94 protein-coding genes (1 of these 94 only partly in view) are annotated in these 115,343 nt (G+C 52.1%); 27 read left to right on the forward strand and 67 right to left on the reverse strand.

Annotation, left to right across the window (positions count from 1 at the left end):
• Nucleotides 1-99: 99 nt before the first annotated feature.
• The 3 genes from F1728_RS00340 to F1728_RS00350 form a co-directional block, all read right to left on the reverse strand.
• Nucleotides 100-795 (reverse strand): GntR family transcriptional regulator, encoded by a 696-nt coding sequence (locus F1728_RS00340; RefSeq protein ID WP_145440044.1) that lies wholly within the window; start codon nucleotides 793-795, stop codon nucleotides 100-102.
• Nucleotides 796-957: 162 nt separating this feature from the next.
• Nucleotides 958-2,349 carry a DUF1501 domain-containing protein gene (locus F1728_RS00345; RefSeq protein ID WP_155362408.1) on the reverse strand — a complete coding sequence of 464 codons (1,392 nt, stop codon included), beginning with the start codon at nucleotides 2,347-2,349 and terminating at the stop codon, nucleotides 958-960.
• Between the two features lie 56 nt (nucleotides 2,350-2,405).
• Nucleotides 2,406-5,636: a DUF1553 domain-containing protein gene (locus F1728_RS00350; RefSeq protein ID WP_155362409.1), complete on the reverse strand. Its 3,231-nt coding sequence runs from the start codon at nucleotides 5,634-5,636 to the stop codon at nucleotides 2,406-2,408.
• A 393-nt stretch (nucleotides 5,637-6,029) separates the two neighbouring features.
• Here F1728_RS00350 and F1728_RS00355 point away from each other — a divergent pair, with 393 nt between their 5' ends.
• Nucleotides 6,030-7,235 (forward strand): sialidase family protein, encoded by a 1,206-nt coding sequence (locus F1728_RS00355; RefSeq protein ID WP_155362410.1) that lies wholly within the window; start codon nucleotides 6,030-6,032, stop codon nucleotides 7,233-7,235.
• A gap of 38 nt (nucleotides 7,236-7,273) precedes the next feature.
• Here F1728_RS00355 and F1728_RS00360 read toward each other — a convergent pair whose 3' ends face one another.
• A complete protein-coding gene (locus tag F1728_RS00360; protein ID WP_194242617.1) occupies nucleotides 7,274-8,530 on the reverse strand; it encodes an MFS transporter in 1,257 nt (418 codons plus the stop codon).
• Nucleotides 8,531-8,535: 5 nt separating this feature from the next.
• The gene (locus tag F1728_RS00365) at nucleotides 8,536-8,994 is read right to left on the reverse strand and encodes an MFS transporter (RefSeq protein WP_155362412.1); all 459 of its coding nucleotides are present in this window, start codon (nucleotides 8,992-8,994) and stop codon (nucleotides 8,536-8,538) included.
• 220 nt (nucleotides 8,995-9,214) lie between these two features.
• On the opposite strand from F1728_RS00365, the gene F1728_RS00370 reads away from it, so the two are divergent.
• From F1728_RS00370 to F1728_RS00380, 3 genes are read left to right on the forward strand one after another with little or no spacing between them, the layout of a single operon-like run.
• Nucleotides 9,215-9,538 carry a hypothetical protein gene (locus tag F1728_RS00370; RefSeq protein WP_155362413.1) on the forward strand — a complete coding sequence of 108 codons (324 nt, stop codon included), beginning with the start codon at nucleotides 9,215-9,217 and terminating at the stop codon, nucleotides 9,536-9,538.
• A 51-nt stretch (nucleotides 9,539-9,589) separates the two neighbouring features.
• On the forward strand, nucleotides 9,590-10,183 hold the full coding sequence (locus tag F1728_RS00375) for a hypothetical protein (protein ID WP_155362414.1): 594 nt from the start codon (nucleotides 9,590-9,592) through the stop codon (nucleotides 10,181-10,183).
• Between the two features lie 28 nt (nucleotides 10,184-10,211).
• A complete protein-coding gene (locus F1728_RS00380; protein ID WP_155362415.1) occupies nucleotides 10,212-11,342 on the forward strand; it encodes a zinc-dependent alcohol dehydrogenase family protein in 1,131 nt (376 codons plus the stop codon).
• Nucleotides 11,343-11,354: 12 nt separating this feature from the next.
• Here F1728_RS00380 and F1728_RS00385 read toward each other — a convergent pair whose 3' ends face one another.
• The 4 genes from F1728_RS00385 to F1728_RS00400 form a co-directional block, all read right to left on the reverse strand.
• Nucleotides 11,355-12,212 carry an SGNH/GDSL hydrolase family protein gene (locus F1728_RS00385; RefSeq protein WP_155362416.1) on the reverse strand — a complete coding sequence of 286 codons (858 nt, stop codon included), beginning with the start codon at nucleotides 12,210-12,212 and terminating at the stop codon, nucleotides 11,355-11,357.
• Nucleotides 12,209-12,934 (reverse strand): hypothetical protein, encoded by a 726-nt coding sequence (locus F1728_RS00390; RefSeq protein WP_155362417.1) that lies wholly within the window; start codon nucleotides 12,932-12,934, stop codon nucleotides 12,209-12,211. The genes F1728_RS00385 and F1728_RS00390 overlap by 4 nt, the downstream gene beginning before the upstream one ends.
• 117 nt (nucleotides 12,935-13,051) lie before the next feature.
• Nucleotides 13,052-13,540, reverse strand: a complete 489-nt coding sequence (locus F1728_RS00395; protein WP_155362418.1) for a hypothetical protein — start codon at nucleotides 13,538-13,540, stop codon at nucleotides 13,052-13,054.
• A 135-nt stretch (nucleotides 13,541-13,675) separates the two neighbouring features.
• Complete coding sequence (locus tag F1728_RS00400) at nucleotides 13,676-14,365, reverse strand: hypothetical protein (RefSeq protein WP_155362419.1); 690 nt, start codon at nucleotides 14,363-14,365, stop codon at nucleotides 13,676-13,678.
• A gap of 154 nt (nucleotides 14,366-14,519) precedes the next feature.
• On the opposite strand from F1728_RS00400, the gene F1728_RS00405 reads away from it, so the two are divergent.
• From F1728_RS00405 to F1728_RS00415, 3 genes are all read left to right on the forward strand, one after another.
• Nucleotides 14,520-14,978: a hypothetical protein gene (locus F1728_RS00405; protein ID WP_155362420.1), complete on the forward strand. Its 459-nt coding sequence runs from the start codon at nucleotides 14,520-14,522 to the stop codon at nucleotides 14,976-14,978.
• A 133-nt stretch (nucleotides 14,979-15,111) separates the two neighbouring features.
• On the forward strand, nucleotides 15,112-18,225 hold the full coding sequence (locus tag F1728_RS00410; protein WP_155362421.1) for a DUF1553 domain-containing protein: 3,114 nt from the start codon (nucleotides 15,112-15,114) through the stop codon (nucleotides 18,223-18,225).
• Between the two features lie 16 nt (nucleotides 18,226-18,241).
• Nucleotides 18,242-19,690 carry a DUF1501 domain-containing protein gene (locus F1728_RS00415; protein ID WP_155362422.1) on the forward strand — a complete coding sequence of 483 codons (1,449 nt, stop codon included), beginning with the start codon at nucleotides 18,242-18,244 and terminating at the stop codon, nucleotides 19,688-19,690.
• Between the two features lie 68 nt (nucleotides 19,691-19,758).
• Here the strand turns inward: F1728_RS00415 and F1728_RS00420 are convergent, their stop codons facing one another.
• The 7 genes from F1728_RS00420 to F1728_RS00450 form a co-directional block, all read right to left on the reverse strand.
• Nucleotides 19,759-20,340 carry a hypothetical protein gene (locus F1728_RS00420; protein ID WP_155362423.1) on the reverse strand — a complete coding sequence of 194 codons (582 nt, stop codon included), beginning with the start codon at nucleotides 20,338-20,340 and terminating at the stop codon, nucleotides 19,759-19,761.
• Between the two features lie 38 nt (nucleotides 20,341-20,378).
• Nucleotides 20,379-20,612, reverse strand: a complete 234-nt coding sequence (locus F1728_RS00425) for a hypothetical protein (protein ID WP_155362424.1) — start codon at nucleotides 20,610-20,612, stop codon at nucleotides 20,379-20,381.
• 213 nt (nucleotides 20,613-20,825) lie between these two features.
• The gene (locus F1728_RS00430; protein WP_155362425.1) at nucleotides 20,826-21,362 is read right to left on the reverse strand and encodes a hypothetical protein; all 537 of its coding nucleotides are present in this window, start codon (nucleotides 21,360-21,362) and stop codon (nucleotides 20,826-20,828) included.
• 3 nt (nucleotides 21,363-21,365) lie between these two features.
• Nucleotides 21,366-21,911 (reverse strand): hypothetical protein, encoded by a 546-nt coding sequence (locus F1728_RS00435; RefSeq protein ID WP_155362426.1) that lies wholly within the window; start codon nucleotides 21,909-21,911, stop codon nucleotides 21,366-21,368.
• Nucleotides 21,912-21,969: 58 nt separating this feature from the next.
• Nucleotides 21,970-22,404 (reverse strand): hypothetical protein, encoded by a 435-nt coding sequence (locus F1728_RS00440; protein WP_155362427.1) that lies wholly within the window; start codon nucleotides 22,402-22,404, stop codon nucleotides 21,970-21,972.
• A gap of 61 nt (nucleotides 22,405-22,465) precedes the next feature.
• Nucleotides 22,466-22,969: a hypothetical protein gene (locus tag F1728_RS00445; protein WP_155362428.1), complete on the reverse strand. Its 504-nt coding sequence runs from the start codon at nucleotides 22,967-22,969 to the stop codon at nucleotides 22,466-22,468.
• A 364-nt stretch (nucleotides 22,970-23,333) separates the two neighbouring features.
• Nucleotides 23,334-23,579, reverse strand: coding sequence for a hypothetical protein (locus F1728_RS00450; protein ID WP_155362429.1), 246 nt, complete (start codon nucleotides 23,577-23,579; stop codon nucleotides 23,334-23,336).
• Nucleotides 23,580-23,731: 152 nt separating this feature from the next.
• Here F1728_RS00450 and F1728_RS00455 point away from each other — a divergent pair, with 152 nt between their 5' ends.
• On the forward strand, nucleotides 23,732-24,595 hold the full coding sequence (locus tag F1728_RS00455; protein ID WP_155362430.1) for a GntR family transcriptional regulator: 864 nt from the start codon (nucleotides 23,732-23,734) through the stop codon (nucleotides 24,593-24,595).
• Between the two features lie 3 nt (nucleotides 24,596-24,598).
• Here the strand turns inward: F1728_RS00455 and queF are convergent, their stop codons facing one another.
• Nucleotides 24,599-24,973, reverse strand: a complete 375-nt coding sequence (queF, locus tag F1728_RS00460) for a preQ(1) synthase (RefSeq protein ID WP_145040981.1) — start codon at nucleotides 24,971-24,973, stop codon at nucleotides 24,599-24,601.
• A gap of 115 nt (nucleotides 24,974-25,088) precedes the next feature.
• Nucleotides 25,089-26,552 carry an acyltransferase family protein gene (locus tag F1728_RS00465; protein ID WP_155362431.1) on the reverse strand — a complete coding sequence of 488 codons (1,464 nt, stop codon included), beginning with the start codon at nucleotides 26,550-26,552 and terminating at the stop codon, nucleotides 25,089-25,091.
• 155 nt (nucleotides 26,553-26,707) lie between these two features.
• On the opposite strand from F1728_RS00465, the gene galE reads away from it, so the two are divergent.
• The 3 genes from galE to F1728_RS31425 are packed head-to-tail and all read left to right on the forward strand — an operon-like array spanning nucleotide 26,708 to nucleotide 30,539.
• Nucleotides 26,708-27,706, forward strand: a complete 999-nt coding sequence (gene galE, locus F1728_RS00470) for a UDP-glucose 4-epimerase GalE (protein WP_155362432.1) — start codon at nucleotides 26,708-26,710, stop codon at nucleotides 27,704-27,706.
• Nucleotides 27,706-29,589, forward strand: coding sequence for a DEAD/DEAH box helicase (locus F1728_RS00475; RefSeq protein ID WP_228030432.1), 1,884 nt, complete (start codon nucleotides 27,706-27,708; stop codon nucleotides 29,587-29,589). Before galE ends, F1728_RS00475 begins: the two co-directional genes overlap by 1 nt.
• 5 nt (nucleotides 29,590-29,594) lie before the next feature.
• Complete coding sequence (locus tag F1728_RS31425) at nucleotides 29,595-30,539, forward strand: hypothetical protein (protein ID WP_228030433.1); 945 nt, start codon at nucleotides 29,595-29,597, stop codon at nucleotides 30,537-30,539.
• Between the two features lie 53 nt (nucleotides 30,540-30,592).
• Here F1728_RS31425 and F1728_RS00480 read toward each other — a convergent pair whose 3' ends face one another.
• Nucleotides 30,593-32,458 carry an AAA family ATPase gene (locus F1728_RS00480; RefSeq protein ID WP_155362433.1) on the reverse strand — a complete coding sequence of 622 codons (1,866 nt, stop codon included), beginning with the start codon at nucleotides 32,456-32,458 and terminating at the stop codon, nucleotides 30,593-30,595.
• A gap of 309 nt (nucleotides 32,459-32,767) precedes the next feature.
• Between F1728_RS00480 and F1728_RS00485 the strand changes: the two genes are divergently transcribed.
• Together F1728_RS00485 and hemQ are read left to right on the forward strand one after the other, a co-directional pair.
• The gene (locus F1728_RS00485; protein ID WP_228030434.1) at nucleotides 32,768-34,870 is read left to right on the forward strand and encodes an alpha/beta hydrolase family protein; all 2,103 of its coding nucleotides are present in this window, start codon (nucleotides 32,768-32,770) and stop codon (nucleotides 34,868-34,870) included.
• A 167-nt stretch (nucleotides 34,871-35,037) separates the two neighbouring features.
• Nucleotides 35,038-35,880 carry a hydrogen peroxide-dependent heme synthase gene (gene hemQ, locus F1728_RS00490; protein ID WP_228030435.1) on the forward strand — a complete coding sequence of 281 codons (843 nt, stop codon included), beginning with the start codon at nucleotides 35,038-35,040 and terminating at the stop codon, nucleotides 35,878-35,880.
• 53 nt (nucleotides 35,881-35,933) lie between these two features.
• On the opposite strand, the gene F1728_RS00495 is transcribed toward hemQ, so the two are convergent.
• Nucleotides 35,934-36,920, reverse strand: a complete 987-nt coding sequence (locus F1728_RS00495) for a DUF1571 domain-containing protein (protein ID WP_155362434.1) — start codon at nucleotides 36,918-36,920, stop codon at nucleotides 35,934-35,936.
• A gap of 758 nt (nucleotides 36,921-37,678) precedes the next feature.
• Here F1728_RS00495 and F1728_RS00500 point away from each other — a divergent pair.
• The gene (locus F1728_RS00500) at nucleotides 37,679-38,527 is read left to right on the forward strand and encodes a sugar phosphate isomerase/epimerase family protein (RefSeq protein ID WP_228030436.1); all 849 of its coding nucleotides are present in this window, start codon (nucleotides 37,679-37,681) and stop codon (nucleotides 38,525-38,527) included.
• Here the strand turns inward: F1728_RS00500 and F1728_RS00505 are convergent.
• From F1728_RS00505 to F1728_RS00515, 3 genes are all read right to left on the reverse strand, one after another.
• Nucleotides 38,516-39,493, reverse strand: coding sequence for a YdjY domain-containing protein (locus F1728_RS00505; protein WP_228030437.1), 978 nt, complete (start codon nucleotides 39,491-39,493; stop codon nucleotides 38,516-38,518). The two genes, F1728_RS00500 and F1728_RS00505, sit on opposite strands and share 12 nt — an antisense overlap.
• Nucleotides 39,494-39,594: 101 nt before the next feature.
• Nucleotides 39,595-40,467, reverse strand: a complete 873-nt coding sequence (locus F1728_RS00510) for an alpha/beta fold hydrolase (protein WP_155362436.1) — start codon at nucleotides 40,465-40,467, stop codon at nucleotides 39,595-39,597.
• A 5-nt stretch (nucleotides 40,468-40,472) separates the two neighbouring features.
• Entirely contained in the window at nucleotides 40,473-41,012 is a 540-nt protein-coding gene (locus F1728_RS00515; protein ID WP_155362437.1) for an O-acetyl-ADP-ribose deacetylase, read from the reverse strand.
• A 140-nt stretch (nucleotides 41,013-41,152) separates the two neighbouring features.
• Here F1728_RS00515 and F1728_RS00520 point away from each other — a divergent pair, with 140 nt between their 5' ends.
• The 5 genes from F1728_RS00520 to F1728_RS00540 all read left to right on the forward strand — a co-directional run bounded on the left by F1728_RS00520 (nucleotide 41,153) and on the right by F1728_RS00540 (nucleotide 47,737).
• Nucleotides 41,153-42,268, forward strand: a complete 1,116-nt coding sequence (locus F1728_RS00520) for a glycosyltransferase (RefSeq protein WP_228030438.1) — start codon at nucleotides 41,153-41,155, stop codon at nucleotides 42,266-42,268.
• Between the two features lie 55 nt (nucleotides 42,269-42,323).
• Nucleotides 42,324-44,336, forward strand: a complete 2,013-nt coding sequence (asnB, locus tag F1728_RS00525; protein ID WP_155362439.1) for an asparagine synthase (glutamine-hydrolyzing) — start codon at nucleotides 42,324-42,326, stop codon at nucleotides 44,334-44,336.
• Nucleotides 44,337-44,799: 463 nt separating this feature from the next.
• The gene (locus F1728_RS00530; protein WP_194242618.1) at nucleotides 44,800-45,819 is read left to right on the forward strand and encodes a PQQ-binding-like beta-propeller repeat protein; all 1,020 of its coding nucleotides are present in this window, start codon (nucleotides 44,800-44,802) and stop codon (nucleotides 45,817-45,819) included.
• Nucleotides 45,820-45,949: 130 nt separating this feature from the next.
• Nucleotides 45,950-46,579 carry a CDP-diacylglycerol--glycerol-3-phosphate 3-phosphatidyltransferase gene (gene pgsA / locus F1728_RS00535; protein WP_155362441.1) on the forward strand — a complete coding sequence of 210 codons (630 nt, stop codon included), beginning with the start codon at nucleotides 45,950-45,952 and terminating at the stop codon, nucleotides 46,577-46,579.
• Between the two features lie 156 nt (nucleotides 46,580-46,735).
• Nucleotides 46,736-47,737, forward strand: coding sequence for a site-2 protease family protein (locus F1728_RS00540; RefSeq protein WP_145040954.1), 1,002 nt, complete (start codon nucleotides 46,736-46,738; stop codon nucleotides 47,735-47,737).
• 30 nt (nucleotides 47,738-47,767) lie between these two features.
• Here the strand turns inward: F1728_RS00540 and F1728_RS00545 are convergent, their stop codons facing one another.
• The 18 genes from F1728_RS00545 to F1728_RS00630 form a co-directional block, all read right to left on the reverse strand.
• Nucleotides 47,768-49,105 carry a hypothetical protein gene (locus F1728_RS00545; protein WP_155362442.1) on the reverse strand — a complete coding sequence of 446 codons (1,338 nt, stop codon included), beginning with the start codon at nucleotides 49,103-49,105 and terminating at the stop codon, nucleotides 47,768-47,770.
• Between the two features lie 124 nt (nucleotides 49,106-49,229).
• Nucleotides 49,230-51,044 (reverse strand): NPCBM/NEW2 domain-containing protein, encoded by a 1,815-nt coding sequence (locus tag F1728_RS00550; protein WP_194242619.1) that lies wholly within the window; start codon nucleotides 51,042-51,044, stop codon nucleotides 49,230-49,232.
• Between the two features lie 4 nt (nucleotides 51,045-51,048).
• Nucleotides 51,049-51,690 (reverse strand): hypothetical protein, encoded by a 642-nt coding sequence (locus F1728_RS00555; protein ID WP_155362444.1) that lies wholly within the window; start codon nucleotides 51,688-51,690, stop codon nucleotides 51,049-51,051.
• Nucleotides 51,691-51,698: 8 nt separating this feature from the next.
• On the reverse strand, nucleotides 51,699-53,159 hold the full coding sequence (locus F1728_RS00560) for a coiled-coil domain-containing protein (protein WP_155362445.1): 1,461 nt from the start codon (nucleotides 53,157-53,159) through the stop codon (nucleotides 51,699-51,701).
• Between the two features lie 52 nt (nucleotides 53,160-53,211).
• Nucleotides 53,212-55,377, reverse strand: a complete 2,166-nt coding sequence (locus F1728_RS00565; protein WP_155362446.1) for a mitotic spindle assembly checkpoint protein MAD1 — start codon at nucleotides 55,375-55,377, stop codon at nucleotides 53,212-53,214.
• Nucleotides 55,378-55,410: 33 nt separating this feature from the next.
• A complete protein-coding gene (locus F1728_RS00570) occupies nucleotides 55,411-57,831 on the reverse strand; it encodes a vWA domain-containing protein (RefSeq protein ID WP_155362447.1) in 2,421 nt (806 codons plus the stop codon).
• A gap of 10 nt (nucleotides 57,832-57,841) precedes the next feature.
• Nucleotides 57,842-59,983: a BatA domain-containing protein gene (locus F1728_RS00575; protein WP_155362448.1), complete on the reverse strand. Its 2,142-nt coding sequence runs from the start codon at nucleotides 59,981-59,983 to the stop codon at nucleotides 57,842-57,844.
• Between the two features lie 9 nt (nucleotides 59,984-59,992).
• Nucleotides 59,993-60,991: a DUF58 domain-containing protein gene (locus tag F1728_RS00580; RefSeq protein ID WP_155362449.1), complete on the reverse strand. Its 999-nt coding sequence runs from the start codon at nucleotides 60,989-60,991 to the stop codon at nucleotides 59,993-59,995.
• Nucleotides 60,969-62,012 (reverse strand): AAA family ATPase, encoded by a 1,044-nt coding sequence (locus F1728_RS00585; protein ID WP_155367273.1) that lies wholly within the window; start codon nucleotides 62,010-62,012, stop codon nucleotides 60,969-60,971. Before F1728_RS00585 ends, F1728_RS00580 begins: the two co-directional genes overlap by 23 nt.
• Nucleotides 62,013-62,071: 59 nt before the next feature.
• Complete coding sequence (locus F1728_RS00590) at nucleotides 62,072-63,115, reverse strand: prenyltransferase/squalene oxidase repeat-containing protein (protein WP_194242620.1); 1,044 nt, start codon at nucleotides 63,113-63,115, stop codon at nucleotides 62,072-62,074.
• A 23-nt stretch (nucleotides 63,116-63,138) separates the two neighbouring features.
• Entirely contained in the window at nucleotides 63,139-63,996 is an 858-nt protein-coding gene (locus F1728_RS00595; RefSeq protein WP_194242621.1) for an SIMPL domain-containing protein, read from the reverse strand.
• Between the two features lie 16 nt (nucleotides 63,997-64,012).
• Nucleotides 64,013-66,169 (reverse strand): outer membrane protein assembly factor BamB family protein, encoded by a 2,157-nt coding sequence (locus F1728_RS00600; RefSeq protein WP_155362451.1) that lies wholly within the window; start codon nucleotides 66,167-66,169, stop codon nucleotides 64,013-64,015.
• Between the two features lie 401 nt (nucleotides 66,170-66,570).
• Nucleotides 66,571-68,043: a DUF1501 domain-containing protein gene (locus tag F1728_RS00605; RefSeq protein WP_155362452.1), complete on the reverse strand. Its 1,473-nt coding sequence runs from the start codon at nucleotides 68,041-68,043 to the stop codon at nucleotides 66,571-66,573.
• Nucleotides 68,044-68,128: 85 nt separating this feature from the next.
• Complete coding sequence (locus tag F1728_RS00610) at nucleotides 68,129-72,307, reverse strand: DUF1549 domain-containing protein (protein WP_155362453.1); 4,179 nt, start codon at nucleotides 72,305-72,307, stop codon at nucleotides 68,129-68,131.
• Nucleotides 72,205-73,293: a WD40 domain-containing protein gene (locus F1728_RS00615; RefSeq protein ID WP_155362454.1), complete on the reverse strand. Its 1,089-nt coding sequence runs from the start codon at nucleotides 73,291-73,293 to the stop codon at nucleotides 72,205-72,207. Before F1728_RS00615 ends, F1728_RS00610 begins: the two co-directional genes overlap by 103 nt.
• A 449-nt stretch (nucleotides 73,294-73,742) precedes the next feature.
• On the reverse strand, nucleotides 73,743-75,539 hold the full coding sequence (locus tag F1728_RS00620) for a vWA domain-containing protein (protein ID WP_155362455.1): 1,797 nt from the start codon (nucleotides 75,537-75,539) through the stop codon (nucleotides 73,743-73,745).
• Between the two features lie 70 nt (nucleotides 75,540-75,609).
• A complete protein-coding gene (locus F1728_RS00625; protein WP_155362456.1) occupies nucleotides 75,610-76,185 on the reverse strand; it encodes a TadE/TadG family type IV pilus assembly protein in 576 nt (191 codons plus the stop codon).
• Between the two features lie 55 nt (nucleotides 76,186-76,240).
• Nucleotides 76,241-76,768, reverse strand: a complete 528-nt coding sequence (locus tag F1728_RS00630) for a TadE/TadG family type IV pilus assembly protein (protein ID WP_194242622.1) — start codon at nucleotides 76,766-76,768, stop codon at nucleotides 76,241-76,243.
• 464 nt (nucleotides 76,769-77,232) lie between these two features.
• On the opposite strand from F1728_RS00630, the gene F1728_RS00635 reads away from it, so the two are divergent.
• Nucleotides 77,233-77,475 carry a hypothetical protein gene (locus tag F1728_RS00635; RefSeq protein WP_228030439.1) on the forward strand — a complete coding sequence of 81 codons (243 nt, stop codon included), beginning with the start codon at nucleotides 77,233-77,235 and terminating at the stop codon, nucleotides 77,473-77,475.
• On the opposite strand, the gene folK is transcribed toward F1728_RS00635, so the two are convergent.
• Entirely contained in the window at nucleotides 77,472-77,984 is a 513-nt protein-coding gene (gene folK / locus F1728_RS00640; protein ID WP_155362458.1) for a 2-amino-4-hydroxy-6-hydroxymethyldihydropteridine diphosphokinase, read from the reverse strand. The genes F1728_RS00635 and folK overlap by 4 nt on opposite strands.
• Entirely contained in the window at nucleotides 77,981-78,349 is a 369-nt protein-coding gene (gene folB, locus F1728_RS00645; protein WP_155362459.1) for a dihydroneopterin aldolase, read from the reverse strand. The genes folK and folB overlap by 4 nt, the downstream gene beginning before the upstream one ends.
• Before the next feature lie 177 nt (nucleotides 78,350-78,526).
• Between folB and F1728_RS00650 the strand changes: the two genes are divergently transcribed.
• Nucleotides 78,527-79,864, forward strand: coding sequence for a polysaccharide pyruvyl transferase family protein (locus tag F1728_RS00650; RefSeq protein ID WP_155362460.1), 1,338 nt, complete (start codon nucleotides 78,527-78,529; stop codon nucleotides 79,862-79,864).
• Nucleotides 79,865-79,894: 30 nt separating this feature from the next.
• Here F1728_RS00650 and F1728_RS00655 read toward each other — a convergent pair whose 3' ends face one another.
• Together F1728_RS00655 and F1728_RS00660 are read right to left on the reverse strand one after the other, a co-directional pair.
• Nucleotides 79,895-80,638: an SDR family oxidoreductase gene (locus tag F1728_RS00655; RefSeq protein ID WP_155362461.1), complete on the reverse strand. Its 744-nt coding sequence runs from the start codon at nucleotides 80,636-80,638 to the stop codon at nucleotides 79,895-79,897.
• A 90-nt stretch (nucleotides 80,639-80,728) separates the two neighbouring features.
• Nucleotides 80,729-81,658, reverse strand: coding sequence for a chemotaxis protein CheX (locus F1728_RS00660; RefSeq protein ID WP_155362462.1), 930 nt, complete (start codon nucleotides 81,656-81,658; stop codon nucleotides 80,729-80,731).
• A gap of 361 nt (nucleotides 81,659-82,019) precedes the next feature.
• On the opposite strand from F1728_RS00660, the gene F1728_RS00665 reads away from it, so the two are divergent.
• The 4 genes from F1728_RS00665 (at nucleotide 82,020) to F1728_RS00680 (ending at nucleotide 86,934) form a co-directional block, all read left to right on the forward strand.
• The gene (locus F1728_RS00665; RefSeq protein ID WP_155362463.1) at nucleotides 82,020-82,919 is read left to right on the forward strand and encodes an alpha/beta hydrolase family protein; all 900 of its coding nucleotides are present in this window, start codon (nucleotides 82,020-82,022) and stop codon (nucleotides 82,917-82,919) included.
• Between the two features lie 818 nt (nucleotides 82,920-83,737).
• The gene (locus tag F1728_RS00670) at nucleotides 83,738-84,715 is read left to right on the forward strand and encodes a DUF1559 domain-containing protein (RefSeq protein WP_155362464.1); all 978 of its coding nucleotides are present in this window, start codon (nucleotides 83,738-83,740) and stop codon (nucleotides 84,713-84,715) included.
• Between the two features lie 489 nt (nucleotides 84,716-85,204).
• On the forward strand, nucleotides 85,205-85,624 hold the full coding sequence (locus F1728_RS00675) for an S-adenosylmethionine decarboxylase family protein (RefSeq protein ID WP_187781962.1): 420 nt from the start codon (nucleotides 85,205-85,207) through the stop codon (nucleotides 85,622-85,624).
• A 221-nt stretch (nucleotides 85,625-85,845) separates the two neighbouring features.
• Nucleotides 85,846-86,934, forward strand: a complete 1,089-nt coding sequence (locus tag F1728_RS00680; protein ID WP_145184811.1) for a deoxyhypusine synthase family protein — start codon at nucleotides 85,846-85,848, stop codon at nucleotides 86,932-86,934.
• A 60-nt stretch (nucleotides 86,935-86,994) separates the two neighbouring features.
• Here F1728_RS00680 and F1728_RS00685 read toward each other — a convergent pair whose 3' ends face one another.
• The 5 genes from F1728_RS00685 to F1728_RS00705 form a co-directional block, all read right to left on the reverse strand.
• Entirely contained in the window at nucleotides 86,995-88,254 is a 1,260-nt protein-coding gene (locus tag F1728_RS00685; RefSeq protein ID WP_155362465.1) for a M14-type cytosolic carboxypeptidase, read from the reverse strand.
• Between the two features lie 25 nt (nucleotides 88,255-88,279).
• Nucleotides 88,280-89,734: a DUF1501 domain-containing protein gene (locus tag F1728_RS00690; protein WP_228030440.1), complete on the reverse strand. Its 1,455-nt coding sequence runs from the start codon at nucleotides 89,732-89,734 to the stop codon at nucleotides 88,280-88,282.
• 61 nt (nucleotides 89,735-89,795) lie between these two features.
• Nucleotides 89,796-92,444 (reverse strand): PSD1 and planctomycete cytochrome C domain-containing protein, encoded by a 2,649-nt coding sequence (locus F1728_RS00695; protein WP_155362466.1) that lies wholly within the window; start codon nucleotides 92,442-92,444, stop codon nucleotides 89,796-89,798.
• 177 nt (nucleotides 92,445-92,621) lie between these two features.
• Nucleotides 92,622-94,973, reverse strand: a complete 2,352-nt coding sequence (locus F1728_RS00700) for an efflux RND transporter permease subunit (protein WP_228030441.1) — start codon at nucleotides 94,971-94,973, stop codon at nucleotides 92,622-92,624.
• An 86-nt stretch (nucleotides 94,974-95,059) separates the two neighbouring features.
• On the reverse strand, nucleotides 95,060-97,045 hold the full coding sequence (locus F1728_RS00705) for a redoxin domain-containing protein (RefSeq protein WP_155362467.1): 1,986 nt from the start codon (nucleotides 97,043-97,045) through the stop codon (nucleotides 95,060-95,062).
• A gap of 246 nt (nucleotides 97,046-97,291) precedes the next feature.
• Here F1728_RS00705 and F1728_RS00710 point away from each other — a divergent pair, with 246 nt between their 5' ends.
• Nucleotides 97,292-99,481: an FdhF/YdeP family oxidoreductase gene (locus F1728_RS00710; RefSeq protein WP_155362468.1), complete on the forward strand. Its 2,190-nt coding sequence runs from the start codon at nucleotides 97,292-97,294 to the stop codon at nucleotides 99,479-99,481.
• 13 nt (nucleotides 99,482-99,494) lie between these two features.
• Here the strand turns inward: F1728_RS00710 and F1728_RS00715 are convergent, their stop codons facing one another.
• The 17 genes from F1728_RS00715 to F1728_RS00795 form a co-directional block, all read right to left on the reverse strand.
• Nucleotides 99,495-100,193 (reverse strand): phytanoyl-CoA dioxygenase family protein, encoded by a 699-nt coding sequence (locus F1728_RS00715; RefSeq protein ID WP_155362469.1) that lies wholly within the window; start codon nucleotides 100,191-100,193, stop codon nucleotides 99,495-99,497.
• Between the two features lie 109 nt (nucleotides 100,194-100,302).
• On the reverse strand, nucleotides 100,303-100,626 hold the full coding sequence (locus tag F1728_RS00720) for a hypothetical protein (RefSeq protein WP_155362470.1): 324 nt from the start codon (nucleotides 100,624-100,626) through the stop codon (nucleotides 100,303-100,305).
• Nucleotides 100,627-100,681: 55 nt separating this feature from the next.
• Nucleotides 100,682-101,452: a methyltransferase domain-containing protein gene (locus F1728_RS00725; protein WP_155362471.1), complete on the reverse strand. Its 771-nt coding sequence runs from the start codon at nucleotides 101,450-101,452 to the stop codon at nucleotides 100,682-100,684.
• Between the two features lie 113 nt (nucleotides 101,453-101,565).
• Entirely contained in the window at nucleotides 101,566-104,616 is a 3,051-nt protein-coding gene (locus F1728_RS00730) for a GAF domain-containing protein (RefSeq protein WP_194242623.1), read from the reverse strand.
• Nucleotides 104,617-104,952: 336 nt separating this feature from the next.
• On the reverse strand, nucleotides 104,953-105,441 hold the full coding sequence (locus F1728_RS00735) for a hypothetical protein (protein WP_155362473.1): 489 nt from the start codon (nucleotides 105,439-105,441) through the stop codon (nucleotides 104,953-104,955).
• Between the two features lie 774 nt (nucleotides 105,442-106,215).
• Complete coding sequence (locus F1728_RS00740) at nucleotides 106,216-106,992, reverse strand: hypothetical protein (RefSeq protein WP_155362474.1); 777 nt, start codon at nucleotides 106,990-106,992, stop codon at nucleotides 106,216-106,218.
• A gap of 14 nt (nucleotides 106,993-107,006) precedes the next feature.
• Nucleotides 107,007-107,786: a hypothetical protein gene (locus tag F1728_RS00745; RefSeq protein WP_155362475.1), complete on the reverse strand. Its 780-nt coding sequence runs from the start codon at nucleotides 107,784-107,786 to the stop codon at nucleotides 107,007-107,009.
• Between the two features lie 24 nt (nucleotides 107,787-107,810).
• Nucleotides 107,811-108,479, reverse strand: a complete 669-nt coding sequence (locus F1728_RS00750) for a DUF4328 domain-containing protein (protein WP_194242624.1) — start codon at nucleotides 108,477-108,479, stop codon at nucleotides 107,811-107,813.
• Nucleotides 108,480-108,510: 31 nt separating this feature from the next.
• The gene (locus F1728_RS00755) at nucleotides 108,511-109,281 is read right to left on the reverse strand and encodes a hypothetical protein (RefSeq protein WP_155362477.1); all 771 of its coding nucleotides are present in this window, start codon (nucleotides 109,279-109,281) and stop codon (nucleotides 108,511-108,513) included.
• Between the two features lie 13 nt (nucleotides 109,282-109,294).
• Entirely contained in the window at nucleotides 109,295-110,443 is a 1,149-nt protein-coding gene (locus F1728_RS00760; protein WP_155362478.1) for a hypothetical protein, read from the reverse strand.
• A gap of 39 nt (nucleotides 110,444-110,482) precedes the next feature.
• The gene (locus F1728_RS00765) at nucleotides 110,483-111,145 is read right to left on the reverse strand and encodes a DUF4328 domain-containing protein (RefSeq protein ID WP_155362479.1); all 663 of its coding nucleotides are present in this window, start codon (nucleotides 111,143-111,145) and stop codon (nucleotides 110,483-110,485) included.
• Between the two features lie 37 nt (nucleotides 111,146-111,182).
• On the reverse strand, nucleotides 111,183-111,569 hold the full coding sequence (locus tag F1728_RS00770; RefSeq protein ID WP_155362480.1) for a hypothetical protein: 387 nt from the start codon (nucleotides 111,567-111,569) through the stop codon (nucleotides 111,183-111,185).
• A gap of 269 nt (nucleotides 111,570-111,838) precedes the next feature.
• Nucleotides 111,839-112,228, reverse strand: coding sequence for a hypothetical protein (locus F1728_RS00775; RefSeq protein WP_149340002.1), 390 nt, complete (start codon nucleotides 112,226-112,228; stop codon nucleotides 111,839-111,841).
• A gap of 51 nt (nucleotides 112,229-112,279) precedes the next feature.
• On the reverse strand, nucleotides 112,280-112,645 hold the full coding sequence (locus tag F1728_RS00780; protein ID WP_155362481.1) for an acyl carrier protein: 366 nt from the start codon (nucleotides 112,643-112,645) through the stop codon (nucleotides 112,280-112,282).
• Between the two features lie 13 nt (nucleotides 112,646-112,658).
• Nucleotides 112,659-113,528 carry a hypothetical protein gene (locus F1728_RS00785; protein WP_155362482.1) on the reverse strand — a complete coding sequence of 290 codons (870 nt, stop codon included), beginning with the start codon at nucleotides 113,526-113,528 and terminating at the stop codon, nucleotides 112,659-112,661.
• A 247-nt stretch (nucleotides 113,529-113,775) separates the two neighbouring features.
• Nucleotides 113,776-114,270: a hypothetical protein gene (locus F1728_RS00790; RefSeq protein ID WP_155362483.1), complete on the reverse strand. Its 495-nt coding sequence runs from the start codon at nucleotides 114,268-114,270 to the stop codon at nucleotides 113,776-113,778.
• A gap of 137 nt (nucleotides 114,271-114,407) precedes the next feature.
• On the reverse strand, nucleotides 114,408-115,151 hold the full coding sequence (locus F1728_RS00795; RefSeq protein WP_155362484.1) for a helix-turn-helix domain-containing protein: 744 nt from the start codon (nucleotides 115,149-115,151) through the stop codon (nucleotides 114,408-114,410).
• A gap of 86 nt (nucleotides 115,152-115,237) precedes the next feature.
• On the opposite strand from F1728_RS00795, the gene F1728_RS00800 reads away from it, so the two are divergent.
• Nucleotides 115,238-115,343, forward strand: the 5' portion of a protein-coding gene (locus tag F1728_RS00800; RefSeq protein WP_155362485.1) for a sodium:solute symporter. Its footprint extends 1,439 nt past the window's final position; the window shows 106 of its 1,545 coding nt (coding positions 1-106); its start codon is at nucleotides 115,238-115,240; its stop codon lies beyond the right edge, outside the window.

The following is a 115,343-nucleotide window of genomic DNA, read 5'->3' on the forward strand; positions in this document are numbered from 1 at the left end:
GCAGAAAAGTTCGCTTATTTCAGAGAGAATTTTGAAGAATTGAAAAGAGAGTCTGCTTCCTATCAGAGCAGGCTGGCAAACAGAGAGTCGAGATGGAAGCTACTTAGCCGCTTCACGTTCCTGCACCAGCGTTTCTACCAGGGAGGCGGTCTGGCGAATATGCTGTTCCATTTTTTCCGCCGCCAGATCACAGTCGTTGGCCTGCAGCGCGGCGATGATCTCTTCGTGATCGGTTAAGGCAATTTCCTGCGCCTGGCTCTCATTATCGACCACTTCACGGATCGCCTGGACCAGGGTGTTATAGCGACGCAGTTCATCCTGCAAGCGGGTACTGCCACAGCGTTCTGCTATCAGGGAATGCAGACGGATATCCAGCGACATCGCATTCTGAGACCAGTTATTATCCCGCTTCTCCTTCGCGATCGCAGCGAACTGTTCTGCCAGTTCAGCGAGTTGCCGAGGCTCAATATTCCCACAGGCGGTCCGAACGGCTTCGACTTCCAGAATACGACGCAGCTGATAGATTTCCCGGATCTGCGTGACGCCAAATTCCCGCATCACGGCCCCCCGGTTGGGAAGATTTTCCACGATACCGATCGAGGCGAGCTCAACGAGAGCTTCCCGAACTGGGGTCGCACTGACGCCAAACTGTTCTGCCAGACTCTGGATTACCATCCGATGACCGACAGGGAATTCGCCTCGAATGACGGCAGCCAGAATCCTCTGGACCACCACTTCGCGAATGTTGCCCCGAGGCACCATGGAGAAGGAACCCGGCAGATTGGACGTCGACATAATAAATCCTTGAGCAGTCTGTCACAGACTGGAAAATGAGAACCAAAGACGTGATGAAATATTATATATGATTGTGACAGGAGAGAAAAGCGGCAGCTACGCTATCTACGGAAATAGATAGCGTGCATGCATTTACAGACGTTGATCCAGGAATCTGCAGGATCAGGCGATGATATTCTGTACCACTTCACCGGCAACATCGGTCAGTCGGAAGTTGCGACCGGAATAGTGATAGGTCAGTCGCTCATGGTCGATGCCCATCAGATGCAGAATCGTCGCATGCAGGTCATGTACGTGGACTTTATCCTGCATCGCGCGGAATCCGAAATCATCGGATTCACCATGAATGGTGCCCCCTTTGATCCCGCCTCCCGCCAGCCACATGCAGAATCCGTACGGATTATGATCGCGACCGTTGATGCCTCCCTGGGCAGTCGGAGTTCGACCGAATTCACCACCCCAGACGATTAGGGTTTCATCGAGCAGACCACGCTGCTTCAAATCGGTCATAAGCTGAGCGACCGGCTGGTCGATGTCCTTACAGAGCCGCTCATTACTCTTGTCGTGATTGCTGTGCGTGTCCCAGGGCTGACGGTTTCCATAATAGACCTGCACGAACCGAACGCCGCGTTCACTCAAACGCCGTGCCAGCAGACAGGCTTTGGAGAATTCACTCTTCCCATAGGCTTCCTGCAGTTTCTCCGGTTCCCGGGAAATATCGAAGGCATCGGTGGCTGCGAACTGCATCCGGTACGCCATCTCCATTGATTTGATGCGTGTCTCCAGTTCGTTATCGCCGGCCCGTGGCTGCAGATGCTGTTTGTTGATTGCCTGGACCAGATCAAGCTGACGTTTCTGCTCATCCGATGAGAGGACATCGTTCTTCAGAAACGGAATCATCTTCTCCGGAGTCAGATCTTTATTGTTGATGTGTGTCGCCTGGTGCTTACCCGGCAGAAACGCGCTTCCCCACAGTTTGGGGCCGACCACCGGTTTACCCGGGCAGAGAGCGATGAATCCCGGCAGATTTTGATTTTCAGATCCGAGTCCATAAGTCAGCCAGGATCCAAGACTGGGACGCGTCGGGGTCAATGTCCCCAGGTTCATCATACAGAGGGCTGGCGCATGGTTGGGGAAGTCTGTATGCATCGAACGGATAATCGCCATATCGTCGATGTGTTCTGCCGTCTTGGAAAGATGTTCGGCAACCGGAATACCCGACTTACCGGCCTTGAAGAATTTCACGGGAGAGGGCAGCAGGCCCATGGTTTTGGAAGCCGTTCTGATATCGGCCTCTTTAGGTCGCTGCCCCGCAAACTTCTGCAGCATTGGCTTGGGATCGAAGGTATCGACCTGCGAAGGACCGCCGCTCATAAAAAGAAAGATAACCCGTTTGGCCTTCGGCTTGAAATGGGGCGTCTGTGTCAGCACGCTGGAAGGAGCCGCATCGACAGCAGAGAGCATTCCGGCCAGACTGAGCATCCCGAATCCGCCTCCCACTTTTTGGAGGATATCGCGGCGGGACATATGGTTCAGATTATCGGAAGGAATCATATCTTCAATCTCTCAGACAGTTGTGTTGATCACTCTGTTTTGTTGGAAACCAAGGCTCAGTCGACGTACATCATCTCGTTGCTGCAAAGCAGGGCCTGACAGTATCGTTGCCAGGGAGTCAACTGAGCAGGATCCACGTCATCACGGCCCTCATAGGTGCCATTATTTTTGTGTCCGGTAATATCAGCGGCCTGGGCCAGATTGGGGTTATCGGTCCGTAATGGCCAGCAGGAGAGGGGATCCGACTCCAGCAGCGAGGCGACATATTCCGCATGGGCCAGCTTGTCCTGTTTGAGTTGCGCCGCCGCATAATGAGTCTTGACTTCTTCCGGCTTCAAAACCCGGTTAAACAAAGCGACTGCTCCGAGCTGCCCCTCAAAGTTCGAGAAATTGTCATTGCGTCCCGCCAGAATGATTTCAGAAACCCCTTTGTCATAACCGGGAGCAGCCTCGCCGATGATCTCCGGTTCCGGATTCCCGTTCAGATAAACCCGAATCTGATTCTGATCACGGCACAGGACCACATGGTTCCAGGTTCCCGGCTGAATGATCGTCGTCCCGAACAATGACTGGCGTTTCTGGTCGCCATTATAGAAGAACAGGCGTCCCGCTTTGTTCGGGCGATACTTGCCGGCGATTCCCAGGTGGTCGCCGGGGGCTTTGACTGCGCCGTCTTTACCTCGTGAGAAGAAGTAACCGGTGATAATCCGCTTTTCATTGGGAACCTGATTCTTCAGCCAGAGCGAGACGGAATATTGATCGCCGAGCTGTTTCACATCGGCTTTCATTCGCTTCCCCGCAAACGTTGGAATCTGTTCCTGAGCCGTTGACGGCGTGCTACCATCGGCAGCCTGCTCGATAAATTGCAGGCCGATCTGTACCTCATTCGGAGTCGGAGCCCGTGAAAAGAGCGTCCGGTAAACCGCGTCAATTCGCTGCTCGGAGGATTCCCCTTCGTACCGTTTCGCCAGCAGTTGGGCCTGCTGCCTGACAAAGGGGGAGTTTAAAACAAACAGTTGCTGCAACGGCGTCGTGGTTTTCGAACGCCGGGCCGCATGAATCGCGGGGTCAGGAAAATCGTATGACTGCAGAAATGTGCTCAACTTATGCCGGGAGACGGTTGCATAGACTCCACGACGCTGGAAACTTGCATCGTCAATATCCCCCGAGGGACCCGCCTGGGCCGGGTCCAGATTATTGCCGGCAGCCAGCAGGGAGTCCCGGTACACTTCCGCTTCCAGTCGTCTGCGATTGAAATGCGTCAGCAGACGATTGTTCGGATCTTCTTTTTTCTGTGCCTCTGTCAGTTCCACATTAGAAGCCTGCTGATAGGTCGCGGAGAGCAGAATCAGCCGATGCAGTTCCTTAATTGACCAGCCCTGATCCATGAACCAGACGGCCAGATCGTCCAGCAGTTCCGGATGACTGGGCCGGGAACCGGTACTGCCAAAGTTGCTCGGCGTATCGACCAGTCCCTCACCGAAGTGATGCTGCCAGACCCGGTTTACCATGACCCGCGCCGTCAGGGGATTATCGCGACTGGCAATCTGCTGTGCCAGTTCCAGTCGGCCACTGCCGTTCTGGAATGGTTCCGGTTTTCCGTCCGACAGAACCCGGACGAAGCGTCGGGGAACCAGCTTTCCGAGATTGGCCGCGTTGCCACGAATAAATACATTCAGGTCCCGAGGTTTTTCGGGATAGTAAACAATCTTCATCCGGTCTTTGGAAATTTCTTCAACCCGCACCTGCTCTTCGGTCAAGGCATCCGCCAGTGGCAAATCAAAGCCGGGCGTGTTCTTTTTGATCTCTTCAATCTTTGCTTTGTTCTCTTTGATGGACTGATTGTGCTGCGTAACCAGATCCGTATTCTGCTTTAATTCGACCGGCGGAATGGGATATTTCACCGTCGTCTGTTTCTTCACATCGGGACGGGGTGCGATCAGTGCAAATTCCGTTTTACCGGCTTTCTTAATCTGTTCCTTGAGCAGGGCGTTCCGTTTATTTAAGTCACGAACCTTGTCGGTCAGGCTCTTATTCTCTTCAGTCAGCTTGTCAACCTGGTCGCGGGCCGGCTGTGTTTTCGCAACTTCCTTTTCGGGGATGATCGGACGCGTTGTCTGTCGAACCGAAGCGAAGACCCCCGCGATCCCGTAATAGTCTTCGACGGTCAGCGGATCGTATTTGTGATCGTGGCAACGGGCACAGGCCATCGTCAGCCCCAATAACCCGCGACAGAGGCTGTCGACCCGGTCTTCCCAGTCGTCGGCATAGCGGTTTTCCAGCGTGACCTGAGATAATGCGACCTCTTTGTGATAAGAGGGGCCCAGTCCCATATAGCCGAGAGCAGGGTAATCCTCAGGGCCGGTTTCAGGCAGGAAATCGGTTGCCAGCTGACGGATCACGAACTCGTTGTAGGGCATATCTTCGTTAAACGCTTTGATGACCCAGTCACGATAGCGATACGCGTGAGGATAGGGACCATTGTGAGGTCCCATGTTTGTATTGTCTTCTGCATAGCGGGCGACATCCAGCCAGTGACGTCCCCAGCGTTCGCCATAGTGGGGAGACTGTAATAAACGGTCAATCAGTCGGGAATACGCTTCGGGAGATTCGTCTTTGACGAACTGTTCCACTTCCTGAGGTGTCGGAGGCAGACCGATCAGATCAAAGTAGACCCGGCGGATCAAGGTCCGTTTGTCAGCCTGAGGTGCTGGTGAAAAACCTTTAGCTTCCTGAGCCGCGAGGATGAAGTGATCGATCTGGTTGCGTGGCCAGTCCGCCTGTTTCACCTGGGGAGCAGGGTAGTGCTTAGGTGGTTGAAACGACCAGAACTCACGAGCCTTTTCAAAATCAATACCGGCATGCTTGGCCGGTGTGGCGTCTCTCTTACGTGGGTCAGGCGCCCCCATTTTGATCCATTTTTCAAAATCGGCAATCACAGCGTCAGGCAGTTTGCCCTTGGGAGGCATCTGGTAGCTGTCTTCACTGTAGTGCAATGTTTCCAGCACTAGACTTTCCTCGGGGTTTCCAGGTACCAGGGCCGTACCTGAATCTCCGCCGGTCATTAATCCCTCGCGAGTGTCCAGCAACAGACTGCCTTTGAGGTTCTTAGACTCGGCTGAATGACACTCGTAACAGTGTTTGATCAGCACGGGACGAATCTTTTTCTCGAAGAAATCCAGGCCGGCCTGATCGGTATTGGTATCAGCGGCGGATAGAGCAAGAGGCAGAGCGAGAAACAGGTTCGTGAATACGATGACGACTGTCACTTTTCGCAAAGTTTTCATAGTCATGTCTACGATGTTTAGAGGCAGGTGGGATAAAGCCAGTTGGCTGAGGATGTCACTTGTGTATCTCGTTGAGGCGCAATCAGATACATCAAGCGTGCTTTATATCGTATCGGGAAAAACCGGGAATAACAATATAATATTTAAAAAAGCCTGCTGAATCCTCCGTTTTCGCCTGCTCCTCTGGGGAATAGCCCCGATTTTTCGTATTTTCAAGCTGTGATTTCCCCATCTTCGACCACTGAAATCGCTTAAACAGCCCTCCCGTCTCACAAAAAGTTGCAGTCCCGATCCGTCCCGGTTAGTCTGACCAATTGTGAAACAGTCAGCCCTGGTCGGTTATCCTCATTGAGTCAACCGCTCCCACCATTCTCGAGCAGCAGGAATTCTCACATGTTACTGAAGTCTCGCGACGTCCTGAAATGGATTCTCTCCTCCGTGCTGCTACTCAGCTACGTCAGCGGTTTCAGTCAGGCGCAGGAATCAGCGCCCACTAAACAGCAGCCCGGCTTCACGATTCCCTATCTCGATCTCACCGCAGACAGTGATCGCCAAATTGTCGTTGATCGCGAAGAAGGACAATACCTGGGACATCCGACCACGGTTCTGCTGGAAGACAATCAAACCATACTCTGCGTCTATCCCAAGGGGCACGGCAAAGGGGGCATCGTTTACAAACGCTCGCCCGATGGAGGGAAAACCTGGAGCGATCGACTGCCCACTCCCGCTTCCTGGTCCACCTCACGCGAAGTGCCGACTCTGCACCGCGTGATCGACGCAACAGGCAAAAAACGCATCATCATGTTCTCAGGTCTCTATCCCACCCGCATGTCGATTACCGAAGATGATGGCCAGAGCTGGAGTGAGCTGCAGCAGGTAGGGGACTGGGGTGGCATCGTCGTGATGGGCTGCGTGGAACCACTCAAGACCGGCAAAGGCCATTACATGGCGCTGTTCCACGATGACGGCCGCTTCATTGCCAAAGATTCAAAGCAGGAATCGCCCATCGCGTTCACGCTGTTTAAAAGTCTCTCTACCGATGGCGGTCAGACCTGGTCAGCCCCGATGGCCATTCACAAGTCGTCCGACTACCACATCTGCGAACCCGGTATCATTCGCTCTCCCGATGGAAAGCAACTGGCGGTCCTGCTGCGGGAAAACAGCCGCCGTCATAATTCTCAGATCATCTTTTCCAACGACGAAGGCCAAACCTGGACCGAACCCCGGGACCTCCCCGGCGCACTGAATGGAGATCGTCACACCGGGAAATATGATCCCATCAGCGGACGCCTGCTGATCTCCTTCCGCAGCAACACACCCCGCGGACACAAGGCGCCCACCGAAGGTGACTGGGTGGCCTGGGTCGGTACCTACGATGATCTGGTTAAAGGGAGTGAGGGACAGTATCACATACGTCTCAAAGACAATACCCGCGGCGCAGATTGTGCCTATCCAGGAGTGGAAGTGCTCCCCGACGGAACCTTTGTACTGACAACCTACGGCCATTGGGAGAAAGGGAAAGCCCCCTACATCCTCAGCGTACGACTCAAACTGGCCGAACTGGATGCGCTCGCCGACAGCAATTCCCAAAGCAGGTAAGCCAGGCAGGTCTCACCGTCCGCCACACTGACGATTTCCTATGCCTCAGGTGTCTCGGTCTCCGCTTCTTCACTGGTCTCCACAACCAGTGTCTGTGCTGGATCAACCCAGAGCGAAGCCACACCGGCGATTAGAAATGCGATCGCACAGGTAATGAAGGCATTGTTCCAGTGATGGTCTAAACCGATCACAGCAATCATGAGTACCGGAGCGACAGCCGCCCCCAGGTTCCCCCACATATTGCCCCATCCCAGCACTGACCCCACGTGTTTTCCAGCAATGTCCTGGTTAAAAGCCCACATGGCAGGAGAACCAAAATCGGTAGAGAAGGCAACAATCGAAAACATGGCTACCGCTGTCCAGGGGGAGATATCCAGCATACAGACCAGGTAAGCAGCCATAGCGGTAAAACGCGAGAGTGCGATCGGCAGCACGCGGCTCCAACGGAGACTGATGCGGCGCATCAACCAGTCGGTCACTTTACCACCCGATAAGGTTCCAAACCAGCCGACCGCCAGTGCAAACGTCACCATTTTGCCTCTTGTCTCCAGTGGAACCCGGTAGGTTTCATCCAGGTATCGTGGCAGCCAGGTGACCAGGAACAACCAGCCCACGTTCGTACAAAATTGCGACAGCGAAAGCAACCAGAGACTCTTGTTCATCGCGATGGCTTTAAATGGAATCCCGCCGATCTGTTTGGAATGATCTTTGTCCTCTTCCAGTCGTCCATGTTCGATCAGCTCCAGTTCCTGTTCGGAACAGGAAGGGTGGGCCCGGGGATAATCGCGAATGATCCACCAGAATATTGCTGCGATGAAAATGCCGATGACGCCGTAAGTCATCATCATTTTTCGCCAGCCCTGTCCCTGCACCTTGCGAACGTCGTTATAATAGCGGGCTTCAAACAGCAGTCGATTTAAACGCGATTTCTCTTCCGGAGTCATGTCGGCGGAGTTGATCGTCAGCAGTTGTTCGGCCTGCTGATTCAGTTTCATCCCTTCGTACTCCTGCGGATTATACAGGGACGCGTTCTGCAGAATCTGATTCAGATCGTTGATGAATCGATCTTCCTCTGCCGATCCCGGCGGCATTTTGGGATCAGCGGCCGCCGATTTCAGAAACTCCTGATCGGCAGGGGGGAGCTGCGCATAGACTTCGGATTCAAAAGTCTGTTTCTCATCAACTCGCTTCAGAAACGTACTGGCCAGCTGATGCGGTTGCAGGAGGGCCCCCGGTTTCAAATCAGAAGATTCCGAGATAGGCACGAACAGGATAATCAGAAAGGCAGTCAGCACTGGAGCTAAAGCGCCTCCGATCCGTCCCCCACGGTCACCATACTGCTGGCAAAACCCCGTTCTGTTAAAGGCATCCATTTGCTGACGATATTTGCGCTGGTGGGATAAGCGCCCGCCTGGCTCAGGCCGAATCCCAACCGGAAAATCAACAACATGATGAAACCGGTCGCAAATCCTGTCAGTGCTGTAAACAGAGACCACATGAGGATATAAAGCGTCAGCATCTTCCTGGCACCGAACCGGTCACTGAACCATCCGGAAGGAACCTGGCATAACGCATAGGAAACGAAAAACGAGCCCAGCAGAATCCCGATCTGATGATCGGTCAGACCCAGTTCGTCCTTGATGAACACCTCTGCAAAGGAAATACAGAATCGGTCCAGGTACAACAACACCGCCATCAGCATGCAGGCAAAGATCACACGATAACGGACATACGATCGGGACGATTCCACACTGGACATGTTGTTTCAGCTTTCCATCAGGGTTGGTGAGCAAAGAAGTTGCAGCAGTATAACAGCATACTTTGATCAAAACGAGCATGTTCTGTCAAACATGGTGAAACCAGCATCCCGGCAGTCTCTCCACCTGCAATCAATCCGCTCTGGTCTCTCACCGGCAGATGTTCTATAGTAAGCACGCGACGAAATGGACTTTTGTCACTCGAACAGAAAGGCCCCCGGCATGGGTCGCTGCTGTCTCATACTGAGCCAACTCATTACCTGTATGGGCACCTGTTCCACTACCAATGCTGCAGAAACAGAGCCTCTCACGATCAAGGAGATCAACCAGACCTGGCAACAGCGCCGGGAACGTCTGCAGGCCATGCGGGTCGAGCTGTCTCAGGAAACGACTTCCAGTAAGCTGCGATATATGAAGTCAAATATCGATGATGAAGATGTACCACTTACAGTTGAAGAAACCCGTCGCTACCTGCATGAGCAGGTTGAATACAACACGAAGTACTCGCTCCTGCTGGATTCTCCACGCTTTCGCTTCCGCTCTTGAGGCCGTCATCCCTACTTGCAGTTAAAAGAGATGTACAATCATGATATGACTGTGACGACCGATGGCCAGACTGCAGCACTCTCCTATCAATTCAGAGAAACAACCAATATCACGATTTATAAAGAACCTGTAGAGCCCAGGATCTTAAACTGTATCAACCTGAGCCCTTTGTACTGGTCTCTGCTGGCGGGTGACCCCTGCACGGAAACGTCGCTGGATGGCTTCTTTCCCCAAAACCAAATCAAACAGATCCAGGGGTTGGATTGCACCGTTCTGGAAAAAACAGACAAATCAGGCGTCAGCCGTCTGTGGGTTGCTCCCCGTGATTACGAATGCGTCGTCATGCAATATGAGCGCATAAAATCTGGAAGAAAATACTTTACGCACCAGTTCCAATATTCCAACAATATGCAATCAGGACCTCTGCCCACAACCTGGGAAGTAAAGCAGTATCAATTTTATGAGAATCAAAACTATTTGACATACGCCTCGAAGTTCAAGGTCGACTCCATTCAATCCAATGTTACGATACCTATTGAGCAGTTTAAGATGAAACTCCCCCCGGGAGCGCACGTCTCTGATCTACGCAAGCCCATTCCTCAAGGAGGCGAGCTGAATTATATCGTCCAAGAGGATTCAGACTAATTTCGAATAGCAAAAGGAAACCCGTGACATGCACACTCGCGCCGCTGTGTTGTATGAAATGGAGAAGCCGACTCCCTATGCCGAGTCAAAACCGCTGGTGATTGAAGAGCTGCAACTGGACGACCCCGGTCCGGGGGAAGTGCTCGTAGAACTCGCTGGCGCCGGTCTCTGTCACTCCGATCTATCGACTATCGACGGCTCGCGGCCCCGGGTCATGCCCATGGTGATGGGGCATGAAGCCAGCGGCATCGTTCGCGAAGTCGGTCCCGGCGTACATGACCTGCAACCTGATGATCACGTGGTCTTTTCTTTTGTCCCGTTGTGCGGCCACTGTATTCCCTGTGCCACCGGTCGTCCCGCGCTTTGTGAACCTGGTGCGAAAGCCAACATCGCCGGTACTCTTCTTTCAGGACATCGCCCGTTTCGAAGTGCCTCGGGAGAGGAAATCAACCACCATCTGGGAGTCGCTGCGTTTTCTGAATATACGGTCGTCGCTCAGGAATCATTGATCAAGATCGATTCACAACTCCCCTTGAGTACCGCCGCCCTGTTTGGCTGCGCGGTCATGACCGGTGTGGGCGCGGTGGTCAATACAGCCAAAGTGGAACCGGGTTCCAGCGTTGCCGTCTTCGGTCTGGGAGGCGTAGGCCTGAGCACCATCATGGGAGCCCGTGCCGCAGGTGCCGAATCGATCTTTGCCGTAGATCTGCTCCCCGAAAAACTCGAACTGGCAGCCCAGGTCGGTGCAACACATCTGATCAATGCCGGCGAGGAAGACCCCGTCATGCTGCTCAAAGATCTCATGCGGGGGGTTGATTACACTTTCGAAAGCGTCGGCAACGAACAGGTCCTGCAACAGGCTTATGCTGCCACAAAACGGGGAGGTACCACGGTCACCATCGGTCTGCCGCACCCAGCGAAAATGTTTTCCATTCCCGCAGTCAGCCTGGTCGCAGAGGAACGCACTATTAAAGGTTCCTACATGGGTTCAGCCGTTCCGCGGCGAGATCTGCCGCGTTTCATCGCCATGTATCAGGCGGGCCTGCTCCCCGTCGACAAGCTGTTATCGCGCACGATTCAACTGGATGAAATCAACTCCGCCTTCGATGACCTCGCCACCGGAGCCGCAGTTCGACAGGTGATTACGTTTGAGAAGTAAACGATGACGGGGTCACTCAGTCTGATAAGCTGGGCCCACGATCTCCCAAACCTCATCCGCCATCTGCTGCTGGCCGGCCTGGGAAAGATGGATACTGTCCAGCGTCGCCCCTCCGCCTGCCAGGACAGATAAGAAGACCCGTTTCGGGACCAGTTTGACTCCATATTTCCGAGCGAGTTTTCGCTGAATCAGTCCAAATCTGTTGTAAAAAGGAGGCAGCGGCAGTTCCAGCATCACCAGTTGGCGCCCCGGTGCAGCCAGTTCCGCTAATAGCTGCTTCAGACCGGTTTCGAATTCCGCTGGCGTGGTCGAGCCCAGAATATCGTTTCCACCGATCTCCAGCAGAACTAGATGTGATTCGATCCGGGTCTCCGCAACTTGCTTTCGCGCCGAGGAGACAGTCGCCCCCACTCGTGACAAATCCTGCACAGTCAGCCCGTGTTCGTGGTTCAGAAGTACCGGCCAGGTTCTCGTCTGTGGATCCCCCAGACCAGCAGTGACCGAATCACCAATCACTGTTAAACTCCGCTTGTCCACCGGATCGACATGCGGCAGCAGGTGAAACGGAAGTTCCCACCCCACTGCAGCCAGCCAGACAACGATCAACACATACGAGAGTCCCCGCCGCTTCGGCTTTCGCAACTGTACCAGCAGCCAGATCAGGGTCACAATTCCCAATACGCCATACAACCACCAGGGCAGGGGAGTTGACGAAACAACCACCGCGATCACACCCAGCAGAAACGCAAGGCCCATCCCGCGTCGGGCCAGCTTTGCTTGACTCAGTGACAGAAGAGCTGCCAGCAAAATCAGTGTGCAGCCAGTGAAGAATGCCTGACCGGAGGCGATGTGATAGACAACCGGATTCACGGATCCACTCCGGCACGCTGTTCCGAAAGATTGATCGTTGTCGCGCGCTGTCTTTTCTTTCTGAAATCGAGTAGCCACCACAGGGCAATCGAAAAATTGATCAGGCCGATCAGTAGAAAATGAACTCCGCGTCCAGCCCACCAGGCATAACCGAATACACAGGCGAAGATCAGCAGCATGCTCATAAAGACAACACTCTCTGGTCGGGGAGGCTGCTCTGTCGTCTCAAAGATCGCGGCATTAATTTTCTGGTACTTTTCCCAGCCTTCCTGCAGATCAAGATCAATCTCCCGTCGCAGGCGTTCTGTAATTTCAATCTGTTCGGCTTTCTGGAAATTATCGATATGAAATTTCAATCGTTTCCCCGGAGCCTCCACGACTATCGCCCCCGTGAGAGAGTACCACTGCAGATGGGTTACCTCATCAAAGGGGATTTCGGTGATGTGGAAGACATCCCGCTTCACCAGCCTGATCCCGGATATTTCCAGTCGCTCCCGACTCCAGGCCAGGATACACCAGATACCCAGTAGTGTGCAGAGCAGAAAGAACCCACCAAACAGCAAGGCGGAAAAAACCGGATAGCGAAAAGAGCCATCCAGATTATAGAAAGCAGCCAGCGTAGAACCGATGCCGACCAGCGAAAACAGACTCGTCCCGGCAATTCCCAGATAGAGGTAAAAGCGACGGGGCCGATAAAAGATGACGGGTTGAGATGCATGCATCGTTTGAAGATCCCTCTTCTAGACTGACCCGCAGTAGATAATAAGATCGTCATTCATGGGAAATCACCTTGACCGAAAGTTGCCCCAGGCACTTATTTTCCCGCTAACTACTGATCGTCAGTCCCTGAAATCCAGTCCCTGAAATCCAGTACCTGAAATCCAGTACCTGCCAATCAGAATCCCGGTTACAGGTCCGAACAAAAACGCAGCCGGAATCCCATACCCCCGTGCCGCAGAGATCCAGTTATGTTCCGATCCTTTATAGTGATTAAAAGGAAATTCTCCCTCAATCCAGGCTCCCAACAGAGCAATTCCCACAACCAGAGCTACACCTCCCAGCAGACCATACATCGCCTGCCGCACCCAGGGGCCGAATGTATGGAAGGCGAAGAAGGGACCGACCAGGATGAAGACAGTGACAAAACTGAGGATCAGGGTCCAGCGATAGCGCACTTCAGCAGTTTCAAAGAGGGTCGGATGGATGTAATCAGATCGCTGAATCACGTTTGCCATCGTGAGCTGCGCAATGACAACTCCCACAAACAAGCCGGTAAAAGCACCGCCGATCAATCCCTTAAGTAGCTTCGCAAGCCGCTGCCCCCACATACCCGCGCCTTTACTATAATTGAATACAGAATACTGACTTTAGTTTACCAGTTCCCCATAACAGAATCAAAAATCGTCGGTCTGTTGATGACCATCATAATCACGACGTCGAATCAGATTGGTACGCAAGAACTCTTATACATCTACCTGAGAAATGACATCCTTCTTTCCAGGAGGAACGGAAGCAATTAAAGTCGAATTGATCACGCGGCGTTTTGACGTATCCGGATTCTTGATGGCCGCTGTATGCAGGGTCCCCAGCCAGGTTGAATGATCTGCGGAGTAGGGAACAGAAGAATTATTGATACAGATGATCTGATAATCCAGGCAGGAAAAACAGGGGACCTGAGTCGCAAAAGGCTGCAGCATTTCATAGCCCGACTGAAACATCGGGTTGTGCTGAGCAAGAAATGCAGCAGGGGTTAGACCCAGTTCATGTGCGCAGAGTGCATAGTCGGATATCTCCAGAGTGCTTTCCACCTCGGTTGGCTCATATCCCAGCATGAGGAAACACTCCTCCGGCCCATTGTCGCGATGAGGTTTTGTCGAATTTTGTTGATCAAAGCGTCCCAGCGAAACATACTGCAGTGTCTCTCCTCGCGTGGTTTCATGAATCGTCGCCAGTTCCTGCTTGAGAGCAACCATTGTATTACGCAAGCCCTTCGAACCAAGGTCTGCTCCCAGGTTGATCAGACAGAAGCCAGGCTCGCTGAAATCCGTACGGCAGGTCCTTTGATAAACGATCTGTGCCAGTTCAGGTATCGTCAGGTTATCAGGACGAAGGCATATCGCGTCGAGGGGCCACGGCGGTAAGTCGGATCTCATCAGGTTCGCTCTCACAAGTTTGGGCACAAGAGGGGATGTTTAATTTTAGATCGCTCAATGAAAGGAAAGTCACACTTTTCTATGCAGCAGGACTATAATCATTGGAGACAGGTTCTTCTCCGATTCCATTTTCTTCTCAGAAACAGGCAGAAACATGGTTCGTCTCTTCATTTTCTATCTCTCCCTCTTCGGATTCCTCATACTCCCCGCCAGCGAATCGATAGTTGTTTCACAGACTGGACAGTTTAAAAATTCCAGACAGACATTTGCTGCCTGGCCGTGGCCCGTCGCACTCCCCTCAGACAATAGCCCCGAAATTAAAGCAGCTGCAGATCGATTGAGCAAAGCACTCAAAAACCCACTTGCTGTCATCCAGACGGATCAGAACCCCGTCTGTGCGCTCTGGCTGGAGATTGGTTCATGGAACCCCAATCCATCGACACCAGGCTATGTCATACTGATTCAACCTGGCGGAGGACAGATCCTCGCCTCTGATCTGAAACTATTAGAAAAAGCCATCAGCCGGTTGAATCAACAGAAACGGATTCGTAATGGAAAGACCGAACTCCCCATCGGCGTTATCACCAGTTATCCCACCATTTCTGAATCTTGATTTCTCCGGATCCGCAAGTGACAATCCAGGCGGAGCCTGTTAATATTTAATTTAGTTTATATATTGCCCTCACCAGTTTGATTTCAGGATTGCCCAGATTCGATCCATGCATAATTCATTACGGATAGCTTTAATGCCCCTGATCTTCTCTCTCTGGGGAGTATCGCTGCTTCACGGAGCAGAGGAGAGCGGGCCTGGACAAATCGAGTTCAATCGTGACATCCGGCCGATCCTTTCCGAGAAATGTCTGCACTGTCACGGGCCCGATGCGGCAACCCGCGAAGCTGATCTCCGTCTGGATGACCAGGAAAACGCAATTCGCCCCCGTGATGGTTACCGCATTATAGATCGCCAGCATCCGCACCAGAGTGAGTTACTCAAACGGTTGATTACCACAGATGATTCTCTCAAAATGCCCCCCATTGATTCCGGTAAGGAACTGTCGCCAGCGGAAATTGATTTGCTCAAACGCTGGATCGCAGCGGGAGCCGCCTATCAGCAGCACTGGTCTTTCATTCCACCCCGACGTCCAGACCTGCCTGAGGTTAAAGAGCAGACCTGGGTACGAAACCCGATCGACCGTTTTGTCCTGGCTCGTCTGCAACAGCAAGGTCTCAAGCCGTCTCCCCGGGCTGACAAAGCGACGCTCTGTCGGCGGCTCTCACTTGATCTGATCGGACTGCCTCCCACGCTGGAGGAACTGAACACCTTCCTGCAGGACGACTCACCACAGGCCCTGGAAAACCTGATCGACCGCCTGCTCAGTTCGCCGCATTATGGCGAACATCGTGCTCGCTACTGGCTCGACGCAGCCCGCTACGCAGATACCAGCGGTTATTTCACTGATGAAGAGTGGGAGATGTGGCACTGGCGGGACTGGGTTATCGACGCTTTCAACCGGAATCTGCCTTTCGACCAGTTTACGATCGAGCAGCTGGCTGGAGACCTGCTCCCCGAACCGACTCAAAAACAGCTGATCGCCACCGGCTTCCATCGCAATCACATGACAACCCGTGAGACAGGAATCATCGATGAAGAGTACCGCGTGGAATACATCGTCGACCGGCTCGACACAACATCCACAGTCTGGATGGGCCTCACCATGGGCTGCGCCCGCTGTCACGATCACAAATACGATCCGATCTCACAGAAAGAGTTCTACCAGCTCTTCGCCTTCTTCAACAATACTCCCGAGACAGGCAACACCCGCACTGCAGGTAATGCTCAACCGGTTCTGCAGATCCCGTCCCCGGACTATAAGGACAAAGAACTGAAACTACAGAACGAGTTGCAAACCCTCGAACAGCAGCATCAGCAGAACGAAACGAAACTCGCTCGACTCCAAACGGAATGGGAACACCAGATTCCTACAACACTGAAATCCCCTCCGACCGAGCAACTGATCCTCCATGATCCATTGGATGATCTGAACCATAACCAGACCTTCACAGCCATCGGCAAAGTCGAGAACGGCGCCGGCTTTCTGGGAGCGGGTGCGCACTTTGATGGAACTGCCTTACTGGAGAGTCAGCAGCAACTCCCCCTTGATCGGCACACGCCCTTTACAATCGCTGCCTGGATCAAACCCGCTTCGGGGGGGCCGATCTGCATTCTTTCTCAGAATGACGATCGTCAACAACTCCGGGGCTTCGACATCATGCTTCGTAAGGGAAAGCTCTGCGTCCACCTGATCCACGCCTGGAACAGTAATGCGATTCAGGTGGTGACTGACGGCAGCATCAGTACCGGTCGCTGGCAGCATCTGCTCGTCACCTACGACGGCTCGTCGACGGCAGCGGGAATTCGCATTTATCTGAATGGTGCCTTACAAAGTACTTCTGCTCCCTACGACCGCCTTACCGGCAGTATTACAACCGACGAACCCTTTCGCCTCGGACGACGCTCGACCAGCGCGTTCTATAAGGGCGACCTCGATGAGCTGCGAATCTACAGCCGCACGTTAAGTGCAGAAGAAGCCAGGCAACTCGCCGATTCGCAATTCCTGACTGCCACTCTCGCGGTCCCCAGGGAGAAACGCACGCAACAACAGCAGGAGACATTACGTACTTACTTCCTCAATACGGCAGCCCCTGAGGCATTCCGTGAAACGGAACAGGCTCTGGAAAAGAAACGCAGTCAACTCGCCCGCTTGCGCAAACAGATCCCCTCAACGATGGTGATGCAGGAAAACAAGAAACCACGGGAGACCTTTATTTTGGAGCGGGGCGTTTACAATCATCCGGGTGAAAAAGTAAGCGCCCGGGTCCCCGCCATCCTGCCCGGCTTCCGTGATCAATTCCCGACGAACCGTCTCGGACTGGCCCGCTGGATCACCAGTCCTGACCACCCATTAACAGCTCGCGTCTATGTGAACCGGCTCTGGCAACAGATGTTTGGTGTCGGTCTGGTCAAAACGGTCGAAGACTTCGGCTCGCAAGGAGAATGGCCCAGTCATCCGGAACTGCTCGACTGGCTGGCCGTCGAATTTCGTGAAAGTGGCTGGGATGTCAAACACCTGATCAAGCTCATCGCGTTTTCAGCGACTTATCAGCAGTCGTCTCGCGGCACCAACGAACTCTATGAGCGCGATCCCGAAAACCGTCTGCTCTCACGCGGCCCCCGCTTCCGACTCGATGCTGAGACGGTCCGCGACAATGCACTGCACATCAGCGGTCTGCTCGTAGCGAAGCAGGGGGGACCAAGTGTCAAACCATATCAGCCGGCAGGTCTCTGGGAAGCGGTCTCCTACGATGGCGATGTCACCTATCAACAGGATTCGGGAGATGGGCTGTACCGTCGCAGCCTCTATACTTACTGGAAACGACAGAGTCCTCCCCCCGGTCTAATGGCCTTCGATGCTCCGACTCGCGAAACCTGTACCGTTCGCCGCCCCCGTACCAATACACCGCTCCAGGCTCTGGTATTGATGAATGATCCGACTTACCTCGAAGCGGCCCGGGTACTGGCAACACGCACTTTAAAACTGGATGGAACGGAATCGGAACGAATCGCTTTCCTGTTCCGTTCTGCCACCAGCCGTAGGCCTGATAAGCGAGAACAGCAGATTCTGAAACACCTACTCCAGCAGCAACAGAAGATCTATCACTCCGCCGCCGGTACAGCACAACAGTTGATTCAGGTTGGTGAAGCCCCCGTCGAGGCGATGATTCCTCCCGCGGAACTGGCGGCTTGGACCATGCTTGCCAGCACGATACTCAACATGGACGAGACCGTCACGAAACACTGATTCAACAGGATCCCCGATGCAGCACGAACTTAATCTGCTCCAACAGGAAATCACCCGCCGGCAGTTTTTCCGCCGCAATGCGACGGGAATTGGTGCGGCTGCCCTGGGATCACTGCTCAATTCGGATCTCGATGCAGGTCCTGCTGACTCGGTGCTACCCTCCCATTTTCCGGGGAAAGCGAAACGTGTGATCTATCTGTTCATGCACGGCGGCCCCTCGCAGATGGAACTCTTCGACTATAAACCGCGTCTCAAAGAATTAAACGCGAGTCCGCTCCCCGACTCGGTTCGCGGTGATCAACGTCTGACCGGTATGACCTCCAATCAGAAATCGTTCCCGGTTGCAGCCCCAAACCAGTTCCGTTTTCAACGACATGGAGAAAGTGGCACTTGGGTCAGCGATGCACTGCCGCACCTGGCGAAGGTGATCGATGATGTCTGCGTAATCAAATCGATGCACACCGAAGCGATCAACCACGATCCGGCAGTCACACTGATGCAGACCGGACACCAGCAACCGGGACGTCCCAGCTTTGGAGCCTGGTCCAGTTACGGACTGGGTAGTGAGAACCAGAACCTGCCCGCGTTTGTGGTATTGATCTCCGACGGTAGCGCGTCCCGTCCCGCGGATCCCCTGTATGCCCGCCTGTGGGGCACCGGATTTCTGCCTTCGAGTCACCAGGGAGTCAACTTCCGGAAGAAAGGCGATCCGGTACTCTATCTCTCCAATCCGTCCGGTCTCACTGACGCCAGTAGACGGAGTATGCTGGACAGCCTGGCCATGCTGAATGAAAGGCAGTTTGAAGCCTATCGCGATCCGGAAATCCAGACCCGCATTGCGCAATACGAGATGGCTTACCGCATGCAGACTTCCGTTCCTGACCTGACCGACTTTTCGAATGAAAGTGAGCAGACATTCGATCTCTATGGTGAGGCTTCCCGTAAACCGGGAACCTACGCCGCCAACTGCCTGCTGGCCCGAAGAATGGCAGAGCGGGGTGTGCGGTTCATTCAACTCTATCACCGGGGCTGGGACCAGCATTACAATCTGCCCAGCGACCTGCGTCTGCAGTGCGGCGACATTGATCAGCCAACCGCAGGACTACTCACTGATCTCAAACAGCGTGGACTGCTGGACGACACTCTGATCATCTGGGGCGGCGAATTCGGCCGCACGATTTACAGTCAGGGTACACTCACCAGCACCGATTACGGCAGAGATCATCACGGCCGCTGCTTCACCATGTGGCTGGCCGGCGGCGGAATTAAGCCGGGCATATCCTACGGCGCGACAGACGATTTCTGTTACAACATCGCCGAGAACCCGGTCCATGTACACGATCTCAACGCCACACTATTACATTGCATGGGTCTGAACCACGAACGCCTGATATACAAACACCAGGGTCGCGACTACCGTCTGACCGATGTACATGGGACGGTGTTAGAAGACATCCTGGCGTGAATGCTCTATCGATCACGTTCCCCGTAAGCTTACCGTCGTCTCATGACAACATCGAATTGAATTCGGTCCTACCCGATTTCTGTTTCTTCATCGGACCACTCGCCCAAATTCACATTCACCCCGCCATAGTCTAGTTTTCTAGCGGCAGGATACCCGATCCGTTCTTCGATGAGATCGAGTGATTTGATGAAGAGACCGTCTCCCGGGCACAATGAATTTAAGAGTTCCTCATCACAGTTCAGAATCCATGCACGGCGATCGCCCCATGTTTCGCGAAACAATTTAATCGTTCGCTTCAGCGACGCAACAGTTTTCTTTGGATCACTGGCATGCCGTTCCGGCTCCCACTGTTCGCCCACATCCTGGGGATAGATCCAGATCTCCGGGGCTTTCATGACAGTAATCGATTCATCCCACAGGCTGACCAGCGAATACGTCTTTCCGTCCAGTTCCGTGACGATTTCATGAAGTGGCCGTCTGCCGCCCCGTTGCTTGAGTCTTTGCTGAAACTGTCGCTGATTCCAAGTAATCTTAAGCATCAGGCCGATTACGAGTAACGCAAAGAAAGCCAACACACTGAATACGATGATCGCCACGGTATTATAAAGAGACTCAATCACTTCAGCAGCTTGTAGAAATGAAACTACCATCAGCGGTTTTCCTCGATCACAGATATGACTCCCGCAATCTACCAGTCGGGATGCGTTTCATGGATCCAGACATGCACAATGTGATCACGTTGCTCTGTCAGCTCCTGATTTAAGACAGGATACTGGCCAATCTTAACGGGAGGACTCCCTGTCGCGAAGCAATAAGCGCCCAGTATCAGCCAGGGGGTAATCACGTAATAGAGCAGATCCTGCCATCCCAGATGGCCTGTGTTGATTCCTGTAAACCAGACTATGATCGGAAAATAATTCATTATCTTTAATCCGATCGGTACGCCTCGCATCTGAATTCAGCGAGTTCTTTCAGACTTTCGATGTCTTGGGGTGTACGAAATTCGGGAACCTGTTTTTTGAAGTTCAGATACTGAAACTGTAAGTAATACAGATAAAGCCATAAGAGTACCATCGGTGCGAGCATTAACACGATTAGAAGCGAATCTATCACGAGTTCATCCCTGTTGCTTGGCCTACAGAAGTTTACTTTGATCGTTTATCTCCAGCCAGTGCTGAGCTTCAAGCATAAGCTGGTGCTGCAATTTTTGCTCAATTTCAACCTGAGGATTTCGAGGATCGCAATAATCCCACCAATCTGATAATTCCCAATAAATGCCGATAAACTGGTTTAAGCCCAGGCTATCTTTCATGCTATCAGGCATCTCATGATACACTTCCCAATAAAGAAGTTCCGCCCCTATATCGGGCAGGATATCCTCAGCCACAATGCGCAATAAAATACTTCGGACCTGAATCCGGGCCGCTTCCAGGAATGTCACTTTCCCCAGTTCGAGTTCGACCAAAGCTTGCTCAAACAGGGGACCGACAGTTGACCTGATTGGTGTTTTTTCCCAAGCCATCTGATTCAGACTATCGGTATAGATCCCTCGATTGAGCCAGCATTGCGCCAACAGCACCATGTCTTCGCTGGTCAGCTTATTCAGACGAAACAAAGCGATGGCTTCAAGAGGTTCCAGTACTTGAAAATCGAATCTGGGATACTCCGGCATCGTTTATTCAGGCTCTTTTTTCGCGTTTGGAGGAAAACGAATCGTATTAATGTATTCGCGCATTATCTCAGGTAATTCAGTCATCGTAGTTGAAAGCGAATAATTGACGTGCCACCCTTCGCCATCGCGGTCTACATAAAGATCATAATCGGATATGGCAGGGTCATCAAACAGATATTCTCTCATGACAACCATTCGTTCGTACGCGCGAAAACCTTGAAACGTAACTTTTTTAAAGCCCTTTGGAACTCCAGTCGGATCCAAAGGGCCTTCTCGGGATATTGTCAGTGTTGAAAGAACGCGACGAGCCCCGTACTGCCGTGGGGCAAGTCTAATCCATACATATTCGGAGCCCATATCTTTCTCCAGCCAGTTGGGTGGTGCGATAATAGAAAACCCGGATGGGTGTGTGATTCTATTTTCCTCTTTCGGAGCTGTTATAGGAACCATCTCCCCTAAAGGACCATCCGCAGCATATTTGTTATGAACCGCTGGCAACAGTACCAAAACCAGCCCCGTCATGATCAACAATACAACCAACACTTCCACCTTCGTAAAGCCGGGCCGTCTGGGCTCATTTCTCATATTGATCACGCGCTTGCTGGTTTCACTTGCTCGCTGATGGTTTGATTTCCGTCGAACAGGAAACGACGCTGTCAGTCACCGCGAACACGCCCGTTGCGATTTCGTTCTTATTATCATTCACAGGCCGCCATTTTCCGACGAAGGATTGTCCGTTTTTCAGTTTGAAGGTGGTTTGCAGATCGCTGACCTTATGATTTCCCAGGGGAACCGTGATGACGACGATCAGGTGCTGTTTGGTGCGGGTATCCACGTCGAGCGTATCGATGGTACTGGTCGGGAGCGTCTCAACGACATCCAGTAATTTGACGCCTCGATAGAGCCTGTGTTCCGCACCGTTATTTTCGATCACCGCGGAAGGTTCAATTGGTGGCGCCGGTTTGTCGTTTTTTGAATTCCGGTTGGATCGCACGAATGCAATAATCAGAACCACAACCAGCAACTTTGCCACAACTCGCATGATATTTTCTCTCTTTAACTTACTTTCCAGAAATCTTCAGTGATGTATTTACTGTGTATATTCAATCAGAATTTCGCAGCGCCGTTCGTGACTGAAACAGTCGAGACCAGCAAAAACGAAGGAGCCAGGCTAATCCCAGCGCCAGGGAAGCATGAATTGCCAAGACGATCAGTTTGACAGGATGAAAGTTCGATCGAACATATAGAGAAGCGATCGTCCATTGAGGCCAGTTCTGATTCAACTCAACATGTAAACGTCCCTTTTCCGGTACAACCTGGATCAGGGAACTCAGACTGAATATCAGCAAAAACCAGAGCCAGAAACGGGAGAGTTTTTTGCTTCCGTAGAACACCGTGAAAACGGCAAACCCGCAAGCGAGACCGAAAGTGAGCCAGAGCATGAATGACTGACGTTTCTCTTCAGGCCAGGTCAAATCAGTTTCAAACAGCAACAGCCCCAGAAACATAAACATGTAGGCGAGAAAAATAAAAGAGCCAACAAAGCCAACCAACGCCTGCATACTTTTCTGCAGATAATTTTCTGCTCGTCGGTCCAGATCCGTCATTGAATATCCTCTTTCTCAATTCTCACACTTACATTACCTGGGTCTATCATGCTAATCTATTCACTTGAACACAAGCGAAGATCAGGATTGGTGGTGATCGGAAAAGCACAGATCAGCTGTAACACGATTGAGAACCGTCATCGCGATACCTGCCGGACTGGAAATGAAAACCAGATACTCCCAGCGGGTAGCCAGCAGATCTTCAGTCGGAACAGGAACCTCTGTCGGAAAAGTACTGAGATTGAAAAACCTCATGATGTATAATCCGGCGAGGTAGCAGGCAAAACACCTGCTATCAAATATCCCATCCGCCACTGGTGGCACATCCAATCAGATTCTGATTGTGTATGCTTTCGGGTCTGTCTCAGCTTCCATTCTCGACGCGCCAGCGGCGTTCTTTGGGAGGCACTGCTTTGTAGAGCACCTTAAAAGCCACCAGCATGAACAACAGCGCCGGCATCAGCACAATTCCTGCCAGCAGTTTGGGAAAACGATCTCCCAGTACCAGGATACAGGTCAGATCGCTGAGTGAAATGAGCAGTCCCATCCAGACCAGGATTTTAAACCGAGTCAACACAGCAGAACTGACGGGGGGAGAAGTAGTTTTCATCGCGCGACTCCCTTTCATATCTGAGAAATGAATTGTGACTCCATTTTACCCGCTAATCACATGAACACAAGTTTTTTCTCTCACGTCATATATTTACATTGTCGCCAATAACAATTACAATCCGCTCAACAGACACCAGCTGAGGAGCGCCCATGCAGATTCTGACTCTCACCAAATACATCAAAGCCGACCTGATCGCCCGGCTGTCACGGGATGAACTGTCCCCCGATGCGCTAACGCTGGCGGCACTCTCAGACCATTATCAGGTGAGCGTTACCCCGATCTATCATGCAATCAATGAATTGATTGAAGAAGGGTATCTCTATCGGGAAAAGAACCGGCGTCTGTGCGTCAATCAGGAGAAAATGAGCGATGCCCAGACCGCGGCGAAGTCCCCCCAACCAGCGCCTCCCGAAGATCATTTCAAACGTATTACCGATGACCTGCTCGCGATGAGCCTGAATGGCGAATCCGTGTTTCTGCGGGAAATGGCGTCGGCGAAAAAGTATGACATCAGCCGCACCAGTCTGCGGAATATCTTCAATCGGCTGGCCGGTGACGGAATGCTGGAGCATGTCCCTCGCAGAGGCTGGAAGCTGCGTTCATTCAATCAACACGATCTCGATGCCTTCATCGAAGTTCGCGTGGTCCTCGAACTCAAGGCACTGGATCTGGCGAAAGAGAGCCTCGAAAAACGGGTGCTGCAGAAAATACTGGACGGCAACCAGGTTCCCGAGACTGATGAGGAACCGCTGCAGATCGATAACAGCCTGCACGAATATCTGATCAAACAGTCGGATAACTATTACATCATCAGTTTTTTTGATCGGCATGGTCGCTATTTCGACCTGCTGTTCCTCTGGGAATCCAACGACCGCGACGCTGCCATTCAGGAGATCCAGCAGCATCAGCGAATCTTGAGCGCACTCATCAATGAAGACTGGACGACCGCCCGCAAAGAGTTGGAATTCCACCTCCGCAGCAATCACCCGGTCCTCTCGCAGCTTAAACGCTGACGTTTACTCTTCGTTACCCGCTTTGTGGTGCGACACAGTAATGGTACTGCTGATCCCGCCCCGGGGAGTAAATTCTGCTCGCAGTTCGAGCCAGCGAGGGTCGGTAACTGCAACCAGGTCATCCATAATGCGGTTGGTCACGTCTTCGTAGAAGGCACCCACGTTGCGATAGCTCTGCAGGTAAAGCTTGAGTGATTTTAGTTCGAAACAGACCTGATCGGGGATGTAAGTAATGATCAATGTGCCGAAGTCAGGCTGACCGGTTTTGGGGCAGACCGAGGTGAATTCGGGACAGACCGTTTCCATGACATAGTCACGGTTGGGGTAGGGGTTTTCGAACGTTTCCAGCAGGCTGCGTGGGGAATCGGCTTCACTCATGGTCGTATGTTTCTCTATCGATGGATTCGGTATGACGTATCACAAATGTGATCGTGTTCTATAGCGATTCTCCGAGGCGTACAAGCAAATCACACGTATTTTCACGCAAATCGGTTCAAATCTTGATAAAGATCCGCTGCAGATACATCCAGAGACAGATCAGCCACAGTACAAACAGAACCGTCGCAGATACGGCGATCGGGGCGTAGGGACAATCAGAGCTGAACAGTGAACCGGCCACAGACCAGCCGGTCATTTTATCGACCGTGGTCAGATGCATTTCGAGCGACTTTTGAATCCAGGGACGAATCAACTGCGCCATAATATACATGGCAATCGAGTTCATGCCGACCACCACAAAGGGGAAGGCCCACTTTTTATAACCTTTGACGTCGATAATCCAATAGAATACCGCCAGGAACCAGAAGGCCCAGCCGGCGCTGAAAATGGCCCAGCCCGGGGACCAGATCCGTTTGACAATCGGTACCAGATGCCACTCCCATTGCGCGATATTAACCGGCCAGATTGAAGTATCCAGCAACATCGATATCACGAAACAGATTAAGCCCGCCTGCAGCAGCCATTTCACTTTCATTTTATCCAGGCGGTTGGACATCAACAGTTGTCCGGCCATCAGACCAAACAGCATGGTCGCGATGGACGGAATAAAATTGAGCGTCTGATAGCCCCCATGGTTCACCCAGAACTTCTGTCCCTGGTAGGGCTCTTCGTAGCGAGGGAACTGGTTCAGCAACCGACGATCCACGGACGCGGCGGCATTTGTGTGTTTATTCCACGGTTCCCCGAAGCCGGAAAACTGAGTCCACTCCGATTCGTCCAGGTGTTTGACTTCAGTCAGGTAGTTCTTGACGGCCGTCAGCTCTGCCTCTGCAGGCATGTATTGATAGAAAAAGAACCAGTAACCTCCCAGAATGGTGACGACGCCAATTAACTGTGTCACAAAAGACCGGTTTACATAAAAGAAGACCACCAGATAACCCAGGCCGATCTGGCAGAGAACATTCGCAAAAGTGAAATTGGTGTGGGGGCCAGAGCGAGAAGAGAGAAAGACTCCCAGAGCCACAAGGAGCACCGATCGAAAAATGGCATGCCCCCAGATGCGGAGCGTGGAATCCCCCTTCTGTTTCCGCTTGCGTACCGAAAAGGGCATCGAAACGCCAACCATGAACATGAAAGAGGGCTGAATCAGGTCCCAGAAACCGGCACCGGTCCACTCTACATGACTTAACTGGTAGGAGAGTGTCTGCCAGAGATACTTCCACGAGGATTCCCACTGGGTACCATCATACTGCTGCAGAATTTCAGGTGAGTTCCGCACCGCGTTGGCGATGTAGAGTCCTCCGGAGGCCATCGCCAGCATGACAAATCCACGATAGGCATCCAGAGACGTCAGACGCTGACTGACCGGGGGTGTTTTCCCCTGTTTCTGTTCCTGCTCTTCTTTTTCAGCGGTTGCGGGAGGGATCGCCGGGGGTGTGACAAACTCAGTTTCCGGAGTTTTCTGCAGAGGAATGGTTTCCGGCTCATGTGACTCTGAATTCGGAGTATTTTGTGTCATCTGATTTACCGATGAAGAAAGAAAAGCTAAGGTATCACTACAGTCATTCAACTGGTTCTGCCAGTCGCTGAAAGACTGCTTTTATCGTACCGTGTCTGGCTGGCAGTGTAAAACATCAAACAAAGTCGATCTTTCCTTATTTTAAGCAGAGTTTCATGACCATTCTGGTAACCGGCGGTGCCGGCTATATTGGCTCGCATTGTGTCCGGCAGTTAATTCAGTCCGGCAAAAAAGTCTGCGTGATAGACAATCTATCACGGGGACATCGTGCAGCAGTCCCTGCAGAAGCCTCTTTCTTTCAGTTGGATCTGCTGGAGACCGAGCCACTCACGGAAATCATGAAATCCCAGCGGATTGAAAAGGTCATTCATTTCGCAGCCCTGGCTTATGTTGGGGAATCGGTTACGGATCCGTTACCCTATTATACAAGCAACACAGCGGGTACGCTTTCGCTGTTACGAGCCATGCGTCAGGCCCGTGTGAGCCAGCTGGTTTTCAGTTCTTCCTGTGCAACCTACGGCATCCCGGATCAACTTCCGATAACAGAAGATAGCCCTCAACGCCCCATCAACCCTTATGGCTGGTCCAAACTGTTTGTCGAACAGATCCTGAAAGACTGCGCCAGCAGTTACCCCAACTTCGGTTTTATCGGCTTGCGATACTTCAACGTGGCAGGCTGCTCGAAAGATGGTGCGGTGGGGGAAGATCACGATCCGGAAACGCACCTGATCCCCAACTGTCTTCGGACAGCCCTGGGACAGCAATCGCATATCACAGTGCTGGGGAACGATTATCCGACTCCAGATGGAACCTGCATTCGCGACTATATTCACGTGGATGATATTTGCTCTGCCCACCTGCTGGCCCTGAATGCATTGACCACGCAATCCAGCCGTTTTTATAACGTTGGTCTGGGGCAGGGCTTCTCGGTTCAGGAAGTGATCAGCACATCAGAAAAAGTGACAGGCTGTCCCATTCCCGTTGATATTCAGCCACGACGCCCCGGTGATCCCCCCATGCTCTCCGCTTCTCACGAACGGATTTCGAGTGAACTGGGCTGGTCTCCGAAATACAGGAGTCTGGAAGAGATCATTCAGACAGCCTGGGACTGGTTCCGGACTCATCCCGCCGGTTATCGGACGGATGATCCATAGTGACGATTGATTTCCCGGAAGTCCGTTTTCGTGGCACACTCAGGCCATCGCAGGCTGAGGCGATTTCGGTAATTGAACAGCAGTTGAACTCCGGCAAAAAACGACTGCACATCGTCGCACCTCCCGGTTCCGGCAAAACGGTGCTCGGTCTTTATCTCTGGGCGCAGCACGTCAGACGTCCCGCCCTCGTTCTGTCTCCCAATTCGGCGATTCAATCCCAGTGGGCAGCACGCACCGATCTGTTTCATTCGCCCGTCGATACCCGACAGCTTGTCACGACAGACTCGGATCAGAATGCACTTTTGACTTCACTGACCTATCAGTCAGTGACTCTCCCACGACAGGGAGACTCCGAAGTTGAAGAAGCAGCGCTGGAATACTGGATCGAATTACTGATCGCTCGAGAGCAGGCCCAGGATCCTCTGGAAGCGTTCACCTGGATTGCGGATCTCAAACAGCACAATCCCGATTATTACGAGAAGCGGTTCCGTACCTACCGTAAAACGGTACGTGACCAACTGGTGCTGAGCGGGAATGCACTCGATCTACTGCATGCATCGTCTCAGGAAACGCTCACACAGCTCAAGAGCAGGGGAGTTGGCCTGATTATCTTCGACGAATGTCACCACCTGATGGGGCACTGGGGGCGCGTACTCGCTGATGCACACGACTTCCTGGAACAACCCGTCATCATCGGCCTGACCGCCACGCCTCCTGACGAAAAAGGGAAACTTCAGGAGGACATTGATCGCTATCACAACTTTTTCGGACCGATTGATTACGAAGTTCCGATTCCCGCAGTGGTCAAGGACGGCTATCTGGCCCCTTATCAGGACCTGGCTTACTTTGTGCGTCCTGCGACGGAAGAACTGACTTACATCGCAAATACCGATGACCAGTTACAGCAGATCATGGAAACCCTGTGCAGCGAGAAAGAAGCGACTCCTCTGATCTCTGATGCTGACGAACCCGCTGAAACGTCTCTCGTGCCACAAGAGCGTGTGGAGCCACTCCCAGAATGGCTATTATCTATCCTGCAGAATCTGGAACTACCTTCCGGCAAAGTGGATGACTGGACGACCTTCGAACGCCGCGATCCTTCACTGGCGGACGCAGCCCGTCTGTTTCTGCAACAACGCGGACTGGAACTTCCGTTACACGTACCACCACTGGACATCACCAACATCGACGAAGAGATCCCCCGACTGAATTACTGGGGGCCTGTGCTGGATCGCTACATCCGTCATCGCCTCAGACGCTCACCCGCACCAGAAGATCAGGAGCTGGCGACACAAACGGTCGATCAGTTGCGGCTGTTGGGACTGCAAATCACGGAAACCGGTTCACAGCCCTGTGCGTCCCCGGTAGGACGTGTGATTGCGTATTCACGGAGCAAAATTCAGGCACTGATTCCTGTCCTCCGAGCCGAGATGCAGAATCTGGGAGACACGATACGCGCCGTGGTGATAGCTGACTTTGAAAAGACTTCAGCCACCTCAGCGGAAGTGGAGCATCTGCTCGATGAAGAAGCGGGGGGCGCCATTGCTGCTTTCAAAGAACTGGTCAAAGACCCGGAAACCGATAAATTAAATCCCGTGCTGCTCACCGGTTCCAGCGTACTCATTGATGATGATATCGGAGAGCTCCTGCAGACTGCAGCTGAACAATGGCTGACTGACAGAAAGATTGAGGTCACGCTCAGCCTGCAACCCTACGATGGATTCCACGTCCTCAACGGCAGTGGTTCACAGTGGTCTCCCCGGGTGTATGTGGAGATGATTACAGACCTCTTTCAACAGGGACTCACCTGCTGCCTGGTAGGAACCCGGGGGCTGTTGGGGAAGGTTGGGACGCGAATAAAATCAATGTTTTGGTCGATCTGACAACTGTGACGACATCAATGACGGTCAACCAGCTTCGAGGGCGCTCTCTCCGCCTGGATCCGGACATACCCACTAAAGTTGCGAACAACTGGGACATTGTCTGTATTGCGCCGGAATTTACCAAAGGACTCGACGATTACGAACGCTTTATCAAAAAGCACAAACGCCTGTTCGGCGTTACCGATGACGGCCTGATCGAAAAAGGCGTCGGTCATGTCCATGCTGCTTTTACCGAAATCAAGCCGGAAGGTCTCGAAGGTTCCGTGCAGCTGCTAAATAGTGACATGTTGACACGTGCTTCCAGGCGTGACGACTCACGTGCCCTGTGGAGAATCGGAGAACCCTATCAGGGGCTACCGCTCAAAACGATTGAATTGAACAATGGTGGCCGGGCAGGGGGAGGCGGCTTCCCCCCTTTCAGCGGAATTCGTCAGCCCTGGTCGTCCCATTCACTGACGAAAGCTGTCAGTCAGGCAGTACTGGCAGCGTTGCAGGAAACGAACCTGATCTCCAGTAAATCCCGGATGCAGGTAGGGGAACGTTCCGGAAACTACATCCGTGTATTTCTGGATCAGGCCCCCGAAGACGACTGTGATCGCTTCCTGGAAGCCGTGCAGCAGGTTTTCGGTCCACTTCAGGGAGCACGATATGTGATCCCCCGTGTTGTGCACGAGATTAAGGACACCTGGATTTCCAGTCTGCTGCCTGATCTGCTGGGACGATACTTTCGCAAACGTCAGGAACAACTGGCGATGGTGCATGCGGTCCCTACCGAACTGGCCCGCAACAAACAGTTGGTCTCGGTGTTTGAGAAGCACTGGAATCAGTATGTCAGTCCGGGCGAGGCCTACTTCGCATACCGAGGTAAAGGAGCAGAGCTGCTAGAACACGCGCAGCGCAGTGGACTGTCACCGCATGCGAAAATCCATCGTAAAGAAATATTCGTCTGACAGGAATAAACCGGTAGGCCACACTTGAGTATGGCCTACCGGCGTCCTTCGTTTCAGACCGCTGTAGTCGATCGTTCCTTCTTGCGACCAGGCAAAGACTTTTCAGCCACGGGTTTTCCCGCAAACGTGGCAGTCTGCTCCCGGTTCGAATCATCAGACTGTTTCCTGGCAAAACGGACGACGACTTGCTGTCCCTCGAATGAGAGTTCGAGTGTTGTCCCTTTTTCCAATGATTGAGAGTTAATCACATCCGCAATCACGGGCGTGACATAACGCTCAATCGTCCGTCTTAAAAAACGGGCACCGAAGTAAGGGTCGTACCCTTTCAATGCCAGCCAGTCCAGAATTGACCGATCCGGCTGAATGGAAATCCGGTGCCGCTTCAAACCGATGCGGTTCTGTAACAGCCCCAGTTCGCAAGCGGCAATTGCCCGAATATGATCCGCATTCAACGCGTGGAAATACACGATTTCGTCAAAGCGATTCAAAAATTCGAAACGGAAATGTTCCATCAACCGTCGTTGCATTGCCTGTTCCATCTCCAGTTGAGATGACACTCCGTCTGCAAAACCGATCAAACTCTTACGATAAAGTTCAGCTCCTGCGTTCGTGGTGGCAATAATCACAGTCGAACGGCAGGAAACCGTCTCGCCCGTTCCATTAATGAAACAGCCTTCATCGATTAACTGCATAAAGCGGTCCAGGACAGGCGGTGCACACTTCTCAAATTCATCCAGTAACAGCACAGTGAAAGACTGCCCCTGCAGACGCTGGGTCAGCAGTCCCTGGCGTTTGGATAACGCATACGCCTCCGGATCACCGAACAAAGTCAAGGCAGATACTTCCGTCTGGAAATCTGCCATATTCAACCGAACCATGCTGTCCGGCCGTCCCAGCAGATATTCAGACAGTTTCTGTGCGATATGCGTTTTACCCACTCCCGTCGGTCCCGCGAACAGGAACGCTCCCAGTGGACGACGTATATCACTCAAACCCGCCTTAATCGTACCAATCATCCGCACAACCGCATCCACGGCCTGATCCTGCCCCAGGACAGACTCAGCAAAGTGTGCTCGTACCTGTTGCAGTTCGAGCTTGATTGCGGGATCAATCAGGGACAACGGAACCTTGTGCACCTGGTGAAACCGATCAATGACATCCCGTCCATTAACTTTACGGGCCTTTTTCCGCACTACCTTGACCTGGTTCAACAGATCCAGCACCTTACGAGGCATATTCAGCCTGGAAAGAAAACGGTGTGATAACAGCAACGCTTCTTCCTGTGCGGTCTCCGTAATCCGAACTCGATCCGTCTGTTGCTGATATTCGGACCAATGTCTTACAATCTGTCGGGCCGTAGACAAGTCCGGTTCATCAACTTTCAGAGCGACAAAATGGCTTTCCAGATCCGGATAGTTTTCAAACATCGCTTCCACGCTGGTCCGATCTCCTTCGGCCAGCAGGGGACGCTGAGTCTGATAAGCGTAGGACTGTAATAACGGCTGCAGATAATAGTCGTTCAGGATCTCCATGTCAGAGAAAAACGGAACGATATTCTCATCTGTTTCCAGTAAAACATCGAGCAGTTTCTGAAATTCACCGCGCAGCTGATCTTCTTTTTTGAGACTGGCCAGGGCTCGTCGAAACGAGAGTTTGAGAATCCGCGTTCCCTGCAATGCTTCCGGTCCCTGTCCAGCTGCTGAAAGTGCTACCAGCTTGTGGATGACCGAAGATTTTCCCACACCACTCCCGCCATACAAAATAGGGAAGCGGTCTGCATTGATGATATCGGTCACATCGCAAACCAGGTCATCCATCAGAAACACTGGAGAGAGTTTCCCCGTGTCTGCTTCTTTTGTCAGATCACGCTCGAGCCATTTATTCAGCACTGTTTGCAGATTGTTTGTCTGTTTTGACATCAGAGTATTCCATCAGTCTGATTTCCAGAAAGGTCAACAACGCGTTCTTCAGCCCGGAAACCAGTTTGCCGAAGAATCTCTAACAGGAAGACCATCAGGCCCCATCAGGGGTTCGCAGCCCCATGCATGTTTCTGCATGAAAGAGTGCTGCTGACCTGCTTTTATTCAGACAAAACCTGAAATATCTGTGATAACCGAGAATCAGACGCCCAAGACTGACAAAGCGTCTGAACGCTGATACAATAATAAGCATTGTTAACGAACCCTGACTCCCTCCAATCCCGCCCTCAACCATCGACAGGATTAACCATGGCTCACACATCCTTCCGACGAACTTGTCTCGTTTTGACCCTGGCCGGACTCTTCCTGCAATCCACCATGATACTGGCAGCAGACAAAGTACAGGACCGCCGCAAAGTGCTCGGTCCCTCCCAGGCAGATCAAAACCTGAGTGATTACTTCAAGCTTCATGCAGTGCGACTCGCTGATCGTAGTCTGGCTGACATTAAAGACCTCAAGAGCTGGGAACAGAAGCGAAAGCAATATCGAGAGCAGCTATTCGAAATGCTGGGACTTTCGCCGCTTCCCCCCAAAACAGATCTGAAACCAGAAATCACAGGTAAGATCGAGAGCGATGGATTCATCGTTGAAAACATCACGTTTCAGTCGCGTCCCGGGCTGTACGTTACCGGCAATCTCTATCGACCTCTCAAACAGGAAGGGAAGGTTCCCGCCATTCTGTATGTATGTGGGCACGGGGGCGTCAAAAAGAATGGCATCAGTTACGGAAATAAAGTGCATTACCAGCATCATGGCGAGTGGTTTGCCCGCAATGGTTATGTCTGCCTGACGATTGACACTCTGCAACTGGGTGAAATCGAAGGGCTGCACCATGGAACTTACAGGGAAGGCATGTGGTGGTGGCTCTCCCGGGGATACACGCCCGCTGGAGTAGAAGCCTGGAACTGTATTCGCGCACTGGACTATCTGCAATCACGTCCCGAAGTTGATGGAGAGAAGCTCGGGGTCACCGGACGTTCTGGCGGGGGCGCTTACAGCTGGTGGATCGCAGCTCTGGACGAGCGCATCAAAGCAGCTGTTCCAGTGGCAGGTATTACGAATCTAAAGAATTATGTCATTGACGGGGCAGTCGAAGGACACTGCGACTGCATGTTCATGGTCAATACTTACCAGTGGGACTACGCCCAGGTCGCCGCCCTGGTGGCTCCCCGGCCCCTGTTGATTTCCAACACCGACAAAGACAGTATCTTCCCCCTGGATGGCGTGGTCGACGTCTATAACTCTACCATGAAGATTTATGAACTATACGGTGTCCCGGAGCATCTGGGACTGCAGATCACAGAAGGCCCCCATAAGGATACCCAGGAACTGCGAATTCATGCGTTTCGCTGGTTCAACCATTATCTGAAAGGGGATGACTCCTTGATTGAGATGGCTGCCACGAAGTTTCACAGTCCTGAAGAATTACGTGTCTTCAAGAAACTGCCCGCAGATCAGAAAAATGCGAAAATCCAGGAATCATTCGTCGCCACAGCCAAGCCAGAGATCCCGCAAGACTCGGCGGAATGGCACCAGATGACGGAAAAATGGAAAAACCTGTTGCTGAAAAAAACCTTCCGCGCCTGGCCTGAAAAGGTCGATTCGAACGTCAAGGTAGAAACCAGCCATCGTGATGGTCTTACTCTGAAAACAATTTCGTTTGAGAGTCAGAAACATGTCCCCCTGAAACTGTTCATCGTTCTGCCGGACCATTCGAAAACTGTCTCTGAAGTCACTCTGAATGTCTTAAATCAGGCAGAGTGGGAACAATTCCAGTCTACACTGGCTCCCCTCTTTTCTACAAAAGAGGGCGCAAATCAGTCACCCGAGAAAGCTTCCTCACTCTATAAAGAGATGCAGCAGCGTGTGCAGCAGGAACAGACGGCCCTGGTTTACTTCACTCCACGAGGCGTGGGACTGGATCAGTGGAATCAGGATCCACGTAAACAGGTTCAGATCCGCCGCCGTTTCTATCTGCTGGGGCAGTCACTGGAAGGGATGCAGATCTGGGATATCCGCCAGGCGATTCAGCAACTGGAAGCACAGCCGGAATTCAAAAAGGCAAATCTGACACTAAAGGCCAGCGGAGAAGCTGCCGCCCTCAGTCTGTATGCGTCACTGTTCGAACAAGGAATCAGTCAGCTGGAACTGTCCGGCATGCCGGCATCGCACCAGCAGGGGCCTGCACTCCTGAACATTCTGCGATTCCTGGACCTGCCACAGGCTCTGAGCATGGTCGCCAGTCGTACGCCGGTCAAACTCAAACAGGTTGATCCACAGGACTGGAAATTTGCAATTCAGGTTGGCAAACAGATGGGCTGGCAGGAAAAACAGCTGCAAATCGAAAAATAAAAGTCACGATTTCTTGATACAGGCAATCACCAGACGCGCTCAGCGTTTGCTCAGAGCGTGCGCGCCGTTATAATCGACTTACCCTGCCTGAGACGAAAAATGTACGTTTCTGGCAGTCTACAATAATGAGACAGAAATAGAGTTTCCAAGCTTAAAGGTTTTTCGACGTGAATCGTCCTCCCCATACATCTGCTCCACTTCCTGATCCGACAGCAAACATGACGGAAGGCTGGCACTGCCTGCATCTGTATTACCGTGTCGATCAGGGAATCCTAAACCAGATTGATCAGTCCACTCGCGACAGCGGTCGTCGGGAACTGGCAGCCATCCTGGACCCCGATCAGGAAGACGCTCCTGTACGGATTCAAACGTCTGTCGTTACCGGCCACAAAGCTGATCTGCAGGTATTGATCATGGATCCGGATCCGATCAAGATCGATGGCATTAAACATGCCATTCGGTCCTGTGGGGTGGGTCCCGCGCTCATTCCCACCTATTCTTTTGTGTCGCTCACGGAGATCTCCGAATACGTTCCCACACTGGAACAGTATGCGGACAAACTCAAGCAGGAGGGAACTGATCCTGACAGCCCGGCATTCCAGGCGAAGCTCAAGGCTTACGAAGGACGTCTGCCAGCTATGAATCAACAGCGGGTGTACCCCGAATTTCCTGACTTCCCAGTCTGCACTTTCTACCCGATGAATAAATCACGGGTTTCCGGTGCGAACTGGTACATGGAGCCCTTCAGCAGTCGTTATCACATGATGGCAGAACACGGTCTGAGCGGCATGAAGTTCGCGGGGCGGGTCGTCCAGGTGATTACAGCTTCAACCGGATTTGACGACTGGGAATGGGGTGTCACGCTGTGGGGCAGGGCACCAGAACCGATTAAAGAAATCGTGTACACGATGCGGTTCGACAAAGCCTCTGCCAAGTACGCTGAGTTCGGACCCTTCTATCTCAGCTATATCATGTCCCCGGAAGAAGCAATCGCCCATCTCAAGCTCTGACAAGAGCTCAAGACAGGCGATCATGCTCGACTCATCTATTCGAAACGTTCCGTTTAGCGGCGGAAACGATAATCAGAGTTGGATTCGCTGAAATCAGCTGTCGCCAACTCTGATTTCAGATTGATATCAGTGAAGGAATAGGATTCAATCAGAGTCTGTTCATCCAGTTCTTCGGGAGAGGCAGAAGCCATTTCTTCCCGTGGCCAGCCAAAGCCGCGTACGAACACCGGCAGACAGGATTCCTGATCAATATAAATCACTGACTTCCGATAGGTCGGTGATTCTTTTGCATTCGCAAAATGAGCGATAAAGCAGTAGCAGTCTTTCCCATCGAACTTCTGATTACTGAGCATCACACATTCGGTATTCAGATTCTCGGCGAGGTCTTTCTTACGAAAACCAATGATTTCTTCAGCCAAGGCACGGATACCAGCCTTGGTAATGGGATAACGTGATTCCTGCAGAGCCAGTGATCCGTGGGGATCCAGCTTCAGTGTCGGCATCAAGCGACCTTTCAGACCGCCCATCTTGACCAGCATTTTCTGATCATTTTCCCCGTCAACATAGAGCAGTTCCTGACCTTTGTCTCCCACAATCCACTTCATATAAACACTGAAGGGCTTGTGGCGACATTTCAGGTTAATGACCTGGTTCTCCGAGAGGGCACCACCAATGTATTCCTGCTTGGAAAAGGTGGTTGTGTAATTTGAGACGGAATCCAGCAGACGACAACCTTTTTCCAGCAGCAACTGATTCATCAGCAGAGCCATCCGTCCGGTTAAAGTACCGGGCTGCTGCTGAGTCTGAGCCTGACCATCCTGTTTAATTTCCTGATTGGATTCTGAAAATTCCGTTGGTTTATATGCAATCACCGGAACGGGAATCGGTCGGGCAGCGACCACAGCCATATCGTTGGGATCGGCGTCAGCCGGAGATGGATCGTAACTGAAATACAACACCCCAATCGCAGCAGACAGAATGGCGGAAGCCAGCATGTTCGGTAGTTGTTGTTTGGACCTGTGTTTAAGCATGCGCATCATGCGGTACCGTTCCTTTTCATTAAGAAACTGCAAGGCACCGTCTTGTCTGAACTGAATCCTTGATCCGGGATCCACTCATCCGTGAAAAGACGTCGCTCGGGCTTGCCCGTCGTGGTGATGTGATCTAGCCAGCACACGGTATTCCCTTTGTGCGTCTGACGGATGTTTGTTCCCATAAAAGTATGTGCTCTCATCAATTTGAAATCGGAGCGTTCATCGACAAAACGGCCCTGTTTCAAAACCGGAGAACATTACGCAATCTGCGTATTCCCGATCCTGATAGTCTCTGAATCTGCCACAACCTCACTGTTGTGGGTGGACATTGATCATTTCGGGGGTGGTTATAAAAGAAAAATCGACATCTTTCCCGGGAGATTATTAACAAAACTCGGCCCGCACATTGAATCCTGCATGTTCTGACGGGCCTCAGGGTTCAGATCAGATCAAACTGACATCTTCAACCAGAAGCCCCCATATTAACAGCCTGAATTAATTCCTGAAATCGGATGACAACTCCGTCACAGCAACAAAATACATCAAACACATTTTATTTTTCTAAGAGGCTCATCTAGAATGAGTTATATTCATACAGTTCACAAAACACTCAACAGGGATTCCCTGTCTTTGTCTTCGAAAGGGACAACAAGATGCAATTTTCCCGGCGCTCATTCCTCCAGACAGCCACTGCCACTCTGTTCACGGGGGCTTTTTCTCAAATTGCTTCAAGTGCACTTAGTACAAATTCAGAACCCCGTTTAATGAAACTGGACCTCTCCTGCGGGCGGATTGGAGTGAAAGCAGATCAGAGACAGGCCATTGATTATGCACACAAATATGGCTTTGAAGCCGTCGTACCTGATGCCGGCTATCTGGGAAAACTCACCGACAGTCAACTGGACGAATTAAATTCAGAACTGAAGAGCAAAAAACTGGTTTTTAGTGCAGCGGGGATGCCCGTCGATTTTCGCAATGACGAGGCGAAATTCCAGCAGGGACTACAGGCGCTTCCCGCCTACGCATCCTCACTTCAACGGGCCGGTGTTACTCGCACAGGCACCTGGCTGATGCCCACGCATGCAGAACTGACCTATAACGCCAACTTCAAACGTCACGCCAAACGCCTGAAAGCGGTCACACAGATTCTGTCAGACCATGGCCTCCGATTCGGGCTGGAATATGTTGGCCCGAAAACTCTCTGGTCCAGTAAAAAATACCCGTTCATTCACTCCCTGCCCGAAACCCAGGAACTAATCGCCGCGATTGACGTCAAAGGGGCAGGACTGATTCTGGACAGCTGGCACTGGTACACGGCACATGAAACGCAGGATGATATCCTGGCGCTGACCAATGACCAGATCGTTGCCGTTGACCTGAACGACGCACCGAAAGGGCTCGAAATCGATGAGCAGATTGACCAGAAACGCGAATTGCCCATGGCGACCGGCGTGATCGATCTGGCCACATTCCTCAATTCCCTGAATGAAATTCGCTACGATGGCCCTGTGAGAGCAGAACCGTTCAATGCAGCACTCCGCGCAATGCCCGGCGATCAGGCCGTCGCCACTACAGCTAAGGCGATGAAGAAAGCTTTTGCTTTAATCAGCTGATTCATCCTTAGAGGGCTTCTTCTCCTGGGCAATCGAAATTTCAATTGTCACAGGAGTCCCCCGCGGCGGGATCTTGTCCTTATTCGCCTCAAACAGCAGATTTCCTTCACCAGAGGCAGAGCTTTCAATACTGACATCAATGGTGGCAGTCGGAAAATTGGCGACACAGATCAGGTCACCGCTCTCGGCGTGATAGTATTTTTCACCGGTCATCTCATCGACGGAGAAACCGCTGCCAGCGAAAACCCAGTCAGCTTCCATCAGCCGCGGACGAGTCTTTTCGTAGAAATCTTTGATCGCTGCCTGATATGTCTTGTTATCTGATTTCGCCAGGAACTGGTCCCGTTCTTCTTTGGTCATCTCACCGAACCAGATCAATTCTTTATATTTGTCGTCATACCTTAGTTCGGTCTTTCTGTCGATGACCACACCAGGAGGTAATTGATCCAACTTTGCCGTGAAGTAACGGGAGGTCGAAGAACGCACCCACTTCTGTGCTTCTTCGCGATGCGTTTTGCCTGCTTTGTCTTTCCATTCCAGAATCAGATTCAGTTTCTGCCCCGTGGGAGGTTTAAATTTGGGAGTGAACTGGACCGGAGTTCCCGCCTTTGCTCCAATCGCCAGCAGTCCGGCGTGTATCGCTTTCGCTGGAGAATCGATCGATAAAATAGACTCGTGTTCTTTGGTCTGTTTCTTACAACAGAGCATCTCCAGTACGCCTTCGACCAGACAGACGTGCGTTTTCAAGAATAATTTCTTGTGTTCCAGATCCAGCAACACCGTCTTCTGGGGGTTGAGGGGAACCAGTTTCTCCTCAGAATCCTTTGAATCCTGTTTCACGGGTTCGGTAGCCTTGGAATCAGTCACTGTTTTCTGAACCGGTTCCGCGGCGCGTGAAGCAATATTCCCAATGAGAATCGACAGCACCAATAACATAAAAGAGAGTTTTGTAAACGAATGCTTCATCAAATCATCCCACAAAGTGAAGACATAAACTGGCCCGTCCGAAATCTAGTGTTATTTTAGATACTCATTATCAAAAGTCTTCCCCGATTCGGTGGGAAATCTCAGATCTCACCAGAAGAACAGATTTCAGCCAGCCAGTCAGCGTAATCTGCCACAATCTGCTCGCGCTGCGGCTCAAATTCGAGAGTATGCCGTGCAGCAGGATATGAAATACATCGCTTCTCCACCGATCTGACCCGGTCCAGCCAGACTTCGGTAGCCCTGTTATCGATGATCTGATCCTGCCCCGCCAATTGACAGAACACCGGACATTCAATCTGCTCCGCGACCTGGTCTGCCAGTCGATCCAGCTCCCGATTAGCCAGTAAAAACGAAACGGTGACCTCATGCAGTGCCAGAGGATCATGACGAATAAAGTTCTGCCAGCCGGCGTCTCCCGTAAACAATGCCGGATCACTGAGCGGAATCGCGACCCGCTTCTGCCTCACTCCCAACTTGTCAGCCAGATTCAGCTGAAGTTTCTGGAAGGGGTTCGGGCGGACGCGTGCTTTAATCCCCGGATAAAGTAAAGCCAGTCCATCTATCAGGTCAGGTCGTCGAGTCGCCACGACCGCCGCCAGTTTTGCTCCCCAGCTCATCGCCTGCAAAATCACTGGCGCAGCTTTTCCTGACGAAGACTGCAGGAAACGAACCTGTGATAAAATCTGTACGGTATCCTGCACCAGTCGTTGCCAGTGAAGGGTATCGCCACGCTGTTCTCGATTCAGCCCCGATCCACGGCGATCAAAAAAATAGATCTGATAACCACTCTCACAAAGCTGTCGACAGGAGGCTTCATACCAGGCGGAATGACTCTGGATTCCGTGGAGCACGACTAAAACCCCTTTGATGTCCTCCGCCTCGGGGCTCCAGACACGCCCCTGCAGCCGGTAATTATCAGAGGCAACAAATTCCTGAATGAAGGGTTCTATCATAAGGCTCAGACAAGCATCGTTTCTAAAACCCGTGCATAGCCACCAAACGTCCCCTGATCAAAGAGAACAAATTTCACCAGCTCCAGCTGACTGGTCGCTTCCAGACGCGTTGCTACCGTCCGTAACGCCGTTTCCGCCGCTAGATCAACGGGATAGCCATAAACTCCGGTACTGATCGAAGGAAACGCCAGGCTCTGACACCGCAGTTTTTCTCCCAGTGAAAGACAGGTCTGATAAGCGGACTCCAGCAGATCCTTCTCCTGATTTCCACCTCCCCGCCAGATGGGGCCTACCGCATGAAAAATGTATTTTGCCCGCAGGTTTCCAGCGGACGTCTCAACGGCACTTCCCGTCGGGCATCCATCCGGGTAACGACGCTTCAGCTCATTCATTACTTCCGGACCAGCGGCAGCATGGATTGCTCCATCCACGCCTCCGCCCCCCGCCAGCATCGCATTCGCGGCATTGACGATCGCATCCACGCGTTGTGTCGTAATATCTCCCAGAACCAGCTCAATCCGGGCAGATCCAAACTGTACGATCATCGTCTTTCATTCTATGATACGGACAACCTGCTGGGTACAGATCAGGTATTGATCTCCGCCTGTAGTATAAAATACGATAGGCGTCTTTCAAAGCGCGAACCCGGAAACAATTCTCAGCAACGAATGCGAACCCTTTCATCGTGATAAAAGTCAGCCTTCTCATTCCGACTCTTGATCAGTCAGGTGCCGAAAAGCAGCTCACTCTGCTGGCGACGTCTTTACCCCGTGATGAGTTTGATGTGCAGGTCATTGCGCTGACTCGGGGAGGCCCTTATGCGGAGGTACTCCAGCAGCATGATATTCCAGTGACGATCCTCAAGAAACGATTCAAATTCGACCCGCTGGCATACCGAGCGTTAAAGAAAACTCTGCAACAGCAGCAACCCGATATTCTGCATACCTGGCTATTTGCAGCCAACTCTTATGGCAGGATGGCAGTCAAACACCTGTCGTCTTCACAAAAAAAAACCAGGGTCATCGTCTCAGAGCGTTGTGTGGATTCATGGAAAAGTAACTGGCAACATAATGTCGATCGGCGTCTGTTACCGCAAACGTCACTGCTGGTCGGTAACTCTCTGGGGGTTGTCGACTTTTACAGGGAAAAAGGTGTACCGGATTCACTACTGCGAGTCGTTCCTAACGGCATTGTTCTGCCCGATACGACGGTCAATGAAGCAGTTCGTTCACAGCTCTACCAGGAACATGATATCCCCCCGAATGCGCGCCTGATTGCCTTCGTGGGACGTCTGGCACGCCAGAAACGTGTCGAAGATCTGCTCTGGGCACTGCAGCTGATTCGTCAGATGAATGAGGATATCGTACTGCTCGTAATTGGCGATGGCCCCGAACGAGCAAAGCTGGAGCAGTTGGCTCACAAGTATACGGTCACTCCCAACGTACGGTTCCTGGGCCACCGCACCGATGTCGACCGGCTTTTTCCTCTTTTTGAAGTCTTTCAACTGGCCAGCGACTTTGAAGGACAGTCGAACAGCATCATGGAAGCCATGTCATACGGCATTCCCGTCGTCGCCAGTGATATTCCCCCCAACCGGGAACTGGTCGTGCATGGTGAAACCGGCTTCCTGACTTCAGTGGGTGACAGTACGGGTTTCGCACAATTTGCAGAACGAATCCTGGCAGACCCGCAACTCGCAAAAGATTTAGGAAACGCCGCTCGAAAAAGGATGCAAGAGGAATTCAGTGTCGATAAGATGGTAGAAGGTTATGCCAGACTCTATCGTGAAGTCCTCCAGTAATCGATGTTGCTGACCAGAGCACGTCTCCTGTCCCCCAGCTTTTAGAATTTAGATCATGTGCGGAATCACCGGAACCTTGTGGACCACACGGGACAAGAATATCTCCCCACTGGTGCTCCGCAGTATGACCAGTGTCATCTCTCACCGGGGCCCTGATGATGCGGGAGGCTATCATTCCGACCTGGAATCCAGATCATTTCTGTTCGCTGATGAAAACCAATGGTCCGACTTCACTCCGAACTCTGAAACCGGTGCCGCCCTGGGACACCGCCGCCTGTCGATCATCGACCTGGGAACCGGGCACCAGCCACTCAGCAATGAAGACGGCACTGTCTGGATCGTCTTTAACGGCGAAATCTACAACTACCAGGAGCTCAGAACTGAACTGGTAAGACAGGGGCACCAGTTCAAAACGGAATCCGACACGGAAGTCATCGTCCATCTTTATGAAGAGCAGGGGGCTGCCTGCGTGGAACATCTAAGGGGGATGTTTGCATTTGCCATCTGGGATGAACGTCGCCAGCGTCTCTTTCTGGCACGCGACCGCATGGGACAGAAGCCCCTGTTTTATCGGGAAGAACCAGGTCGGTTAAGCTTTGCCAGTGAGCTCAAATCGCTCCTGCAGCTGCCTGGTGCCAGCCGGGAAGTTGATCCCCACGCCATCGATCTGTTTCTCGCCTATCAATATGTGCCACACCCCTGGTCAATTCTGAAAGGCTACCAGAAGTTGCCCCCGGCACACCGCGCAATCTACGAGCAGGGACAACTCACCGTTGAGCGCTACTGGACGCCCCCTTATCAGCATCCTGAATTACGAACAGACCTGAATTTCCAGTCACCTCAGGAATGGTCAAAGGTACTTCGCCAGACATTAACGGAATCCGTTCGAATCCGCATGCGGAGTGATGTCCCTCTGGGAGCGTTTCTCTCCGGGGGAATCGATTCGACAATCATCGCCGGATTGATGCAGAGTATGTCCGAACGACCGGTTCATACCTTTTCGATCGGCTTTCCGGTGAAACAGTTTGACGAGACCAGCTATGCCCGCGAGGCAGCAGCCATGCTGGGAACCGAACATCACGAGTATGTGGTCGAACCCGAAGCCCTCGAAATGCTGCCCCGTCTGGCCTGGCATTACGATGAACCTTTTGCCGACAGTAGTGCTATCCCAACCATGTACCTTTCACAAGTCACCCGGCAGGAAGTCACCGTTTCTCTTTCCGGAGACGGAGGAGACGAACTGTTTGCAGGCTACGACCGCTATCGAGCGGTGGCACTTTCACAGTGGTTTGATCGACTGCCGGGGTTCCTCAGAAAAATGATGACTGCTTCCATCTGGCAGAAACTCCCCGCATCAGTGGAACAGAAATCATTTCGCCGCCGCGTCAAGCGATTCCTGGCAGGACTCGCAGTTCCTCCGGAACGTCGCTACCTCAAATGGGTCGGCATCTTTGATACAGAACGCCGACTGGAGATGTATACTACCGAATTCAGAGAGCAAATCCAGAACTTCGATGCCGATCAGTTCCTGCTTGACGCTTACCAGCTCTGTCCCGACCGCGACTTTGTGACTCGCACGACTGCGACCGATGTACTGTCTTATCTCCCCTGTGACATTCTGACCAAAGTTGACATTGCCAGCATGGCGCACAGCCTGGAGTGTCGCAGCCCGTTCCTGGACCATCATGTCGCGGAACTGGCAGCAGTCATGCCCCTGGAACTGAAAATGCACAAAGGCCGCGGCAAACAGATTCTCGTCGACACATTTGCTGATCTCCTTCCTGAATCGATCCAGACACGCAAGAAAATGGGATTCGGTGTACCGCTCAATCACTGGTTCCGTCATGAATTGAAACCATTACTCTACGATGTTCTGCTTGACCAGCGGGCCATTGATCGTCAGATCTTTGACCGAAAGGCTGTAGAACAGCTGATCAACGAACACCAGAATCAGCAATGGGATCACAGTGCTCGCCTCTGGTCACTGCTAGTCCTGGAAATGTGGTTTCGAACCTTTATGGATCCGGCAAGCATTCCCGATCACTTTCCGGAAGCTGCCCTGGTCTGACCGTTTTCGGCTCCGCCCCTTGAGCTTTATCTGCGAATCAGAGAAAATATTCAGAGCCGTTGATACTTCAACCTGCCTTACTGATTCCCGCCCAAAACGAGACGACCATGCGTGTTTTTGCTTTAAACTCACTCTTAATGCTGTTCTGCCTGATCTTTCTGAAACCTGCTGTTGCAGAGACTCCCGATTCAACCATAGCACCCCCTCAAACGACCTGGGAGGAATGGCCGCAGTGGCGAGGACCGCGCGGTGATGGCACCTGGAATGGTCCTCCACTCAAAACAACCTGGCCTGAATCGGGGTTGAAAAAACTCTGGTCCCACGACCTGGGGGGAGGCTACGGGGGGATTTCTGTAGCGGATCGAAAACTCTATGTCATGGATCGGCCTGTAGCCTCGTCTGAAGATCAGCAAAAGCAGCTGGCATCCACAGTCATCGAGTCGCGCGGCAGAATGTTGAACGGGTGCTCTGCTTTGACGCCCAGACTGGTCAACAGATCTGGGCGCACACCTATCCCTGCGATTACCATGACCTCGATTATGGCAATGGCCCTCGCGCGGCCCCCACGATCGTGGATGATCTGGTCTACACGCTGGGAACGATGGGCGATGTTTACTGTCTGTCTGCGAAAACCGGGAAGGTGATCTGGAAGAAGCAACTCGTTGAAGACTTCGGGGGGAAAGTACCACAGTGGGGGTATGCCGCTGCTCCTTATGTACTGGGAGACATGGTCATCCTGCTACCTGGAGGCAAAGAGCAGGGGACCGCGGTCGTTGCCCTCGACCGTAAGACAGGAGTCGAACGGTGGCGATCACTCTCCGATACTGCCGGCTATGCGACACCTCTTTTGATCAACCACCAGGGTCGGTCACAATTAATCATCTGGTCACCCAATCACATTCACAGTGTCAATCCACAGTCAGGGAAACATTTCTGGTCGGTCCCTTATAAAATCACTTACGGTGTCGCGATCGCCAATCCTATTGCGCATGAGGGGCTGGTTTTTGTGGCAGGTTACTGGGATGGATCCAAAGCCATTCAACTGGGCACTCAGCCAGAAGAGGCAGAGCTGAAATGGGAGGACCGACGCACACTGAGAGGTCTGATGTCACAACCGCTTTACCGAGATGGCTACGCGTATCTACTCGATAAAAAATTTGGTCTGACCTGTTTTGAATTCGCCACGGGAAAAAAAATCTGGGACGACAAAAACCAGATGACACCCGGTAATACTCGTAATCCGCAGGCAACCCTGATCTGGCTGAAGCAGCAACAGCCCCGAGCCCTGATCCTCAACTCAGACGGGGATCTGATCCTGGCTGAACTGGATCCTTCCGGGTACAGGGAACTGGCCCGGACCAATCTGATTGGAGAGACCTGGGCCCATCCCGCTTATGCGGAAAATCGGATTTTTGTACGCAGCAATACCCGGATTATTGCCTACGAACTGCCCGTCCTGGAATCGATTGACGAATCCCCATAAAAGCCACAGAGCTGCACTGTAAACTTCCCAGTCCAGTCGATAGAATGCCTGTGAGCATTCCTGGGGAGTGCTCTGTGCTGTTGTGCGCTGATAATTCACACATTGTTTATTCAAAGATCCAGAAGCCAATATGAATTCGACTTCGGAACCTCAATCCGAGAATACCGGGCCAGGTACGGAGCTGCTGGGGCCTGAAATCTGGAACCTGCCCAACCTGATCACCGTCAGTCGACTGGTGCTCTCATTGATCCTGTTCGTGATCATCTATCTCGAAGGCTGGTGGAAAACCTCTGCCTGCCTGTTCATCGTGGCAGCGGCTACAGATTTTCTGGACGGTTATTTCGCTCGAAAATACAATCAGGTCACAACGCTGGGCAGGATCATGGACCCCTTTGTGGATAAATTCATCATCTGTGGTGCATTTATCTTCCTTCTGGAACGGGGTGCCGCTTCCGGGATCAATGCCTGGTTCGTCCTGATCATCATCGGACGGGAAATGTTTATCACCAGTCTCCGTGGCTTCCTCGAAAAAAGAGGACGCGATTTTTCCGCCAGCTGGAGTGGGAAAATTAAAATGGGCGTACAGTGTGTAGCCGTTGTGGTCAGCCTGCTCTCATTGAGCCCTGAAGCCCCGTTTAATACCCCCGGTTTCCTGATATTTCGCGATGTTACTATCTGGGCAACGGCTCTGATTACACTGTACAGTGGCATTGATTACGTGCTCCGTGCCTCCCGGATGCTCAAACGTAACCCACTGTAATCTAAGCTATTTCAGACACATCTTTGCAATATTCTATCAGTTGATTCGAATAACAAATTCGAGAATTCAGCAAAATCACTGCTCATCTAGATGCTGTCAGCGGTATAAAATGGATTGAACTACTAACTTTATCAGCTCTTGAATTTGAATAGATGCATGAATGACGTAAACCAGCCACGGCCTCCTTCTGATCAGATCATTGAGGTTAAGCCCGGTGACTATCAGACCGAGGTCAAGGATTATTCACCCCGGCAACCTGTCTACAACAGGCCACCCGCTCCCACGCGGAGCAAGGTCCCATTGATTCTCTTCATTCTGACCTGTTTGAGCACGTTGATCGTCGGCGGGACACATAGCCCTTTTATTCCGACTCCCGGGCAGTTCCAGTTGTTGTTCTCGAAAATCCAGGCCATGGGCTGGACAACGTTTTTCAGCAACGGTTTTTCATATGCCGGCCCGGTGATGTTGATTCTGCTCTCCCATGAAATGGGACACTATCTCCAATCGCGACGTTACCACATCCCGGCGACCCGTCCGATTTTTATCCCCATGCCGATGAGCCCCTTTGGTACCATGGGAGCAGTCATTCTCCAGAGAGGGGGAGTTGCCGATCGCAAGCAGATGTTTGATATCGCGGTCTCCGGTCCTCTGGCAGGGCTGGTGTTTGCAATTCCCTTCGTTTACTGGGGGCTGCTCAATTCAACCGTGGAAACGATCGTTCCCGGCTCTGGAGTCGTCAGTTTCGGCGAACCACTGATTCTGAAATGGATGATTACACTGGTTCACGGTCCCCTGGCTGAAAACCAGGAAATCGCCATGAACTCCATGCTGTTTGCAGGCTGGGTTGGAATCTTCATCACTGCCCTGAACCTGATCCCCATTGGACAGTTGGATGGAGGGCACATCCTGTATACCCTGATCGGCAAACGAGCCAATGTTGTCGCTCAGCTGGTTCTGCTCGGCGCGATTGGATATATGGCGTATTCGAACGAATTTTCCTATTCGCTGCTGATTCTGCTGCTTATCTTCTTCGGAGTCACACATCCTCCTACTGCCGACGATACCGTTGAATTGGGCCCCATGCGAACATTTATCGGGTGGGCAACACTCGCGTTTTTCATCATCGGCTTTACCCTGACACCGATCACGATTCATTAATCGCCAGGTAGCGAGATCAGAAGCAGCAGATTATTTGATCTTCTCCAACAGTTGTTCTGATCGAAAGACGATCTCCAGATCTTTATTTTTCGTGGCCTGTTGCAACTGTTTTTGGGCAGCCCGACCATATTCTGCCAGTTCCTGCTGAGCCTCTTCCCGCTTCGCCCAGACCGGATCACCAAGCTGCGCGATTAACAGATCAATGTGCTTCTGCAATGCAGGATCCACGTCAACCAGAATCACCAGTGCAATCCGACGTAGCACATCAGGATGGGGTGTCAGTTCCAGCGGGACACTTTTGTCGAGAACTCCTTCATCCATGCAATAAATGACCGTTGCCTGATCTTCTCGAAAACCATAGTCATTCAGAATGCGCTGCACATACTCAATCTCAGGTTTTCCCAGCCCCCGCTCACTCAGATAGTCTCCCCAGAAACTCAGGATCTGTTCACGCGAAACCGGCTGCTTTTCTACATAGGGTACTTTGACGGGATCCACTTTAGTTTCCGTCTTCGCGGGTGTTGCCGGTTTCTTTGAATCAGCAGCTTTACCAGATAACAACTGTGGTAGCGCACCTACGTTCCGCAGTTGATCCCCCAGAACTTTCAACTTCGCAGCTTCTTCTGCTGCCGCCTTGGCTTTGAGTTTTTTATCAGAGAGCGGATCGACCTTGGATGCTTTCGTTTTATCGTCTGTCCCGGACTGCGGTTTCGACTTCTGGTTTGACAATCCAGGAATCTGATCAACGGCTGCCAGTTTCCATTGCTTTGGATTGTCTGTCGGTTGAATAACCGTCAGATGTTGTAGCATACCGGGCTCTCGATTCTGGACTTGGAACCCGTCTGCTGAGTGGGTCATGGATATCTGGGGCGTATGATTGACTTCAACATCATACAGAATGAAGCGATCACTTTTGTTGTTCGCATTTACAAACAGTCGATCAGCCTGCTGCAGGGGGCTCAGCCAGTGAGAACCCGGGATCTGAAAACTTGCCGAACCTGATTTCGTGAGTTGGCAGGCGCGCCAGTAAATCCGCCGAGACTGGATCCGCGCTGTGGGCCAGTGAGAAAGGAATCGTCCTGAAGGGAATTCCACCAGAACATCGATATCTTTAACTTCTGGTCCAGCAAATGTAATCAGCCCCAGAGGAGTCGGTTTATCGCTTCCCTCACTATCAGCACTCAACCGTCGCGACTGCATAAAGCCTGGCAGTGTGGACCGGAACAAACCAGAATCATTCATTTTTTTTCCGTGGGCAGAGACCAGGTAAACTCCCACATCACGGACAATCAGCTGCGAGCCGCTTTGAGTTGAATCACCTTCTGCCAGGCAGTGAGTTCCCAGTATCGGTGCGCAGAGAACTGCCATGAGCAAACTAATACAAAGCAGTTTGCTAAGAGAATGAGGTTGAAACTCCAGTGCTCCGCTCTTTGAAATACATTTATCTTCTGTATTCATGATGATATCTACCATTACAGCATTCAAATCTGATCTATTTCTTACTGACAGCCAGGCCCTGGGGAGATGCCCGGATCAACTGAGGTGCTCCCCAGACAAATCGGTCTCCCACATTCTGCTGTTGACCAAAATCAACCGTCAGAGTCAGTTGTTGACAACCGCTCACGTCTAAGTTGAGCGGTCCCTGCTGCGTCTGGCTGGTAAATGCCTGGTTCTCAAACAGGGTTTTCCCATCTGCCGAGACGGTCACAGCGACATTGCCGGAATCGCCGGTCCCATGCTGCAGTCCCGGGGTCACAGTGAATTTCTCGAACTGCCGGTCGAGGCGATAAACCAGGATCGTTTTTGCATGCACACACAAGCCTTTTGAAAATAACCGCTTGCCGATCTGCAGCTCTTTTCCGTTAAATGAACGGTTGATTTGGTAAGGAAAGACCTGATTAAAAAACGGCACCTCTGTTACTGTTTCTGGAATGATTTCCGTCAATGAGACAGAGCGGGCATTGATCGTTTTTACAGATTCCAGATCTTCGTTGGATACAGACAGTTTTGCCCCGCCAGGCAGGTCAATTGTCAGCTGAGAGGGATCGGTAGATGAGACCACCCCCGGCAGTTGAGAACCACCGACCAGTCGAATCAGACTGATCAGCTTAAGGCTGTTTTTTTTCTCAGTTCGTTTTTTGTGCAGCACGAGCCCTACAACGCGCTCCTGTTTGACTTCACGTTCCTCCCCCTGGTAGAGGAACCGCAGGCTCTGACTATCCATACTCACAACTTCGCCTGTCACCCGGTGAACTTTCCCATCACTGGTTCGAATGTAAGCGGTATCTTCAGTCTTCGATTCACCTTTTCGTTCAGAACGTCCTGGCTGACTGATTCCTTCTGCCTGATGCCAGACTTCCTGAATCACATCAGGCTGCAATGTAACATCAACATCCTGAGATGCGAGTGGCAGCGTCATGACAACTCCGTTTGCATCCCACTGTTTTAGTTTACCCGTCAGCTTTCCATCCTGATTAAAGGTCAGTTTCCAGCTGGATTCTTTTTTACCCTGCGATTTGCGATACAGTTCACGAGGAAACGCTCCGAGATAAAACTGTGCCTTACTGTTTTTGTCCGTATCAATCGAAAATGTATATTCGCCATCCTGCGGAATCTTGATGAGTCCCTCGTAAATAATTCCAAAATGAATCACACTGCGTTTGGTCAACAGTGCCAGTCGCGGACTGGCACCATATTTCTTCACAGACAGGTAACGCAGATCCAGAATCGATTTAACTGCCGCCGGATCAGTCCATTCCATCAGTCGGTAGGCAACATACCGTTCCGGCTGTTTCACTTCTACTGGCAAACGGAAACCAGCCTGATCCACCTGATACTCACGCGTGGCTATTTTTCTCACCTGATCCGTGACCCGTGAAAGCATCTCCCGGGGTACTTCTGCATTTTTAATCCCGGGCCCCGACATTTTGATCTCCAGCTTCGCCACCCCCAGCGTATGATAATAGGGTAGAGTAAATCGGTGATACCCTTTCCGCAGCTTGATTTTCGCGGTGCGTGGCCCACTGGTATAGCTGGGTTTCTCACCATCAATTAATAACTGACTGACGTTTTGTGGCAGGGCAGGCTCGACAAATTTGTATGATGTTACATCAAACAGGTTCACCTTCTGCTGCTGTTTCCCAACATCTACAGTCAATGAGTCAGCGGTGATACTCCTAATCTGACCGCTGATTTTTTTCCCGTCATAAAGCATTACCTCATCAGCCTGAACATGCTCCTCCAGGCCAACCAACAGCGCAGACAGCCAGACAAGACTCCATCCGGTTGATACCAGCATTCGATTCATGATTTTACTCTTGTTTATCAGTCGTCTCATTTTTCTTCAGATCCTTGTTCCGCGCCAGTCGCCGAAAGTAATCTGCGAGTATGTCTTCATAGCCGGGAGGAAAGCCCTCCGTACGTGACTGCAGAATTTTCTCGCGCTGTTTGGGCGTCAGGTCGGCCCAGTTGCGTCCTTTTTTGTCGGGTGCTCTGAGGTCTCCCTGTCCGCCAGGACCTTTTCCCAGTGTCGAAGCATTTGCCGGGCGTGATGGATTCGCCCCTGCGCCACCGCCCCCTTTCTTGCATGATTTCTCTAGCATCTCAATCAAGGTGTCCAAACGGGAAATAATCCGCGGCTGAGTTGTCCTGGCTGGTTTCTTCGTCTGGCCCTGATCGAAATCATTAATCACTGATTTAACATCGGTCTGGATATTCTTAAACGGATCTTTTAACCAGGCATCATCGCGCATCAGGGAGATGACATCCTGTTGCCCGGGAAGCGTACCTGGTGAGATTTTTCCCGGGACAGGAACTGGTTTAGAGGCCTCGATCGCCTTTTCTGTTTTCTCTGGACGATCTATGTCAGCAGCTTGTGCCGTCTCCAGCCAGAGCGTTACACAACAGACTGTCACTGCCAGGTATACATGGCTGTGTTTTAAGCAGATTTGCATGCGTCGCATCATTCACCTCCCAGACAATGAGGACAGGTCATACTGTGTAAGCGACCGGTAACCGTGTCGATTTCTTTCTGACGTACCGTTAGTAACTCGATGCGGTCTTTCAGCGAATCGCCTGTGATCTTTTTATCTGCAATCTGTCGATCAAGGCTTTCTGTCCGCTGGTGCACGGACTGCTGCATCCAACGGAGCATTTTGACCTCCGCCAGCAGCTTATTCCGATTCCCCTGACACCCCTTACATTGACCACCGCCATTCTTACTGGCTGGCCGCGAAGCTTCCTGCATCGCATCGAGCAGTGCCTGGAGGTCTTTCTCGATCTGCTGCTGATCTGCGATGATTTCCTGATCGGCCTGTCCCTGTTCCAGGCCTTCGCTGACGAATTCCATCTGTTCGCGAATCGCGCCCAGTGCAACAGGCAGGACCAGGCTGAAACGGGTCAATTCGCAGAGCTCAATCGACTCTGAGCAGAGACTGATTATCTTCTCCTCAGAATTCGACAGTCGCCTGACTGCCGCCAGTGCCTGTTTCTGCTTCTGCGCCACGCGGTCCTGCAGTTTGGTTGTAACTTCGCGAATCTGTTTCTGCTGCACAATCATATCCTGCAACTGATCCATTGCACGTTGACGAACCAGTGACTCGACTTCTTTGCGAAGTTGTTCTTCCAGTTTCTGTGTTTCCTGATACGCACGGCTCAACTGCTCTATTGCTTTTTTCTGCTCTTGTGAAGCCGGATTAGGTTTTGACTCTCCCAGTTTTTTACAGGCGCCTCCCATGCATTTGCCGGCTCCTGACAGTGAATTACAGATTCCCTGCGATGCGGCTCCGTATTCACGCAGTTGTTGCTGCAGATTTTCTGCGGACTTCTGATTGCGACGTTCACTGGTTTCCAGGGCCTTAAATTTCTCAGAATCGGTCTTTTGTGTTTTTTGCTGCTCCAGTGTGTGAGAAAGCTGCAGCTCCTCTTTTTTGATGAGTTTGTTCAAGGTTTCTCGAGAGTCAATCAATTTACGCAACTGTTCCAGTTTCAGCTCCAGACCAATATCGGCGGTCAGCAGCAGTTTTTTCAGTTCTTCCAGCAGTACCAGAATTTCCTTCTGCTCCTGGCTGGCTTGATTCAACTTCAGGTCATCCAGCATTCGGGAAGCTTCTCCCATCCGATCTAGAATCAGCTGTTCGCGAGCTTTTCGTAATCCCAGCAGTAGTCTGGCGGCGTCCTCGGGCTGCGACTCCTGAATCAGGCGGGAGAGACGAAACATCCGCTCCTCTAACTCCTGCATGTGCGCCTTGGCTTTGTCCTGTTCGAACTGAATCCGCTTCCGAGGCGTTACTTTCTCACTTGAGCTGACCGCAGTATTGGATACGGTGTCTGACTTGTCTTTAGCCTGTAGCGCTCCCAACTGAACGGTCAGTACGACCAGCCAGATCATTCCGAATTTTCTTGCCTTGTGTTTGTTTCGCATGTCCCACACCTCCATCACAGGGGGAATCAGAGTGACGCGATCGTCACGACCTTTACTTATCAAAAATGGAATCAGTCTGCTTCTTTTTGAGTTCTTCTGTTTTATCTCTCACAACCTGTTCCAGTTTAATTACAGCGTTCAACTGATTGACTACGTCGATGAAACTGTCCCATTGAGCCATATTTTTCAGGATCTGGTCCATCGTCTTTAAAATCTGGTCCTGCTGATCGGTCGGTTCTGACAGCGGTTCCGGAGTCTGGCTCCGAAGTGACTCCAGCGACTGCCGTTGCCGTTCCATCTCACGATCGTGTAGACCTTGCAATGGTTTGAGCACCGTCTGCTCGATTAACTGCCAGGTCTCCGCACCTCCCAGCTGATTCAGTTTCATCTCTTCCACAGAACTGTTTAAAGCATGGCTGACCTGTCCGACTTCCCGTCGAATCAACTGATGTTCTCGAATCCAGGCCGCTGCTTCTTCCGAATTCCGGGCCAGTTTCAATTTATCACGTAACTGCTCTGCCTGATCACGTGCCTTTCGGAGCCGTGCCCTTAATTGCTGCTGCCGCAACAGAATTTCGCGGAACAGTTCCTCAGGCTTAACCACTCGAAACACTAACTGTCGTGAGTTGGTTTTCTGACGCCCTGTGAAACAGTTGTCTTCTGCAAAACTTTGAAAGGTAATCACCGCTCCCGGATTCAGTTTCATCTCGGCAATGGAAACCCGTTGTTCATGCTCGACAACGGTCTCTCTCGCAGGATCCTCCGGTCCATAAACAGGATAATTCTGCTCATGCTTCATATTTTTCGGAGTCGATGAATCCGATACTTCTTCGGGTTCAATTGCTGATTTATTTGAAGTTGAAATCCCGGTCAAAGGAACTTCTGATGTCATCCCCACCTGCCGTATTCCAAAATCATCGCGAGCTAAGATCGAAAAGGGGATCGTTGCCTGAGGAGTAATTCGCTGCCGCAGCCCTGAATAACGAAAACTAAGCCGCGGGCTACGATCTGGTTGCACACCAATGGATACCGGACGGGGATGGGAACTGATTTCGTGCTCTGCAGAATGTAATGTCAGCCTGAAATTAACAGGCTTCTCATGCGTCCATTCTGTCTGGAAATGCTTTCCATCCGTACTGTTCCATTTTAACGAGATCTCCTCAGAATCAACGTCAATCTTCCAGACCTTCACATTCGTGGTCAGCTCCAATGTCACTTTTGACTGAGGCAGTAATCGAATATTTCCATCCGAAGCGGAAAAATGAGATACAAAAGGTTCCGAAAGACGTGGATGCGATGCACGAATCGATAAATCGGTAATCCGGGGTCGATCGATGGGAACGATTTCAAAAGGTTCTGTCCGGCCATCGCCTCCCCAGGCCTGTGCCTGAATCGGAAGTTGAACAGGGGGCAGTTCATAGCGAAAATCTCCTGCCTGAAAGCGATTCATGGTAATTGTTTCACTCTCACCATTTGCATCCTCCAGAGAGAGCCAGACACTCTCCGTCGGCTTGTCTGTATCTTCCACCTGAATCTGTAAGGTCGCCGCTTCCCCCCGTGGGAGCACCCACTGTCCTTCTTTCAGACCAACGACAATTAATCGGGTATCACGAGGCCAGGGCTGACTGGAACCGAGTAACCAGCGCGCTCCCCATAATTGTGCCGTTGCTGGCAGAACAATCAGAAAACAGACGGGGATCAGAACAGCTGCGAAAAGTCCCAGCAGACAGGCCTGGGTGTGCTTCTGGTTGATTGTTTTCTCGTAAGGATAATTGCTGAGACGCTGATAATTTTCCTGAACCGCCTGTGCGATCATCTCACCAGACTGAACTGCTTCATGCTGATGGCCCGGCAACTGTAACAGGCTAGCCACCTGAGGCGCCAGTGCCTGCTGATCATTGACCCGCCGCGCACGGTCGATCAGATTAGCCACTTCAATGGGCGAAAGAGAGACCTGGAACGGAATGTAGATATACCGCCACACCAGGTAACCGATGATCGCAAATCCCGCCAGCAGGCATCCAACACGGGTAACCAGACTCAATTCCAGCCACCAGTCAAACAGGAGTGAAAACGCAGCCAGAAACAGCAAAGCCAGACCAATTCGTGCCGCCGCTTCCAGCAGAATATGCCGGCGCAGCGCACATCCTACACGATCCAGTTTTCTGGAAATCGTGTTTTGCAGTTCTGCATATTTATGCGACTTTAGTTCGGACATCTACCGCTGACTCCTGTTGCGATATACCATCTTTTAAATCAGACGGCACCACTTTCGCAAAATCCATTCTGTAACCAGTAAACCAAAGATTAAGATATAGAAGATTGGTGCATCCCAGATTTCCTGACGTTCTTCCAGAAAGCGGGAGACTTCTTTAATTTTAAAAGCGCCTACAATGTCGTTCGTTTCTGACAACTGATAGACCCGACCTCCCGTCGAACTCGACATGGTCTCCAAATATGCTTGGTTCAGAGTCGGATTTTGCAGTTCCTGATTTGGAAATTCGACTTTTATCGGCATGGTAGCCGCCTTCACACTCGCCCCGGCTGCTTCATCTCCCATCCAGACACGGACAAAATACGTCCCAGGTGACGGCACCGGAAAGTTCGTAGAGAATTCACCTCTTTGATTGCCTTCTGTCAACGTCAGTGGAATCGGCTGTTCATCACCGCGCTCCACTTCACCGTATAAACGCTGTAGACCAGGCTCGATCTGGCTCTCATCCAGAAAACGGGCGACTACCTTAGCCTGTTCTCCGGGCTGGTACTGTGCCTGTGGCATCGAAAGCCGGAAAGGGTAATTCCCTCCCAGTTGTTTGCTTCTGCCGGCCCGATCCACGACTCGTGCCCAGAATCCGTCAAACAACTGCTCATTCAGATACCGCCAGCGATAGGTACTGTCAAAACCGATAAAAATCGACCAGCCGGGTCCCACGCGTTGCGAGGCGATCAGAACCTCCTGACCGTATTCATTTCGCATGCGGGGATCCGCATGAACCGCGAGCACCGTCGCCCCCGGTTTCGCTTTGGTCACAGGAAAGTGCCAGAACATACCGGGTAAATTTTTCAGAAGCTGCTCATTTGCCTGACGATCACTGGCAAAGTTAAAAATGGGATCCTGGACTCCCTGAGTAGTCACATCCAGTTTCCAGGGAGAGCGAGCACTCAAGCGAATCTGAACTTGAGAACGAAAGAGTCCCGGCTCTCGAATAACGGGCAATAAGTTTAACCAGTCCAGGGTAGGATCAGACTGATGATCGAACATACTCGCAGTCTGCATTTCACCGGCAATATAGACCAGTCCGCCTCCTGCTTTGGTCACAAAATTCGTAAGCAACTCCGGAAAATTAACGGGCCAGCCGTTGGGGTCAGGATCGTACAATATCACGCAGTCATAATCGTTGAGTTCTTCCTGAGTGACCGGCAGACGACGAATTGGCAGATCGCCCGGATGTTCATAGGTTTTATCAGCCGCCATGAGCCAGGTCGAAAGATTAATCTGGCGATCCCGTAAAAACGTATTTCGCAGAAACTGAACTTCAGGAAAGGTCGATCCTGCAATAAACAGGACATTCAACCGCTGTCGAATCACGCGTACTTCGGCGGAGGCCAGATTATCATCCTGCGAGATTTCCGGCCCCGCATCGATAATATTTGCTCGAAATTCGACCTTACCGGTTTTTGTTTCAGTGAACTGATACGTCCGCGGTTGTAACTGGCCTTCAAGGTTAAGCACGACATCCTCGCGAATGAATTCCTGCCAGGGGCCACCATTGCGTCGCTGTTCAATCAGCAGGGTCGCAGATTGAGTCTGCATTCCCCGTGATTCAATATGCACCGTGAGCTGATTCGCATCCTGCACAAATATCACCGGGCTGACTTCGAGTTCTGTAATCGCGACATTCCGCGGTCCATCTGTTGTCCCCATACCAACCGCAACCAGAGGGATTCCTTCATCAGACAGCATCTGCAAGACTTCTTCCGGGGGTTCTCCAGACGTCGATTGTCCATCGCTGATCAGTAAAACCCCCGAGAGAGGCATCCCGGAATAGGAAAGCAGTGCCTGGCGAAGAGAACTGGCGATAGCAGTCGCATTTCCACCGGCGCGCCATTCCTCAGAGTCTGATAATGCCTCTGGATTGAACTTATCATTGAACCCATGCAGGTGGACCGTGCGTTTTCCGTCAGCAGACAGGTCTTTCAGAAACGATGGTGTCACCATTTTCTGTGCAAGTTGCAGGCGGTTCATTCTGCGGAGAACATCCACGTCTGACGACATCCCCAGACTGCGTGCCATTTCCATGGCCCGTTCTTCATCCTGCCAGGCATCCTTCAGCGACATGGACTGCGATGTATCCAACAGGACCAGCAGATGCGAAGGAATTTTTTCCTCTTTACTCAATACCAGAATTGGTTCGAGCAGCATGGCAATCACCAGCAGGACCAGAGCGATTCGGATTGAGTACAACAGACAGCGGCGGAGCAGGGGTATCTGCCTTGCATCCCGTTGATACAACCACCAGCCGCCAGCTACCAGTACGACGACTCCCAGAATCAGAAAGAGCATCCGATCTCCTGAAGGCAAGCCAACCCACTGCGCGGACCACTGGCCACCTTCGGCCCAGGTCGAGGATTGAATACCAAACAGTTTTTCCAGAAATCGGTTCAAGTTCACAACTCTTTCTTTAGCGACGACGACCAATCCAGGCCGCCAGCAGACTCTCGGAAATCAGACAACCCAGTAATACGACTGCCAGGTATCGCCATAATTCAGTCCCGGCTGTCGATAAGTCCATTTCTTTTCCCTGATAACGAATCAGCTTTAAAGGCATGCGCCCCAGATACTGCTGCAATTCCTGCTCATTCAGCCTTTCCTGTAATGAATCTTCCACATTCGCATTGATGGCAAATTTCTGTGTCTGCCCGCCAGATTGTGTGTCTTGCCACGTTGCTTCCACGACGCCTGAAAAACGAATCGGATCGGAGCTGAGAATTGTTTTCGATTCCCCTTCCATACCAAAACGGACCTCCAGGGGTTTCAAGTCACGATCCAACCAGACCAGTTCACCAGACTGAGGCGCGGTAATCGTCTCCAGTTCCAGGTGGATCGGTTCACCGGCAATCAGATTCTCGCCCCGTTGAATTTCCGCCGCGATTTCCTGTGCCGCTACCCGCATGGCCAGAACAAAACTCGCCTCTGCTGGCCAGTCGCTCCAGCTTTTATCTGCTGAAATTGTCCAGAACAGGACGCGACCTTCACCAAAACGCTTTTCCAGAACAGCAGGAGACTGCTGGGGATCATTCCAGCGTGCCAACACGTTAACCTGACGCTGTCCTTCACCTTGCTCCAGAACAACATCCGCAAATCGATGGGGACGCACGCGACTCAACAGTTCCGGAGTCAGGTTCTTCAGTAACTCAATCGGAGAATCAGCGATTGGTTCGATAACCAGCCCTTGCGCCTGCAGATCTCGAATCTGATTGATTTTTGCCGGTAGGAGTCCACTTCCCCCTTTAAACAATCGTTCGTTATAGAGTTGCAAGTCACACTGATCACCGGCAAAAATCATTAAACCGGTTCCCAGAGAGACCAGTTCTTCCAGTTCCGCGACGCGCTCCTTTGACAGCTGATCCACATTGGCCAGGACGATCAGATCCGGGGCTGTTAATAACTGTGACTTCCAGGTTAAACTTTCCGTTTGTGTCACCTGCCAGTTTGAATTTCCGGCTGACAGAGCCAGCGCCAGAAAATCAGTTTCACTCTCGAAAGGATTCAACCCGGGTTCGCCGTCCACAAGAACGACATCGACCATCTGACGAACATTGATCAGTTTGCTGCGAACGTTGTCTTCCATCAAGGAATCCGCAGGAATGGACAGTGTTACCACGTGTTGGCCCGGTTCATCAAAACGCACACTCACGGGGACAGTCACCGTTTTTTCTGCTGGAATTTCGGGCAGGGTCACTGGAGTAACATTACCGTCCACGTCTAACAATGCCTGACCAGACTTAAGCGGTTCTGTACTAGAATTTTCGATGACGGCAGTCAATTTAACTTCCTGATCGACCAGTGCGATTCGGCTGTCCTGCTCAAGCGAACGTAGTACGCGGTTTCCTGTCGGCTCATTTCCGATATCGATAAATCGCAACGTTACTTGTTCGCCCGACCAGCGGTCACAAAGATCGCGCACTTCAGAAGTCCAACCTGCCGACCAGAGATCGGTAACAATAATCACTTCTTTAATCGGGAATGTGGCTTCTTTCAGTTGGCGATCTACTTCCTCTAAGGTAGAAATCCAGTGACTGGCCATCTGGCTGGAATTAATCTCATTGATGCGCGCAATCAACTGGTCCCGCTCTTTCTCTGTCAGATGCGCCATCCGTACGAGGGGTTGCTCCGGTTGAGAAGCCAGCACCACCGATACCGAATCCTGCGGACCCAACTGGTTCAAAACCTGCCGAACTGCATTTTGTGCCCGGCTGAAGGCAGACTGTTCGCCGGTCTGATAAGACATACTCAGAGAATCATCCAGAATGATCACGCGGCTTGCCCGACCTTCCACCGCCAGGAACCCCGCCAGATTTGTGCCTGAACTGATGGGACGCGCCACCGCCAGAAACAGAGCCAGAACCGCCAGTGTTCGAATCGCAAGCAAGAGCCACTGTTCCAGCCGTAAGCGCCGACGATTTGTCTTCAGGGTCAATTTCAGATATTCCATGGGCGCCCAGTCCACGCGGATAAACCGTCTCCGGTTTAGCAGGTGAATAATGATCGGTGCGGTTGCCAGAACCGTTCCCGTCAAAAGTAAGGGAGCCAGAAAATGCATTGAAACTGGTTACTCACTTTCTGATGATTGACCTGCTCTGGGATCGAGAGCAGGGGAGTCTAATGTCTGATTATCTGAACCGGTAGATCCACCGAGAGACGCCATTCGTCCCCGATGTGTTTTCGCTCCTGCAAACTGTCGATTGTGTAAATAGCTGCTCAAAACCCTGCTCAAATTGGCGTCGGTAAATATCTGCAGATAGTCGATACCACAAAACTGACAGCGCTGGCGCGTCTCCTGAATAAACTCTTCCATGGCTGCCTGATACGCCTTATGAAAGGCCCATGGTTCGGCAAAGATCTCTTCTTCGCCCTCGATATCCTTGAAGATCACAGAATCTTTGAATGGAAGCTCAACCTCATCACGGTGCAGTACGTGCATCACAATCACCTCATGTCCTGCGTATTGCAGCTTGCCCAGCGACTCGTAAAATCGATCCAGTGGTGTCAGGAGATCAGACAGGACCACAACAATGCCTCGACGGTAAATCTGATCCGCGACCTGGGCGACAGCCGGACCAATGTCGGTTTCTCCCTGGAGTTTGGTCTGCTGCAGCACTTCCATGAATTTGGCCAGATGGGAGGCAGTACTCCCTGTCCGCAGATCTTCCTGAACACGATCATTAAGTATCGCCAGTCCGACCGCATCACGCTGTTTCAATAAAACAGATGACAGCGAGACGGCGATTGTTGCTGCACAATCATACTTGGAAAAGTCAGGACCGCCGTACTTCATCGAGGCTGAAGAATCGACAATAAAGACGGCACGTAAATTCGACTCTTCTTCAAAACGTTTAATATAAAACCGGTCCGAACGGGCATACGCTTTCCAGTCCAGGTTCTTCAAATCATCACCGGGTGTGTAGCTGCGATAGTCGGCAAATTCCGGAGAGAGACCGTGCAGGGGACTGCGGTGCAGGCCAGCTATCGAACCCTCAACCGGTTGGCGGGCCTTGAACCCAATCCCGGTCAGACTGCCAGCGATCTCAGGATTTAAGTATGTGTTCAAACTGACCATCCTTTCCGGCAGTGCTCTGGTGTAATGGAGTTTCCGCGATCAGTTTTTCAATTACGGTATCCGGAGTCTGGCCTTCCGACTCGGCGTTGTAAGACAGAACAATCCGGTGGCGCAAAACTGCCTTGGCAACCGCCTGCAGATCTTCCACAGAGACTTCAGGTCGACCATACAGAGCAGCCCGGGCCTTGGCTGCCAGAATCAGCGACTGGCCGCCACGTGGCCCCGCTCCCCAGAGTACCCAGCGATTAATGAACTCCAGAGCATCTTCGCTGTCGCGGCGTGTCGCCCGGATCAGGTCCATGGTGTAATCCACCAGAAAATCGCTGATGGGAACCCGGCGTACCAGATGCTGGAGTTCCAGCACTTCTTCTCCCGTCAAGGTGGCTGCCGGCTCCGACTGTTCTTCTCCAGTCACTGTTTTATAAATCTGTCTTTCTTCATCGCGAGTGGGATACCGGACGATAATCTTCATCAGAAACCGGTCCAGCTGCGCCTCGGGAAGGGGGTAGGTTCCTTCCTGTTCAATCGGGTTCTGGGTTGCAAGCACAAAAAACGGCCGGGGGAGCTGGTAATGTTTCGTCCCTGCGGAAATGTTCTTTTCCTGCATCCCCTGCAGTAAAGCCGCCTGTGTTTTGGGAGGTGTCCGGTTAATTTCATCTGCCAGCAACAGATTGGTGAAAATCGGCCCTTCTATAAACCGGAACTCACGCGTTCCAGTCTGTCGATCTTCGTAAATCACATCGGTCCCGGTAATATCGGCGGGCATCAGGTCGGGAGTGAACTGGATACGACCAAAGTCCAGCGACAGACTTTTAGCCAGCGTAGAGACCAGCAACGTCTTCGCCAGGCCCGGGACTCCTTCCAGAATACAGTGTCCCCCCGCAAGAATGCTGACCAGCAACTGCTCGACGACATCATCCTGACCAACTACGACCGTGCGAATCTGTTCGCGAATCCGTTCCTGAGCGGCTTTGAGCTTCTCCAAAGCTGCCATATCTGGTGCTGTTTTCATTTCAGACAAGATTCACTCCCTGTTCTACCAGCCTGTCTGCTGGTCACAATACATGTCGATTAACGTTGATATATTGGCAAAAACTTATAAGGCAGTTGTAAAACGATTAAGGCGACGCTGGTTCCAAAAATGGGACCGACTCCATCGCCGTTCCAACTGCCGTTGGATGCCTGTGATTTGATGAGACTGTCGCGCTGCCCCGGGAAGTAGGCATCCCAATAATCATCGCCTGCCTGGTAAAACGCCTGCGAGGCATAGAGGTTCAAATAAAAATAATGTCCCGACTGAAATCCACTTTTTCGATTTTTGAACTGTCCGTAAACATATTCCATACATTCTTCGGCCAGCGGTGATTCATATTCCCCGGCGGAATAGAGACAGGTAATTGCAGCAGCGGATATCGGCAGACGGGTATCATTACCAGAATGATATGAGTAGCGGATTCCTCCCTCAGGTGTCTGACAGAGTTCCAGATACCGGACCGCATTCTGAATTGTCCCCTTGGGTACGGTAAAGCCTGCATTGTGCGCAGCCCGGAGTCCCTGCATCTGGGTGACGGTCACACTGCCTTCATCTCCTCCCCCCGGGGTATAAATCCAGCCTCCTAAAGGGCTCTGTCCCGAAGAGGTCAACTGGATTCCATCCTTGACCACTTTGGCAATCCGGGCGCGGACTTTTGCGTCTGTCTCCATCCCATATACGCTGGAGAGAAACAGCAACGAAAATCCATGCCCGTACATGGGGCGCCCATTTTCCGCGCCGGCTGCGATCAGACCGTTTTGCTGGGCCTGACTCAGCACATACTCGGTCGCTTTCCGCACCTGATCGGCATAAGGGCCTCGGGTCGACGTATTTCCATTGGCCAGAAAGGCAATTCCTGCCAGCGAAGTCATCGAGACGGGATAGGTACTACCATCCTGGGTTGTTTGAAAACTGCCACTGGTTGTCTGCTGTTTCGCCAGATAGTCGAGCCCCCGTTGAATTGACTTGACGGTTGCTGGAGTGACGTGCCGGGGCAGTATTTCCTGCGCCTGGATCTGCGTAAAGCTACACAGCAGAAACAGCCCACCGGCAACAATCCTGATGATTACAGAAATACTCATTTGACGCCCGTTTTATTAAGAATTCATTCGAGAGCATAAGTAACGCGAACGACGGCAGAGACAGGGATCGCTTTCAATAGTGCAGAGGACTGCTCCTCGGACTGACCGCCCCCCATCCCCAGCACAGCCAGATATTGTGCCAGCATCTGACTGGAACTGTCGCTGCTCTTTTGGTTTGGATCCACCGTATTAATGGCCACAACTTTCCCGAGTTTGCCACCTGCCAGTTTTGCCAGTGCCTCCGCCTGAGAGCGTGCATCTTCCAGGGCCTTGGCATAAGCTTTGTTTTTCAAGTCTTCCACGTTTTGAATTTTAAAGGCAACCATCGTGTTGCGTGCTTTTGAAGCATTATAAGTCCCCGGCACCATGGGAGTCGTATCATTACCAATCACCACTCCCGCATCTTTGCCGGCATCAACAATCCGAACGATGATTTCCAGCAGTTCTTCGGGGCTCAGCTTATCAACTCCCGTCAGACGTAACTTGAGTGTTTCTGAGACCGATAACTCCTGAGACTGCGTATTATTCACAGCCATGCCCCGCATCATGGCCTGCATCTGACTGGCATTTAAGGACGAGTAGAGTGACATCCCATCCCCCTGAATGACCAGTCCAGGTATCTTCAGATTTTTAAATGCATCCTCGGCCCGGCGTCGATTTCCGTGATACTTGGTAACAGCATCTCCCGCCAGTTGGCCCTGACCGATGACCAGTCCGGTCATTTCGACGACCGTTGGTTTCTGTTCAACAATACCAGTCCCTACAACGGTAATCCCGGTTTCACCTTCAGCAGCGACTGGTGACAGTTGAGCAAAGCAGGGCAGAGCCAGCGTCAGTAAAAACAAGCTTCGAATTTGTGACAGGAGTAACTTACCACACATATTACATTCCATCTGATTAAGGTTCTGATGTTGGTGTTTCTTTTGACTTCTGTTTTCCAGCGGGAGTGGAGGGGTATGCGGTCACAGCCTGATTGGAAATACAAAGCATTAATCCCTGTTTCAGTCTGATCGTCCCTCCCAACGAACTCAGATCGTGCCCTCGATAGATATCAAGAATATCCCCATTTGATTTTGAAATCTCGAAGACTCCCCGGCTGGTAAATATCCAGGCGTGCTGCGGATCAATGACGGCACTCAAGCCTCCTGCCGCGATAGGCAGAGAAACCGCCCAGTTCAGACGGCTCGTTTCGCGATTCAAGGCCTCCAGTTCCCTGGAGAGCAGATAGACATTTTGATCATCAATTCCCACCAGTTGAGCAGCCGCTTTGATGGGGCGTTTCCAGACCACTTTCTTGGCAGCCAGATCCAGGGCATAGACCTCGCTGGCCCCTTCTTCTTTAAAATAAAGCAGATTGTTATCGCAGTACATCTGCCCTCTGGAATGCAGTTGTACTTCCTCTTTGGCAGCTGCATAGTAATAATTGGAAGTCGTCTGATTCATGGGATAGGGATAACGGAATACCCAGTTGATAGACCTGCCAGACAGGGATATATCAAACAGTGCTCCATTATTGGTGAGTACCAGAAGTGACTCTCCATTCAGTTTGAGCACGGGAGAGGGCATGTCTTCCATCCCGTTTGTAGAGCTGCCTGCCACGACAGATCCCAGGGGAATCCCCCACTCCTTCTTTCCCGTCTTCAACGACAGGCAACTCAAATTGAGTTGTTTACTGTTTTGCTGGTGCGAGATTGTATAAATCTGCTCTGCAACAACCAGAGGTTCACAGATATAGCTTTCGTTATTCACACTGGTTTGCCAGACTTCTTTGCCCGTCTTTTTCTGATAGGCAACCAGCCGAAAACAGGCACGGTAGCGGTTCATTTCCTTCTGAGGGATCAGAGTCGCGAGTACATAATCTCCACTCACGGCAATATGATACTGATTCAGATGGCTGGACTGATGAAAACTATAGTTGTTTAAATGATTTCCCAGATCCTTGAACTTAGCGTTCCTCCAGAGCAGCTTCCCGGACTTCAAATCGAGACCAAAACAGACGCCATAGTAGTTTATATAGGCATGCTGCTGATCAACGGCTATGGGAGGAACGTAGGTTGCATACGATTTGCTGCGGCCGTAATAATCTGATTGAGAATTCTGCAGCGCCTGTTCCACACTCTGATCCAGAAAATGCAACTGCCAGTGCGGTTGAGAATCAGATTCGGGTAACTGGAATGACTGAGAGACCGACTTTGGGTCATTGGATTTCGAAGAAGCAACAGAAGACACATTCTGCTGCGGCAGTAAAGACCTCAAATAAGGTACCGGATCAAGGGCATTGCCTCCCAGGGTCACTTTCTGACCAGGAAACTGTTGCGCGATCACTTCAATTGCTGCAGCAGCCCGTTCTGTTCGTGCGCCTCGGATCAACGCCAGCGCATGCTTTACATTCAAATCCAGTTCCGGCAGGCTGGTATCAGGATGATGCTCGAGAATCGAGCGCCAGTATTCGGCCGCCTGAAGAAAATCTCCCCGTTCAAAAGCCTGATTTCCCAGCAGGTCAGCGACTTCATCACCAATCGATGTCAAAAAATACTGGTAATAAATCTCGGTTGCCCGCTTTTCGGCATCAGCGGAATACAGCGGATGTTTTTCCGAGAGCTCAGCAAACTCCTTGCGGGCTTTGCCATCATAGAAGAGTCGATATGCTTCTCGCCCTTCTGGTGGAAGTGAAGTCAGGGCTCGAAAGATCCGCTGATTGGCATCAATCAGAAAACCATCCTGAGTCGGGAGCAGGGCGGAACTGGATTGAGAAGCAGACAGATCCTTGATCGTCGTCAGTGCTTTTTCCCACATCTGATGACGCACATAGCGTTCAAAGTCATCCAGCAGATTCAGTTTCTTTTCATCGACAGAAATACTGAAACCCGGAATCTTGTGCGGGGACGTCTCGGGGGGCTGCACTGCAGCCTCGGCCACGCCAACTTCGACAGCGACTTGCCCGGGAAGCTCTCTGGGAATCAGCAGCAGAGTTGGCAGTATCAGCCAGCCGATGATGAGCGTGAATCGATCATTTATGAACTGTAAACAGATAATGGGCGCACCTTTATCCAACAAAATCCATCCTGCAAATGAGAATGGGCCTGACGGTCTGGTTAGTCAATCAGTTTTTAATTGGCGCGATCTGTCAGAACATCAAATAGGATCGATGTGGGGTGGATTGAGTTCCCGGTTTATGAATCAATTTCACGGCTTTTCAAAAACCTGCAACTCTGTCCAAGTCAGCCCTGACGTTGTTAAATCATTGTACACCAGATTGAGTTCATTAATTCAAGCATAATTTGTCCCGTTTTTCTCTTTTTAAAATCTTTCTTAGGTAGTGACCTGGCCTACCGACGATTTGATTTCGGGTCAGCAGCAGAAATGACGACTAGAATTGCGCTCTATTAACGAAAACAGGCCCGCCTCTGAGATACAGAGACAGGCCTGATTCAAGATAAAATTATATTAGCCGTTTATCCCATCAGTTTGGTAACGGCTTGTGCTTTCACCAGTTCGCGTGGCTGATTCAGGTGATTATAGACGATGGTTTCGGGGTTGATTCCGAACGAATGATAGATCGTTGCCAGCAGTTCCCGTGGATGAACGGGATCCTTACGCGGACTGGAACCGGTCTTATCGGATTCGCCGTGAACATATCCCCGTTTCATCCCGGCCCCTGCGAGCAGAGATGTGTAACAGTAGGGCCAGTGATCTCGACCGTCGTCACTGTTTGAGTTCCCTGAAGTACTGACACCGCGTTGAGGACTGCGGCCAAATTCACCCACTGCCACAACCAGTGTTTCGTCCAGTGTGCCCCGATCATACAGGTCAGAAATCAGACTGGCGAGTCCCTGGTCAAACATGGGAGCAGACTGGTTCTTCAATCGATTTGTCAATCCAGTATGGACGTCCCAGGAATGGTTATTTGAATTCGCGACTTTTGGCCAGACAACTTCCACCACCCGTGTCCCGGCTTCTACCAGACGCCGAGCCAGCAGGAGGCTCTGACCAAAGGTGTTGCGCCCGTACTTGTCGCGGACCGCATCAGACTCCTGATCCAGGGCAAAGGCATCGCGGGCTCGACCCGAAATGACCAGATCCAAGGCCCGTGAATAGTACTTATCGAGCTTGTAATCTTCGACAGCCTTGTTCAGCTGAGGCATACCCTGGTTGATGGTATCCCGCAGACTGGCACGACGCTGCAACCGGGATGTGTAGACATCCGGACGCAACTTCAGATCATCGACGCTGATCCGGTCCATCTTATTCATATCCATATCGTCTCCCGGTGGATAGAGATAGTACGGATCATAGGCACGTCCCAGGAAACCGGCTGTCCCGGCTTTCCCGACCACATTACTCTCCTGCAGCGGTCTTGGAAGCATCACGAACGGCAGCATGGGTACCTGTGGTGGCTGGATCCGAATAATGTTTGAACCAAAGTTCGGGAAGTCTTTGGGACTTGGTGGTTCCAACTGTCCGGAAGGGCTAACCTTATCTGTGGTATAGCCTGTCAGCATCTGATAGATGGCGGCAGTATGATTGAACAGCCCCTTGGGAGTATAACTCATGGAGCGAATCATGGTGAACTTGTCATTCTGCTGCGCCAGATTCGGCAAGAGTTCGGTGAACTGCACACCAGGCAGCTTTGTCGAAATCGGCTGGAAGACACTCCGCACGTTATCGGGAACGTTTTCCTTGGGATCCCACAGGTCCAGATGACTGGGACCGCCCTGCAGGAAGATCAGAATGACACTTTTGGCTTTCGCCCAGCCGGGGCCGCCTCCGCCTTCATTACTGTTGGCAGCAGCTTCCTGTAACTGGAGCATGGTTCCCAGCCCCATGCCCATCATACTGGAACCGCCAACTCGCAGCAGATCACGACGGGAAATTTGACTTCGAGACTCGCACGGCTCCTTGCCTGATTGACCTGGAATGATCAGCATTTCTGTGTCTCCTCAGTTTTTGTTAGAGAACTGTTTTTGAATTGTATCCATCCGCATGTATTCGATACTGCTGTCCTGATAAATCTTAATGATTAAACAGGAAGGCAGGGCTGTTGATTAACGCCCATGTAAGGTCCTGGGCAGCAACCAGTCGATTCTGTTTGACCTGTTCTGCACTCAACTGCACATCATCACGCAGACGTGTCAATTTGCGATCGACGGGACGCACATTCTGCATCGCTGTCAGATGCTGCTGTAATTCGACAAGTTTGGGATCGGTTGGCCGCGGCTGTTTACTGTCCGCAACTGCTTTGATCATCGACTGCAGTTTGCTGTCTGATTTACTGTAATAGTCAAGCAGTTTCTTTTTCTCTGCAGCGTTACGCTTATCAGCCTGTTTCGCCAGAATGTTACGGATATCCTGGGGATGCTGATCGAGCGTAGTTGGTCCTTTCCCATTGGTGACAGAGAGCCGGAAACGACCGATAGAATGCGTATTACTGCTAAAGTGCTGTTTCATGACAAAGGTCAAAATGACTCCCTGGTCATCGGCAGGTAACGGAGACTGAATGTCGAAACTGGCTTTATGAGACTTCCCGATCTGTGGTGAGACAGCCCAGCCCTCGCCTGATGGCTTGACCTGACCATCAATGGCGGTCGCAACCAGATACGTATTCTGGCTGAAATCTGCCTGGGAGTTAAACAGTTTCAGCTTCTGTTTCTGATCTGGTTTCGATTTTGGAGCCGCATAAACCTCGAACTCATTGAGAACGAAGTTTCCGTCTCCTGAACGTCCCGGTCCCTTTTGGGGTAGAGAATCATCGGTGAGTACTTCCAGGCGAACTGCAGAGAGCGCTTTCAGATTTGTCTGAGCAACAATCTGATAGTCGCCTTTTCCATTTTTACCTTTGGCCAGGATCGACTGATCCTGCTGTACTTCCAGGGTCGATTCGTTGGTCGCCGATAATGAGTCTGGCTTGATGACGACCCAATTGGAACCTTTGGTTTCTTCTTTCTCCCAGGCAGCGATCCGAGATTGCAAGGATTTCTGATACTCTGTCAACTCATTTTGTAACCGTGCTGTCCTAGCCTGTTGCTCTTTGTTCAACCAGGCTTCGCGGGGGGCGATGGCCTGTTGGAACGAAACAATTTTCTCTTGTGCGTCTTTGATATTCTGAACCCGTTGATTTTCCTGCTGAACGATCTCAGAGGGCAGGCTCTTTTCATATTCCGCCAGACGCTGCTTCAGTGACTGGTGTTCATTCTGAATCTGCTGTTGAATCAATTTAACACCAGCCTGCTTTTCCTCAGTAGTCGCCGGACGATTTAATACCCGCAGAAAGATTGAATCGACCAAGGAAGAGTCATTATTTTCCTGCTGAACCAGCTTACTCAAGGCATTATTGGGGTCACTGATCGCATTACCGACTGTGGGACCACTGATCAGAGCCATCACCGGTCCCAGTTCAACACTCGAAGATCGTTCGCATTCACAGGGACTTTCACGCTGAGCACGACCGAACTTGGCCAGGAAGTCGCTTTTCAGTTTGAAGCCCACATCGGGAAGTTCTGCTGCCCGAGTCCCCGCAGGAACACCAGGAATATTGGATTCAGACCCGGTCACTCGACAGAGAGCATCGTAAAGTACCTCTGCTGGCAAGCGACGTGCTTTGGCATGCGAATAATTAATCTTATCATCTTCGTTCCATTCGTTGGATTCGATAGACAGCTGATAGGTCCGCGACTGACAGATCACGCGCATCAGATGCCGTACGTCAAAATCGTGAGACAGGAAATCCTCGGTCAGTTTATCCAGCAGTTCTGGATTGGAAGGTGGATTACCAGCTCGAATGTCGTCAATCGGCTCAATCAACCCGGTTCCCGTCAGGTAACCCCAGACCCGGTTGGCATAAGCCTTGGCGAAGTACTGGTTGTCCCGAGAGGTGATCCAGCGGGCCAGTTTTTCACGCCGTGAAAGATCCGCTTTCGGATCGGCTTTGAACTCAGCAGGGTAGGGGAATTTCGGCGGTGTTTTCAAGCCGGTTCGTTCATGAATCATTTCCCCTTCGTTCTTGTCGTACACGACCTCGAACAGGGGCTTACCACTTTCAACGGCGGTACCACCAATATTTCGTCCCTTACTTTCTGGAGCTGCTTTCAGACCAAATTGAGCGAAGAATGCCGAGGTTTCATAGTACTGATCCTGAGTCCAACGTTCGAAGGGATGGTCATGACATTTATTGCAATTGAAGCGAATTGCCAGGAACAAGTGTGTCGTATTTTCCATCGTGTCTTCAGGTGTGCGATGGATTTTAAAGTACGATGCAGCAGGATTCGCTTTATTGGAACCACTGGCTGAAAGAATTTCGTAAGCGAACTTATCGTAAGGCATATTCTCGGAGACTGATTTTTCAATCCAGTCACGGAAATTCTTTGCCCCTTCAACGCCCAGATATTTCCGGTTGACCTGCAATAGATCAGCCCACTTGTTAGTCCAGTGTTCTACAAATTCCGGGGAACCGAGCAGACGATCAATCAGTTCATTGCGTTTGAGGCGTGAATCGCGTTTGTCTGCCAGGAACGTTTTCACATCTTCAATCGTAGGAGGCAGACCAGTCAGATCGATGTAAACCCGCCGGATAAATTCTGCATCGGTACACAATTGAGAGGGCAGGGTTTTTGTCTTTTTCAGTTTCTGATCGACGAGTTGATCAATGTAGTTAAAAACCGGTTGCTGCTTCCAGGCAAATTCAGAGCGATCGCCCATGACAGTAACGGTCGTGGCTGCATACTTCCCTTCGTAGCGGGCCAGCAGTGGCGCTTCGCCTCGACGCAGGACTTCAGCAATTCCGCCATGATGCATTTTGGCAACTTCGATATTACTGCTGTCAATGAAGGCATCACTGGTGACATCCCGTTCTTCTCCATTGGAATAGGTGGCCAGGACACGGAACTGCTGCAGCAGACCGGCGCGTGGTACAACCGGATTCTCAGGCACGACCCTGATCCGTTCTACCCGGGCCGCTTCCCGGTCCAGAGGTGTTCCCTTATTGATCCAGGAAGAGACGATCTGGTAGTGTGCGTCCCCGGGCAAGGCCAGCTGTCCCCCCTTGTGAGGCACTTCAGCAATCGCTTTCAACAGAATCAAACTTTGCTCTGGCGCGGCCAGATTGACACGACGTGATTTCAAGTCGTCCGTGAAGGCACGCAGGTCAAAGAGATCATCAGTTCCACGGAGAGAAAGTTTGAATCCGTCTTTCCCTTTGTTAGCACCGTGACAGAGCCCGGAATTACATCCCATTTTCGTAAACGCAGGTGCCACATCCCGCCAGTAATCCGGACTGTAATCTGCGGAGAAGGGGGGCACTTGAATTTTCGAAGTAACCTGCTGGCCCTGCAGACTGAAATTCACTTCAACAGTTCCAGGCTGCAAAGCACGCACCAGTCCGGTTTCGGAAATGTGCAGAATGGGTTTCCCTTTCTGACTGACACTTACCAATCGAGTCAAATCTGCTTTGGCCCCGGATTTCAGATGACCGGTTACGAGAAACTGGACTGTATCATACTTCTGAGCGATTGTGGCCTGAGCAGGCTGTACTTCCAGTTTTACAATTGGGTCGGCCCCCGAGAATGTCTCCTTCGGCAGTTTCGCCTGATTGAGGTCGATCACAACGAGTTCGTTCTGTTGAGACTCTTGATTTTCAGTCTTGCCAGATCCGGGTTTCGCAGCGATTTGAGGCTGCGTCTGCTTTAATGGGACCGGAACAAATGACTTTTTCAGTTTTCCAGTAGCGGAATCATATAACCGTATCCGGCCATCCTGTCCAGCGGCTGCAATCACGGCCCCCTGAGGATGATAGCAGACAGTATAAAGTCCTGATTCAGGCACCTGGGCTTCACTGACCAGTTTCACATTCTGAGTGCGGCTCTCTTCAATCTGCTTCTTTTCGGCAGCACTGCGCGAAGCGACTCGTTTGTTTAAGATTGCAACCAGATTGTCAGGAAATTTCTCGGCAATATCGAAGGAAAAGACTTTCAATTCCCCGGTATGATTGAGACTGCTGACTGCGACGAGTTGTTTGCCGTTAGGATGAATGTCGACACCAAAGATCCGGCCTTTGAGGGCAGGGAAGGTCCGCACCAGATTCGCATCATCGCCAATCACGCGATTGGACTGACGGAAGACCTGATACAACTTGGGAACCCCGTCTGCACCACCGACCAGAACCGTATCCTGTGTAGGATGGCGATCGATGGCTGCCAATCCCCCGTGAGTGCTTTGGGAGTAATCGATGTTATGTTATCGATGAACCGCTGTGTTTTGACTTCGGTCAGTTTGGTAGTGCGGTCCCGGCTGACAGAAATCACATGACTTCCATCTTTAGAAAATACGGTATCCAACACCCAGTCGTAGTGTGCTCCCTGGTAGAGAATTTCTTTACCGGTAGCGACCTCAACTGCACGAAGAGTGTTATCGCTGCAACCAAAGGCCAGCAGCTTTCCATCGGGAGACCAGCTGGCGCCATAGATTGTGTCGTAGGTGAGGGGAATCGACTTGACGAGTGACTGCTGCGCCACATCCCAGATCTGGATTTCGCCCCGTTCTGCAGGGGTTCCCCCCGTGACAGCCAGGAATTTCCCATCAGGAGAGAAGGTGACCGATTCGATCCGCTGTGATTTACCAATCAGACGACCGACAATCTGGTCTCCTTCCGCTTTATGCAAAAGGACCTCATGAAAGCCGGCGACAGCCAGGAGTTTCCCATCGGGAGAATAGTCCAGGGAAGTAATGACAGGCGGTGCTGAATAAGTCGGTGGATTTTCTTTATTAAAGCGATACTCCACTTTTGCCGGCGAGTCATTCACGGCTCCCTGCTGGATCCAGGTACGGATCAGGGTGATCTGCTCCTGAGCCAGCGGCGTTTTCGCCTTGGGCATTTCGGCTTCGTTACCCTCAGGTGTAATCAATTTTACCAGGTAACTTTCATCCGGCTTGCCCGGAACGATGGCAGCCGATTCACTTTCGCCTCCTTTTAACAGGTCGACGAATTCAGTGACAACATAATCACCCTCCGGATTTCGTGGATGGTGACAGCCGGCACAGTGAGCCTGCAAAATCGGTCGGACCTGCTGGTAAAAGCTGACCTTTTGATCCGCATGAGAAGGAGTTGCATCGATGAGCGTCGTAAAGAAAACCGAGCAGAGCGCAAAGCCGGAAAAAGAATAAGCGCGGAACTTGTCGAAGGACATGAACCAGAACCCCCTTTTATCAAACCTAAGTTAAAATAACTCTGGTGGTGAAAAGAGGTAAATCTCTTCTCATTGCCCCTGAATGGTTTTGAAAGGGCTCTCAGAAATAGAGCGTGTTATCAAACAGGGTGAGAGTAGTGGAAGGATAAGTTAAGCCGACAGAAAACTACCGGAAACTTAAATCTCGCATGCAATGATATACATATTCTATTATGAATAGATCCTAATTCTTCGTCGATAAGAATTTCTGCTTTTTCAATAAATTTTTGGAGATTTCCACTCTTTCTGTCAGTCATTAAATCGAAGCTAAATCCAGTGACTGATTACTTTTTTATATTGCGGCTTCACAGCCCATCAAAACGAGAAAAGAGGTGGCCGACTTTCGACCACCTCTTTCTCACTCAGGTAGAAATCAACCCAAGCAGGTATGATTCGACAATCGTTGAGACTTAGAAATCACTTTCCGGATCTGCCAGTAATTTCGCTGGCGGAACATTGGCTGCAATCTTACCAAAGGCGATTAACAGCTGTGATCGCATCTCTTCGATCGTCGCACCACCGGGAGCATCGATACTGATCCCGTTGCAGGCCTTGGCAATGGCCCGCATCAGGTCTCGGTCTGCACCTGCCCCAACGGTCATGGTATGCACGGTATACCCCAGGTTGGCCGCTTCCACAGCCTGCCAGAGAGCATATTGCTTATGACGATCGCCGGTCTGATAATCAGCCTGTCCATCGCCATCGAAATCTGTCACGTCATCCCAGTTCCAGTTCCCCGGGAGGGACCAGTCCGAAGGGGAACGGTTAGCGTTACCATCGGTCATTACCAGAATCGTAGGACGTGCACCAGCTCGACCGTGAGAACTCAGCAATTCTCTGGCATCACGGATCCCGTAACCCATCCCGGTGTAGGGAGCATAGTGAGAAGCCTGCTTGTGTCGCTGAATTGTATTAATATCAGTGTAGCTGTTGGTGATGAGTTCATCTCCCAAATTCACCGATTCCGGAACACCGTCATCGTTGAGAACTGATTCGACTCGAGAGGAATCATCATAGGTCACCAGCCCGATGTGGTCACCAAACTCCAGCCCCCCCAGGAACTGGCTAAACAGTGTCACCCCGTTTTTCATCGCGTGGAATGGATAAATCGGAGCCCGCCAGAGATCCTCTGACTGATTATTCTTCTTACGACGTTCGATCAGGTAACCCACCAGTGTGCGGTAACCATACTTTTTCCGGTAACCGTAGTTACTGACCGCACCGTCTGTTCGAACCCACCGGATATAACCCTTCCACAGGTTTTTGTTCGAATAACCTGTGGGCTGGCCATTCAGACTTCCGTAGTAATTTTTACCTTCCTGTGGGAAGGGGTATTTCAAATTGCCATTAGCGTCCATCTCATCGAGGCCCAGTGCCCAGAAGATGTAATCATCGTCACTGGAACTAATATACTGTCCCTCGGCGGAGTTAATCTTTCCGTAACCTTCAGGTGGGAATTTGAGTTTCGCTGAATTTGAATAGGTCGCACCGGAATCCACCAGTGTATTCCAGATTTCATCCAGGTTTGCTTCCACAGCAGACTTCCCCAGACGATACGAGGACATGGCATCAAATTCACTGTCGTAGCTCATCGAACCGGAGTAGTCGAGCACGAGCACAATATCACGTGCCTCGATGAAGGCGATCGCAGATGTGGTAATAGAAGCCGTCTTTTCTCCCATGATTCCAGCGAAGAACAGTTGCAGCTGGGAGTCTGGCTTACCTTCTTCTGAATTATCACGACGGGCAATAACTTTCACCACGTTATATGGTTTGGCAGTTTCCCCCCAGATCATGTGAAAAGTTCCAGAGGCGTCCTGGTACCGTTTGCCGAATTTGACATCGGTCTCCGGATCCACATACACGCCATTCAGGCCGGCGACTTTCTCGGCCATCGCTTTCGCTGCTTCGACCGCAATTGAATTAGCATCCTGCACGTTGCTCGACACATCACCGCCCTCTGTGATACCGTCTGCCGTTGTCTGAACGGCATCTGTAATCTGTTGCGCCGCAGCCAGGGCGGCTGCCTCGACTGCATTGCGCATTTTCGTTTTGGTCATTGTGATCACTGCGATATCAATCCCGAACGCCATGAAGCCCATGGTCGCAACGAGGAACGGAACCGCCATCACCATGAACGCACCACGACGACTTTGATCGCCGGGTAGATTCACGTTCGCTTTTCTGGCTCGTTGAAACAGTTTCATTTTACCCCCTCTAACTCCCCGATATTAAAAGTTGTTATCTCTGAATGCTGCTGATCACTATTAGTTTTTGTTACTCGCTAACAATCTTTGTTGTGCCGTTATTTAAAATCAGATCCCACACCGCATCACCCGTCATGGGTTTGGCCATAGAACCTTCCAGATTCATAATATCGGTCAGTTTGGAATTCATTGCTCCCTCCGGAATCTCAATTCCAATCCGGAACAGACGATTGCGATTGTCTGGATCACTCAAATCAAAAGTATCTCCAGAACTGGGAGGATTAGGCATGGGATCCAGAGCATTACCATCTGCGTCATCAGCGTGGGTGATCGTGATCGTCAGATTGCTCTCATCATTTTCGATACCGGAAGCACGCAGAAAGTTACGCACATCCAGAATAATTTTATCGTTCAGCGAAGTACCCGAGGGTAAATCGAGATCAGCATCCATAGATGCCAGACGTCCTGCCTGGGACAGGGCGGCTTCCATAACAGTCGTGGTGTGTACAGCGCGCCGGACGGCTACCATTCCCAGCACCAGAGCCAGGAACACAGGTGCGATAACGGCAAATTCGACCGCAGCAACACCTCTACGGTCGGAATCCAGTCGGTTTGATTTGGTTTTTCTGATATAGTTGGTTCTCATGAAGTCTCTTCCCCCTGCAGTGACGTACCACAGGCTGACATGTTTTCCCGGATGATCACTCGTGTCGCCTGACACTGTGTCCGGAAAGGACCAGGTTTCTCTCTTTATCAGCTGCCTCAGCTGCTTTTACCGGGTCCACGAAAAATGAATTGAGCAATCGCACATCTTTGTATGGCACTTCCACACGAACGATAAACAGCTGTGCTTTCTCCGCATTCGCCAGTTCAAGATCAGGTAACTCGGAAAAATTGATCTGTTCTACATCCGCGCCTGGAGTGTCGAACTGGCTTGCATTCTTGACCATAATTGTGGCCAGATTTGAGTCAAAAACGGTGTCAAGCAGATCTCGAACACGTGTTTCGACCTGGGCCGTGGTGACATCTTCGCAGCGCCCCAGCTTGGCCCCTTCCTGCGTTGCTTCCTGAATGATATTCGAAATCATGTAGGCATAACCAAACTCAAAGATTGCGTAGACGAACACCAGAAACACTGGCGCCACGAATGCCAGTTCCACCAGTGTGGTTCCGGAACGCACCTGCTTCGATTTTTGATTGAATGCCCAACGGCTGTGCCGCTTCAACATCGCTTGCCTCGTTAACAGTGAAATTATATGTTTCCCCCATGTCAGAATTTCGGATTCTGACAGACTGGACAAAGTCGGGAGGATGGACCTCATTAGGGGAGAGATTGGTCCACTACAAACATAGGTCACGGTTGACAGGGATGCAGATATTTTTCCGAATTTCTCCCTATTACCTGCGTGATCAGTAGCGTTGTAGAATGGCAACACTCGCATCAGAAATGACCTTTGTGTTTTCGGATTCTGTTGCTTAAAGAACACGTTATTCAGCTGGAATTCCCGTTTTTTGTTAAATTCTCGATTCAACGAGACGGTTCTGGATCGACTTCAATTGAAATTCATGCTGCTTTAGCGATACACTGTTGCCAGTCGTGCCGACAGGTTTCCTGCAAAAAAATATCTCAAAAATGTTTTGGTAGAAATAAATTATGGGTAAAAAGGCGTCGTCAGCTATCAAAGCAGGCTCAATGATTCAGGTTAAAGAGGGAGTCTGTCTGCCTGAGTTTCCAGAAATCAGTTGCGCAGGCTGGACGGGAATGGTCGTCGAAGTTCGTGGTAAGAAAGTTTCCGAACGAACCTACATTCTGGAATGGGACGAAGCTACGGAGAAGAAAATTCCAGAGGCTTACAAGACGCAGTGCGAAGCACAGCAGTTGTTGTATACGATGGCCTGCCTCCCCGGTGATGACCTGACCCTGGCTGACGCTTAGAGCTGTATCTCATCCCGGAGCAGCAGCTGATTTTGAGGGAGTTGCTGTAAGTCAACTGCGATTTCGGACAACGTACTTTTGAGTCCCGGGACTTCATATTCCGGGGCGATCTCCGCCAGAGGCACTACCAGAAAGACTCGCGATCCGATCTCGGGGTCCGGGATGATCCGATGTGCGATCCGCAGGGAATCTCTATTAAAGAGAACCAGATCAATATCAATGGTGCGTTGACCATTTTTATTCAGAGGATCGCGTACTCGATTCAACCTGCTTTCAATTTCAGGAACAACCCTTTCGCAGATTGTTTCAGCATCATGGTCTGTCTCCAGCAGAACTGCAGCGTTGAGAAAATCTGGCTGGTGTGGGTCCCCCACCGGGGCACTCTGCCAGACCGACGATTTTCCTGTAACGCTTCCATAATCAGCCAGCAGCTGGACTGCCCGAGGCAGATTCTTTTCCGGATCAATATTACTGCCCAGTGCCAGAAAAGCCCGATTGAGCCGGCTCACTGCTGATAATCCTCGCGTCTGCGTACCACACTGACTCCCACAGAGCGGGCAAAACGCAGAGCTCCCGGTTTTTCAATCCGGACCTCTGCGCATGCAACGCGTTCATCTTTCAGACAGATTCGCGCCACCTCATGTGCCATCGCCTCAACCAGCTGGAACTGGGAATGCTCTACAAGATCAATGATCTCCTTGGTAATCGTCCGATAATTGACCGCATCCTCAATCTGATCCGAATGACCGGCTGCTTTCAGATCGACGCCCATCGTGATGTTAATCAGAACATCCTGTTTTTTTTCGCGTTCTTCCTCATTAATACCGATGATGGTTCGGAGTAACAGATCGGCTATATGAATCTGGTCGGGCATAATTTTTAGCGATGTTAAAAATGGGGCAGACTTCAATTAAATCTCAGCTACAATGCATTTACAGCTTACTATAGTCACGCAGAACGGGATTGGACAGGTAGGAATCAGTTCCTTCCCGCGGGAATCCCTGATTCTTACTACCGAATCGACACACCTTCAACAGATTACAGAGAACTGATGCAACCGACTCCAGACAATTTCACAAGACGCAACTGGCTCAAACAGACTCTGACACATTCCCTGGCCATCGCAGGAGCCTCTCAACTGGGATTTTCCCTGCCTTCAGCCCGGGCTGAAGATAAAAAACCGGCAGAAAATGCGCCGACACTGCTGCTCCGGTCCGGATGGCAGACTGTTAATATCGGCGATATCGGACATTCTCCCGGCATTCTGAAACTGCTCGAAGTTTATGCGCCCGATTTTCGGATCATCCTCTGGCCCAACAGTGTTGACCGGGGTGTCGAACCAATGCTGCAAAAGCGATTTCCTCATCTGAAGATCGTCAAAGGTCGCCTCAGCCGTGACGGGAAACTGGATTCTCCTGAATTGGGAGAGGCTTTTGAACAGGCCGATTTCTTCCTGCATGGCTCGGGACCGAGTGTGGTTTCCCGCAGGGAACTGGCCCACTGGGACAAAGTCACAGGCAAGCCCTACGGAATTTATGGTGTGACGGTCTCCGAAGTCACCCCCGAACTCCATCGACTGCTCTCAGGGGCTGACTTCATTTATACCAGAGAGACCAGCTCGCTAAATAACCTGAAAGAGGCCAAGGTGACATCGCCCGAGCAGGATTTTGCCCCGGATGCCACATTTGCCATCGACCTCACCGACGATCCCAAAGCTAAAGCATTCCAGCAACAGCACCAGTTGGAGCCGGGACAGTACCTCTGTGCGGTTCCCCGACTGCGGTACACCCCGTATCACAAAATCCACAAAGGGTCCCGCTGGTCCAAAGAGAAAATCGCAAAGGTTGAATCAGTAAATAAAGAGTATCAGGAAATTGATCATGTAAAACTACGCGCTGCAATTATCAAGTGGGTCCGCACCAGCGGTCAGAAAGCGGTCGTCTGTCCAGAAATGACTTACCAGACAGAAATCATTCAGCCACTGGTGATCGATCCACTGCCTGAAGATGTAAAAGCAAAAGTGGTCGCCCACGATCAATACTGGCTTCCTGACGAAGCAGGCTCACTCTATCGGGATGCGTCAGCGGTCGTCAGCATGGAATGCCACTCGCCCATCATCGCCTGTGCACACGGGACGCCAGGACTTTACGTCCGACAACCCACAGATACCATCAAAGGGCAGATGTGGTACGATATCGGATTAGCGGACTGGACGTTTGAAATTGACGAAGTCAACCAACAAGAGATTGCAGACCGTGCGATTGCCGTCTACGAGAACTACGATCAATCTCTGGAGAAACTCAAAACGGTCATGGAGTCCATCAGCGCCCGTCAAAAGCGAACGATGCAGGTCGTCAGGCAGGCGGTCCTCAAAGCGCACACTTCCTGACTACGGAGCGGCGAACAGCTGACAGTTCGATCAGGCTCCACCTGTCAGCTGTTCGCCGCCGGCCACGGAGATGACTTCACCGGTTACAAATTCGGAGTTCAGCAGATAGAGCACCGTCCGACAGATCTCCTCTGGATTTCCCACCCGCTTCAGCGGAATTCCACCTGAGCGTTGCTCCAGATAGGAACGATCTTCGCCCGGAGGAGGGAGTATCGCTCCCGGGGCGATCGCATTGACCTGAATTCCGGGAGCCAGTTCCAGGGCCAGACACTCCGTTAAGGTCACAAGTCCCGCCTTGGAAATCCGGTAGGGCAGGTGACCAATCCCGGCCCGATTGGCTCGCCAGTCGACGATATTAATGATGTGTCCTGACCGATCAGCGGGCAGGAGTTCCGCAAATTTCTGACTCAGAAAGAAGGGGGCTTTCAGATTAATATCCAACTGGGAGTCCCAGTCAGCCTCAGTCGCTTCCTTCAGTTGCTTATTCTCAAAGACTGAGGCACTGTTAACAAGCACATCTGCCCGCCCCAGTTCTGTCATCACCTCTGAAAAAACCGTTTCTGCTGCCGAGACAGGATTAGAGAGATCAGCGGAAACCTGCATCGCCATCCGTCCCCTCTGTTCGATTTCAGCACAGGTATCTCGCGCGGCTTGATCTGACGAGTTATAATGAATACAGATATCAGCGCCTGCATCAGCCAATGCCAGTGCGATTGCCCGCCCGATGCGGACGGCTGAGCCGGTGATGACGGCGACTTTTCCTTCCAAGTTCATGTTGTTCCGCTCACTGTCGCTTAAGGTCAGACAATAAAAAAACCCGGCGATCAAACCGGGGAATAAAAGAAGTTCCGCATTGGGAGATCTTTACTTTGTAGTCGTCACAACCTCTTTGACAACCGGCGTTCTTCCCAGAGCGCGCTCTATTTTGCCAATCAGAATCTGCTTTGTGAAGTCCGTCTTCAGAATATAATCGGCTGCACCATGGTTAAATGCCTGAATAATGGCAGTCGTAGAACGATTGGAGGTAATCACCAGAATCTCAACGTTTTCCATGAGTGGAGACTCTTTGATCTGGCGAACAGCCTCCGCCTGGTGTCCATGGTCTGCATCAATTTCAAGGAGAATCAGATCCGGTTCATTCAAAGCGGAATCCATAAATGCTTCCTCTACTGTCGAAGCCGTCTGAACCTGGTAACGCTCATGTAACAGACCTTTAAACAGGGCACAGCTCAGTTCATCAGGATCAACAACCAGCAGCCGTTTCTTTTCCGCTTCCGGACCTTCCTGATCCAGAATTTCTCCCAGCTGTCCCACGAAGCCAAAATAGACGGCAATCTCGCCGATTCCGGTTTGAAATATTCCGCACTTGGAACCGGCTTCCGGGGGATAAAGAGTATCGATCTGCTCCGTTTCGATCAGAGTCGGATGTCCCAGTTGGAAGCCCATATGATCGACTGCTTTCTTAGCCTGACCAGCGATCATATTCGACAATTCGCAGGCAAAGTCGGTGAGAACATGTTCATCCTCAGCCAGGGTTTCATCGATTAATAACGCGACAGCGCGAGAAACCAGATCCCGTGGGACGTTGACGACAACGATGCCTTTTCCTGGACCATTCACCTCAATCGCTGAGCTCAACAGGTGGCGGGGGGCATCGCTGACATCGATAATTGTTTCCAACTCAGCTGTGGTACCGACAAAATACTTAAAGACATCAATAACCGAATTAATGACTGGATCAGAAAACCGCTTGGTCAAGGTCTCTGTTGTATGTGTGGCAGGAATGAAAGACATAGCAGGAACCCGTCTTTTTATGAACTATCGCTAGATATAATGAAAGGCATTCAAAAAGTGTGGAGAACTCTGTCCGCTCCAGACCATCACCCGACGACCGGGTCTAGTTTATAATTTCCATTTCAATGTGGATTGACTAAACTATATGTCAGAAAAATCTTCGGGTAGCGACAGTTTGTACTCAGCGCCTCCAACAGTGCCCCACCACGGCACAAAGTCATTAAAACCGATACGACCCATATCCATGTTGATGAAAAATTGCTGAATCACAGGCAACCTTGTGTAACGCTAACATCCCGATTTTGCTTGAGATAACCAATCTAAATTCCTACATACCTGAGCAGAGAGCGAGCGCCAGCTAATGAATCCCTCCATTTCAATTTTTCGCACTTTTTTCGCATTGTTGTTCGTGGCCTGTTTTCTGCCTGTTGGATTTGCAGGAGAAGCCTCCTCAAAAACGCCTCAACACTGGTCAGGCAAACAGGATACGTGGCATGGGTTCAAGCGGGTTCATTTTCCTACCGAAGGGCGAAAATCTTACGTCGTCATTCCGGAGAAGGCCGCCCCCGGCAACCCCTGGGTCTGGCGCGCACGATTCCCTGACTTCCATTATGAAATGGATGTGGAACTCCTGAAACAGGGCTTCCATATCGCATACCTGGATGTGTCTGATCTATTTGGTTCCCCCCAGGCCATTGAATACGGAAATAAATTTTACAAGCGTCTGACACAGCAGCACGGACTGCAGTCCAAAGTCGCTTTAGAAGGAGTGAGCCGCGGGGGACTCTTCATTTACAACTGGGCCCTGGCAAATCCGGATAAAGTGAGCTGTATCTATGCTGACACACCGGTCTGCGATTTCAAAAGCTGGCCCGGTGGAAAAGGGAAGAGCGAGGGCTCGCAGGCCCGCTGGAACGCCTGCCTCAAGGCCTATGGCCTGACAGAACAGGAAGCACTGGACTGGCCCAATAACCCGGTAGACCGCATCACAACGATCGCTGAAGCAGAGATCCCGGTGCTGCACATCATTTCAGAAAATGATCAGGTTGTTCCTCCCAATGAAAACACACTGCTCATGTTCAGCCGGGTACCTGAAAAATATCGTAAAAATAACTTTCAGATCATCTCCGTCAAAGAGGGGACTGAAAAATCAAAGGGGCACCACTTCACGCATCCCGAGCCGGATCGGGTCGTTAAATTCATTTGTCAGCACACGCTCCAATCTGGTAACATGGTCAACTCTTCCTCCACCAACGAGTAAAGAACTCGAGCATTTGGAGCTGGAGGCCGGAAAAATCTGCGGATCAGTAAAAAAATGGTGGTTATTCACTTTTTTTACCCCCAGTAGTTCTGAACAATGGTAATAGCAGGGACGCTTACCATCGAACAGAAACCTCAAGTTCTGATTCAAAGAGTACTTACCGTGACCTCCCACCGCAGCACCTGCCATACTGAATTATTTGCCTCTTTCTCTCTGAGAAGAGTGCTGCGCGGTGTTTGTGTTAGCTTGTTCTGCCTGGGATACCTGATCACGAATACCGCCGTGGTTCCCAGCCTGTCTGTAAGATCTGGCTGTCGGTGTGCCGAGGACCAGAAATCGAACTCCCGCTGCTGCTGTGTTAACAAAAGCCTTAAGGTTTCCGAGATGGAACAGGGCACCTGTTGTACAAGCCCCATGGCTTCCAACCGAAGCTGCTGTTCTGCCGGTGCAGACAAAGAGTCCCCCGGCGAGAAGTCGAAGTCCGCTGTGTGCCAGGTTTCTCGTCTTTGTGGCTGTGGCGATTCTCAACTCAAAGGCTGGTACGTTTCTGATCCCCGCCAGTTATGCCAGTCTCCTCGAATCATTTCTGACAATACTCGGCTCGACTCTCTGCTTGTGGCTGATGACACGATCACTTCGCTGTCTCAGCAACCGGAAATTCCCCCACCCAGGGCGTAGACCCCGCCTTACTAAGCAAGTTTGACAGCAGGCACTCAGCGATTGGAAATGTCCGATCTGCTGCGCTGGCAACTCTTTCCCACCCGACATCCGGTTTACGATTGCGCGACCTGCAACGTAACATAAAAGGTAAACCTACCATGAATTTTTCACAGAATCCTCGCCATCATAGACGTGGCTTCACCCTCATTGAACTGCTGGTGGTCATCGCCATCATCGCGATCCTGATCGCCTTACTCCTGCCTGCTGTCCAGCAGGCGCGGGAAGCGGCCCGCCGCTCCACCTGCAAAAACAGCCTCAAGCAGATCGGCCTGGCGCTTTACAATTACCACGATACGCACGGCACGTATCCTCCGGGCTACATCGCACGAGGTGTCGTCAACAGTGATCCCAGTTCTTCTGAAACCGGTTCCGGTTTTGCCTGGGGCGTCATGTTGCTCCCGTTCCTGGACCAGGCTCCGCTGTATAACCAGCTCAACCTGAATCTAAATGCTACCGTTTCTCCCAATATCGATCTGGCTGACCAGGTTGTACCCATCTTTCGCTGTCCCAGTGACACCAACCAGGGCGTCTTCTCGGTCACCGATGGTTCTAACACCTATCAACTGTCTTCTGCGAACTATGTGGGTGTTTTCGGGTATGGCAGCCTGACGATGACCCCGGGGAATCCCATGCAGAAAGGGATTCTCTACCGCAACAGTAATGTAAAGGTCCGCGATGTCATCGACGGGACTTCGAATACGATTGTCGCCGGGGAACGCTCTCATCAGCATCAGTTCGTGGGTGCGGCGTCAATCATCGAGGCTGATTCTACATGGTACGCCGCCATCCCCAACGCGACCCGCCCGGCAGGGATGATGAGCATGCCATCCATGACCGAAGGCCCGGCATCCCTGATTCTGGGGCATGTCGGTCAACCGGCCATGATGAGCATGATGGCCATGCACCATCCCCCCAACACCACGAACCACATCGCCAATTTCTCCAGTAAGCATGAAGGGGGAGCCCACTTCCTGCTGGGCGACGGGGCGGTCCGCTTCCTCAGTGAGAACATGAGCTACGAGACCTTCCAGCGACTCGGAATGATCGCCGACGGCAACCCCATCGGCGAGTTTTAAGCTTCGGTTTCTCAAACCAAAAGTGTCTATACCAGGGCTGATGTTCCATGCGAGCTTCAGCCCTGTTTCTTAAACTGGCCTGCAATCATCACTTAAAGCTACCCGGGCCTTCGGTTTTCTTGCCCGGCAATCTCCCGACCGACGGGGAGCTAAAATGGTGTAGAACTTGCGCATCTCCGGTTACCCTGTGCAGGCTGTTTCCTGGGGCGACTGACGCATTTTTAGACAGGCTGGAACCCCCAGCCCCGCCAAGGTTTGGGCCCAGGATTCTGCCCGTCTCCAGACGTGGGAAATACTTGTTTCAATTTTTGTAAATTCCACGCAAAATGATCGATTTATTTCTTGTATTTTCTCCCCCTTTGACATAATAATCTCGAACTTTTAAAAAAGCGTACCGATATAGGCATTACGATTCGAAATCGTCTCGAACAGTTTCATTAAAAATCGGATGCCTGTTTTTTTCTGGCACCTCAGTGGAGGGTTTATGAGTTGCATAAAGGAAGACATCTTCTCATTGATTGTCGTAATGTCTCGCGGGACATTTGTCTAAACGACCAACTGATTCTGGAAGCCATGGCACGTGGAGCTACCCGTGCTGGTGCTACTGTGATCTCACAGGTACGATATCACTTTGGTCATAATTCAGCACCGGGCTTCACCGCGATGTGCCTTCTTGATGAAAGCCACTGCTCAGCCCACTGTTACGCCGACCTGGGCTTAATCGCTCTCGACGTCTTCACCTGCGGCAATACTGATCCGAATGACGTTCTTCGTTACATTCGGGAAGAAGTCGATCTGGGTGACGTCAGCATTCTCGAAATGCCCCGGTTCCCCATCCCAAATGGGCAACCTGCGCTTCAGGAACCAGCCGGTTCCCACTGCGAAGCGGATCAGGTTGTCGCTCTGTAAATTCCCACCTGAAAATTCCTGACGGGAACCACTCCTGTATCTATTGATTACAGCTGATAAACCGTTCCCACTCTGGAAATCTGAAAGGCGTTGAATTACGGTATAAACATCGCATCATGCCAGGTGCGCTTTGAAGTCTGTATTCAGACAAGGAGCGTACCTGACTGAGCGTTGTTTTCTTTTTTTGCGCCCCGCATCAACTCACGAAGGAAGAGTGAATCATGAGTGGAGATCGAGAGTTCCACGACGGTCGAGGAGACGGCTTAAAACCACTGAAAAGCCTGGACCTGTCGAGTGTCAATTCGTTTGGCGAACTGCTGCAGGCCATGTCTGCAACCGCGTTCTCAGGCAGACGCCTGGGAGATGCCTACGACATTCTGCTGGATATGGCACAAGACTCTGAATGCAAAGTCGTCCTCACTCTTTCCGGTGCCATGACCGTCGCCAAACAAGGCAGCATCATCTGTGACATGATCGACCGTGGCCTCGTCCATGCCGTCGTCGCCACTGGTGCCCTGATTGCCCACGGTCTCACCGAATCGATCGGCCTGGTCCACTACCAGTACAATCCCACGGATTCCGACGAAACACTCTACAAAAAAGGCTACAACCGGATTTACGACACCCTCGAAATGGAGTCGAATCTGAACAACGTCGAAAAGCTGGTCCGCTCGGTCCTGCGGGAATCCCAGCCCGAAGATGGCGTCTGGTCTTCGGCCCGTCTCTGCCGGGCACTCGGTCAGCGACTCTCCGAAATCAACGATGGACGCGGCATCCTCCGCAGTGCTTATGAGCAAAATGTGCCCGTCTTCATCCCCGCTTTCACTGACAGTGAAATCGGTCTCGACGTCTCCACCTGGGCCATGTCCGAACTGATTGCCAAATCGGGCAAGCCCCTGGAAGAGCTCGAACAGGAAGAAATTCTCACCGCGCTCCCCAGCTTCAACCCGTTTCTCGACCTGCAGGAATATGCCCGCCTGATGCGGGATGCCGTTACCTTCGGCATCTTCACCATCGGTGGGGGAGTTCCCCGCAACTGGGCGCAACAGGTTGCTCCCTATTATGAAATTGCCAACTACCGCCTGGGCACAGAGTGGAAAGAGCCCCGCTTCCGCTATGGCATTCGTATCTGCCCCGAACCGGTTCACTGGGGAGGTCTCTCTGGATGCACTTATTCTGAAGGGGTCAGCTGGGGCAAGTTCCTTTCACCCCAGGATGGCGGTCGGTTCGCTGAAGTCTATTCTGATGCCACCGTCGTACTCCCACTGCTGATGAAAGCCGTGTTCGAAAAACTGGACTCCGCTTCATAAACTGTGGATTGAGGCTTCCACAGACTGGACGTCACTGGGAACGAAATAACCTGCTCTGGCTCAATCCAGAGCAGGGGACTGGCGGGGATCCTGTTTCAGATACCGGGCGATCCCCCGACCCAGTTGTTGTCCCACAGTCATGTAACCCTGCGGATGACTGTGGGGCGTATTCCAGCAGGTCTCGAGCGTAATCCCCACGACATGTTCGCGGGTGGCACTTCGTACCCAGTTACTGGAGATCTCTTTCCAGCGTTTGTCATACTTTGGTCCCGTCGAAGGCGTACTTCGATCCAGTTTCAGAGGCTCTTGCATCTCCTCGCGGCAAATAGCGATAAAGTTATCCTGCAGTGCTTTTCTTCGCTGAGTATTCAATTCGGGAGGCGCAATATAAAAAAACGGCTGCTTCGAACTGGCACCAGGATTATGCAGATCGACAAACATCACCAGTCGGTTCTGCTTGTCGAACTGTTTCAGAGCCTTCATGGCTGCCTGGACTGCGTTCCAGCGCGGCATCTCAGACCAGTCACGGTTATGATCGTGCGGAATCTGATTCTTGCCGCCATTACCGGTCGCTACATTGTCGATATCCATGATTGGAACATAGTAGATATCAACCTTTTCCCGCAAAGCCACCGCCAGAGGATCATCGCTCACCGCCCATTCAATGAAGCCACGCCCAACCCAGCTGCCCCCTGATTCCCAGGCATGCTGACGGGCCTGGATCCAGATCACCATGCGATCGTCAGAATGTTTCCCATCCGGACTCAGCACCAGCGCAGGCACACTGCGGCCAGCGCGGGTTTTGCATAATTCAAATGCCGTCACGTCTTCATGCTTCCGGCTCAGGCGATCAACCAGTGTCTGGGCATCCGAGGGCACAAATGGAGGGCCCCAGGCAAACCAGGCTTGTTCGGCATCCACCTGCTGTGTCCAGCGACAGTGATCTTCCTCCCTGGTTCCGGAACCAGTCTGTTTCCAGGTCTTCCTGTCGAGACTAAACGCAGCCCGTTCGGGCAGAGCCCAGTTGGCAGACAGCTTCGAGCCGTTTGCCTGTTTGAGATTACTCGCATCGACCGAAACCGTCAGCGTTTCTCCCGGTTTGATGCCGGAGACTTTGAAATACCACCAGCAGGGCCAGCCAAACTGTGGATCTCCGGCAGGACACACCGTAATCGAACGCGTTTGCTGATCGACTTTCAGAACCTCAGCCGAGCCTCCCGGGAAGTCAGCTGAAACGACCAGCTCACCAGCTTCTACAGGAACAGCCAGTAATAACAGTGACAGAATCAGACCACTTAGACTATAACCTGCTGTTTGCATCGACGCTCCCTGTTTCGCAAGGGGATCACTTGAGGATGCCAGAAGCCACCTTTCCCTGACCGGGTTCAACCAGTGAGACTGACTGGGCGTTATGTTCGAAATTCAGGCCTTCGTGATTCAGACCAAACTGATGCAGCAGAGTCGCATGGAAGTCATGCTGGGTCACCACATCTTGAACCGCCCGATGACCGAAGTCATCTGTCGCTCCATGAATGTGCCCCTCTTTGATGCCGCCACCGGCCATCCAGATACTGAAGCCTTCCGTGTTATGGTCACGCCCCGGTTTCTTGCCTTTACCGCGATCCTGAATCACAGGCAGACGTCCCATTTCACCGCCCCACTGGACCATCGTGGAATCCAGCAGTCCCCGATTCTTCAAATCGGTTACCAGGGCTGCACACGGTTTATCACAGGTTTTACAACGCGATTCCAGTGCAGCGAAGATATTCTCGTGCATGTCCCAGGCGTAATTCCAGATCTGTACGAAACGGACGCCACGTTCCACGAACCGGCGGGCCAGCATACAGGCATCCGCGAATTCTTTGGTCACCGGATCATCGGCTCCGTACATCTGATGGGTGGCTTCAGTCTCTTTAGTCAGATCAAGCGCTTCGGTCGCTGCAGTCTGCATCCGGGCCGCCAGCTCATAGCTGGCAATGCGGGCTGCCAGATCGTCTTCGCCGGGATGACGCTGTTGATGGATCTGGTTCAGCTCTTTAAGCAGGTCCAGCTGATTCGACTGGGGCTTGCCACGCAGTTCCCGGATCGGATTCAGATTCGCAATTCGCGGCTCTGACTTGCTGACAACCGTCCCCTGGTAAATCGAAGGCAAATGGCGGCTGTCCCAGTATGGTGATCCGACCGGGTTACGGGGAATCGTAATGGCCACGAACGCCGGTAGATTCTGTGTCTCGGCTCCCAGACCATAAGTGATCCAGCTCCCCAGGGAAGGCCAGCCTTCACGTCCCCGCCCGGTGGTCATGGCCCGCATGCCGGCCACGTGATTCCGAATATTGGGCAGCTGCATAGAGCGAATCAGCGTGATATCGTCAACAATCTCTCCCAGGTGGGGCAGCAGGGCGGTGTTGATCTCCATCCCCGATTCGCCACACTTCTCGAATGTGTTGGGAGAGGGCATGATGATCGAAGTCGCCTGACCGGCGTTATCGTATTTGATCCCGTCGCCGGGAAACCGCTTGCCCGCATACTTGTCGAGTGTTGGCTTACGGTCGAACAGATCCAGGTGACTCGGTCCACCACCGCAGAAAATTGAGATCATCGATTTGGCGCGGGCTGGATGGCTGGTCTGCTTCGGCAGCAGATCGTACGTTTTCTCTTCCAGAGCCGGTTTTTCCGGAGCCGCCAGCAGCTGTTCGTCGTTTAACAGCGAGGCCAGTGCCAGTGAGGAGACGCCAAAGGCACTCTGGGCCAGAAAGTGACGGCGAGAGCTGGCGGAGTTTTGATTGATAAATTGAGACACGAGAGACTCCCTCTGGAGATCGATATTTATATTCTATCAGGAGACGGGCATCATTTCCCGCTTATTCCACATACAGAAACTGGTTGGTTCCAAACAGCACATGACAGACTGCAGCCAGTGCTTCCTCCCGAGGCTGTTTGGCTTTCTTTGTCTGATATTCTTTCAACTGCAGCGCGAAGTTTTTCTCCAGCGCCTGCAGTTCAGCCGGGGAAGGCTCACTACTTAAAGCTAACTTCCAGGCCGTCTTGATCAGCTTTGTATCGTCGGCGTCTTTCCCTGCCGTGGTGAGTACCCGCTTAGCAAAGGCCTCAGATTGAATCCGCATGAATTCACTATTGAGCAGCGCCAGTGACTGTGTTGCCACTGTCGAAAAGACCCGTCGCTCGCAGTTGGGCTCCATGCTGGGGGCATCAAAGGCATTCAGCATTGTCACCGGCTGGGTCCGCCGGACCTGCACGTAAATGGAACGTTTCAGTTCCCGGCGATCTTTTGACACTTTACCAGCACCGACCGTAATAATACCGCTGTCCGCCAATGCAACCGGTACTGGCTCACCAAACTGCTCCCGGTTCAATTCGCCGCTGACCGCCAGAATGGCATCGCGGATCGATTCCGCTTCCAGGCGTTGCATTGTCATTCGCCAGTAGAGACGGTTATCGGAGTCAATCGCGGCTGCTTTTTCGGAGTGCGTCGCAGAGGTCTGCTTGTAAGTCCGTGAGGTCATGATCAGGCGATGGATGCGTTTGAGTTGCCAGCCCTGTTCCATAAAGTCAGCCGCCAGCCAGTCCAGCAGTTCGGGATGCGTGGGGACGGAAGACCGGGAACCAAAGTCACCCGTGGAATCGACAATCGCCTGTCCGAAATGATGCATCCAGAACCGGTTCATCAGCACGCGTGCCACGAGAGGATGCTTCCCACTGGTCAGGTACCGGGCATACGCCAGTCGGCGTCCCGTGGTCGGCAGCTGGGGATCATTCAACTCAAATGTGTTGTCTGCTTTAGAAGAAATCACAGTCAGACCACCGGGAGCGATCAAATCTTTTTCTGGTGAAGAGATATCCCCCCGATAAAATACAAACGTCTGGGGCAGGTGCTGTGTGTCTTCGGTCGCGACGCGAATGTATTCCGGCTTGGGAATCTGCGCCCGCAGCTTGTCTGCTTCTGCCTTGATATCCTCATACTGTTTCTTCAGATCGTTTCCGTCTTTGAAGCGTGCCAGGAACAGGTGCAGGCGTCCCGGCACCAGCAGGTCGAGCATCGGGTATTTCTGTTTCAGAAAATCCGCCTGCTCTTTTGAACGTTCTTTAACCGCGGTTTCATAAGCGGTGCGAGCCTGTTCGCGGTCTGCCTCGGGGACTTCCTTCAGAACCCGCTCGGCAATCAGCTGGGTCACTTCCGCTTTGACCTTGTTGTGCTCGGCATCCAGTTCCTTGACCTGGGCTGACAGCTTTGCAGCTTTGGCTTTATCTTCTGGTGACATCAGGGCCGCCCGTCGACTGGCAGGCATCCGCCATTTTTGATCGTCATACACGGGAGCAATCACCGCTCGCAGACGATAAAAGTCTTCCTGCGGAATCGGGTCAAAGCGGTGATGATGGCACTCCGCACAACCCACGGTCATGCCCAGCAGTGAAGAAGACATGATCTTCACCGTCTCTGTAATGACCTGGTTGCGTGCGATTGCAGGATCCATGGGACTCGAGCCGGTCCCATCGGGAGCCAGCCGCAGGTAACCGGTCGCGGTCAACTTCTCACAGACCGCGGGATCCTGGTCTACCAGCTTTTGCGCCGTCGCATGCGTGGCTTTGACCATTTCATCGCCGGCGAGCTGCTCGGTGATAAATTGATCCCAGGGCTTGTCTGCATTCAGAGAACGGATCACATAATCCCGGTAATGCCAGGCATCTGGACGGATAATGTCTTTGTCGTTGTAGCCTTCTGAGTCGGCATAGCCGGCAACATCCAGCCAGTGCCGCGCCCAGCGTTCCCCGTAATGGGGAGATTCCAGCAGCCGATCGATCATCTTTTCATAGGCGTCAGGCGACTTGTCAGCCAGGTACGTATCGACGTCTTCCGGAGCAGGGGGGAGACCGGTCAGGTCAAAGGCGGCCCGTCTGATCAGCGTCAGTCGATCTGCTTCTTCAGAAAACCAGAGACCGTTCTGTTTCAGCTTTCGTGCGATGAAGGCATCGACCGGATTGAGCGGTTGTTTTCCATTCTCTTTTTTTAACTGAGGCAGTTCAGGCAGAGCAGCTTTCTGAATGGGACGAAACGCCCAGTGGGAGCGTTCATCGCTTGTGATCAGGAAGTCGCCCGGCTTGATGTCCCCTTCGGGTTCCGGCCCCTCTGTCTTTGCCCCCTGATCGATCCATTTCGCAATCAGCGCGACTTCTTCCGGTTTGAGTCGCAGCTTCTCATCGGGGGGCATGTCTCCCGATTCGACATACTGAAACAGCAGGCTCTCTGCATGTTTACCGGGAACGACTGCTTCTCCGGAATCGCCGCCCTTCATAATCAGGCGGCGTAACCGCACATCCAGCGCACCGGAAAGTTCTTTCTCCTCGCCATGACAGTGAAAGCAGTACGCCTTGAAAATGGGTCGAATGTCTTTTTCAAAAGTCACTCGCGAATCAGCAGCGGAGCTCGATCCACTCCCGAGGAGACAGGCAGAAACAGCCGTCAGCAGGAAAGCGATGGCGCGGATATACAAGGCAGGGTTCCTTTTTCAGAGGAAACTCATTCAGGGCGGGAGTTAAGTCACTTAAAAGCAGTGAAATTAACTGTTTTGGTGAGGTTCTATAGTACCCTATATCGGCAGCCGCGTCAAATTATTTAAGTTTACTTAGAAGAACAACCGTCAACCATGAAGTCATCAATAAAAGGAGTTTTATTCCCGTACCAGCGACTCCCGCATCGGTTCATCGGGAATCAGTTCCTCTTCCTCCATCGCAGGCACCTGCGAACGTTTGGCATAGCGGGCCAGCAGTGCCGGCAGGAAGATGAGATCGCCGAACAGAGCCGAGCCGATCGTCAGGCCACTCATGATGGCGAAGATCCGCTGATCCCGCATGTCGCTGAAGATCACTGTCGAGAAGCCGGCAACCAGGATGACCGTCGTCATGATTAACGCGGTTCCCACCCCTGTAAACGCCTTGCGGATCGCTTCGTCGTCACTCTCAACCTGGAGCTGTTCTTCGCGGAAGCGGGTCAGGAAGTGAATCGTATCGTCGACGGCAATCCCCAGGCAGACTGTAAACGCACAAACGCTGACAATCTCGAGCGCCTGCCCCGTAAAGACCAGGAAGGTCCCGGTTACGGCCAGGGGAAACATGTTGGGAATGATGGAGATCAGCCCCAGTCGCAATGAACGAAATGCGATCGCCAGCACAATCAGGATGATAATCGCTGCACTCCCCAGACTGGACGCCAGATCGACGACGATCTGATACAGGTTCCGCCACCGCCAGACAGCTGAGCCCGTCAACTGAAACTGGAACTCCGGATGCTGGCTTCCGATCTTGGCCAGCCCCTCTTCAATGCGCGTGAAGGTTGGCCCGTATTTGGCAATTCCCAGGTCCTGAACGTGAAAACTGACCGTCGCCTGATTCTGCTCCGGCGTATAAAACGCCCGTTTCAACGGTGGAGGCAGCAGGTCGATCATTGACATCCGCTCTTCAGGGGGGCCTTCACCAGGCAGCGCAGAGAGAATATTCGCAATCGATATCGGATGACCAATCAACGCTTCCTGGTTCAGAAGTTGATCCACTTCGCTGATCGCAACCAGAACTTCGGGCGAATCCGATTCGACCTCATCCGACCATTTCACCTCAACCCGCGAATGCTCGAGCCCTCCCATCGCCTGGTCCATATGGTTCAAGGCGGTCGCCGCTTCCGAGCCATCGGGGAGCATATTGGCCCGGCGTTCATCGGGCCGCAGTGTCAGCGAAATCAGAATCAGTACCGCCGTGAGGCCGATACCCACCTTGCTGATCCAGCCCGCACGCTTCAACACCATTTCGATGATCACGCTGATCCGGTTCAGGTTCTTATCGATAACCCCCTTACCATAGCCCACATGAATAGAACGCCCCAGCCAGGTGCGGCAGGCCAGGGGAATCACCGTCACCACCGCAATGAAAGTCAACAGCACGCCGACCACACAGCTGTAACCAAATTCGCGGACCGTCTCATGATGGGCCAGCGAAAGCGAACCGAAGCCGATGGCCGTCGTAACCGAAGTCAGAAAGCAGGCCAGCCCCACTTCCTGAATCCCACGCCGGGCGGCATCCCGTCCCGAGAGACCGGAAGCCCGATGCCGCCGGATCTGGACCATCAGATGCACGCCGTCGGTTAAGCCCACCAGACTTAACAGGACTGGCAACACCACATCGTTAAACGGGTTGTCCCGGAAATCGAAGAATTGGATAATCCCCATCGTCAGAAACACGCCAAACATCGGTGCCAGAGCCACGATAATCACCGCCGTGATTCCCCGGAACAGAATGATGGCCATCAGCAGAATCATCCCGTAGCCGATCACCTGATATTTGACCTTGTTCGCATTATGGGTGCGCACCGCGGTCAGATAGATGGGTACACGGCCCGTGGTTGTGAAGGAAAACTTCACATCCGGATATTCAGCAACGACTTTTTTCGCGACTTCTTTCAATCCGGTCGTACAGGCATCGTCGTCCGTCACATACATCCAATTGAATTTGACCATCAGCAGAATGGTCTGCGCATCTACTGATAACAGCTGGCCGCCTACCAGCGGATGTTTAATCGCTTTTTCCTTAGCGTCATCGAGTCGTTTCTGGGAGGCCCGCTCATTCGGGAGGATCGGTTCCCGCAGGCCAAAGATATTCAGGTTGGGAATATCCTCCAGCCAGAAAACACTTTCGACGTAATCCAGCGATTCGATCTCGGCAACGATCTCCCGCAGGGCCTTGATGCCGTCGGCGGTGAAGAACTGATTGGAATCAATCACCAGGATCGTATCAGCGTCGGTCAGGCTGATCGGGTCGACATCGGGCGGTGCCTCCCGAACTTTGCGCGGCTTACCCGCTTTCTGCTGTTCTACCTGGGGAACCGGTTCGGGTTTAGCCGTGAACCAGTCGCGAACTTCCTCGGGCATGGTGTACCCCAGCAGTGCGATTCCACTCAGCAGCAGAATGAACAAAGTTACCAGTAGGGGATGGTCAACCATCCAGACCGAACAGCGATTGAACGTACGAGACACGCGCGATTCACTTTCTCTCAGCGGTAGAATGTTAAAGGGATCAGGTTGAAGATTGCCAGGCGCTGAATCTCAACCAGCTTCAGAAATTAACGAACCTGCAATCTGAGTTCCTCTCTCTGAATCACACCGTCACCGTTATTGTCCCGGATACGCCCATAGCGCTGCGTTGCCAGCGGGACTTCTTCCACATCAACGCGTCCATCGCCATTCTTGTCAAACCGTTTGAAAAATGCAGCGGCACGCTTATCAAGCTCTTTTTTCAACTCTGCCTCGCGCTGTTTCTTCGCTTCCGCTTTAGTCAGTTTTTTCTCTGGCTTCGGTTTCGTTTCCTGCGACTTCTGTTTCCGGGGTTCAGCGACTTCGAAGAAAGCAATCGCCATCTCTTCCCAGGTCTGATCGCCCCAGGTCACGTATTCATTGGGATCCGGGTTGAATGGATTGTCTTTCGAATTATCGAATTTGACCGTGAACTCGAGCCCGTCGACCTTATCCAGCGACATCGGCTTGCTCAGTTCATAAATATGTTGCCAGTTGAAATCATAATTGGGCACATCAAGCAGAATCTCTTTCTTCTTGTCCTGCTTTGTAAACAGACGGAACGATTTCCCGCGCAGATGCATGTGCGGGGCAATCGCCAGCAGTTCGGCGTGCGGCGGAATCCGACGGACCTTCGCCGATACCGGAAAATCACTGGCGTGCGGCGGAATTTCGAATTCCTGATCGATGCCGATCAGCGTAAAGACTTCGTGAGTGATCTCCTCATCCTTACCAAAGATCAACCCGATTTTTGAAATGTCTTCTGCCACCGATCCCGTCGGTGTGTAGTGCATCTGAAATACCAGTTTCGAGCCGGCGGGAACCTTTCGCGCCCGCCCGGGAGGCAGCATATTGATCCGCTGTCCCGGAACATAAGCCGTCAACCAGCCAATCCCACGGAAGTCAGCGCCATCAGGAGGACGAATAAATACAATCGCATGATGCACGACCGACCGATTCCCCGGCAGGACCTGTGCTCCGGTGATCCACTTATCCTCTTTGAAACCGGGATCGACGACGAAATACTGATATTCCACGACGCCCTCTTTGGGAACGACAAAAGGTCGCTTCCGCATTTCATAAACGACATCCGGCACTCGGGGCAGATGCCAGCCTTCGCGGAACTTGGGCAGTTCCGGTAAATCCTTGATATCACCATAGGGCATGCCCCCGGCCACCCATTCCCGTAGAATCTCCTTGTCTTTTTCGGGCATGAACCGGGCATTCGCGTAATGACCATATTTCGGACTGGCATGCCAAGGGGGCATCCGACCATCTTCAATGGTCTCCAGCATCGTATCCGCCCAGCCTCGGACTTCATCATAGTCGGTCAGACTGAATGGTGCGATTTCCCCCGTGCGGTGGCATTCCACACAATGACGATGCAAGACCCCGGCGACTTCTTTGCAGAAGGTCAGTTTGGTGGTCACTTCATTCTTTTTCACCCGACCGATGAAACAGCCATTCGGTTTGGTCTCGGACACTTCAATCGGCTTGCCTGTCAGGAGTTGATCCAGCGCGTTCTTCAGATCATGCGTGGTCGTCTCAGCCCGTGAGATGCCCGGCAGGTACTGGTTATCGATCCGCCCACGATACCGGACGGTCAGCTGTTGATCCAGTACAAATACTTCAGGTGTGCGCACTGCATGAAATCGGTCGGCGACTTCGTTGTTATAGTCCTTCGCCATCGGAAACGAGATCTCGTACCGCTTGACGTACTGCTTCACATCTTCCAGGGAGTCCTGCTGATTGCTGTTCACGCCGATGAACTGAACGCCTTGCGCCGCGTAAGCGGCCTGCATCTCATTCAGCTTGGGACCATACAGCCGGGCCAGCGGACATTCCGCCCCCAGAAAGCAGACCACGGTCGCTTTCGACTCTGGCTCAGCCGTTAACTCGACCACTTTACCCTGGGCGGTTGGCAGCCGAAACGTGTGGGAGGCATGCTGCGACGATTTGGTTTTCGTTTCAGCCAGCAGGGAACTGGTGCCCAGCAATGCGAGCGCACACAGAAATGTGATACTACGACGAAACATAAGCGATCCTTCCTCCAGAACTGGTAACGACGGGTGCGTTCATTCTATCAACCGCCCGGAAACCCCCGCAACCCCCACTGTACAGAATAGAGCCCGGCCAGATTGATTGCTCTCTTTCCTTTGGATATACTCGACGTAACTTACAATGGTTTCAGATTTTGGTAAAAGATTCCCGTTTACCTTCATCCGAAATTCATCTGGTTGGCTGCAGTGTGCTCCTGAGGAACAACATAGGAAGGCATCAAAGTGAAAGCTCCACGAAGCGGCGGCGGTTGGAAGGCGATCAAATACAGTCTGACACTGGCAAACAAGGTCGGCTGGTGGAAGCTCTGGAAATCCATGCGGACCCGCAATGCCTGTAAGACCTGCGCGGTCGGCATGGGGGGACAGAAAGGGGGCATGGTCAACGAAGCCGGTCTGTTCCCCGAAGTCTGCAAAAAATCCTTCCAGGCGATGGCTGCCGATATGCAGCCCGCTGTCGCTAATGACTTCTTCGCGAAAAACAACATCGACCAGCTCCGCTCGATGTCCTCTCGCAAGCTCGAATACAGTGGCCGTCTCACCCAGCCACTGCTGCTCTCGCCCGGTGAAAAACATTACAAGCCGATTTCCTGGGACGAAGCCTTCGACCTGGTCGTCGAGCGACTCAAAGCCGCCGGCACCGAGCGTACTTTCTATTATGCCAGCGGCCGCTCCTCCAACGAAGCCGGCTTCCTCTTCCAGTTGATGTCCCGCCTGATGGGCACCAACTTCGTGAATAACTGCTCCTTTTACTGTCATCAGGCCAGTGGCGTTGGCCTGGGTTCGAGTATTGGCACCGGAGCCGGCACACTCCGTCTGGAAGATCTGGATCACACCGACCTCTACATCCTGATTGGTGCAAACCCGTCCTCGAATCATCCTCGCCTGATGAAGGCCTTCATGGAAATCCGCAGACGGGGCGGTAAAGTCATCGTCGTTAATCCGGTCAAGGAACTGGGGCTCGTTAATTTCAAGGTTCCCAGTGACGTCCGCAGTCTGCTCTTCGGCTCCAGCATCGCTTCCACTTACGTGCAACCGCACGTCGGCGGCGACATGGCCCTGCTGATCGGACTCTCGAAAGAAGTTTTGGAACGTAACGCACACGACCAGGCTTTTATCGACGCACACACCGAAAACTTCGACGCTTTCAAACAGCAGGTCACAGAGACCAGTTGGGACGACATCATCGCCCAGAGCGGCGTCGACAGAGAAACCATTCGCAACATCGCAGACCAGTATCTCTCCGCTAAAAACGTCGTCATCGGCTGGTGCATGGGAATCACGCATCATCTCCACGGTACCAACAGCGTACAATCGATCGTCAACTTCTCCTTGCTCCGCGGCATGGTCGGCCGCCGCAAAGCGGGACTGATGCCCATTCGCGGGCATAGTAACGTCCAGGGCCTTGGTTCGGTCGGCGTAGTCCCCGGTATGAAACAGGCGATGCTCGAACGCTTCGAGAAACAGCTCGGCATCAAAGTTCCCACCACGCCCGGCTACGACACAATGGCCTGCATGGAAGCCTCTCATCGCGGCGAGATCGACTTCGCGTTCTGTCTCGGAGGCAACCTCTTCGGCAGTAACCCTGATACCAAATACGCCCTCGAAGCCATGAGCCGCATCAAAACTGTGCTCTACCTTTCGACTACGCTGAATACCGGTCATGTCTGGGGAACCGGCGAAGAAACCCTGATTCTGCCCGTACTTCCCCGTGATGAAGAACCCGAGCCCACGACTCAAGAGTCCATGTTCAGCTACGTCCGCATGAGTGACGGCGGCAAATCCCGGTTCACCGGCCCCCGCAGCGAAGTCTCGATCCTGGCGGCCATCGGTCAGAAACTGTTCGCCGGCGATGATCGCATCGACTGGAAAAAACTGGAGAGCCACAGCGCCATCCAGGAACTGATCGCCGACCTGATCCCCGGCTACGAAAACATGAAAGAAACACTCCAGACTCACAAGGAATTCCACGTCACCGGGCGCGCCGTAGAGGAATACAATTTCCCCACCGAGAGTGGCAAAGCGAAGTTCCACGCCCTCCCGCTGCCCGATCTCTCCGTTGCAGAAAATGAACTGCGGCTGATCACCATCCGTTCCGAAGGCCAGTTCAACAGCGTCGTCTACGACGAAGAGGACATCTACCGCGGACAGGAACGTCGTGACGTCATCTTGATGAACCGAGCCGACATCGACCGTCTCGGCCTCAAACCCGACCAACGCGTGAAAGTCAAAAGCGAGGCAGGGGAGATGCCGTATATTCTGGTCCGCGAATTCGACATCCGCGCCGGCAGCGCCCTGATGTATTATCCCGAAGCCAACGTCCTGGTTCCCCACACCGTCGATCCCCTGTCAAAAACCCCGGGTTTCAAATCGACACGGGTCACCCTGGAAGTGGAAGATGTGGTAACAACCTGAGAATATCATTCAATTATGTCCAAGCCAGTCCCTCCGACAGCACAGCAGCACAATAAACCACATGCAGCACACGGCGCCTTAGTGGCAGCCGGGAACTACGCGAACGATGCACCAGGAGAGGGTTCATCAACAACACTTCACCGGCATCGACCGGGCAGAGCTGGAACTCCTGTTCGGGGATCAATGCAACTTCATCCTCAGTGAGCCGCCTGCGATGACTCCGCGGAACCACCTCCAGCGCCCCGTTTTCACCGGGGCACTCATCAAGGTGAACTCGCACCGCCAGCATCTGTTGAAAGACGTTCAGCGGCGGTTCGACGTATTGCTGCTCTGCTTTGAGAGACCAGTTCTTCCAGTCCTCATCCTCAATGCGCCCCTGAATCGGAACCTGCAAATCCTGATGCGGCGGCACAAACCAGTTGGCACCGGGACGCTTATCAAACAGTGTCGCACTCACCAGACTGACTGGCTGCTGCAACACGTCACCCGCCAGTTGCTTGAGCACTCCCTCTTCAAGCAACGATCGCAGTCCAGGTAAAACCAGGTGAGCATTTCGAATCGCATAACGCGTACCGCTGCGTCGCTGTCGATAACTGTCTTCCCTGGCAGAATCAATTACAGCTTCGAACTGCGCCAACGTGTCCTGGGGAAGCGGTTCTCGGCAGATCTGGAATCCATCCTGTTTAATTTCTGCACTGAAGATCGAATACATTTCCTTAAGATCCAGCAGGAGTCTGATACATTACATATCTGAAGTAGATCACTCGAACAGGAATGGTATCAATCGGCGCAGCTTGTTCAAGTCCAGTCCATGCCAGTGCTCATACCTGTTTAGAACGCTCAAGAATCCGCAGACTGGCTGAGGGTGTATAGAGAGCAGCCACGAACGAAAGAGGAATCAGAAACAGGCTGACGACCAGGGCTACCAGCAGATAGCTCAGCAGAATCACCGTCGAAAAATGGTCTGAATTATACAGCCCGAAATTGTAGAACAGGCCCACCAGGTAACTCAGTCCGAAACAACCGAACACAATAGCCGTCAGACAACAGGAACCGGTTTTCAACCCCAGGCTCGACAGACACCGGCTGCCCGTAGACCACAGACAGAGCAGTCCCAGCAACACACAATACGACATCACACTCACCACACCAGTTCCCCAGAGAGAAATTAAAAAACATTCAGCCAGTGAAATATACTGTCTAACGATACGCCACCATGAAGAACCTGCGAAACGGAAATAAGACGTTCCCGTTCTGTTGCAGGGGATACGCATTCGAAAAACGCTTCAGCAGTTCCGCCTCGAACTGGTCGCGGGTGGCAGCATCGGGTAACGCTTCCAGATAGGGTCGCAGTCCCGTTCCCCGGAACCACTCCAGGATGGCCTCGACACTCTCCATCACGTGGATATATTCAGTCTCCCAGAGTTCCAGCTGGGAACTCAAAGGAGCCAGCAGATCGTAACAGAATGACCGTGACTCGCAGCCCAGCGCCTGTCGGGCAGCAGCGGTTACATCATGCCAGTCCGGTCGCTGGGAAAGCTCAACCACACAGCGGTGCAGGGGAGATGCATAATGCGCGGGCAGTTGCACCGCCAGCGCCCCGCCGGGTTTGAGAAAACTCATCAGCCGGGGAAAGATCGTTTCATGGTCAGGCACCCACTGCAGAACGGCATTCGAAAACAACAGATCAAATGCTTCATCTGGTTCCCATGTCGTGATATCGGCCTGAAACCAGTGTACGTCGGGCAGAGTCTCCCGCGCGGTTTCCAGCATTTCTGCTGAGCTGTCCAGGCCACTCAGCTCCGCCCAGGGAAAACGTTGAGCCAGCACCACGGTACTGTTCCCGGGACCACAGCCCACATCCACAATCCGCTCAGGCGATTCCAGCTGTATACGTGCTGCCAGATCGATGGCAGGCTGCGTCCGTTCACGCTGATATTTTAAATACTGATCCGCATCCCAGACAGGCATCAAGCTGTATCCCTCTCATCACCGAAACTCTGAAAACTCGCTACTGACCAGACAGTTCATCTTCCGCACAGGTTCGCGTTCATACCGGCATCTTTCCGGCAGTTTCAGACTGGTCATACCTTCTGGTTTGCCCCCTCATCCAGAACCTGTCGGATGACGACCGAAAGTTCTCCCAGGTTCGCTGGCTTCTGAATGACCAGACTGCCCCCAGTCAGCGCGGAAGCCGGGATCTTCTCTGCAATCCCGGATAAATAGACCACCTTCAATTCAGGACGCATCTCCATTAATCGCTGCGCCAGTTCCACTCCATTAATCTGAGGCATATTAAAGTCGGTACATAACAGCGATATCGCTTCTGTATGCGTTTCGACAGTTTTCAGCGCTTCCACCGGCCCCAGCGCTCGCAGCACCTTATACCCCAGTCGACTCAAGAGTGCTGATATCGTCGACAGCACAATCGGTTCGTCATCACAAACCAGGATCGTTTCTGATCCACCGGCCATCTGTTTTTTGTTCGTGGGAACTTCAGTCTGCCTGGTTTTTCTCGCCTTGATGCGCTGTTCCTGAGGTAAATAGACCCGAAATTGAGTTCCTTCTTCGGGCTGACTTTCCACTGAAATAAATCCGCTGTTGTCAGACAGATTCCGCTGGACGGTGGACAACCCCAGTCCGGTTCCTTCCGCTGCCGGCTTGGTCGTAAAAAACGGTTCGAAAATTCGCTCCAGAACTTCGGGCGTCATCCCACAACCGGTATCCGACACAGTCAGAAGCGTATAACTTCCAGGCAGGCATCCACTCTGGTCAGCCATCTGAGCTGCGGTGAGATTCACATTCTGAGTTCGTAAAATAAGCTCGCCACCTGAGGCCATCGCGTCTCGCGCATTCACGACCAGATTCATCAACGCCTGCTCGATCTCGGCTTCATCCGCCCAGACCATGCCGGCCATGGGTGACAGATCCAGGATCAGTTTCACGGAATCTCCCAGGATCCGTTGGATCATGGCACGATGATTCATGATCAGTGCATTTACATCAAACCAGGAAGTATTAGGGGCTTTCTTTCGTCCGAAAGCCAGCAGTTGTTTGACGAGCTCTGCAGCACGTTCGCCTGACTTTTGAATCTCCCGCAATGGTTCCCGAAAGTCTTCCGGAATCTGTTCCTCTGGTGTCAGCAACATGAGCTCTGCATTCAAATTGATCCCAACCAGAATGTTATTAAACTCGTGCGCCACTCCCGCTGCCAGCTGTCCGATCGCTTTGATCTTCTGGCTGTGTTGCAGCTGAATCTGCATCTGCCGATTTTGTTCTTCGGTCTGTCGCTGTTCCGTCAGATCCTTAATCATCAACAGCAACAGCGGTTCATCGTCACTTTCAATAATCCAGGCGGAACAGTCCATGGTCCTGTTTTCACCACCATTCACGCGTGCTACCAATTCCTGCTCATAAACGTGCCCGTTACTACAAACACTCTGCATGATCTCTTCCCAGTAGCTGTCATCCGGAAAGAACTGCAGTTCATGGATCGTTTTTCCAATCACCTCTTCGCGTTGATACCGCGTAGTGGTCAGGAATGATTCGTTGACATCGATCACAGTGCCTGTCGATAGACTCAGAATCACCTTGGAAATCGGGCTGAGACGAAAGACTTTGGAAAAACGTTCTTCCGAGATCTGCAGTGCCCGTTCGTTCTCCTGACGCCTGACTTCATTCCGATAATCGGCGAGCAGCGTCCCCGCAGCAGCCAGCAGCGGTCTGATAAACTCAATCAGAGCTTCGTCATAGCCAGACGGACAGTTCGCGATCCCCGCCACCCCGGAGAGTTCGCCCTGGGAGAAGACGGGAAGCACCAGAAACGATTTGATCTCGCCGACTTCAGAACCACCCGCTGCCGTAGTGTCACCCTCGTAATCCCTCTGAATATCGTTAACAATCAGCGACTCTTTGTCTGTTATGATCCTTTCAAACAGTCCCTGTTGTTCAAAGAATTCCCGGGTTCGATTCTTATCGACTTCAGCACATTCCCAGTCAGCAGTCAGTGATGCGCGGTAACAGCTCGCACGGGGAATCAGATCATACATCCCCGCTTTTGTTTGACGGACTTCTCCAAAAAAACCGGACTCACTGTCGGTGATATTCAAAAACGTCTGCAACAGATCGTCAAACACCTTATCCGGATTCGTATCAGAGATGTACTGAGAGAGCAGCTTGCGGATGGTCTCGATCAGGTGAATCGATTTCCGCAGTTTCTCTTCATACAGCACCTGCTGGGTAATATCAGTCCGAACTCCGGAGATACCTCCCTCAGCAGTCCTCTGTTCGGAAATCTTTAGCCAGCGCCCATTGCACAATTTCTGGCGAAAACTGCCTGCAGGATTCTGGTGCTGGCATATTCGTTCCTTGATCCATTCCTCTTCGCGGCCGACCGCATCAGCCACCTGTCCCCGGTAGGCGGAAATCCGAATGTGATCCTCGAAACGCTGGCCAGGCACCAGGATATCCTTACTCTCGCTGTAGATCTCCAGGTACTTCGAATTACACATCACCAGCCGATCGTCTGAATCATAAATCACAAACCCCTCGGTCAGTGATTCGATCGCCTCCTGCAGATGCTGGCGCAGTCGATGCGACTCCTGTTCGCTTTTCTGTAAATCTGCTTCAATCCGGACATGCTCGATCGCAATCGCTGCCAGATAAACCGCCTGTTCGATCAGATGCCGGTGATACTCGGTCGGCTCCCCCGGTTTGTGGTAGTAAATCGCAAACGTTCCCAACACTGCTCCCGTCGAAGAACGAATCGGGGTCGACCAGCAGGCGCGCAGATCAAATTGCAAAGCCAGATCTTTAAAGTCTTTCCAGAGGGGGTCCGTCTCGATATCCGTCACCACCACCTGCCTGTTGTGATAGGCAGCCGCACCACACGAACCCACCTCCGGACCTATTAGTGCCCCATCCGTGAGTCGGACATACTCTTCCGGCAGGTGCAGCGCAGCCCCGTTGCGCAGTCGGTTCTCCTCATCCAGCAGCAGAATCGAACAGACCATGTCCTCGCATTTCGATTCCAGATATTCGATCAGTGTCGTCAGTGTATCTGTGAGGGAGTTCCCTTTGCTGATCAGTTCCAGGATCAACCTGATCTCAGGCAAGGCTTCTGATGACCGCTGCACAAGCACCTCACTCCTCACATGATCGGAATCATAATCAACTGGGACACTCTCTGCATGAGAATCGACATCATCTCATCAGCACGCAACCTCATCTCATCAGCACGCAACCTCATCTCATCAGCACGCAACCTCACTCATACACACGACCGGGAATCTCGCGACAATGTTTACTATGGGACATTTTAATCCGAATTAAAAACAGGCCAATACCACTTTGGCTTTCAACAGAATAATCTGATCAGATCGCACTCACTGCATTATCTGCAGCAAGTCCGTTGCTAACAGACAACAAAGCTCACCTGAGCTCAGGCTGACGAAACCGCGTCAACAGTCCGCTCAAACCACGCGAACCAAACACCAGTAAGAAACCCAGCAGCAGCCGGCAGGCGACCGCCACACACTGGGCCTGCAGTGTCGGGGGATCACGGCATAGTTGCTGGCTTTTTTCAACTGAAACAGTTGATACAGCACGTTTCCTAATTCGGTAATCCCCCAGGTCAGCACCAGCAGTCCCACCGCGGAAAACAGCATCGATTGAATCTGCTCGACAGTTGGTTTGGAGGAAGAAGCCTTAGCATCACTCTCCGGCAGCAGATATTTGACAATCGTCCCGGCTCCAAACCAGAGCATACAGGCCACAATTGTATAAAACGTGAACGGCATCAGTTGCAGATAAAACATCGCCGCCTTCGATGCCGGAAACTGAGCCCCCGCTCTGAAGGCCACTAACGTCATGATGAACGACGCCACCGTCTCCAGCGCCTTGATCGCATAGAATAACCCCACCAGCCGACAACCAATATATGCCACATCTTCTTTTTGCATGAAACTCTCTCCCGCCGAATCGAGCCGGCTACTCTGCCTGCATTATTTTCAATCTGTATCTTATCAGAATTTCATCACCATAGTGAGGGAAGTGCCTCAACAGGAACGGAAACCGGATCATTTTCTGACTTACCAATAACACCAACGCCGTCAGTCCATCTCCAGATCATATTATCCCGGCAATCACAAACCGCCTGTTCTACTTCGTCAATCGTTTTTATCACTGAACCTGCCTCACCAGTACATGCACAGATTGCACTTGATCGTCACTCTCAGAATCGTAAAGTGTTGCAATTGTGCTTCGCGCGCGAGGCGGACGATGCGTGCACCGGAACACGACGCTTAAGTGACCCGGGTTCACCTGAATCGCCGTCGATTTTTCCAGTTTTTCACCGGAACAACCCGCATCGGTTCCCCCTGTCTCGTATGATTTCAAATCATTTCGGAGCACATTCAAACGGTTTCGCAGACAACTCACAAAATACTCACTGCATTTCCCGAAGTACTCAAAGCACAATTCCCTCTTGACGCCCACCCGCCGTTCCACAAAATCAGAACCGTCGATCAGCATTACTGTCGTTCTCTATCAGAAATCCGCACTACCAAATTGCTCGGCCTGGAAAGGACCAGATAGCCAGAAACAGATGGTATGCCAGGTTCCCGACCGCGCATAGCTGAACAGCAGGCGTCCCTGCAGTGCAGCAGTGAAAACCCGGAGTCGTTTTAGAGAGCTGTTCGAGTTACCCAGATCAGCAGGAACTGAGTTGCAGAGTGTTAGGCCCCGGTTAGATCAGTTTCTGCCACCAGTTCCGCCAGATCCCGAAACGTCTGCAGTTCCCCCAGCTCAATCCGGGCCGGTCCCAGTCGATAAGCAATGAAGTGCACCACCAGATAAAGGGGAACCAGAATCAGAAATAAATACAACACCCGCGGCTCTACACAGGCCAGCAGTGCCCCAGCCAACCACAGCCCAATCAAACAGAAGATGATTCGATTCAGCACCTTCTGCAATGTTGTCCGCACCACGCACACCCCGGGCAGTCGCCCCGGCACCAGCAAGAGCAGAGAACCGACCAGCGCCCTAAAATGAGCTTTCAGATAAGGTCCCAGTTCCGTCGCAGGACCGACGTCAGACACATCAACGCCCTTCGCCTCCAGCAGTCCCCGAATCGCCAGAAACGCCGAAGCAGGGCGGCACGGCTTCCCGAAAAAAGTCTCTTCACGGATCACCGGCACAGTCACATGCTGGGCAATCAACTCGCACACGCCCCGCAACGTCTGGTCTTCTTCCGGATACAGCACTTCCTTCCACATCTGCTGGTCAAGTTCCAGTCGCCACATCGTATTTAGATAACGGGACAGATCCTTCCAGCTGTAAAATTCATAGCCCAGCTCACAATCCCATTCATCCACCGTCGTCTCAAACTGAAACTCCGTCTGCGGAAAGCGACCATACTCGCAACAATATTCAGTCCGATACCAGTCCTGCAAAACCGTCAGCACATACTCCGGCGTTGCCGGTACCCGTTCGATACACTCTGTCGATTCCATCACAATTTCCTTAATCACGCTCGCACAACCGGCGCCTCAGCCGCAATCAGCTCCGCCAGATCACGAAATGTTTTCAGTTCACCGAATTTCAACTGCTTGCCTCCCAGTCGCTGAAGTTCCCAGCGAAACAGCAGATACATCAGGAAAAACACCCCTGGTATTAACAGGAACCAGGGACTGCGCATCCCCAGAGAAAACATCAACGCAAAAGGCAGCGTCCCCGTCATCCAGAGCAGACTCAGATCGGCCCCTCGATACGAATCCCCGTTCATAATCGCTGGCCGGGGCAGAGTACCAGGCGACAGATTCGCAATTGTAGAGAGGAAAGTCCGGCCATACTGATAAGAATACGCACTCATATCTGTGGAAGGCGCGATCTCCGACACATCTGCGCCAGCTTCCTGTAACAGAGCCCGGATCGTCAGAAACGCCGAGGCAGGGCGGCACGGTTTCCCGAAGAAAGTCTCTTCACGAATCACAGGAGCAGTCGCATGCCGGGCGATCAACTCACATACACCACCCAGAGTTTTCTCATCCTCGGGCTCCAGCACCTGCTTCCATTCTTCATCTGACAGATTGATCTCCCAGAGTTCATTCTCGGCCCGTCCCAGCGGCCGCCAGTCAAGCAGGTCCATCTGTTCTCGCCACTCTTCAACCGTTGATTCGAAAGTCAATTCCTCTCGTGGGAGCATATCAAAATCAAGCAGAAAATAGAGTCGATGCTGTTCCCGAAATACCGACAGCACATATTCCGCAGTCACCGGCTGCTTTGATATCAGCATATCGCCATCCATATCATACTCCCTTTCTGATCCAGCTCAGACCAGTTCCCAGTAGACTCCCAGATCTTTGTATTGCGTTACTTCATACCACTCGACAGACGCCTCATTCACCACGTAAACCATCAGGGCCGCCGCGATATTGAGAATGATCAGCGATGCGTCTAACGCAATCGACCAGCGACTGGCCACCAGCAGTTCATCCAGTGTTTCAGCACGTGACATATAGTGTGATGTAAAACACCCGACAACACTGCTCAGCACCCACGCAGACCACCAGAGCGGTAGTACTTTGCTGTCGCTCGGTCGCTGTCTGAAGGCTTCGTAGATCTCTTTCATAATCAGATAGGGCTTCCACATATTCAACCCCGGAATCAAATAAACCCCTGCCGCCCAGCCCGGCGAAGCCGTTGGTTTCCCGGCTTCCACACAGTGCGCATTACGACACATTCGATAGACCCACATCAGAAACAGGATCCCGAGCACAAAACTGAACCCCAGTTGTGTCACATTGATCAGAATGAGATGCACCAGGAGGGAACCGGCTTCATCCATCTTCACACCCACACCATTCTTCGCGGACATCAGCAGTTCATACTGCTGATAATTTTTGACGACCGCCACTCCGTCCAGAATCGCTGACAGGAGAATCAAGCTGATCAGAACATCCGTGAATCCGGTGGACTTTTTATAAATAGAATTCGACATTTCAAAGATCATACTCTTTCTTTTGCACCATTCACCCTCGAAACACAGCACGCTGGGCAATCAGTTCCGACAGATCTCTGAAGGTTCGCAGGTTCCCGAATCGTACCCGGGCCGGATCACGTTCCTTAGTACCATAGGCGGCAATCACCAGGCATGCCAACACAAACAGACTCACCAGATAAGCTGCAGTCCCATACCCAACACTCAGCGGGCACAGGAGGAGATAGAATAAGATAGCCGCGGTTCCAATCCAGTTCGTATCCCACACCGGTCGTTTCACCTGCACTGTAGGCAATACTCCCGGGGCCAGTTTGGCGATCGGTCCCAGAAACAGATCCAGGTGTTGCCGTGTTACTTTCGATAACGAAGTCGAGGGAGCAACGTCAGCGACATCAACACCCGCCTCCTGCAACAGCGAACGAATCGCCAGAAAAGCAGACGCAGGTCGACACGTTCGACCGATAAAAGTCTCCAGTGAAATCACCGGCATTGTCATTCGCGCGGCAATCCGTTCACAAAAATCGCGCACTGTATGCATCTGAGGACCCGATACCACCTGCGCCCAGTCTGACTCGCTCAACCCCAGCCAGATATTCGTATAAAAACTGATCACCGCTGAGTCATAGAGCTGGCAGGCCTCAAACAGCGTATCCAGTGGAGAATCGAGTGTCACCGGGATTTCTTCTTCCTCGGAAACAGTTAAACTTTTGCTCCACTCCTGACGCGCCTGATCCAACAGCACCTCCAGCACATACTCCGGTGTCGCCGGCACTTCGATGAGAGAGGATGATGTTTGTTGCATCGTTTCGACTTTCTTATGGTCCCTGATCTGTCACCAGCCTGCGTCGCCGATTACGGGAAATTCTGAGAACGATCAATAATACCACCGCACCAGCCAGCATGACGTAGAGCAGAGCCCTCTGAACCAGTTGGGCAACCGGAAGCCCCGTTTTTGCTTTGAAGCCTGATTGTGCGACTTCCGGATCCGGGGCATAAGGTAACGTTGGATTCTTATAATATTTCAAATTGAATTCATGATCCAGATTTTTCCCGTTTTCAGACCAGCGATGTTCATCCGCTTCAATCCGGGCGTAATATTCTTCTGCAGTCTTGATATCCTGCTGTAATTCCGTTTCCAGCTCACTCAGTTTTTTTCCAAATTGCATCTGCAGCGTCTCAGCAGCTTTCGTTCGATATTCTTCTTTCGCTTTCGTGTCGGGAGCTTCATAAGAGGCCTTCAAATACGCCCGCGCAGCCAGCAGCTTGGAATCATCCTGCTCTCCATTCGCCAGCAGCAGATCTCCCAGCGCTTCCAGCAGGATAGGCGAACGATAATTCCCAAAACGCATCATGCCCAGAACGCCTTTCACAGCTTTGCGGATCTCCGCCTGCCTGTCTGCTTCCGGAATCTGTTGCTGTTCGAGTACAAACGCAGTAAACCCGTTGTTTCCTCTTGGCTTTAATGGCAGGGTCGCTCCCTGTTCCCGCTGCCGTATCACATATTCCACCAGCAGCTTCTGATAGACCTCACGACCGAAATGGGCTTTCGGGTTGATTTCAATCGCCCGCTGAATATGTTCCAGCCCCTCTTCGTACCGACCGGCGTGAATCAGGAATGTCCCCAGGTTCGCTTCCGACTCATAGCGGCCTTGATCTGGCCAGCGCGCCATTTTTTCCTGAATGACCTCGATCGCCCTGTCATGCTCTCCCAGCTTTTCATACGCCACCGCCAGATCATCAAAATCAGCGAGTGACCGTTCTGCAGATGGTTTCGCACTCCGGTCTTGAACCCGCCATTGATAATATGCCTCGGAATGCCTGAGAAAATGACCGACGATCAGTTCCTGCGCGTAAGGAAACCGCTGCCGCTCCATCTGCAGGGTATCGTAATCCCAGAAACAGGCGGGCAGGGGAGTCGGCACCAGCAGCACATAAACCACAAGCAAAACGATAGTTCTTCTCATAATTCCCGCTCCTTCTACCTGCGATTAAATCGCCCTGGCTCACTCCCAGTCTTCTGTCGCGGCTTCGAAATGATCGACCGCGAAACGCTCATTACAGGCACGACTGACCGTCAGCACCATCAGGATCGCAGCCACATCCAGGAACACAGCAATCACATCCGTAATAATCGTGACCTGGACCCCTGTCATAATCTGGTCCAGTGTATCGGTCTCTGCTGCGAACCGGGTTGAGACCCGCGCCATAATGCTCGCCACAATCCAGGCGAACCACCAGAGGGGCAGGATCATCGAATCATTCTCGCGATTAATAAATGCCTCATACGTCTCCTTCATCGCCTGGTAAGGCTTCCAGAGATTCGCAATCGGAACGAAATACCAGCCTACCGCCCAGCCCGGTGTAATATCGAGCTTGGCATTCTCAATGCTGTGGGCATTGCGACACATCCGATACACCCACATCAGGAAGATGATTCCAATGAAAATGGCCGCCGCGAGTTGGACCAGCCCGATCACCAGCTGACGTGCATCGTGTGCATTGGCCACTTCATCCGTGACTTCGGCTCCCTTCTGCACCGCGACCAGCATGTCATACAACATCACGCTGCTCCCCACGGCCACGCTGTTCAACAGGGCCGACAACACGATCAATACAACTAAGAATTTAGAAAAACCGGCTTCATCCCGGTAAGAATATTTGCTCATTTCCTGTCTGGTTCCCGTTAATCATTGTTGTCATCTCTCAGTCAGTCACACACACCAGCCACTCACATCCCGGTCTGAAACATCCCCCGGAAGAACTGGACAGCACCAAAAATAATCGCGCCCCAGGCCACCACGTAGGAGCCCCTTCGGAAGCAGCGGAATAGGTGAGTGCGGTAACCACGATCCCGCCGATGCACCACAGGGCGCCAAACATCATGTTTTTCTGACCGGCTTCTTTCGCCTGTTGATCCCGCAGTTCATTCAGTTGCGTCACGATGATGCCCGCTGATTCTTCATCGACGCCCTGTTCCATCAGTGCCTTCTGGATCTCCTGATTCGACGCGCCGTCCCGCATCTTCTCTGCAGCAAAGTGATAGACTGCCTGGATCATTTCTTCCTGCGACGCCGCTTCTGCGTTACTCATAGCTCATTCCCCCTGATGTGATGTCGTCATTCGTGCTAATGTAGAATGCAGAAGGCCACGTCGCGCGCTGTTGTGCTTCTGCCGAGCCTGTACTGGAATCAGCACAGAACACTCACACTTATACCATACTGATCACCAGTTCAAAAACGTTTTCAGAGAGAAACGTAATTAATATCAGGAATTCCCGCAGTCGTTATATGACGCCACGATTCTCAGATTTGTGCACATCAATCTTGCGCCTCAGCGCGTGCCAGCACTAGGCCACACGCTCATTCCATATGCTCGCGCAGGGTTTCGGTGTTCTTGAAAATCGATTCCACACACTCGCTCAAATCCTCGGAGGCGATATGCGAGTGCCCGATATTCACCAGTTGCGAATGCACCGATTGATCCTCTTCATTCATAAAACATTCGAACGCCGCTTCAACCAGACCCTGCGCATATTTCGGACCGACACCCAGTGCCGCCAGTTGTCCCGCCACACTCGCATTGATGTCTTCTACATCCATCAGAAAGATGACCCGCCCCACACCAAACGCATAACCATACAGCGTAAAGCCCAGCACCTGGACCAGCAGTTCGTCTTCTAACTCCCACCGCGCGTCAGAGGTCACCGCCTCCATCAATGGATTCGTTTTCTCCTCCAGTCGCTCGCTCATGATTTCTCCTCAAGTCTGATTTCAGTCACAATCCCGTTCTCAGAAACACAGTCAGTGTCGCCGTGCCTCGACCACATGCGACAGGCGACCTAACAACTCACGCACTGTTTGCGCCTGATTCAATGCCTCATAATCCACTTCTGAACCGACGACATCGACATTGTCTTCCAGCAACATCACCAGTTCGACCAGTGTCAGTGATTCATACTCCAGTTCGCTTAACCGGGTCTCCAGTGTCACAGGGCCGGAGAGTGAGAGTTCGATCGCCGTCCGCTCCCGTTCCCAGATCGCCAGCAGCAGCGAGGCCCCCTCAATCCGGCAGCCACACACCGGACAGCAGAGCGATTCGTAGTCAAATTCCTGCTCGCGCACGACAGGAGCCGCACACAGCGGACAGTCATTCGGTCGACCGATCATTACGGAACACCTGCTAAAATATCGTGGCTGACTTTTCCGGCTTTGCTTCAGGCTTCGCTTCTGGTTTGGCTTCTGGTTTAGCTTCCGACTTCAAGAGCGGATCATCACTCGTCTTTCTGATCTCCAGTTCCTTCACTCCCAGGTCCTGGCACAGTTTAATCACCTTGTTCGTGAATTCCATATCCGCTTTCTGATCTACCGCCAGCGTGACCTGCTTCGGTTTATATTTTTCCAGGTGCGCTTTCAGCTCATCCAGATCCATCTCTCGATACTTGTTCTGATGGCGATGCCCCACAAAGATATGATCACCCGGCATCACCGTGATGATATTCAGCTGCGCGGGCGTCAATTTCGTCTGCTTCTGTCTGTCCGCGTCCTCATCCTTTACGCGGTTCCAGACCCAGAACGCTGGCTCAGGCAGATAATTCCGATACTTTTCCTCTCTAAACAGGCCCGGCACATCAAAAAAACGATCTCCCTGGATGCGATACAGAAACGAAGCGCCCTGACCAGGTTTTCCGCCGACGGGATAATACGTAAAGATCTTCAAATCCCCGTCTTTCTGCAGAATGAATTCTACCTGCCATTCACGAGCCAATTTCCCCTGCAGGTTATAACGCCGCATCGTTTCTATGTTCCCTTCGATCATTTTCACGCTGCGAATAGTGGGTGCTCCTTTGAGTTCATTGCCGTGGTACAGTTCCCACATCCCCTGCAGCTTCTTCAGATCCTCTTTCAGTTCCGGATCATTTTCCGAAGTCCGCGGTTCCTCATCTGCCTGCACTGCCAGCGGTGCAACCGTGAACATCGCCAGCCCCAGACAGCAAAACCAGACATTTCGTACCAAGGTGCGTTGAATCTGCACCAGATCGTGAACGATCATTTCACACTCCTGTAGATTGAATGAGCACACTTATAGCGACAGCATGCATACGTCACAGACTGTGATCGGAAGAAATGCGAACCGCCATCGCGGCTCGGGCAGAGTCTCCTCCTCACGCAGAAAAACCTACTGCGAGACTGTCACGCTTCGATTGAGACTAGTGCCAGCTTCAAAGTAGCACTCAGGACTGCAGACTGCAAGCAGTTTCTCCAGAGCAGGGGGCGTCCCTGCAAGATCTTTGAAAACCTCAACACTCAAAATCGGTCGCCAGGGAATCCCAGTCCAGTTGTTTCAATAACCGTAAAACCTCAGGGTCAATCGGCAGCGCATAATCATCCTGATACCAGACCACCGTCAGGCAGGAACCATGCTTTTCAGGATCGTTGACTGGTGGAAACGAACGGAAACAGCCAATACAACATACCTGCGGGATCCACTCCGGATCACGTTCCCACTCTGTGGGATAATGCGCTCGCCGCACACGCTCCTGCTCCATATCCCCCGGTTCATGTTGATATTCACGACGGCGTGGCGGAATCAGATGCGGCTCTCCCAGTGTATACTCGCGACGGGCAGCACGCCGCAGATCAACATCAATCCCCCAATCATTGGCTTTCTTGTCAGGGACACCTTCCAGCATCCCGGCATAAGTCTGTGACTGTTCCAGCTGATTGAGAATCAACTCCCACCCCGACTCCAACTGAAGCCGACAGGTCACATTAGAGATCGGATCATATTCCATTTTAAAAACTCCAACGCAGACCTGTTCACATCTCTTGCATTAAATCAGCTGTTCCATTTTAACAGGTCTGAGTCTGGAACAAGCCCGATTTGAAATACTTTCAACCTGCTGATTTCTCAGCATGACGAAGTCCACTATCACCCCATCCCCCGATCCTCCGAAGGCGGATGCCCCAGCACCTGTCGATACTGGGCCGAGAACTGAAAGACACTCGCAAACCCCAACAGGTGCGCGACTTCTCCCACCCGCAGCCCCTCCTGCTGCATCAGCCGCCGGGCAAATTCCATGCGGGTCCGTCTCAGAAACTGCTTGGGACTCTCACCCATCTGCTCGCGAAACAACCGCCTCAGATGCGGCTCAGAAAGCCCCGCGGTCTCCGCCAGTTCGCTGATCCGATGATTCTGATCCGGGGCCGCCTCAATCAGCCGCACGACCTTCCGCAGTCGATCATCCAGCCGTCGCTGTGTGCCGCGGTCGGCTTCCGGAAACATCAGCCGCACCGCCGCCGCCAAGAGACAGCCCCCCGCATCCGCCTGTTCCGCCTGGATCGTTTTCAACAAACTAATCAGCGCCGACCGCTGCGGATCCTGACCCGGGAAGGGGACCGCGCGCTGTTCGGTCAGCCGCGTCGCCGCCTGAAATTCGACGAACAGATACGACACCGGCTCCCGCCCGAAATACCGGTTCTCCCGCACTCCGGGCGCCAGCAGCCCCAGCCAACCCGCAGCGACCTGAAACGATTCCTCGGCAATTCGATACTCGCCGCAGCCCGCTTCCACATATAGAAACCGGTAATGCGAAATCCGTCGGGGCCGCAGATACAGTTCCTGGTGAAACCGCACCCGGCTGCTCGCAATATACTGAAAAGGACTCCCCGTCACAGCCACGCCCCCATGATCGTTTTTGACATATAAATAACCGATTCTCCTATTCCGCAGCGGCACCGTCAACAGTAGGATGGCCGATTATGTTATCAGTGCTCCTCGCCAATTCGGTTCACTTTCGCCCGCTCGACCTGGCAGCGATCCTTGTCTATCTCACGATCATGGCGGGAATGGGACTCTGGTTTTCCC

It is taken from the genome of Gimesia benthica (genome assembly GCF_009720525.1).
GTDB classification, from domain to species: domain Bacteria; phylum Planctomycetota; class Planctomycetia; order Planctomycetales; family Planctomycetaceae; genus Gimesia; species Gimesia benthica.

Coding starts and splice junctions, on each gene's coding strand:
- F1728_RS00655 (WP_155362461.1), bottom strand. CDS start 80,638: ATGAACTTGGAAGGAAAAGTCGCCGTCATCACCGGCTCAGCCGTCCGC.
- F1728_RS00465 (WP_155362431.1), bottom strand. CDS start 26,552: ATGACACAAAATACTCCGAATTCAGAGTCACATGAGCCGGAAACCATT.
- F1728_RS00450 (WP_155362429.1), bottom strand. CDS start 23,579: ATGAAAACTACTTCTCCCCCCGTCAGTTCTGCTGTGTTGACTCGGTTT.
- F1728_RS00340 (WP_145440044.1), bottom strand. CDS start 795: ATGTCGACGTCCAATCTGCCGGGTTCCTTCTCCATGGTGCCTCGGGGC.
- F1728_RS00585 (WP_155367273.1), bottom strand. CDS start 62,012: ATGAAAACAGCACCAGATATGGCAGCTTTGGAGAAGCTCAAAGCCGCT.
- galE (WP_155362432.1), top strand. CDS start 26,708: ATGACCATTCTGGTAACCGGCGGTGCCGGCTATATTGGCTCGCATTGT.
- F1728_RS00560 (WP_155362445.1), bottom strand. CDS start 53,159: ATGCGAAACAAACACAAGGCAAGAAAATTCGGAATGATCTGGCTGGTC.
- F1728_RS00705 (WP_155362467.1), bottom strand. CDS start 97,045: ATGTTTCGTCGTAGTATCACATTTCTGTGTGCGCTCGCATTGCTGGGC.
- F1728_RS00355 (WP_155362410.1), top strand. CDS start 6,030: ATGTTACTGAAGTCTCGCGACGTCCTGAAATGGATTCTCTCCTCCGTG.
- F1728_RS00510 (WP_155362436.1), bottom strand. CDS start 40,467: ATGATAGAACCCTTCATTCAGGAATTTGTTGCCTCTGATAATTACCGG.
- F1728_RS00505 (WP_228030437.1), bottom strand. CDS start 39,493: ATGAAGCATTCGTTTACAAAACTCTCTTTTATGTTATTGGTGCTGTCG.
- F1728_RS00740 (WP_155362474.1), bottom strand. CDS start 106,992: ATGGAATCGACAGAGTGTATCGAACGGGTACCGGCAACGCCGGAGTAT.
- F1728_RS00605 (WP_155362452.1), bottom strand. CDS start 68,043: ATGCTGATCATTCCAGGTCAATCAGGCAAGGAGCCGTGCGAGTCTCGA.
- F1728_RS00455 (WP_155362430.1), top strand. CDS start 23,732: ATGCAGATTCTGACTCTCACCAAATACATCAAAGCCGACCTGATCGCC.
- F1728_RS00680 (WP_145184811.1), top strand. CDS start 85,846: ATGAGTGGAGATCGAGAGTTCCACGACGGTCGAGGAGACGGCTTAAAA.
- F1728_RS00770 (WP_155362480.1), bottom strand. CDS start 111,569: ATGAGTAACGCAGAAGCGGCGTCGCAGGAAGAAATGATCCAGGCAGTC.
- F1728_RS00390 (WP_155362417.1), bottom strand. CDS start 12,934: ATGCATGCATCTCAACCCGTCATCTTTTATCGGCCCCGTCGCTTTTAC.
- F1728_RS00430 (WP_155362425.1), bottom strand. CDS start 21,362: ATGCCGGAGTATCCCAGATTCGATTTTCAAGTACTGGAACCTCTTGAA.
- F1728_RS00685 (WP_155362465.1), bottom strand. CDS start 88,254: ATGCAAACAGCAGGTTATAGTCTAAGTGGTCTGATTCTGTCACTGTTA.
- F1728_RS00370 (WP_155362413.1), top strand. CDS start 9,215: ATGGGTCGCTGCTGTCTCATACTGAGCCAACTCATTACCTGTATGGGC.
- F1728_RS00400 (WP_155362419.1), bottom strand. CDS start 14,365: ATGAGATCCGACTTACCGCCGTGGCCCCTCGACGCGATATGCCTTCGT.
- F1728_RS00635 (WP_228030439.1), top strand. CDS start 77,233: ATGATTCAGGTTAAAGAGGGAGTCTGTCTGCCTGAGTTTCCAGAAATC.
- F1728_RS00350 (WP_155362409.1), bottom strand. CDS start 5,636: ATGAAAACTTTGCGAAAAGTGACAGTCGTCATCGTATTCACGAACCTG.
- F1728_RS00665 (WP_155362463.1), top strand. CDS start 82,020: ATGAATCCCTCCATTTCAATTTTTCGCACTTTTTTCGCATTGTTGTTC.
- folB (WP_155362459.1), bottom strand. CDS start 78,349: ATGCCCGACCAGATTCATATAGCCGATCTGTTACTCCGAACCATCATC.
- F1728_RS00670 (WP_155362464.1), top strand. CDS start 83,738: ATGAATTTTTCACAGAATCCTCGCCATCATAGACGTGGCTTCACCCTC.
- F1728_RS00750 (WP_194242624.1), bottom strand. CDS start 108,479: ATGTCGAATTCTATTTATAAAAAGTCCACCGGATTCACGGATGTTCTG.
- F1728_RS00555 (WP_155362444.1), bottom strand. CDS start 51,690: ATGCAAATCTGCTTAAAACACAGCCATGTATACCTGGCAGTGACAGTC.
- F1728_RS00735 (WP_155362473.1), bottom strand. CDS start 105,441: ATGCAAAAAGAAGATGTGGCATATATTGGTTGTCGGCTGGTGGGGTTA.
- F1728_RS00405 (WP_155362420.1), top strand. CDS start 14,520: ATGGTTCGTCTCTTCATTTTCTATCTCTCCCTCTTCGGATTCCTCATA.
- F1728_RS00380 (WP_155362415.1), top strand. CDS start 10,212: ATGCACACTCGCGCCGCTGTGTTGTATGAAATGGAGAAGCCGACTCCC.
- F1728_RS00540 (WP_145040954.1), top strand. CDS start 46,736: ATGAATGACGTAAACCAGCCACGGCCTCCTTCTGATCAGATCATTGAG.
- F1728_RS00495 (WP_155362434.1), bottom strand. CDS start 36,920: ATGATGCGCATGCTTAAACACAGGTCCAAACAACAACTACCGAACATG.
- F1728_RS00485 (WP_228030434.1), top strand. CDS start 32,768: ATGGCTCACACATCCTTCCGACGAACTTGTCTCGTTTTGACCCTGGCC.
- pgsA (WP_155362441.1), top strand. CDS start 45,950: ATGAATTCGACTTCGGAACCTCAATCCGAGAATACCGGGCCAGGTACG.
- F1728_RS00650 (WP_155362460.1), top strand. CDS start 78,527: ATGCAACCGACTCCAGACAATTTCACAAGACGCAACTGGCTCAAACAG.
- F1728_RS00775 (WP_149340002.1), bottom strand. CDS start 112,228: ATGAGCGAGCGACTGGAGGAGAAAACGAATCCATTGATGGAGGCGGTG.
- F1728_RS00615 (WP_155362454.1), bottom strand. CDS start 73,293: ATGTCCTTCGACAAGTTCCGCGCTTATTCTTTTTCCGGCTTTGCGCTC.
- F1728_RS00345 (WP_155362408.1), bottom strand. CDS start 2,349: ATGATTCCTTCCGATAATCTGAACCATATGTCCCGCCGCGATATCCTC.
- F1728_RS00620 (WP_155362455.1), bottom strand. CDS start 75,539: ATGAAACTGTTTCAACGAGCCAGAAAAGCGAACGTGAATCTACCCGGC.
- F1728_RS00410 (WP_155362421.1), top strand. CDS start 15,112: ATGCCCCTGATCTTCTCTCTCTGGGGAGTATCGCTGCTTCACGGAGCA.
- F1728_RS00415 (WP_155362422.1), top strand. CDS start 18,242: ATGCAGCACGAACTTAATCTGCTCCAACAGGAAATCACCCGCCGGCAG.
- F1728_RS00565 (WP_155362446.1), bottom strand. CDS start 55,377: ATGTCCGAACTAAAGTCGCATAAATATGCAGAACTGCAAAACACGATT.
- F1728_RS00715 (WP_155362469.1), bottom strand. CDS start 100,193: ATGTATTCGATCTTCAGTGCAGAAATTAAACAGGATGGATTCCAGATC.
- queF (WP_145040981.1), bottom strand. CDS start 24,973: ATGAGTGAAGCCGATTCCCCACGCAGCCTGCTGGAAACGTTCGAAAAC.
- F1728_RS00515 (WP_155362437.1), bottom strand. CDS start 41,012: ATGATCGTACAGTTTGGATCTGCCCGGATTGAGCTGGTTCTGGGAGAT.
- F1728_RS00480 (WP_155362433.1), bottom strand. CDS start 32,458: ATGTCAAAACAGACAAACAATCTGCAAACAGTGCTGAATAAATGGCTC.
- F1728_RS00595 (WP_194242621.1), bottom strand. CDS start 63,996: ATGTGTGGTAAGTTACTCCTGTCACAAATTCGAAGCTTGTTTTTACTG.
- F1728_RS00445 (WP_155362428.1), bottom strand. CDS start 22,969: ATGACGGATCTGGACCGACGAGCAGAAAATTATCTGCAGAAAAGTATG.
- F1728_RS00365 (WP_155362412.1), bottom strand. CDS start 8,994: ATGTCCAGTGTGGAATCGTCCCGATCGTATGTCCGTTATCGTGTGATC.
- F1728_RS00755 (WP_155362477.1), bottom strand. CDS start 109,281: ATGCAACAAACATCATCCTCTCTCATCGAAGTGCCGGCGACACCGGAG.
- F1728_RS00575 (WP_155362448.1), bottom strand. CDS start 59,983: ATGCATTTTCTGGCTCCCTTACTTTTGACGGGAACGGTTCTGGCAACC.
- F1728_RS00395 (WP_155362418.1), bottom strand. CDS start 13,540: ATGTGGGGGCAGCGGCTTGCGAAGCTACTTAAGGGATTGATCGGCGGT.
- F1728_RS00550 (WP_194242619.1), bottom strand. CDS start 51,044: ATGAATCGAATGCTGGTATCAACCGGATGGAGTCTTGTCTGGCTGTCT.
- F1728_RS00500 (WP_228030436.1), top strand. CDS start 37,679: ATGAAACTGGACCTCTCCTGCGGGCGGATTGGAGTGAAAGCAGATCAG.
- F1728_RS00440 (WP_155362427.1), bottom strand. CDS start 22,404: ATGCGAGTTGTGGCAAAGTTGCTGGTTGTGGTTCTGATTATTGCATTC.
- asnB (WP_155362439.1), top strand. CDS start 42,324: ATGTGCGGAATCACCGGAACCTTGTGGACCACACGGGACAAGAATATC.
- F1728_RS00780 (WP_155362481.1), bottom strand. CDS start 112,645: ATGATCGGTCGACCGAATGACTGTCCGCTGTGTGCGGCTCCTGTCGTG.
- F1728_RS00760 (WP_155362478.1), bottom strand. CDS start 110,443: ATGAGAAGAACTATCGTTTTGCTTGTGGTTTATGTGCTGCTGGTGCCG.
- F1728_RS00590 (WP_194242620.1), bottom strand. CDS start 63,115: ATGAGTATTTCTGTAATCATCAGGATTGTTGCCGGTGGGCTGTTTCTG.
- F1728_RS00545 (WP_155362442.1), bottom strand. CDS start 49,105: ATGGCAGTTCTCTGCGCACCGATACTGGGAACTCACTGCCTGGCAGAA.
- F1728_RS00625 (WP_155362456.1), bottom strand. CDS start 76,185: ATGAGAACCAACTATATCAGAAAAACCAAATCAAACCGACTGGATTCC.
- F1728_RS00745 (WP_155362475.1), bottom strand. CDS start 107,786: ATGGATGGCGATATGCTGATATCAAAGCAGCCGGTGACTGCGGAATAT.
- F1728_RS00420 (WP_155362423.1), bottom strand. CDS start 20,340: ATGGTAGTTTCATTTCTACAAGCTGCTGAAGTGATTGAGTCTCTTTAT.
- F1728_RS00765 (WP_155362479.1), bottom strand. CDS start 111,145: ATGAGCAAATATTCTTACCGGGATGAAGCCGGTTTTTCTAAATTCTTA.
- F1728_RS00425 (WP_155362424.1), bottom strand. CDS start 20,612: ATGAATTATTTTCCGATCATAGTCTGGTTTACAGGAATCAACACAGGC.
- F1728_RS00785 (WP_155362482.1), bottom strand. CDS start 113,528: ATGATCGTTCACGATCTGGTGCAGATTCAACGCACCTTGGTACGAAAT.
- F1728_RS00660 (WP_155362462.1), bottom strand. CDS start 81,658: ATGTCTTTCATTCCTGCCACACATACAACAGAGACCTTGACCAAGCGG.
- F1728_RS00725 (WP_155362471.1), bottom strand. CDS start 101,452: ATGCCTGTCTGGGATGCGGATCAGTATTTAAAATATCAGCGTGAACGG.
- F1728_RS00790 (WP_155362483.1), bottom strand. CDS start 114,270: ATGGAATATGATCCGATCTCTAATGTGACCTGTCGGCTTCAGTTGGAG.
- F1728_RS00630 (WP_194242622.1), bottom strand. CDS start 76,768: ATGTTGAAGCGGCACAGCCGTTGGGCATTCAATCAAAAATCGAAGCAG.